The following is a 96,164-nucleotide window of genomic DNA, read 5'->3' on the forward strand; positions in this document are numbered from 1 at the left end:
TGACAGGTATATGAATCTCTTCATAAACCTGACTTACTTTAGTGTGAGACTCTTGATACTTTCGCTTTCTGATCCGAAGATCAGCCCGCTTCCATCAAGCGCCCACACTTATCGGCTGTTAATTTTTAAAGAGCATTTCTGCGAGGAACTTCGTGTTTCTCAGCAGCGCTGCGTTTTCAGCAGCAGAGAAGCGAGATTATGAACCGTCTTTCTTCACTCGTCAACAACTTTTTGAACTGCTTCGTTGTGACGGTGAGGGGTTCAGCTTCGTGTGCGTTCGGGTCGTTACAACCGCCCCAACCGCACCGCTTCCCTTCTTCTCCCGCGCCGCGTTTCCGGTAGCGCGAAAGAGGCGTGATTCTATGCATCCGCCTCTCGCAATGCAACCCCTTTGTGAAAATATTTTGAAAAAGCCACCTGGGCTATCGCGTACAGCGGCTTCCGGTGTCGTGCTCATCACGCTCTATATATATCGCCGCACGAACGAGGTACCCGCCGGATAAGAGGAAGTCAGCGCCGCTATATCGAACAGCGGTCACGCCGCGATTCGACCACGCGCGGCATTTGACTCACGCCAGCCATCAGGCCGGAGCACAAACAACGACGTGCTCGCCGTCGCGTATCATGCCGCGATCGAACAACGCACTCATACCGACGATGGACAGCACCACTCAATCCGGCGACGCCGATCTTCGCGACGAATATGCAGCCCTGCGCGAGCGCGCCGTCATGCTCGAAGAACAAGTGCCGCCGCTCCTGCAACGCATTTCGGACGTCCTGCCGCGAATCAGCGGCGAGTCGGAGCTCGCGGACGAGCATCGCGAACGGCTCGTCGGCGCGCGCAACGCTGCGATGGTCTCGATCGAAAACTATCAGCAGGCGATCCCGTTCCTGCAGACGGCCGACTCGATCATCGAACAGCTCGACAAGACGCCGGAGCGCGATGAGGACGTCGAGTGGCGCGAATCGCTGCTGCAGCGACTCGACGAACTGATCGACGTAGCGGTCGTGATGATCGACGATGCGCAAACGTATTTCGAGCAGGCAGACGCCTGCGATCTGTCCAACATACCGAAATCGATTCTCGAAGAATGAGCGCCGCGGCCGGAAGGCAGACGACTCGCCTGCACACGTCGCGCTTGCGGCCGCCCGCCACCATTTCCGCCATCAACGGCGATCGCTCGGCGCGGCTCCCGAAAAGGCTCACCTTGGCGCCGTGCGATCAGAGCCTCAACCGCACACCGCCGCGTCGCTACAGCGTATCGAGAACGATCGTCCGGTCGACCACCGGCACGCGGATATAGCCGCCCGCCGCATCCCCATACGCATGCGCGTTTCCATCGATCACGTATTGCGCGGTCAACGCGCAAAGCGTCGCATCGCGTGCGTCGACCGATCGAAGTGCGGTCACGTCGACCCCGAGCTGCATCAATAATTGCCGGCGCTGGTTGCGCTTCTGCTTCGCCGAGGCGATCGCCTTGCCGAGCAACGCGCACGTAATTGCATACGGGTAAGTCTCGAAGCTCATGCGCTCGCCCGCATACCGCGCGTCGGTGAGCAACGGATAGGTATCCGCCAGCGCGCGGTAAACGCGCTCTCCGATGAACATCCAGTCGAAGAAGCCCGACGCGCTCGCTACGGCCTGCTCGCGCGACGGCGTCGGAAAGCATGAAATCCGTTCGCGCGCGAGCGCCTGCTCGGCGGCCCGACGACCGCTTCCCGTCCACCAGATGCTCGGCGCGTCGACGCCGACGGCCACCACGTCATGCTCGATGCACAGCGCGGGCAGCGCCTCGGGTGCGATCCGCGCCGCGTGGTAGACGATCGCCGCGCCGCGCAGTATCACTAGATCGCATTGTTTCTTGTCGCCGCCCACGTCGACGCCCGCCACCGCGGGCAGCGATCGCGCGACGGATAGAAATCGGGCCGCCAGCATGGCCGCATATCACTCGGCGGGCCGCGCGGCGTACGCGGCATCGAAGATCGCTTCCAGGCCGGGATGCACGCCGCGCATCCGGTCGACGACCGACTTCGCCCAGTCGAAATACGCGCGCTTGCGCTCGATCGGCCAGTCGGCCGGCGGATGCCGCGCGATGTCGCGCACATTGCAGATCTTGTCGGCGAGCTTCACGAGCTTCGCGCGCCGGCTGATGCTGCCCGCATGCTCGACCTGCAGGCGCTTGCGCTCGTCTTTCGGCAACGACTTGTCGTCGCTGACTTCCATCACGATGTCCGCGACGTCCTTGCCGAACAGTCGCAGCAATTCCTGCTCGGTGGTCTCCGTATCCTCGATCGTGTCGTGCAGCACCGCTGCGACGAGCACGCGCTCGTCGTCGATGCCCGCTTCGTTGGCCAGCACGTCGGCGAGCGCGATCGGGTGATTGATGTACGGCGACGCGTCTTCGTCCTTGCGTCGCTGATTTCGGTGTTTGTCGGCCGCGAACGCGATGGCGGCTACCAGCTTGTTCATGTCGCTCCCTCGTGTGGCCGGCCCGCGACGAGCGGGCCGGCCGTCGGCATTTCGCAACCGCACATACTACCTGTCCGAAACGACCATTCCCACCTATCGGGTAGCGCGCCGCTCGCCATCACGCACCGGCCGCCTCGCGCTGCAACGCCACCACGTTCACCTGCACGCCGAACACGTCGCGCACGAGCGGCAGCAAGTGATCGTGGTGCGTGAGGAACAGCACCTGCGTGCGCGTCGACAGATCGCGCAGCGCCTCGAGCCCGGCCTTCGCACGCGTATCGTCGAAGTTGATGAACAGGTCGTCGGCAACGAACGGCAAGCCGGGCCGGCTGGCAAGCTGCAATTCGAGCGCTGCGATCCGCAGCGCGAGGAACAGCTGGTCGCGCGTGCCTTCGCTCAGGCCCGCGACGTCCACCGACGTGCCCTTCGTGCGCCGCGCATACAGCGCGGGCGGCGACCGTTCGGTGTCGACGGTGAGCCGCGCGAATTCGCCGAGCGTGAGCCCCGCGAAAATCTCGCCGGCGCGGCGCAGCATCGGCCCCTGCTTCTGGTCGCGATAGCGATCGATCGCCCACTTCAGCAGACGGCTCGCCGTAGCGGCTTCGAGATACTGCTCGGCCGCCTCGCCCATCGCCGCCAACGCTTCCTGCCGCTTCGCCTCGGCCAGCGCCGCGTTGGCCTGTCCGTCGATCGCGCCGAACGCCTGCTGCGCGACGACCTGTTGCTGGGCGAGCGCGTTCAGGCGCGCGCCGATGTCGCCGAGCGCCTGCTTCACTTCTTCGAGCTGCGCGGGCACGTCGGCGATGTCCTGCTCCTCGACTTCCGCCTCGATCGCCGACTGGGACAACCCATCGCCGTCGCGCACCAGCGCTTGCTTCGCGGCGTCCACGGCCTGTCGAAGCGCGCGATGCCGATCCGAGCGCTCGGCCAGCGGCAACGCCGCATCGATCGTCGCGACTGCCGCCAGCTGCAGCAGCGGCTGAACGCGTGCCTGCGCACCGGCCACCGCGGCGGCCGCATCGGCCACCTTGTCGTCGGCCTGCGTCACCGCCTCGTCGGCGCGATCGACGGCGCGTGCCGTTTCCCGTGCCGCCGCCAGCCGCACGGTCAACCGGCGCGCGACGTCCAGCCAGTCGTCGCTCGCCAGCCATGACGGCGCGAGCGCGCCCGCGAGCCGGCGCGCACCGGCCTCGAGCGCAGCGAGTTCAGCGCGGATCGCGGCCATCCGGTTGCGCGGCGCGTCGGCCGCAGCGAGTTCGCCCGTCACCGTCGTCGCGAGCCCGAGCGCACCTTCCGCGGCGGCCAGCGTGCCCGCGCTCGCGGAAAGCTGTGCGTCGGCAAGCGCCTCGAGCCATTGCGCGTGCCAGGCGTCATACGCGGTCTCGGCCTGGCCGGCCCGCGAGCGCGCGGTCGCGCGGCCGCGGTCGGCTTCGCGCACGCGGTCCTCGAGGCTCTCCTTCTGCGCGAGCGTCTTTTCGGCCGTCTGCACGTATGTCTCTGCGATCGCGACGAGCGCCGCCAACCCGTCGGCGTCGTTGCCGCGGGATACGGCGCGCAGCGCCGAACGCAACGCGTGTTCGGTCGCGGTGCGCGCATCGCGGATCGTCGCGAGCTCGCGGCGCTGACGGTCGAGCTCCAGCTGCGCGGCCAAAACCGAATCGCGCTTCGCGAGCCAGTCGCTCATCGCCGCGAGCGGCATGCCGGGTACGCCGGCCGCCGTCGCGAGTTCCGCCCACGCGCTGCGATGCGCGGCGAGCTCACGTTCGCGCTCGTCCATTGCCGCTTGCCGGCGCGTGAGCACCGCCCGCGCCGACTCGACCTGCTGACGCAGCGATTGCAGCGCGGCCGCCGCTTGCGTGGCGCCGAGCTGGGCGTCGACGAGTTCGTCGGCCAGGCGGATCGCATCGTCGATGGCCGGCGCACCGATGGCCAGGTCGACCGCGCCGTCGCGGACGTCGCCCCATGCGACGTCGCGGCGTGCGCGTGCGGCCAGCACCTCCGCGGTCGTGACGACCTTGTGCGTCTCCGCGAAATGCCGCTCCTGCAGTTCGAGCCGTTCGAGTTCTTCGCGCGCGCCGTCGCGTGCATCGCGCGCGGCTGCCGCCGCACTCGCGCGCTCGCTGGCTTCGTTCAGCAGCACGCCGAGCCGCGCGGCCGACGGCACATCGAGCACCCGCAGCGCGTCGACCGGCTTGCGCCAGTGGCCGAGCGCATCGAGCGCGTCGGCGAGCGTGCGTTCGGCGGCCGCGATGTCGCGTTCGAGCGCCTGTTCCCGCTGAGCGCTACCGCGCAAGCCCTGCGCATCGGCAAGCGCGGTGCGAAGTGTCTGCGGCACATCGACGGTGGACACGCGCGCCAGTTGTTCCTGCGCGTGCGCGTGTTCGCGCGTGCGCTCGTCGAGCGACTCGCGTGCGCCGGTCAGCGCCTGATGCAGCGCGCCGTGGTCGCGCAACAGGTTCGCGACCGTCTTCAGCGACAGCGCGGTCGGCAACGCCGCGCGCAGCGACGGCTCGTCGGTGGGCCAGCCGAGCTGCGCGGCGGCGGCCGCTGCCGCGGACAGATGCCGCTCGACGTCGGCGCCGAGCAGCAGCAAATCCTGCGCGTGGTTCATGCAGGCGCCGCGCAAGCGGTCGAGCGCTTCGATGTCGCCGGCGAGCGCGAGCGCGTCGGCATCGGGAACGATCGCGTCGCGCGCTTGCCGTTTCGCGAGCAGGTCCGCGCGACGCTCTTCGAGCACCTTCTGCTCGGCAGCCAGATCGCCTTGCGCCTTCAGCAAGTCCGCGTACGCGCTGGGCGGCAACTCGACGACGGCGCCCAGTTCCGCGAGCGCCGCTTCCTTGAAGGTCAATTCCTTCAGGTACGGCGCCAGCCGCCGCACGCGTTCGAGCTTCGAGCGCAGCGTTTCGAGACGACGCTGCTCGGCACGCGCCTGGTCGATCTCGTGCTCGATCGCGTCGCGCGCCTCCTTGCGCTCGACCCAGTCGCGCGTGCGCACCTGAACCGCCTTCAGTTCGCCGACCGCATCGTTGTATGAAGTCTCGGCCAGTGCGAACGCACTGCCGCTGCGTCGGGGCGCCCACAGCTCGGCCGCTCGCGCGTCGAGTTCCTCGCGCACGGGCCCGAGCGTGCCGACGCCGGCCGCGGATTCGAACAGCACTTGGCCGAGCTTGTCGGACGCATCGAGAATGCTCCGGCCGCCGTCGACGAGGCGCCCATGGTCGAGCCCGAACATCTGCTCGAAGAATTCGCGCGTCGCGCCATCGAGAATCGACGCGAGGTAATCGTCCGGCAGTTTGTCGTCGGCAGGCGTGCGCAACGAGCTGCGCCCGCGTGCGCGATGAAACGCGAGCGGGCCTGCGTTGCCCTCCAGCACGCCGCCGATCCGCAGGTCGGGCGTCGCGTGCAGGAAGTCGAGCGGCGTCTGCAATTTCATTCCGAACAGCAATTCCGACACGGCGGTCCGGATCGTCGACTTGCCGGCTTCGTTCGGCCCGACGATCACGTGGAAATCCTGCGCAGCTGCCGGAAAGCGCAATGTTTCGTCGGTGAACTTGCCGTACCGGATCAGATCGAGTTGGCTGATGCGCATCGCTTATTCCCCCGTCGCGAGCCGCGCGAGCAACGCGGGACCGACCTGCTCGACGAGCGCCGTGAGTTCGCCGGCGCGCGCCATCGTCAGCAGCGGCACCTCTTCCTTCACGTCGCTGCGCACCTTGCCGACGAATGGCTTGAGGTCGCGTTCGAGCAGCGCCAGGAAATCCGGATCGTGCGCGGCGTCGGCGAGGATCTGCTTCAGATCCTCGAGCGCTTCGAACTGCTCCCGGTCGCCCTTCTGCTGCTCCGGCGCGGACGTCGCGAGCCGGACCTTCTCCAGCCACAGTCGATCGTTGCCGACGATGCCGATCTGGTTCAGCACCTCGGCGCGCAACTGCGGCGCCCGGCCGAAAAACAGGCCGTGCGCCGGTGTACGGCCGGTGACCGTGACGCGCACCGCACGCGGCACGTGTGCGTCGACGCTCAGCAGCGCGTCCAGCGACTGGCCGATTCTCTTCGACAGATCGGCGACGGTGAGGCACTCGGACGCGTCGACCGATACGGCTTCCCAGCGCAGCACGTCGAGATACAGACGCTCGACCTGCGTGCGGCCCTGTTCGACCGTCACGAGCACCGCGCCGCGGCGGCCCGTCTCGCGGATGTGGCGGCCCTGCAGGTTGCCGGGAAACACGATGGTCGAGGGCTCCGACCATTGCTGAAATTCATGCACATGACCGAGCGCCCAGTAGTCGTAGCCCTTCGCATGCAGCTCGGCGAGCGTGCACGGCGCATAGTTCGCGTGCGCAGCATAGCCTTCGAGCGCCGTGTGCAGCACGCCGATGTTGTAATGGCCGGGCACCGGGTCCGGATAGCCGATCGCGAGATTGTCGACGACAGCCTTGTCCTTGAAGCTCTGCCCGTGCAGCGCCACCTCGAATTCCGGCAGCCGGAAGGTTTCCGGCTTGCGGTGGCCGAACACCGTCACGTTGTCGGGCAACGCCAGTTTCTTCGTCATCTCGCTTTCGGCATCGTGATTGCCGCCGAGCACGAATGCGCGAATGCCTTCCTTGCGCAAGCGCCCCATCTGCTGACCGAAGAAGATGCCGGTGTTGTGATCCTTCCAGTCGCCGTCGTAGAGGTCGCCCGCGATCACGAGGAAGGCGACTTCCTCTTCGATCGCTCGATCGACGAGTTGCCGCAACGCTTCGCGCGAGGCGTTGCGCAATTGCGCAGCCGGCGCGTCGGGATAGGCGCTCAGGCCGTGCAACGGGCTGTCGAGGTGAATGTCTGCCGCGTGGATGAACTTCACGAAGAATCCTCTGGTTCATGACGATGGGCGATGCCGCGGCGATTGCGCGCTGAACGAAGCTCGCACCGTCGATGGGGCGATGCGCGTCACAACCGCTGCGACCGCGTCGCCCTGCGGGCGGGATGGTACCCGAAAGCGGGTGCGCGGCATGTGCCGGGCCCGGAACGCCGGCAAGCGCGTGGTGGCTCCGGCTCGACAAACGTGCTGGTCGAAGCATGGTAGACGCGATGCATCATGGCGTCGTGCGATGTTTCGCTGTCGACTGGCGAAGCTGCCCACACATTTGCGCCGTGCGCGGGGTTCGACGTGCGTCGCGGTGCAGCAAGGTGAAATCGGTGTGGAGGCCCGGAGTCATGCGTCACGATGGTGATCGTTGTACCCGCTTTGCCCGCAGCGGCGAGCTTGCCTCGCTATTTAAGCATGGCGCGCTGGCGATCGGCATCCCGACGCGGACCGCCCGCGGCGAATCAATCGGCCTAAGGTCAGCCGGATCGTTTGCGAAACGACTCGAACGACTAGATTCGCGTGCGAGCGCTGACGGCAGCGCCTATCTCCATAAAATGACGCAGCCCGGTCACATAGGTGACCGGGCTGCTTCCATCGAGTTCGCGGCTCTGCTCAATCGCGGCCCGAATCGAAGCGGGCCGCGTGTTCGCTCAAAGCGTTCTGCTTACAGCGCACCGCCTTGCGCCGACGCCGAGCCCTTCAATCCGACCGATGCGCCGCCCTGTACCGGGTTCGCCGCACCTTCGAGCGCTTCGCCGGCCTTTGCCTTCGCTTCGCCGGCGACGTCGCCGGCCGTCGAGACCGCACCTTGCGCGTGGCTCTTCGCGGAACTTGCGACGCGCTTCACGTGCGACTTGGTCGCATGCGCAGCCGATGTCGCCGCGTCCTTGGCCGAGCCGGCAGCCGAACCGACTGCGTGCGTCGCGCCATCGACCGCGTTGCCCGCGGCCGGGCCCACGCCGCTGACCGTGTTGCCGACGCCGTGCAGCGCCCCGCCGACGAGATTGCCCGCGCCCGCACCCGAGCCCGCCGCGTTCGCGCCGGCACCCGCCTGCACGCCCACGCCGCCGCCGAGCAACGGCGTCTGAACTTGTGCGCCAACGCCGGCGGAGCCCGCGGCGCCCGTCTGAGCCGATTGTGCGAAGGCAGCCGATGCGATTGCCGTCAGCGCGGCGCCAAGCAGGATCGTACGAATCTTGTTCATGGTCATTCTCCCTAAAGACGTTGTTGCTGCGGGCCGCCTGTCGCGGCTTGTCGCATGCCTCGCCGCGACGTGCGGCAGGTGGAGCTAATGTAGCGATGCCAACGCCGAAAACCGCCGAATTGCGGCGACTGTTACTTCGGTTGCAAATGCTGACGATTGACTAACAGTGTTTGACAATCATGTCGGCGGGCCGCTGATCGGGCGGCCCGCAATCGCGGGCATGGGCGATTACGACGTGATGCCGTTGGCTGATAGCGAACCTCTCCGTTCACGTAGTGATCCGAAACATATGTGCAGCGCCACGGGTATGAAGTGGCGCGGCAAGCAACTGCCGTGAATCGGCTCGACGTCGATCGATACGCGTGAACGCATTGCACGTGCCGACGGCAACATTGCGGGCGGCACCGCATTACGGCTATAAATCAGGCATGGACACGAATCGCTGGACTCACGACCCCGTCGGTGCGTTTCTCGCGTGGCAGCAAACGGCTGCCAGGGGAGCCGACCGTCGTCCGTTTGCGCCGCGATCGATCGTGCAGCACACAGCGATGTTCGAGCGGTTCTTGCGCCATCTCGTCGCGCATCGCGTGTCGCTCGCCACGTTCGGCGCCGATCACGTGGCGGCGTTTTTGAGCGAACTGGAGCGCAGCTGCGCGCCCGGCACGTCGACGCGCGTGCGCTACGCGAAGCTGATCGACAGACTGTGCCGACATCTCGTCGAAACCGATGTACGCACGATCCATCCGGCTGGCCGGACGACGCACAACGCAGGATGGCCGGACAGCGAACCCGAACCGTGCTATCTGCCGGCCGAAGCCGACACGGCGCTGCAGCGCTACGTGCAGCCGCGTCCCGGAGATACGCCCACCGCGTGCCGGAACCGCGCGATCGTTGCAGTGCTGCTCGGGACCGGTATCACGTCGGCCGAGATTCGTGCGGCGACGCGCAATGCGCTCGATCTCGACGCACGGCCGCCGTCGATGAGCGTACCGCGCGCGCATGCGAGGCCCGCGCGTACGATCCCGGTCGCGCCGTTTGCGGTTGCGCCGCTCGGCGCGTGGTGCGCGATGTCCGTCGATGCGCCGGCCTCCACGTTGCTCTTTCCTGCTCCGCGACGCGGCGCTGCGATGAACGACATGTTCCTGCTGATGGTCGTGCGCGACGCGCTGAAAGCGATCGGCTTTCACGCAACCGATCTCGGGCCGCGCGTACTGCGCAATACGTATGCGCGTCGCCAGTTGCTCGACGGCCGATCGCATGCCGATGTCAGCGCGCTGCTCGGCCTGAGCAGCGCAAGAACGGTCACGCGAATCGGCCGGACTCTCGCGCCCGACGCAGCGGCGGATCGCGCCGCGCACGAGCGGTGATCGGCGCGACACGCTCGACAGTGCGCAGCGGACGCTAGTCGCGTCGAGTGGTCTGGAACAGATGCAGAATGCGCCTGTCGTACGGCGACTGCATGACTTCCGCGATCCGCACGTCGGATGCGGCCGAATGCAGCGGATTCAGCAGAAAGTTGTGCGCATGCGGGACGACGACGCTCGGCACGCGCAGCAACGCGCTTGGTTGCGTCTGCAACCACTCGGTGCCGGCGCTGCGCGTCCAGTCGACGTTCTCACGCCAGTCGGCAGGCGCGTCCCCTTCGGAAATCTCGGCAACGTCGACCGATTCAGACGCCTCGATGCGGAGAAGCTGGTATCCGCTGGGCAACTGCGCGACGGTGGCGATTTCGAAGTGAACGAGGGTCTCGAGCAGCGCAAGCGCCGGATGCTCGGCGAGGTAGACGACGGGCTGTCCGGCGAAGTGCCAGCGCCCGCCGGCCCGCAATCCGCCGACGCCTTTGAGGTCAGCGTAGTTGCTGATCCGCCAGAGCGTCGTCAAGCGAAGTATCCTTCGTCGATCTGCGTAAGGAGTTCTTCGACGAGCCGCGCACCGTGCTCGGTGCTCGACATGTCGAGCGACGTGCGGCCGCCGAAGCGCTGAAGCCCGTTGCGCAGCCATGCCATCGCCTTGTCCGCATCGCCGAACGTGGCCATCGCCTGCGCGACGATCCGCGCGAGCCGGATCGCCTTGTCCGATTCCTCGGGTGACAGGCGCTCGTGCGCCTGGCGACGATGACTCAATGTGCGACGCGGGATGATGAACGCGAGTTCGTCGGATTTCAAACCACGCTCCGAGAATCGATCAATCACCGCGACATCGACACGTGCGTTCGCCAGATCGGCGAGATCGGCTCCGGAGCGAACGCGAATCGCGAGCAACTGCTCCAGGATCGTAAATTCGGCCTGGCGCGGGTGGGCAATGCCCGATGGATGGAACGCGATCGTGCTCATGGGTGTGCTCCGGCAATTTGCCCAAACATTATAGGCGTTTTGCCGAAGGCTGGGGCGGATGTTGCCGGGAGGAAGGGTTGTGCCGTTCGTTGACTACTGGCGCTGTCGCTGTATTTATGGTCGGGACCGGCCGGGAAGTGGCGGTTGGTTCGTTCAGTATATAAAGTCGAGCGAAACGTCATACGGTTGTCACGTGACAAATTTTCCGATGGTGTACCGTCGGTGCACGCCGGGCTGGCACGTCCGCAGGTTGGGGCGCAGCGAAGGTTCGCCGGTCATTCGCTGTCGAAATCCGGCCGTCGGTTTGGTCTTTACTGCGACCATGTCGCCGGATTCGTTCACGCAACCAAGTTGAAGGGCTGGCGATCTTCACTTTGGCAACACAGATTCGCACAGGACAGATGGCGAATTCCCCATAAGCGTCCAGAAGATGCCTCCGCTCGAAGACAGCGTGGTCGCATGCTCGCGCAGCATTGATATATACGGGTTCGCCGCGACTACGCGCCTGAAGCGGACTTGATCGAGCCTTCACGTGAATGATCTGCTGGGCGCGATGGTGCATCTGAACGTTCTGGCAGATCCATGAAGGTGCAACGGTGGACATGAGCCGCAAGGTAACGACTACCTAGTTTCGCTCTATAGTTAGCGTTCCTATTCGAATAAGAGATCTCCGGCGTCCGTCCGATGCCGCATCGCCATCAATTTAGTACAACGGCCCCGCCCCCACCAAACGGCATCTCCCGCCGACCGTTTACTCAGTTGCAACAATTATTCGCCGGAACGCGTATTTCCGACCAGTATCTCGCTCGCTACGATGCAATCCACCGCTTGACGCAATCAGCGAAGCGCGAAATCTACGAGAACCGGAGGTCACCATGAAGTCCTTTATCTACGCAATTGCCGCTGCTACCGCGCTGTCCGCATCCGCTGCCGCGCTCGCACAGTCAAATTCGTCCGGCCAGTTGACGCGCGAGCAAGTCCGCGCTGAACTGATCCAACTCGAACAGGCCGGATACAAGCCCGAACTTTCAGACGCCCACTACCCGAACGCGCTGCAAGCTGCCCAAGCCCGTATGACGAACAACGACACAACGGGTTACGGCGCTCAGGCCGGTGCCGGTATACGTGCCGGCCGGGTCGTTGCGATCAAGCAGGACGCTCGCGAGTCGATCTACTTCGGTCAATAAGCGCGACGCGTCGAGCCTGCGCGCCACCCCGCCGCCGTTCATCGGGGCGGGTATTGCATTCCCGCGGCTCCTATTTGCATGCAACGCGACGCACGGACCGGCAGTCGTCGCGTCACGCAGCGTGCCTCCTTTTGCGCATAGAATGGCCGCGTGGTCGGCGCCGGCCGAAGCGAATGCAACCGAACCGCGAGTCTCCGGACACACTGCACTCGCTGGCCGCCCGATGCCGCATTCATCGCATTTCTCGCAAAGGAGCGGTTTCATGTCTCAAACATCCGGTTCCATGATCACGTTTCGCCGTCCGGACGGCCAGGAACTGCAAGGCTACTTGGCCACACCGGAAAAGACCGAAGGCGCGCCCGCGGTCGTCGTCATTCAGGAGTGGTGGGGCCTGAATGACCAGATCCGCGGTGTAGCCGATCGCCTCGCCCGCTGCGGCTACGTCGCGCTGGTGCCCGATCTGTACCGCGGCAAGTCGACCGTCGAGGAGGAAGAAGCGCACCACTTGATGACGGGGCTCGACTTCGGCGAAGCAGCTTCGCAGGACATTCCGGGTGCGGTGCAATACCTGAAGACGCGCGCGTCGCGTGTGGCGGTCACCGGTTTCTGCATGGGCGGTGCGCTGACGTTGCTGTCGCTGCAGTTTGCCGATGCTGATGCCGGCGTCACGTGGTATGGCTTCCCGCCGCTCGACTACCTCGATGCTTCGAAGATCAAGGTGCCGTTGATGGGCCATTGGGGGACGCAGGACGACTTCTTCAAGATCGATCAGGTCGACGCGCTGGAGAAGAAGCTGACGGACGCGAACGTCGGCATCGAATTCCACCGCTATCTCGCGCACCATGCGTTTGCAAACGAGACGGCGGTCGGTCCGGGCCGCATCGGCGGTACGCAATTCGATCCGGTATGGTCGCAGATCGCATGGGATCGAACGCTGACGTTCTTCGGACGCACGCTCTGGAGCAAGTGATCCGCTGACCGGCGTTGCCGCTGCTGCGCTTGAAAACGAAACGCCACGGATCGACTCCGTGGCGTCATCCGTTTACAGGGGTGCATGCGGGACCGCAGACCCGCCGTCCCGCATTACCCACTACCGCCTCATCGGCACGCTGGCCGAAATCGTTGACGCTCGACGCTACGCGTCGAAGCTGGCAGAGCGTCTTATACGATGGCGGCTCTAATCGCGGGCATCAACTTCGCAGAACATATCGCGAACGACACCATTTCCTGACCGTTGCAACTGTGGCGCACCAAACAACGCCACGTCAGCGCCAGATATCGCTCAGGACACGCAAGTCCCGCGCAGCGCCGCTTCGTCGGCCGCCAGCATTTCGGGAACGCACTCCCGCAGGAACTCGACGAACGTCCGGATCTTCGCATCGAGATACTGGCGCGATGCATAGAGCGTGTAGACGGTCAGCTTCTGCAGCCGATACTCGGGCAGCACGCGCACCAGCGCACCGCTCGCCAGTGCGGGCACTGCGGTCGACATCGGCAACGAGCCGATCCCGAGGCCCGCACGCAGCGCGGCGCCCAGTGCCTCGGCGATATTGACCTGGAAATCGGACGTCGGCAGCTCGAATGTTTCGCGGCCGTCGGGGCCGTCGAGATGCCAGCGATCGCGCGGAAATATCGGCGTGACGATCTGCAGGCAGGCATGCGATTCGAGATCGCGTACCGTGCGCGGCGTACCGTGCTCCTTCAGATACGCCGGCGCCGCGCACAGCACGCTGTGCACATCGCCGAGCCGCTGCGAGATCAGGCCCGAATCGGGCAGTTCCGTCGTGCTCAATTGCAGCGATACGTCGTAGCCTTCGTCGATGATATCGGGCACATGCTGCGACAGCGTGAGTTCCACCGCCACCGACGGATAGCGCTGCCGGTAGCGCACCACCGCCGGCACCAGGTACGCCTGACCGAAACTCGTCGTCGCGTGCACATGCAGGCGGCCGGAGGGTTTCACCTGGGCGTCTGCCGCCTCGGCCTCCGCTTCGTCGATATAGCCGAGAATGCGCTGGCAGCGATCGAGGTAACGCTGCCCCGCATCGGTCAACGCGATGCGGCGCGTGCTGCGGTTGAGCAGGCGCGTGCGCAGATGAGTTTCGAGTTGTGCGACCGAGCGCGACGCGTATGCAGTCGTGATGTCCAGCCGCTGGGCCGCGCTCGTAAAGCTGCCCTCCTCCGCCACCCGGACGAAAATGCGCATCATCTGTAACGTGTCCATCGGCCTGTCTCCGGGATTGAAATCGCGTCGCAGCAGCGCCCTCTCCGGCACGGCACGGGCTGGCGCGAATCGTGCGGAACAGTACCGCAGCAGTGCAGACGTGTCCAGCTTGCAGCAGGCACGCGCGGGGAACGCGGTTCGCGCGCGGCCACCGACGTCGACGACCAACCGTGAGCCGGCTCCGCAGCAGGTGGGCGCGCGGCGCGGCCATCACTTCACGCACGCCATGCAGCGTCGCACTCAGGCGCGTTCGAAGTCGAACGGATTGCTCAGCACGATCGTGTCGTCGCGCTCGGCGCCGGTCGTGATCATCGACACCGGCGCGCCCGCGACCTCCTCGACCCGCTCGATGAAAGCCTGCGCGGCATGCGGTAATGCCGTACGCTCACGTACGCCTTTCACCGTGCCGTCCCAGCCGGCGAATTCCTCGTAGATCGGCCGGACTCGCAACTGCGCATCGAGGCTCGTGGGCAGGTGAGCGATGCGGGCGCCGTCGAGTTCGTAGCCGACGCACAGCGCGATCGACTCGAAGCCGTCGAGCACATCGAGCTTCGTAAGCGCGAGCGAATCGATACCGGACACGCAAACGGCCTGACGCAGCTGGGCTGCATCGAGCCATCCGCAACGACGCGGCCGGCCGGTGTTGACGCCGAATTCCCGCCCGCGGGCACGCAATCGCTCGCCGGTCGCGTCGCCGAGCTCGGTGAGGAACGGGCCGCCCCCGACCCGTGTCGCATAGGCCTTCGTCACGCCGAGCACGTGGCCGAGCTTCGATGCACCGAGGCCGGTGCCGGCCGCAGCCGCCGACGCGATCGTGCCGGACGAAGTCACGAACGGATAGGTTCCCCAGTCGATGTCGAGCATCACGGCCTGCGAGCCTTCGAACAGGATGCGCTCGCCGCGCGCGTGAGCGTCGTTCAGCTCGGCCCATACGGGTCGCACGAACGGCAGGATCTTCGGCGCGAGCTCGACCAGCGTCGCCAGCATCGCGTCGCGCGAGCTTGGCGCGAGCCCGAGACCGCGAAACCACGCGTTGTGGTGGTCGACCAGTACGTCGAGTTTGTCGGCGAGCCGGTCCGGTTCCGCGAGATCGGCGACGCGCAGCGCGCGGCGGCCTACCTTGTCCTCGTAGGCCGGCCCGATTCCCCGCAGCGTCGTGCCGATCGGTTCGCGTCGCAGGCGCTCCTGCGCCTCGTCGATTGCGCGGTGAATCGGCAGGACGAGTGTCGCGTTCTCCGCGATCGACAGATTGTCGGGCGTCACCGACACGCCGAGTTCGGCCATCCGCGCGATCTCGGCCAGCAGCGCCTCCGGATCGAGCGCCACGCCGTTGCCGATCACGCCGCGCTTGCCGCGTACGATGCCGCTCGGCAGCAGTGCAAGCTTGTACGTTTTCCCGCCGACGACCAGCGTGTGCCCCGCGTTGTGGCCGCCGTTATAGCGTGCGACGAGATCCGCCTGCGCCGCGAGCCAGTCCACGACGCGGCCCTTGCCTTCGTCGCCCCATTGCGCGCCCACCACCACCACGTTCGGCATGGCCGATCCTCCATGTGATAAATCCAGACATATACGCCGGCCATCGGCCGCTTGAACGCAATAGTGGCGTAGTCCCGCTTGCGCGATCAAACGATTAAAACTGATAATTCGCGTGAGGAAATTTCACAGATATGGATAAATGGCCCGGCGACTCCCACCGTTGAATTCATTGCGCGCATTCGAAGCCGCGGCACGGCTCGGCAGTTTCACGTCGGCCGCCGACGAACTGTGCGTCACGCACGGCGCAATCAGTCGCCATGTGCAGCAACTGGAGGCATGGCTCGGCCGGCCTCTATTCGTCCGGCACAATCGGCGCGTCGAGCTCACGGATGCGGGGCGCGCGTATCTCGCTGAAGTGGGCGCCGCGTTGGACAGGATCGCGCTCGCGACTGCGCAGCAATTCGGCGCGGGGCAGCAGCGCGTACTACGCGTCAACGCGCCGGCGACGTTCTCGCTGCGTTGGCTCGTGCCGAAGCTGTCGTCGTTCCAGGTTGCTCATCCAACCATCGAGGTGCGCCTGTCGACATCGAACGAGCCGATCGAGAAGTTGCGGGACAAGGTCGATCTGATCGTCCGAGGCGGCCCGCAGACGATCGACGGTTACGTCGCCGAGGAATTCCTGTCCGAAGTCCGGCTGCCGGTGTGCGCGCCGAAACTGCTCGACAGCCGGCAACTGCGCACACCGGCGGACCTTGCTGGCTTCACGCTGCTGCATGCGGCAACCTATCCCGGCATGTGGCCCGAGTGGCTCGCGGCGGCGGGCCATGCAGATCTGGTTCCGCGGCACTCGCTCACGCTCGAGCACTTCTATCTGACGCTGCAAGGTGCGCTCGACGGCCTCGGCGTCGCGATGGGGCCGATCGCGCTCGTCGCCGACGACATCGCCGAAGGGCGTTTGGTGCAGCCATTCAGCGAGCCGGCGCTGCCGGCGTGGCGCTACTTCACTTACGTGCCGACCGCGCGTGCGAAGGATGAATCCGTGCGCGCATTCACGGGTTGGTTGAAATCGGTGGGAAACGTGGTGCGCGTGGAAACGCGCAGCTGATCATGTCAGAGGCACTGACTAAGTAAACCGTCTGGGAATAGGCGAATGGCGGTGTTGGCCGAAACGTACCCTGACGATCATTGCACCCCCATCACCAAGGATAACGAATCAATTCAGCGGTGGTCGAACTCATATGATGACTGGATGACGCGCATTCATTTGTGCATGCGCGAGCGACAAACCCCGGTTCGAGCAGGGCTTGTCGCCAGATAACGCTTATTGGCTTGCGCCAGCCGCCTCGGCTGCTTTCTTCTGCGCGTTCTGCAGGTTCTGCGGATAGTTCGGATCGTTGGCTGCCGGCTTGTAACCAGCGGCTTCGAGCTTCTTTAGCTCAGCTGTGTTTTTCGCGCGTGCCGCCTTGCGTTCGGCCTTGCGTTTTGCGCGGGCAGCCTTGCGCGCCTCGTGCTTCGCGGCCTTGGCATCCGACGCGGTGGATGCGGCCGGTGCGCTGGCATCGGTCTGCGCGAATACTGGCGCGGTCGAGCCGAGGAGGAAAGCAGCCGCCGAAGCAGCCAGTGCGAGCTTTTTGATCTGGATTCGCATCACTGAACTCTCTTTTGTGATTGGTCACGGAGTGAAGTACATCGAGATACCGCCCCTGCCCCTGGTCGTCTTCATATTTCGAACAGGGCCCGAACATCATAACCGGGTTGCGGAAAAGGTGGCGCTATCGTCGCGACATTCGTCGGGATGTCGAGGAGACGCCACAATCGTGGTTGCCGTCAGCGTGTGTCGGCGATCTTAGGCTTCGACGTCGCGACGAGCGTGTGGCCGGCCCGATGCGTTTCCGCCATACGATGCGCTTCAAGTTCCGATGCTCCGTTTTGGTGCTTCGCTCACCGCCACCTCGGGAATAGCGTCACGCGCGTAGCGCGATGTGGGGGCCGGTCAAGTGTGGGTTTGTCATCGACGTCGATGGCTGTGCGGGCGGACTCTCCGCCGCGCCGTTATTCGGTGTCGTTCCGTTTTATATCCATTCATTTGCCCCATAAACGACCACGGTGTGTCCGGGATAGGTACGCGGCGCTGCGTCTGACACTCCCATACGCGGTGGACGATTGGTCACCCAACGCCAGGGTATCCGGTGACCTGTCTGCGCGCTTCGTCGGGATGCATCAGGTGTTGGGGCCGCTATGGCGTCGAGGTCGACGGCACAGTTTGAAGGTTCGATCGGCATCTCGCCCGCATGTCCTGGCTGTGGTCGCGCTTTTAATAGCCGCGACTCAGTGCTGGGTCAGCGCAACCTGGCGCGTTGTTCACGCCACTATGGTCTGGGGGATCCCACAGATGCCGCCTTCCACGATACCACCGCCGTTCAGCAGTGGTATCGAAAAAGGTGCACGGTCGACGAGCCCAGGTCGAGCTCTGCAGCAACGCGCGGGCGGTCTCGATGGTGCCGTTGATCGCCGCCATGCGGTGCGCCGAACCTCACTGTGCCGGCTAATCGAAAGGTAGAAAGTTGTGAGGCTGCGTGAGGCAAGCATCACAGGAGGCGCTTCCATAGTGGGCAGGTAGGGGCGCCGAAAACGCGGGACAGCGCGGCTATGACTCCGGGCGACTTTTTCAGGAAAGGGGCACGTCTGACGCACAACACACTACGCAAGTCTCGATTCGGGCGATTTTCCTCCACCGCCGCGTCAAAAGTGATGCGCGCCGCAGGAAGGCTCAGCTGCTCGGCACGCCCAATACTCGGCAAAGCGCTCGGCATCGTCAGCCCTTATACGATCCCATAGGGGGGAACCTTTGGCCGTGAAGCCGCTATTCCATCCCATAAGTTGCTACGTTTCCATCGCTGTGAGTGTGTACTCACCCCTTTGGAAACCCGTGTCAGGCGTGGCCTCGCAGTAGAACGAGGCGGCAAACGGTCATTGTCGAGGGCAACGCGAGAACATTTCGTGCGGTTCCTTGCCCGAGAGCGCCTATTGGTAGCGGTTTATGGGGGTTGGTTTTTCTCACAGGCACGCGTGTGTTTACATCTTTGGTAAACGACGTTTACTTCTTTAACTACCTTTAGCCGGCTCACAGCCTTATTGCACAAGGGTTTGAGGGGTGTTCGGTACCCATTTATGGGAGCACAGGCGGAAGTGTATGGGGTGTCAGGTCTGTGGATTTGGGGAATCGGGTACCGTGCTGTGGGAAGTTAGGGTTGTGGATATGGGGCACGCGTAGCCTGTTATGGGATTTCTACGCAGAAGTACCTCAGGTAGCAGTCTATGGGGACACTCTTTGGTTGCCGGCTATGGGAGCTAGTTGCTCGGACCGCTGCGACGGGAGAGCAAGGTCGTTTTCTCTAAGGTAGCCATTTATAGGGCGACGTTAAGGTAGCCGGTTATGGGGCGTACTACTGGTGTCACCGACGATTTCCCTGGAATCTTAAACAAGGCTGTGCCCGCCCACCGGCTCGATAGCCACCATGGGTAACCTCCTATGGGGGCATTCGAAGGTAGCCGTTTATGGGTCGATCTTCGCACAGAATTTACGCTGCCTTCGAAAAGCACGACGGTGGCCGGTCTTGATAGGTAGCCTTCCATGGGGTTCGGCAAAGGTAGCGTTTTATGGGAGGTAACGGACCAGTGCTGCAAGGCACCACGATTTGGGTCCGCGGGTAGCTTTCTGCATGCGTGTTTCCCATGAACGGTTACCTTTGAGCTGGGCAAGACCCGTGCCGGATTCGATTGATCTGGCGCATAGGTAGCTGGTTTTGGGACGCATTGTGGCGAAAAGGTATATGGATATGGGGCAGATTTAGCGTGGAAAAACAGATTGATTATCTTTATAAAACAATGCGTTGCAAGAGTTACTGAAAGTATTGCTAGAGGATCGACAGTTGCTGGATTACGCGAAAAGGTATAAAGTCCGCCATCAATAAGGTCACCTTCTCCGGACATCACGATGCCGCGCAAGCCCGCAATCAAAGGCTCCGACAAGCAGGTCTCTCTGTTCCAGACGCCCGAGCCGCCCGATCTGCTGCGCAAGGCGGTTCAGGCTATTCACATCGCGCCGAAGTCCGGAAAGATCGGTCTGCAGCAGCGCAAGATGTTCAGTTCGCTGATCAAGAATGCGCTGCGTCAGGAAGCGTTCGAACCGGGGCGCACGAGCTTTTCGATCTCGATTGCGGCGCTTTCGCACGAGAGCGGGCTGAACAGCAACAACACCAAGTACGTGAAGGACACGGTCAACTCGTTGATCAGTACCGTCGTCAACTGGGACTACCTTGCCGCAGATCGGTCGACCGTGTGGAAGGCGTCGGGCCTGCTCGCCGGCGCCGAGCTCGAGCAGTCGGTGCTCAAGTACAGCTTCTCGGACCAGATCCGTAGCGAACTGCTCAATCCTGAAATTTACGCGCTCATCGATATGCGGATTGCGCGCGAGTTTCGGCGCTCGCACTCGCTCGCGCTGTGGGAGAACACCGTGCGCTACGAGGGCATCGGCATCACGGCGAAGATTCCGTTGCCCAAGTTCCGCGATCTGATCCTAGGCCAGGACAAGGCATCGCAGTCGTACAAGGAATACAAGCTCTTCAAGAGCAAGGTCCTCGTGCCCTGCATTCAGGAGGTGAACGAAGTTTCCGACCATACGCTCGAGCTGATCGAACACAAGTCGGGCCGCAGCGTGGAGGCCGTTCAGTTCAAGGTGACGCGCAAGCAGAGCGCGGATACGGTCGAAGAAGGTGACGTCAAGAACGAAGCGCTCGTCGACGAAGTGGCCAAGTTCGGCATCCCGCGTTCCGAGGCGCGTCGTCTGATCACGCAATATGGAGTGCAGCGCATCAAGGCGGCGATTGCGTACACGCTCAATCGGACAACGAAAAAGAACGCGGCACCGGTCGACAACGTCGGCGCGTATTTCCGCAAGGCGCTTACGCACGGCTATACGTTGTCCGATGGACAAGGCACGGAAGCCGCCGCGCCGGCCAAGGAGTCCGCGCAGAGCAAGCAGGAGCAGATCCGCGACAAATACCTGGCCGCGAAGGTCGACGAAGCGGGCGCGTATTTCCGCGAACTGGAGATCGACGATCAGACCAAGCTGATCGAGCGTTACAACGAGACGGTGGCAGGCTCGAAGGATCTCACGCTGTCGCCGAAGAAGAAGGCAAGCAAGCTCGCACAAACGAGCTTCTTCCGATGGCTGGCGCTCGACACCTGGGGCGAACCGACGTCGGACGATCTGCTCGAATTTCTGCTGAAGAGCAGCCTCGCGACGAATTGAGAGCGGCCTCGCAGCTTGTCAGGCGACGCGTGCCGGGCTTCGGCCGGCGACGCGTCGCGATGCAGATGCGTGGTCGTGGTTCTCCGTGCTTACTTCTGAGCCGCGACGGCCAATTCGGCAACGTATGCGTCGATCACGGCTTTGAGTTGATCGGCCAGAGCTTCCTGGTGCGACGTATCGACTCCTTTCAGCTGCAGATCGAGTCGTCCGTCCGGGTAGGTCTTCAACTGGCCGACCGCGCGCGACTCGAGCGCGAAATCGTGACGAACGCTATAGCGCGTGCGTCCCGTCTTCTTGTTGCCGTCGCCTTGCGTACGCAGGAAGTTCTCCAGATCGCGCACCGACTTTTTGCGCTCCATGACGGCGGTGAGCAGACGGTCGGCAGCCGCTTCGCCAACCCGTTCGAAAATCAGTTTCAGGAAATATGCCGCTTGCAGGCCGACCACGTCGTTGGCGCTGGCCATCCGCTCGAGGAGGGTGTTGGGCAGTGCGTTCAGCGATAGTGTCTTGCTGATCGACGCTTTGTCCTTGCCGATCTTTTCCGCGAGTGTGTTCTGGTCGGGAAAGACCTTTTCGTCGAGCAGGCGCTTCCACGCGACCGCATCGTCAAAGATCGTCTGGCGTTCGTGGTCGTGGTTCGCGCGGTACGCGATCGTGTAGAGCTGCTCGGGCGTGTGATCGGTACGGAACGTCGCGTTGATCGTCTCGTCGCCGTTGATGCTCGTCGCACGCAGGCGGCGTTGACCATCGATCACGACGAGCTTGCCCGGGAATTCCGGAAGGCGCGTCACCTTGATCGGCTCGATCTGCCCTTCCCGCTTCAGCGTCAACGCCAGTTCGTGCAGGCTCGATTCAGAGTAGAACACGCGTGGGTTGAACGGATTCGGGATGCAGTCCTTGACCGCGACTTTTTGCGGTGCGCCGAGGTCGGGTGTATCGGTTGGCGTCGTCACGGTCGGCGCGATTGCGATCGCGGCTTCGACGGCGGTATTCGACGCCGCCGAGGGCTCGGGCAAGCGCGTTTCCAGTGCGGCGTTTTCTTGCGCGAGGCCGCGCAGCAGACCGGCCGCGAGATGCAGATTGCCCGTCGGCTTTTTTTCCTTCGAAGTGTCCTTAGCCATGAGCGGCTCCGGTGGCGCGCGTCGACGCGATGTATTGGGCCATTTCTGTAACGAGTTTTTCGATCTCCGCGCGGGCCTCCTTCAGCCCTTTCAGATATCGGTTGTGATGGTGAATCGTCGTGCCGAGAGCAAATGTCTGCCGGTAGACCTCGCGCTGCGCGATCTGACTATCGAGCAGATGCTCCCCTATTTCTTCTGCCTTTAGAATTTTTAAAATCTCTTCTCTCATTTTAGTTTTTCCATTGACGCTATTTAACATCAACGCAGAAGAAAGATTTGGGTTTCTAACGGCTCGCATCGACTCGATCATGCGAATCATGGCGACGGTACTGTAAAGGTCGGCGGGCGACGGCGACAGCGGCACCAGGCAGAAGTCGGCAACTTCAAGCACTGATGCGATTCGTGGATCTTCGAGGTTACCCGGACAATCGACGACGATTACGTCGAAATTCGCATCTTGTTTTTTGATCTCGCCACCGATTCCTCGGCCGGCCGGGGCGAGGGACAGGACCGTCATCGGAAGCGTATTTTCCCCGCTCGTGACCCATCGCACTGAAGTGCCTTGGGGATCGGCATCGATCAAGGCGACTTTGTTGCCGCCTGCTTCGAAGGCGGCCGCGATGTTGACCGAGATGGTCGTCTTTCCGGTCCCACCTTTTTGGTTGCTGACGGCGATCTTGAAAGCCATTAAATCTCTCCAAGGAGTTTTGCGTAATATATGCAAATATTTTTGGAAAGTCCAGAGAAACGGCTTATTTCGAGGCGCGAGCCATCCTTAGTTGTCACGTGACAAGTCGGCTGGATAGCTACCGTAGCTGATCTTCGAGCGGCACGGACGGAATGGCTTTAAATCGGGCAGTGATTGCCGAAGTGACAAATCGCTTTTCTATGCACTCATTGATCTGGGTGGCCCGTATTTCATGTTGGATGGTGCCAACGCTCAAGTGCCCAGGACGCCCAAGCACCGATCCCTTGATGAAGGTTGTCACCTAACAACGGTGTGGGCGACCAACAATCGCGGATGTCTTTGGCACAGCGCGTTGGCGCCTTGCCTTTGCTGGGGCTCTAAACCTTGCTGAGAGCCACGGGCCACGCTCAAATGCGGCCGGATGCGGAAGGCGGTTGTCACGTGACAACGACTTGCGCCCAAGCGGCGGCTGGCGTTGATACCGAAGGAGCCGAAATGCGGCGCGTTACGGCGCGCGCCGGATTTCGATCGCTTCGGGGATAAGACCGAGGGTCGACTGGGTTGTTACGTGACAACCGCGCGTCGGTTCTTCATATGCGAGCGGGGCTCGAGAAACATCGGCCGCGCGTGACGCTCGGCGATGGGCCCAACGACCTACAGCCCTGCATGCCATGACAGCCGTGCGATGATCTGCCCCTAATATCGCGCCGTACATCCTCAGCCGAAGCTATCGGATGTTGGGTTTAGTGCGGTCTCGCGTGCCGCGCGCCAGCCAGGTGTGGAGTGGGGCAGATAGCGCCCCTCGTCGCGTCACGTTAACGGGAGATTCTCGGCGACGATGTGACGACTAGACGCGCCGGCCGACTGGCCGTGAAACATTTCTCCAAAAAGCGGGCGCAAGCGGAAACCCTTATCCTGCAATGGTTTGCCCTGCATTCTTCATGTTGTTTCACGGGAAGATCTGCCATTGCCGGTTCGAATTAGGGGGCGCATGCGCGACCGGGTCTGAAATTCTCCAGGGCACCCTCAATACGACTACATTCATTGTATCTGAAACGTATTATGTAGTTTTCGATACATTCGAGCGGGCGGTGGAGCGGTTTCCGCAGGGGCGCAATGTGCAGTTGTCACGTGACAACACAGTGTGGGCGCGCAACTGTTAGTCCGACCGATGACGGCGGGGACCTAGAGTTCGTGGTTGAAAAGGCGCCAACCTCCGATCGGCGAGAGGCGGGTGCTGCCGAATCCGAATCAGTGTTCCCGACACTAAAGCCCGCGACGACACGATTCCCAGCAGGGTGATCGACAATCGCGTCGCTGAGCAACCGCAGACTCCCCGAAGCCAATTGGTTGTTTTCTCGCATGGGGCTTCAGGAGCGAGATGCGCTAGCGCCACGGGGCGCAGACAAATCGACGCATAGCCGCCCCGACTCCGTGCGTCTACTTCGCCGATCGCGCTGCGCACAATGGCCATCGCCACACCTTCTTGGAAGGCGCTGCCAATGCCTGCTTAACTGTTCGCCACCACCGTTCGCCGCGATGCGGCTCGTTGAGATCCACCCGCTCGCCCATCCTTGGAGTCGACAATTGAATGCCGTGGGCGACCGACAACGCGGTGACACGTTCGAACGGTTCGTGCCAGCAATGCATCGCGAGATCGAATGTGCCGTTATGAATTGGGATCAGCGTACGACCTCGCAGATCGATATGGGCCTGGATTGTCTCCTCCGGCTGCATATGCACGTATGGCCATTGCGGGTCGTACGCTCCGGTCTCGACGAATGTCACATCGAACGGTCCGAGGCGCTCGCCGATCATTCGGAAGTCGTCGAAGTACCCGGTGTCGCCACTAAAGAACATGCGCAGTTCGTCGTCAACGATGACCCACGACGCCCACAGCGTGCTATTGCCGTCAAACAGGCTGCGCCCCGAAAAATGCTGGGCGGGCGTCGCGGTGAGCGTCAGGCCGGCGACGTCAACGCTTTGCCACCAGTCGAGCTGGCGCACCTTCCCGGCGTCGATGCCCCATTCGATCAGGCGGTCGCCGACACCGAGCGTCGTAACGAAGACACTCGTGGTGTCCGCCAGCGCGCTCACCGCATCGCGATCGAGGTGATCATAGTGATCGTGGGAAAGTATCACGCCGCGCAACGGCGGTAGATCGCCGAGTTCAATCGGCGGCGCATGGAAGCGTTTTGGGCCCACGCGCCGAAACGGCGATGCTCGCTCGGCGAATACCGGATCCGTCAACCAGAATTCGCCGCGCAACTTGAATAGCAACGTCGAATGCCCGAGCCGATACAGGCTCCGATCCGGAGCTGCGTCGAGTTGCTCGCGAGTAAGCGGATCGATTGGTAAAACGCCCGTCGGCACCGTGTTGCGCGGTTTGTTGAACAGCATGTTCCAGGCGATGCGAAGCGTCTTGCCAAAACTCTCCGCGGGCCTTGCCGTCGTGTTGCGGAAGCGCTCGCCATCGTGTTGTGGCGAGCCGCCGGACAAATCGCGGCCACGCCTCGCGGCTGCGATACCGAGGACCCGATGAAGAAAAACGAGCGGGGACGCCATATTTGATTTCCCGTCAATAAAAGTATACCGAGCAGTGTAGATCTGTTGGGCGAAAAGTAAACTCAACGGTATAGAATTTCTTTCATGAATACGAACACACCCTCTGAGCGCCTGACCGAAAGAAAGCGAGCGGCCATCCTTGATGCCGCGATCAAGGAATTTCTCGCGGCAGGCTACGACGCGACCAGCATGGATCGCATCGCCGCGCGCGCAAATGTGTCGAAGCGCACGGTGTACAACCATTTCCCCGGCAAGGAGGCGTTGTTCGCCGCGATCCTGCATCGCTTATGGGATGCGACGTGCACCGTCGGCGTGTCCGCTTATCGCGCAGACGTGCCGCTGCGGGAGCAGTTGCTCGTATTGCTTGACCGCAAACTGCGGCTGCTGAGCGACGAAGCGTTTCTCGCACTGGCACGCGTTGCGATCGGCGCCGTCATTCACTCGCCGGAACGTTCACGCGACATGGTGGAGCGCATTGGCGAACGCGAGGAGGATTTGACCGTCTGGATTCGCGCGGCCGCGGCGGCCGGTCGCCTGTCCGCTCCCGATCCGGAATTTGCTGCCCACCAACTGCATGGCATCGTGAAGGCGTTCGCGTTCTGGCCGCAAGTGACGCTTGGTCAGCCGCCGCTCGAAGTTGCGCAGCAGCAAAAGGTCGCGCAAGCGGCCGCGGACATGTTTCTCACGTACTACGGCCGTCCGGCCGACGCGGATTCGTCGGCGCCGGCGCGGGGCTAATCCGGTATCCAATACAGCAGTCACGCGCCGCAATTGGACAACGCGCAGATGCGGGCCCACGCGCACTCCGCTACCCGCCATCAGCGCGGCTGAATCTGACGCGACCGAATAGAGAGAGCGAATACAGATGAAGACGCTGTTGATCGTCTATCACACGATGACCGGAGGCACACGGCAAATGGTCGAAGCGGCCGCCGCCGCGGCGCGCGAGCAGCCCGGCGTCGACGTTCGGTTGCAGCGTGCCGAGGAGACGCACGCAGACGACGTGCTCGCCGCCGACGCATATCTGTTCGCGACGCCGGAAAATCTCGCGGCGATGTCCGGGATGATGAAAGACTTCTTCGATCGCTGTTACTACGCGGCGGTCGATCGCGTGAACGGTCGTCCGTATGCGGCGATGATTTGTGCGGGCAGCGACGGACAGAACGCGCTGCGCCAGATCGATCGAATCGCGACCGGATGGCGGCTCAGGCGTGTGGTGCCGGGCTTGATCGTCTGTACCCACGCGCAGACGCCCGAGCGCATCCTCGCGCCGAAAATGATCGACCGCGAGGATCTCGAGCGCTGCGCGGAGACCGGTGCAGCGCTTGCTGCCGGGTTAGCGCTTGGCGTGTTTTGATCGATCGTCAATGCGAACCCGTTGATACGAAGCAGTCCCATACACGACGCTTCCCAATACGCGGCTCCGTTGCTATCAATTGGAAGGATTCGCAGCCTCGATGTAATGCGGACAGGGCGCACACCGCCAGTTTCCGTTGCATTGCCGGATCCGATGTAGATGCTGCCGATCGTCGTTGGCACATGCCGTCGACCGGAGATACCTGATGCCGCCTCCCGTCGCCGCCATCGTACGAGTGCCCACATGGCATGCGATTGCATATCGATGCATACGCAACCAAGGCCACCACGGCAGCGTGTGACGCGAATCACTGAACGCACCGACCGCGCGACACGCAGCATGCAAAGGATGGCACAGCCATATGTTGAATGACCCGTAACGCGACATGCGAACGCCAACGCCGCCAATGACAACGTCCAAGTTTCGTGCGGCGGAACAACGCACGCATTACACGCATTACGCACCGCACCTCAAACGCGGGTAAAGCGGCGCTACGTAACACGCGGTCGTTATTCGACGAAAACGCAGCGATAATGCGCAGCACGCTGATTCGGACGCCCCGCGGCCCCGGTTCCAGCCAAATATGAACCCGTCGGCGAACCGACCGTCGCGCGTACCGGTATACTTCCACTCCTGCCTTCTCCGGCATCGTGGCCGGGTGCCTGAAACAGCGGCGATGGCGATGCGGCCCCGCAATCGCGTGCATCGGCGGCAAACAAGCCGCATGCGATGCGGCATGTCGATGTGCGAAGCGGCTGCACGAACCACGCCTTATATTCCTGGTGGATTGAATTTATGGGTTTTGAACAACTTGCCGAATTGCGGGCGCAGCTCGCAGCTAAGGCCAAGCAGGAGCGCAACGCGAAGCAACCGGCAATGCAACCGGACGCCGGTGCAAAGCCCAAGTCGGGCAACCGGCCGGCTCGCGGGGCCAAATCGGGTGCCCCGGCCAAAGCGCCGTCCGGCGCCAAGCCCGCTTCGGCGAAACCGTCGACGCCGGTCGATCCGGTCATCGTCGCGATCGGCAAACTGCAGCGTCGGTTCCCGCGCGCATTCCCGAAGAATCCGGCTCCGAAGGTGCCCCTGAAGGTCGGCATCTGGGACGACCTCGCGCGCGAGGCGCAGTCCGTCGGGCTGAGCGAAGCGGAGTTGCGCGAAGCGATGTCCACGTGGTGCCGCGGCAATCGTTATTGGTCGTGTCTGGTCGAAGACGCGGTGCGGGTCGATCTGCAAGGTAACGAAGCCGGTCGCGTGACGCACGACGATGCCGCGCGCGCGCGCCGCTTGAAATCGCGCCGGCCGGGCAAGGGTGGGGCGCAGGCAGCAAAGGGTGCACCGCAGCAGCCGAAAGCGCAGGCGCCTGTCGACGCGGCAGTAGCGCAGCCGGCGGCCGCAGATGCACCGACGGATGCGCCTTCGGACGCAGCATCGCAGGCCGAACAGCAGACGGCTGCGAACGAGTAACGCCCGATGTGTTGCCGCGCGAGCGCGCGGCAACATCCAGTCCGCGCTGCGTATGCAGTGCATCGTGTGACGGACCGGCGAACGCTCAAGAGCGCGTCGGTACGACCTGCACTGCCCACACCGCCATCACCTGATTTCCATCATCGCACCGGCATCGAACTGCCTGGCGGTCGACGGCGCTTGGCCCGTGGGTCATCGGTGTCCGCTTTGTCGCCGCGCCCTTTGCTGTCGACCCCAATCGACGAACTATCCCGACCGTCCGCCGCTCCGCGCGCTGCGCCGCTGCGCAGAACCGCCGCTGCGCAGACACGCGACGACGCAGGCAACGCATCAATCGCGTCGAGTGGATATAAATCCGATACGAAGCCGTATACGCAATCGCAAGTTGCGACCTCACGAACAGATTCACCGCAAACAATAATAGTTCGGGCTACTGATATCGCCACACCTCGGCGCGACTCACGCCGACAGATCTCCGACGAAGAGCCGGCCGAGTAGCTCCGCACGAATCCATATCGCAGATATCGGCTTCGCCGCGCCCGATCGGCCAGCACGTCAGCGAGCCCCGATGCGCTATCACCACGCCGCGCCGCGATTGCCTTACGTCGATTGTCGCCGCGCGCCGCAACCGCCATAATGTCTCGCCCGAACCGCCGCGCCGGCACGCATCATGCGCGCGACGCAATACCACCCGCAGCCGAAAGCTCAACCGAATCGCGCTGCCCGGCGCTCGATGTAAACGCACCGCAAAACCGATTTCGCTGAAGCACCGCCCGCCGCCCGCTGGCCCGATCTCCCGGCGCACAATACCGATACCCACTCACGACCCTCAACGCCAATCCGCATCATGAACCCGAGACGTTCCGCAATTCTCGTCGCGCTCACAGCCGCCGTCTTGTTCGGCGCTGCGACGCCGCTCGCCAAGGCGCTGATCGGTACGATGTCGCCGTTCATGGTCGCAGGTCTTTTCTATCTCGGCAGCGGTGTCGGCCTCGGGGTTGTAATCGGCCTGCGCGCATTGCGCGGGCACCGTCCGTCGACGGATGGCGCCGCACCGCTGCAACGTGCCGAACTGCCTTGGCTCGCCGGTGCGATCGCGGCCGGCGGCATCGCAGGCCCTGCGTTGCTGATGCTCGGGCTGTCGACGACGCCGGCCGCGACGAGCGCGTTGCTGCTCAATCTGGAAGGCGTGTTGACCGCCGTCATCGCGTGGGTCGTATTCCGCGAGAACGTCGATCTGCAGGTGTTCGGCGGCATGGTGGCGATCGTCGCCGGGGGCATCCTGCTGTCGTGGGCGCCGGCCCAGGCGGGCGTGCCGGCCGGTGCGCTGCTGATTGCCGGCGCCTGTCTGTGCTGGGCGATCGACAACAACCTGACGCGCAAGGTCGCCGCGAACGACGCGATGGTCATCGCATGCGTGAAGGGCCTCGTCGCGGGCCCGGTGAATATCGCCATCGCGCTCGCGACGGGCGCCGCGTTGCCGACCGTTCCGATTACGCTCGCCGCGATGCTCACCGGACTCGGCGGATATGGCATCAGTCTCGTGCTGTTCGTCGTCGCGCTGCGCCACCTCGGCAGCGCACGCACGGGTGCGTACTTCTCCGTGGCGCCGCTGTTCGGCGTCTTGCTGTCACTGTTGATCTGGCCGGCGCTGCCGTCCGTCACGTTCTGGGCCGCCTCCGCACTGATGGCGCTCGGCATCTGGCTGCATGTGCGCGAGCGGCACGAACACGAGCACGCGCACGAACGGCTCGAACACGCGCACCGGCATCGTCACGACGAACACCATCAGCACGCGCACGACTTTCCGTACGACGGCAACGAGCCGCACACCCATCCGCACGTGCATCTGCCGATCACGCACAGTCACGCGCATTTTCCGGACATTCATCACCGTCATCGGCACTGACAAAGACGAGGACGTCGTCTGCCTGGACGGCAAAGTAACCGTTTATGGGGCGTCGTTCCTCGTTCCCCTGCGGTACCAATGCTGATTATTCGGTGCGAGCGCGGCACTTACCGCGCGCTCGCCCATGCCGGCGCTAACGCGTGGCGGCCACGCCGACGACGTCGCGGCGGATGTCTTCAAAACATCGATCTTGTTGCTATGCCCGCAAGCTGATTTGCGCAGCCAACGCATACGGGTGTCGCCAACTGCTCCGGGTCGTTACGGCGCTCAGCTGCGTGAACGGCCAATCACGCGACGGCGACGATCACGCTCGATGCCTTGAAGACTGCGGATGCGGCCTTGCCGCTCGCGAGACCGAGACGATCGACGCTATCGTTGGTAACGATCGCGACGATCTCGGCGCCGCCGGCTGCGCGAATCACGACTTCGGAATTCACCGCGCCTTTCGCAATCGACGACACGGTGCCGGCGATGCAGTTGCGGGCCGATACCTTGCTGCTGTCGACGTCGACCATCACGATCACCGACGACGCCTTGACGAGCGCGAAGGCGTTCGTCCCCGCCGCGAGGCCCAGCGACGCTGCGCTGCCGTGCGTGATCACGGCGACGATCTCGAGGCCATTGTCGGTACGCAGCGTGACTTCGTCGTTGACGGCGCCGGGCTTGACGACGTCGATCCGGCCGGGGAATTGGTTACGGGCGCTGGTTCGCATGAGGACTCTCCGGGAAGTGAGCCGCGCGACGCGCGGCGAGCGAAGGACGAAAACCGCAGACGAGTTTATCGGGAATGCGGGTGCGGCGCGATGTCGGCGCGGTCTTCTCCGCAACGGCGATTGCGCGTGAACGCAACCGCGACCGCGGGGCGGTAGTAGACGCGACACGCTCGTCGCGCTTTGTCGCCACACGGAAACTTACCGACCCATTGCCGATGCCGCCGACTTAGCCGCCGCCGATGCTGGTGCCGAACCCGCCCCCGAACCCGCCGCCACGCCCGCCACCACCTCCCCATCGCCCTCCCACCCCCCGCCGAGCGCGAGGAACAACCTGACCTGATCCGCCGCAACCTGCCCCTCAGCCGCCGCGACCTGCGCGCGCACGCTCGTCAACGTGCGCGTCGCATCCAGATCCGAAATGAACGACTCGCGCCCGGCCATATAGAGCCGGTGCGTTTCGTCGGCGGAACTTCGCGCCGATTCGTAGGCCGTGCGCAGCGCGTCGGTGCGCTGCACGTCGGCCGCATAGGTCGCGAGGCTCGACTGCGTTTCGCGCAGCGCGTTCAGCACGACGCCGTCGAAGTGCGCGAGCGCGCCGCCGGTCGCCGCTTCGGCTTCGCGCACGCGCGCACGCTGGCCGTTGATCGGGAACGCCCAGCTGATCAGCGGCCCGAACGACCAGCGGTTGGTGGTCGACGAGAACAGATCGGCGGCGACGCCGACCGAACCCGCGGATAACCCGATGCTCACCGACGGATACAGCGCGGCGGTTGCCACGCCGATGCGGGCCGTGGCAGCCGCGAGCTGGCGCTCGGCTTCGCGAACGTCGGGACGGCGGCGCAGCAGCGCGGCGCCGTCGCCGATCGGGATCGGTTGGCGCAGCCGCGGCAGCCGCTCGCATTCGGCGACGGCCTTCGGCAGATCTGCGGGCGCTCGCGCGAGCAAGGCGGCGAGCTGGTATTGCGCGATCTTGCGCCGGCCTTCGAAGCGCGGGATGTCGGCCGACAGCGTGCGTACCTGCGTGACGCCGCGCGTCACGTCGGTCTGATTGCCGCGTCCCGCGTCGCGCAGCCGCTGCGACAGCTTCACACGCTGCTGCTGCAGCGCGAGCGACTGCTTCGCGATCGCGAGTTCGTCGCCGGCGGAGCACGACTCGACGTACGCCCGCACCACATCCGCGACGACGGTGATGCGCGCGAGGTCGGCCGCCGCCTGCACCGCGTCGCTGTCCGCGTGCGCGGCCTCGACGCCACGCCGCAGCTTGCCGAACAGATCGAGCTCGTACGACACGTTGATGCCGACCGCGCCTTCGTTGACGACCGGCAGCTTGTTCTCGAGCAGATACTGTTCGGCCGATTCCTGCGCGCGTTGCACGCCGGCTTCGGCGTGGCCCGAGAAGCCGCCCTGTTCGTTGGCGACCTCCAGCGCCGCGCGCGAGCGCGCGAGGTTCGCTGCAGCGACGCGCAGGTCGGTGTTCGATTTCAGCGCGCTCTGCACCAGCGCATTCAGCACCGGATCGTCGTACAGCTGCCACCAGTTGCCGGGCACCGCATCGCGCGAGACGAGCGCGCCGTCCGCATCGTCGAGCGCATGGTTCGCGAGCGGCGCATTCACGTATGCGTGCTGCGGCAGCGCGTAATCGGGGCCGACCGACTTGCACGCGCCGAGTGCGAGCGCGAGCGGCGCGAGCGCCGCCGCGAGGCGCAGCCCATGCCGCTTCATTGCGATGCTCCAGTCGCGCTGGCCGCGGCGGGCGCCGATGCCGGCCGCGTCTTGTCGTCACGGCGCGCGTCATGCGAGCGCACCGCGACGGTCGCGGTGCGGCCGGCGATCATCCGGAAATCGTCCGGCACCTCGTCGAGCACGACGCGCACCGGCACGCGCTGCGCGAGCCGCACCCAGCTGAATGCCGGGTTCACGTTCGGCAGCAGGTTCGCGCCCTGCGTGCGGTCGCGATCCTCGATCGCGGCGACGATGCTCTGCACGTGGCCGCGCAACGGATGCGGCTCGCCCATCACGACGATGTCGACCGGCTCGCCGATATGGATGCCGCGCAGCTTGGTTTCCTCGAAATAGCCGTCCACGCGGAACGAGTTGCGATCGACGACCGACAGCACCGCACGGCCGGCCGCCACGTATTCGCCGGTGCGCGGCGCGCGATCGTTCAGATAGCCGTCGACCGGGCTCACGATCGTGGTGCGCTGGAGATTCAGTTTCGCGGTGTCGAGCGACACCTGCGCATCGGCGACGGCGGCTTCGCCCTGCTCGACGCGCGTGCGGCTTTCCTCGACCTGTTCGCTCGCCACCAGATTGCCGAGCTGCAGGTTGCGCGCATATTCGCGCTTCGCCTGGGCGAGCGTCGCGCGGCGCTGCGCGAGGGTCGCTTCGGCGAGGCGTTGCGCGAGCGTGTAGCGCGCCTGATCGATCACGAACAGCACCTGGCCGCGCTTGACCTCCTGGTTGTCGGCGACCTGCACCGACGTGATGAGGCCGGCCACGTCCGGCGCGACCTGGATCACGTCGGCGCGCACGTGCCCGTCGCGGGTCCACGGCGAGAACATGTAGTAATTGATGATGCGCCACAACACGAGGGCGGCCACGACGACGACGATCAGCGTGAGCAGGATCTGTCCTGCCGAGTACCAGGTTTTTTTCACGATTAGCTAGCCACGAGATGGTGAGACACGACCACGACGGCGGCAAGCACGAACACGTAGATGCCGAGATCGAAGATCGAACGGTGCCAGACGAGGCGGTAGAAGCCGACGCGCTCGAGCAGCGCGCGCACGACGATGTTGATCAGATACGCGATCAGCATCAGCACGAGGGGAGCCGGCACGAATACGCCGAAGATGTCGATTTCGCCGATCATGGTCGCGCTCGGAAGGACGGGTGGGAAAGCCGGATCATGCGCGTGCTCCGTCCGCCGTGGCCTGCGGCGGCTGCGCGGCCGCGGCCGGGTACAGCGACAGCCGCAGCCCGACGAGCGCGTGCAGCGTATTGCGCAAGCGCCGGTGCGCGGCGCGCGACGTCGGTGCCGCAGGCGTCGCGCCGGCCTCCGCCGCGCCGGCCGACGCGGCGTGCGGCCGCGTGCGGCCCGCCACGCGCCGCAGCGCATCGTCGATCGACGCGAGCAGCGCGGGCGGCGCCGGCTGCCGTGCGTTGGCGGCCGCGCAGCGCGCGTAGTGATCGGTGACGCCGGCCAGCACGCGGTCGATCGCATCGGGCACGTCGCCCGACAGTCTGCGGCGCGCGCGGCGCAGGTCGAGCGCGTTCAGCGCGATGCGCAGGTCGCGGAAGCTCTCGATCGACGGATGACGATGATCGTCCGACGCGCCGAGCCGCGGCAGCAATTGCGTGACGCGATCGAGCATCCGCGACGCATGGTTGCGCTGGTCGTCGAGCGGCTGCGTCGACGCGGAGCGCGCGACGTCCTCCCAGCCCGAGCGCAGCAGCCGTCGCACGGCGAGTTCGGCGCCGAACGGCCGCGTCGCGCGCGTCCACAGATACGCGAACAGCAACCCGGCGACACCGGCGAGGTTGCTGTTCAGGAACACGAAGAAGTCGGCGTCGTACGCGCTCTGGATGCTGATGAAGGTCGCCGTGTTGACGGCGACGAGCATCGTCACCATGTTGAACTGCGGGCGCGGCAGCAGCGTGCCGATCAGGATGAACGGGCCGGCGAACATCAGCACGAGCATCGCGAAGTCGTGCACGTGCGGCAGCACGGCGAACAGGTACAGGCCCGCGAACACGACGCTCGCGGCGGTCGCGAGGAAGAACTTGAACACGAGCGGTGCGGGCTCGTCGAGCGCGGCGAAGAAGCTGCACGCGACGGCGGCCAGCGTGACCGCGCCGGCGCCGTCGTGCCAGCCCGACGCGATCCACAGCCAGCACGCGAACACGATCGCGCCGGCCACGGTCAGCGTCGAGAACAGCATCATCCCGCGATCGAAGAAACGCTCGGTGCCGCCGAGCCGCCAGTGCCTGAAACGCGGCTGCCAGATGCCCGACTCGTTCGCGATCAGCGCGCGCAGCGAGCGGCAGTCCTGCCAGATGTCGATGACCTGACGCAGCCGCCACAGCGCATTCGACAGCAGCGCGCCGTCCCAGCTCGCGAGTGCGCTGTCGGGCGGCTGCAGCGACGCGATGCGCGCGCGCAGGTCGTCCGCGGCCGGATCGTGCGCCATCTCGCCGCCGGTGTCGGCCTTCACGGCCGGCAGCGGCGCATCGAACCACTTCGCGGCGTCGGCGAGCAGCGCGTCGAGCCCGGGCGGCCGCACTTTCAGTTCGCGCATCAGCGCGACGAGCGGGTCGGCCAGCGACGACATCAGCGGCAGGAACAGCTGCATCCGGCCCGCGAGCGCCTGCGCGCGCTCGAGCACGCGCGGATGCGCGTGGTCGTAGCTCAGCTGGCTCAGCAGAAACTCGAGGCCGGTGATGGTGGCGGCGAGGCGCTGGCGGCACGCGGACAGCGCCTTGCCCGCGAGATGCCCGGACAACGTCTCGCGCCCGTAGAACGCGGCATCCTTGAACCATGCATCGGTGCGTTCGATCAGCGTCGGCGCGAGCCGGTTCGGGAACACGGTGCTGCCGACCACGCTCGCGCACACGATGCCGAGCACGATCTCCTCGGTGCGGGCGATCGCGACGTCGAAGATCGTCGACGGATCGGCCACCGTCGGCAGCGCGATGAGCGGCATCGTGTAACCGGCCAGCATGAACACGTAGCTGCGCGCGGTGCGGTCCGAGATCGCGAGGTAGAGCAGCGTGCCGCACCACGTCGCGACGATGATGCTGAACAGGATCGGCGTCTCGACGAATGGCGGCACGAACAGGATCGCGGCGGCTGCGCCGAGCGCGGTGCCGAGCGCGCGATACAGCGCCTTGGAACGCGTCGCGCCGACGAACGGGTTCGACACGATGTAGACGCTCGCCATCGCCCAGTACGGACGCGGCAGCTGAAAATACAGGCCGAGGTACAGCGCGAGCATCGACGCGGCGAACGTCTTGCCCGAGAACAGCCAGTCGCGAAGGCTCGGAAAGGTCATGACGCGGAACTGGCGGATTGCGGCGCGCCCGGGGCCGGGTTCGGCACGTCGGCGGCGTTGAACGCATTCAGCACGCGCAGCGTCGCCTCGAGGTCGGCGCGCGACACGCCCTTGAGCACCTGCGCGCGCAGCACGCGCAGGTCTTCTTCCATCTTCGCGGTGACCGAGCGGCCGGCGGCCGTCAGCGAGATCGTTTTCGCGCGACGATCGTACGGGTCCTCGTCGCGGCGCGCGAGACCGGCCGCGCACAGCTGGTCGAGCAGCCGCACGAGCGACGGCCCTTCGATGCCGACGTGTTCGGCCAGCGTGCCCTGGCGCACGCCTTCGCCCAGGCGCCCGGCGATCAGCAGCGGCGTGGCGCAGGCCTCGGACACGTTGTATGCGGTCAGCACCGCGTCGCTGGTGCGGCGCCACTTGCGCGCGCTGAGCACCAGCAGGCTGCTGACGGCGAGGCGGAGATCGGGCAGATTCGTCATGCACGAGATGATAGGGGCAAAGTAATTCGATAGCAAACTACCGTTTTTGTCATGCGGATGTCTTGCAGCTTCTGTGCATCGGCCGCGCAACGGCCGTCCAAAGCCGCGGTGCGCCGACCGACGAAGCTCCGATTCGCGAGCCGGTGACAAGCGGGTGGTGCAGTGCCGCATCGCCCGACCGATCGATTAGTCGTACCGTTGGTGTCGACGTGCGCCATAGCGGTGCAGTACACCGGGCACGCACCATGCGCGACGTCGCGCGCGGCACGCGACACCCGCGTCACACCGCACGCAATTGCACTAGGTCCTGTTCACATTCTCACCAGCGGCCCAAAGGCGCAGGTAAGCACCGCGAAGGCGAGATAGTTGCCTGCGAGCTTGTCGTAACGAGTGGAGCCGCTTGGTCTTTCGATTCGAGCGCGGTGGAATAACGGCCTTCGCATGTGCAGCGCGGATGGTGTTCACGAAGGCATCCGAGTCATAGCCTTTATATGAACGCGTCCCGTTTGCAACAGTTTTCGTGGGTTCAGACTGACAGGATGGGCTGCAGCTTTATATCCGGCCTTGTTGCAGCCGGTACAACTGCTGCAGGCCCCTATGAAATTCGCTGACTCGCACCTCATTTGTCCGGCGAGCTCGAAGCTCATCAGGCTATACAGGTTTAGCGAGTCCCGGTCCTACCTGGCTTGTCATCGCACTCGATTGCTGCGCAACCTTTCGACGTTCACCCTGTGTTAAACGTTTATCTTCAACCCGGTGTTGGCCTGTTCAAACGGGTCTCACACTCACGTAGCCTTTCTGATACTGCCGATCGTGAGCCAGCACGGCCCAGATCGTTCTTGCCATCTTGTTGGCCAACGCGACGACGATTACGTTCATTGGTCGCCGCTTCTTCATCTGCTCGACCCAGGGGCCAGGATCTTTCGCGTGTGTCAGAACGCTGCGTGCACCGTGAATCAGCAGCGTGCGCAAATACGTGTCGCCGCGCTTGCTGATACCGTGCAGATTCACCTTGCCACCTGAGCCCGTCTGCTCCGGCACCAGTCCCGCCCATGCCGCAAACTCTCGACCTGATCTGAATGCCTTTGCGTCACCCATCATCGCCACCGCTGCCGTCGCCGTCAGAAGGCCGACACCGGGAATCTCGCTGATCGCCTTCACAGCCCGGTTCTCCTTCTGCCACGCACGCATGCGTCGCTCGATCTCGGCAATCTGTCCGTCCAGCCTCGCCAGCTCGTTCCAGTGCTCGCGCAACGTGGCGATCAACGCTACTGGCAATCGCTCTGCAAGCCGCCCCAGCACCGCCGGAATCTCGCCATCCAGTTTCGCGCGGCCCCGGCTCATCACCTCGCCGTATTCCGTCAGCAGCCCTCGCAGTCCGTTGCTCTGCATCGTGCGGAACTTCACCAGTTGCTCGCGCATCCGGTGCAACGTCAACATCGCCTGCTGCATTTCCGTTTTCACCGCCACCGGCTTGCCGGGCTGCCGCACCGCCAGCCAGATCGCCTTGGCATCGGCCGCATCGCTCTTGTTCCGAATGTTGAATGCCTTCACGAACTCCGCCGGCATCAACCTGACTTCGTGGCCCATCTGGATCAACTGCCTCGCCTAGTGGTGCGCTCCACCGCAGGCTTCCATTCCGATCAGGCATCTGGCACGGTTGGCAAAGTGCTCAAGAAACTTGGCCCGCTTGATAGGCTTGTTCACGATTTCGCCCGTTTCCTGATCGATGTAATGAACCTGGAACACGTGCTTGGCGATGTCTACACCGACTGCAATACTGTCCATCGTGGATCCTCCGGTTGCTTTGGAAATGCGTGCATTTTCCACCTAGGCACATCGATGCCGTTGGCCCGTGAGGGTCCACACCCTTCCGTTTCCTCCCACTCGGCCGCAGGGTGGGACGCGTTCATTTCATTTGTCGGCGATCACAGCACCTGTGCGCAAATGCTCAACCAATTCGTGCGCACGGGAAATATCCGAGACCTGTCCTTCGGTGGCGATCATTCGCAGGGGGCGCCCGGCTTCATCGACAGCCAGATGCAGCTTGGTCGTCAGTCCACCGCGCGAACGCCCGAGCCCTTGCGGGCCGCTTTTTTTCGGGCCCCGGCCGAATGCTGGTGCGCACGCACGATGGTCGAGTCGATCAGCACGCGTTTGATCTCCGCTTCGTCGGACACTGCGTGCGCAACGCGCCCCCACACGCCTTTGCGACGCCACCGGGAGAAGCGCATGTACACCGTATGCCATCGTCCGAATTCCTTCGGCAGATCGCGCCACGGGCAACCGGTCCGGCCAATCCACAGAACCCCTTCGATAAACCAGCGATTGTCGGTCGCCGTTCGCCCTGGATCGCCTTCCTTGCCCTGCAACACCGATTCGATTCGTGCCCATACCTCGTTGCTCAGTAACGTTCGAATCATCTTGGCCTGCTCGCGCAAAAGACAAGATGTAAACACATTTCGTTGAATGTAAACAGACCCTAAGGAGCCGCACGCGAAAGCGCCGGCGCCTCGGAGCCTCGCCAAGCAACCGGTGTCGACGGCCGCGCATGCGAGATCGAAACGGACGGCCGCGCGATCATGCGCGCGCGGCGACGACATCGCCAATCCGCCGCACCTGAAACGCAGATCGCCCGCCGTCCGGTGCCGGGCGGCGGGCGATTCGACGGTTACCGTTTATGGGAGGCGCTGCGTGCTCGGTCGCGCGTCAACGTGCTTGCCCCGGTACCGCGTCGCCGCGCAGCGAGCAGCCGCGCGTCTCGATCACCGCCGACAGCGCGACGAGCCCGACCGCGCACGCGGCCATCATGTAGTAGGCGGGGATCATCGTGTTGCCGGTCTTGCCGATCAGCCAGTCGTTGACGATCGGCGCGGTGCCGCCGAACAGCGACGTCGACACGTTGTACGCGATCGCCATGCCCGCATAGCGCACGTGGGTCGGAAACATCGCCGGGAACATCGCGGAAATGGTCGCGAGCTGCGGCACGTACAGCAGGCCGAGCACCGCGAAGCCGACGAATGCGCCGAGCACGCCGTGCGTCATCAGCGCGAACATCGGCACGGCCGCGACGAACAACCCGACGAGCGAGATCCACCACATCGTCTTGCGGCCGACGCGATCCGACAGCCAGCCGGCGAACGGCAGCAGCACCATCATCGCGAGCATGCCGAGCAGCGGAATCAACAGCGACAGGTTTTCGCTGACGCCGAGTTCCTTGTGCATGTAGGTCGGCATGTACGCGAGCAGCACGTAGTTGACGACGTTCAGCGCCACGACGAGCCCGCCGAGCAGCAGCAGCGGCCTCGCATAGCGGACCAGCAGCCGGCCGAGCGGCAGCGCGGCGGCCGCGGCGCTCTGCTCGCGCCGCTGCGCCTGTTCTTCGAGCTCGCGGAACACCGGCGTTTCCTCGAGGCGCGAGCGCAGGTAGAAGCCGATCAGCCCGAGCGGCGCCGCGACGAGGAACGGTAGTCGCCAGCCCCAGGCGTGCATCGCGGTGTCGCCGAGCAGCAGCGCGAAGCCGAGCATCAGCAGCGCGCCGAGCGAAAACCCGGCGAGCGTCGCGAACTCGAGGAAGCTGCCGCACAGGCCGCGTCGCGCGTCGGGCGCGTATTCGGCGATGAAGGTCGCCGCGCCGCCGTATTCGCCGCCGGTCGAGAAGCCCTGCACCATGCGCAGCACGATCAGGGCGGCCGGCGCGAGCCAGCCGGCGCTCGCGTAGGTCGGCAGCACGCCGACCAGCAGCGTGGCGCCCGACATCGTCAGGACGGTCAGCGCGAGCACGCGCTTGCGGCCGAGGCGGTCGCCGAGCGGGCCCCAGAACAGGCCGCCGAGCGGACGGATCAGGAACGAGATCGCGAACGTGCCGAGCGCGAACAGCGTCGCGCTGGCCGTGCTGCCCGGAAACAGCGCGGCCGAAATATAGGCGAGCCCGTACGCGTAAATGCCGTAGTCGAACCATTCGGTCGCATTGCCGAGGGCCGCGGCCGCGATCGCGACGCGCGGCAGACAGTGCGGCTCATCGCCGCGGGAAGCCGCGTCGTCCGCAACGGAAGCGGCCGCGGAAACGGAAGTCATCGATGGCACGTATCGCATGAGGGATCCTCGCTATCAGCATGCGCCCGGACGGGCGCCGACGAGGATCAAAGTAATCCCGCCAATTAGCGACGCCGGATGTCATAGGACGATGTGAGGATCGGGGTTTTCCCCGGGGAGGGGAGCTGGGGTGGGGTGGTGATGCGAGGTGATGCGAGGCCCCCGCGGCGCAGAGCGGGACCGCATGGCAAGGCATGGCCCGAAGCGGCACAACAATGCACAGCACGGCACGACATACCACGCGTCGCGCGCGCTTGCTGCGGCCCCCGTTTGCAGCGTCCGCTTTACCTCCCGCGACGCGGGCGACATGGCGGTCCGCTCCAGCGACGCACCACGCGAGCGCGCCAGCCGACGACAACGACGCCAAACCGGGTGCGCCACGCCGCGCCCAGCCCTACCACGCGCGCGATGGCCGCACACGCCCGCCCGCGCCCCTTCTACCGCACGTGTGGCTGCAACGCGCACAGCCGGTCGCGGGCGACATGGCGGGCGGTTCCATGCCTCCAGCGACGCACCCCGCGAGCGCGCCGGCCGGCGACAACGATGCCGAACCGAGTGCGCCACGCCGCGCCCAGCCCTACCACGCACGCGATGGCCGCAAACGCCTGCCCGCGGCGCCCGCGCCCCGCCTACCGCACGTGCGGCAGCAACGCGCGCAGCCAGTACGTGACGGCCACGGCGCCGCCGTCCGGCGTACCGAGCGCGCGCGTGCCGAGATAGCTCGCCCGTCCCGCGCGCGGCGGCATGTCGGCCGTTTGCCGCGCGCCGTGTTCGGCGGCCTGCACGGCGGCCGCCCATGCGCTCGCGACGTCGTGGTCGTGATCGAGCGCGCGGCCGAACGCGTCGGCGGCCGGCACCAACGCATCGAGCATCGTGCGGTCGCCCGCGCGCGCGCCCCCGAGTTCGCTGATCGCGTCGGCTGCGCCGCGCAGCGCAGCCGCCCAGTCGCGCGCGGACGGCGCGATGGGGTCCGACGCGTCGGCAAGGCGCCGCGATGCGCGCAACAACGCGCTCGCATAGAACGGTCCCGAACTGCCGGCGATCGCGCGCCGCAACGCGGCGCCCAACGCCGCGAGCGTAGCGGCCGGCGCGCCGTAGGCGGTGTCCGGCAGCGCGAGGATCGCCTGCGCGGCGCGATGCATGCTCGCGCCGAGATCGCCGTCGCCGGCCGCGGTATCGAGCTCCGTCAGCGTCGCTTCGTGGTCGAGCAGTGCTTGCGCGACCGCGCGCAGCGCCGGCTGCAAACGCGCAGCCCATGCGCTCGCGGCCGCATCGACCGGCTGGGGCGGCGGCTCGTGCGCGACCGGCGCGTCGATTCGAACATGCGGGTTCACTGCGCCGCCGCCGGGCCATGCGCGCGCCTGCGTCGGCGCGTCGAGCAGCGCGGCCCGTTCGTCGTTCAGCCGCAGCAGCGAGATCGAGCAGCCCGGCATGTTCAGCGCCGACAGGAACGTGCCGGCCCAGGCGCGTGCGACCGTGATGCCGCGCCGGGTCAGGTTGTCGTACGCGGCGCGCAGCACGATCGCGAGCTCCATGTCGGGCGTCGCGCCGAGGCCGTTGACCAGCAGCGCGACGCGTTCGCCGCGATCGAGCACGAGGTCGGCGACGATGCGCGACAGCAGCGTCTCGACCAGCGCGTCGGCCGGCAGCGGCGCGGTGCGTTCGACGCCTTTCTCGCCGTGGATGCCGAGGCCCAGCTCGATCTCGTGATCGGCGAGGCTGAACCCGGACTTGTCCGCGCCGGGGATCGTGCAGCCATCCAGCGCGACGCCCATCGTGCCGAGCTCGGCGGCCGCCTCGCGCGCGACGGCCGCGACGCGCGCGAGCGGCAGCCCGCGTGCGGCGGCGGCGCCGGCCAGCTTGTGAATCAGCACGGTGCCGGCGATGCCGCGCCGCTGGCCGCGCTCGACGACACCGCGCAGCGACACGTCGTCGGCGACGATCACCATCTCGACCGGGATGCCTTCCGCGCGGGCGAGTTCGGCGGCCAGCCCGAAATTGAGGCGGTCGCCGGTGTAGTTCTTCACGACCAGCAGCGCGCCGTTCGGCCCGGCGCTCGCGCGGATCGCGGCGAGCACGGCGTCGGTCGACGGCGACGTGAACACCTCGCCGCACACGGCCGCGCTCAGCATGCCTTCGCCGACGTAACCGCCGTGCGCGGGCTCGTGGCCGCTGCCGCCGCCGGACAGCACGGCGACCGGCCGGCGCGACGGCTCGGGCAGCGGCTGGCGCACGAGCACGTGCTCGTCGCCGAGGATCGCGACATGCGGCGACTGCCGCGCGATGCCTTCGAGCATTTCGCTAACGACATCGGACGGGAGGTTCACGAGCTTCTTCATGGCGAGGGTTCCTGACGGTGGTGCGCAGGGCGGCCGAACCGGGCGGTCTGCGGGCGGTTGATCGTACGCGGTGGGCGGCGGCAATGAAGCGCCGCCCGCCGCGTGACGTAGCATCCGAGCATTCGTAGCACGAATGTAACGAAAATGGCGTCGCTCAGGGGGCCTCGACGCATCGGTCGCATGCGCAGGCCGACGCCCGCATGGCGGCTCGCGCCGCGCGAGCGTGTCGTCGTCGGCACGATTTGTCAGCACGCTTTCAGCAGCCATTCGCGAAACGCGGCCAGCGACGGCAGCGTTTCGTTTTCCGGCGGATACACGAGATAGTAGCTGCGCCGGCTCGTGATCGCGTCGCCGATCGGCACGAGCTCGTGGCGGGTCAGTTCGTCTTCGACGAGCACCTTCGGCACCAGGCCGATGCCGATGCCGGCCCGCACGGCCTGGATCAGGTGCGACGTCAGCTCGAAGCTCGGCCCGACCCGCATGTCGCGATGATCGAGGCCGAAATGCGCGAACCACTCGGCCCACGCGTGCTGATTGCTGGTCACGCCCAGCAGCGTCTGGCCGGCCGCCCAGGCGGGCGCCCGCGCCTTGGCGTTGCGCTGCCCGGCAGCGGCCGGGCTGGCGATCGCGATCAGGAATTCGTTGGACAGCCGGTGCGCGTGCAGGCCCGGCCAGTCGCCGGTGCCGACCGTGATGGCCGCATCGACGTCGTCGGTGTGAAAGTCGATCGCGCCGATCCGCGAATGCAGATGCACCGTCACGCCCGGATGCGCGGCGTAGAAGCCGTGCAGATGCGGCAGCAACCATTTCGAACCGAAGGTCGGCAACGTCGCGAGCCGCAGCGTGCCGGCGCCGGCCTGATGCGACATCGCCTGCAGCGTCGCGCCGCGGATGCGCCCGAGCGCGCCGCTCACTTCGGCGAAGTAGCGCCGCCCGACCTCGGTCAGCTTCACGGAGCGGCCCTCGCGCCGGAACAGCGCGACGCCGAGTTGAGCCTCGAGCGTCTGCACCTGCCGGCTGATCGCGCTCTGGCTCAGCGACAGCTCGTCGGCGGCACGCGTGTAGCTCTCGTGCCGTGCGGCGGCTTCGAACACCAGCAAGAGCGACATCGACGGGGTCAGGCGGCGATAATTCATGAGTTTTATGCAAGCGTTGATGGGGCAGAATTCGTTTGTTCGTCGGACCGTTCCGCAAGATACTGGATTTCCCGCGCGCGTGAAAACTTGCTCAAAACTCATGGTTTTAATCGAGGCCGCGCAACGGCTCCCATCACTTTGCGCTGCCATTCCATGCCGATCGCTCCGTTGTCCCGTCCCGTCAGCCCGCTCGAGGCCCGTTACCGCGACTTCCTCGCCGCGCTGCAGGCTGGCGGTTTCGCCGGCGAAATCCGCGCCGACCACGCGAACCGCACCGTGCAGGCCACCGACAACTCGATCTATCAGCGCCTGCCGCAAGCGGTCATTAGCCCCGCGCATGCGGACGACGTGCGGCTGCTCGCGCGCGTGCTCGCGCAGCCCGAGCATCGCGGCGTCGCGGTGGCGGCGCGCGGCGGCGGCACCGGCACCAACGGGCAGTCGCTGACCGACGGCGTGATCGTCGACCTGTCGCGCAACCTGAACCGGATTCTCGAAATCAACGCCGACGAGCGCTGGGTGCGCGTGCAGGCCGGCGTCGTCAAGGATCAGCTCAATGCCGCGCTGAAGCCGCACGGGCTGTTTTTCGCGCCGGAGCTGTCGACGTCGAATCGCGCGACGATCGGCGGGATGATCAATACCGACGCAAGCGGGCAGGGCAGCTGCACCTACGGCAAGACGCGCGACCACGTGCTCGCGCTCGACTTCGTGCTGCTCGGCGGCGAGCAACTGCGCAGCGATGCCGTCGCCGAAGCCGAACTCGAACGCCGCTGCGCGCGGCAGGACCGCGTCGGCGACGTGTATCGCACCGCGCGCCGCATCCGCGACGAACAGGCGGCGCTGATCGACGCGAAATTCCCCAAGCTCAATCGCTGCCTGACCGGCTACGACCTCGCGCACCTGCGCGAAGCCGACGGCCGCTTCAATCTCAACAGCGTGCTGTGCGGCGCCGAAGGCTCGCTCGGCTTCGTCGTCGAAGCGAAGCTGAACGTGCTGCCGATCCCGAAGTACTCGGTGCTGGTCAACGTGCGCTATGGCGGCTTCATGGACGCGCTGCGCGATGCGCGAGCGCTGCTCGCCCATCGGCCGCTGTCGATCGAAACGGTCGACTCGAAGGTGCTGATGCTCGCGATGAAGGATTTCGTCTGGAGCAGCGTGGCCGAGTATTTCCCGCAGGACGACGGGCGTCCGACGCTCGGCATCAACCTGATCGAATTCGGCGGCGACGACGCCCATGACGTCGATGCGCGCGTGCATGCGTTCGTCGAGCATTTGCGCACCGATACGAGCGTCGAGCGCTTCGGCCATACGCTCGCGAGCGGCGCTGACGCGGTCAAGCGCGTGTACGCGATGCGCAAGCGCGCGGTCGGGCTGCTCGGCAACGTGCAGGGCGAGGCGCGCCCGCAGCCGTTCGTCGAGGACACCGCGGTGCCGCCCGAGAACCTCGCCGAATACATCGCCGAATTCCGCGCGCTGCTCGATGCTCACGGGCTGCAATACGGGATGTTCGGCCACGTCGACGCCGGCGTGCTGCACGTGCGCCCCGCGCTCGACATGAAGGACCCGAAGCAGGCGGCACTGGTGCGGCCGGTGTCGGATGCGGTCGCCGCGCTCACGCAGCGGCATGGTGGCCTTTTATGGGGTGAGCACGGCAAGGGCGTGCGGTCGGAATACGCGCCGGCGTTCTTCGGCGAGCTGTATCCGTCGCTGCAGCAGCTGAAGGCCGCGTTCGATCCGCACAACCAGCTGAACCCCGGCAAGATCGCGACGCCGCCGCTGCGCACGCTGCGGCTGCTGAAGATCGACGAGGTGCCGACGCGCGGCGACCACGACCGGCAGATCGACGAGCGCGTGTGGCGCAGCTACGGCACCGCGATGCACTGCAACGGCAACGGTGCGTGCTACAACTTCGACCCGGACGACGCGATGTGTCCGTCGTGGAAGGCGACGCGCGAGCGCGTGCAGTCGCCGAAGGGGCGCGCCTCGCTGATGCGCGAATGGTTGCGCCTGCAAGGGCAGGCCGGCGTCGACGTCGTCGCGGCGGCGCGTGTGCGGCAGCCGTGGGCGACGGGCATCGTCACGCGCTGGCGCAACAGCCGCGCCGCGCGCAACGGCGCAGCGGACTTCTCGCACGAGGTGTACGACGCGATGGCCGGCTGCCTCGCGTGCAAGTCGTGTGCGGGGCAGTGCCCGGTCAAGGTCAACGTGCCCGAGTTCCGCTCGCGCTTTCTGGAGCTGTATCACCAGCGCTATCAGCGGCCGCTGCGCGACTATCTGATCGGCTCGCTCGAATTCACGATGCCGTGGCTCGCACGCGTGCCCGCGCTGTACAACCGGATGATGGCGGCCGGGTGGGTGCGCACGCTGCTCGAGCGTCAGGTCGGCATGGTCGACAGCCCGCTGCTGAGCCGCTTCGATCTCGCGGCCGCGCTGCGGCAATGGCGCGTGCGGCCGGCCGATCCGCAGGCGCTCGCCGCGCTGACCGACGCGCAGCGCGCGCGCAGTGTGGTCATCGTGCAGGACACGTTCACGCGTTACTTCGACACCGAGCAGTTGGCGACGCTGATCGAACTGGCCGCGCGCATCGGTTTCCAGGTATGGCTCGCGCCGCTCGCGCCGAACGGCAAGGCGCTGCACGTGCAGGGCTTTCTGCGCGCGTTCGAGCGGGCGGCGATCCGCAACGCGACGCAGCTCGCCGCGCTTGCACGCTCGGGCGTCGCGCTGGTCGGCCTCGATCCGGCGATGACGCTCACGTATCGGCAGGAATACCTGAAGGTGACCGGGCTCGTCGACCTGCCGCAGGTCGCGCTGCCGCAGGAGTGGCTGCTCGATGCGTTGCCGGAAGCCCGCGCGGGCCGCGCATCGGGCGCCGCGCTTCGGCTGCTGCCGCACTGCACCGAGCGGACCAACGCACCGGACAGCGGCAGGCAATGGGCGCAGCTATTCGCGCGGCGCGGTCTGCGCCTGACGGTCGAGGCGGCCGGCTGCTGCGGGATGTCGGGCACCTATGGGCACGAGGCGCGCAATCTCGCGACGTCGAAGGCGATCTATGCGCAATCGTGGGCGGCGCACGTAGATGGTTCCGCGGAACGAGGCGAGGCGCTGGCGACCGGGTACTCGTGCCGCAGCCAGGTGAAGCGCATGTCGTCGAAGCAACTGCGGCATCCGTTGCAGGCGTTGCTCGATCAGGTGCGAGCGGCAGACTGACGGGCGGACGGCGTCGCAGGCGCCGCCGACTGACGGGTTCGATCGGCCGCTCCATGGGCGCGGACGAGGACGCCGCTACCGGTGAATTCGATGCATCAGGAGCCGACCTTGACGGTCCTCCGCGCGCGCGGTTTGTCGCCGGCGGGAAACACCCCGCCGCCGCGCGGCCGCTTCGGCTCGATCGCCGTCTTGCCGATCACGTGCCGGAAATCGATCTCGTGCGCCGCGAGCGCGCCGATGAGGGTCGCGATGACCGCGAGGTGCGAAGGGACGGTGCCCTTGCTCGAATAGTTCGTGATGGAGCTTTCGTTCATCCGGATCAGCCGCGCGAATTCGCGCGCGGTCAGCTGCGCCTTCTTCAACTCCTGCTGAAATTCCGCATACGCCATTGCACACATGTCACTTCATCTCCGCAAAGCCTGAACCGGCCCGCGCGGCACCGGCGCGACGGGTGGCGTTCCCGTCGCGCCGGCATCGCGGGGAATTACATCTTCACCTGATCGAGGAAGGTCTTCTTGCCGGCCTTGTAGCCGTAGATCGAGATGATCCCGTGCGTCAGGTCGCCCTTCGCGTCGAACGTCGTCGTGCCGATCACGCCTTCATACTTCGTCGACGGCATCGCGGCGACGATCTTGGCCGGATCGGTCGAGTTCGCGCGCTTCATCGCGTCGACGGCGATATACACCGCGTCGTAGGCGAACGGCGCATCGAACTTGATGCCCTGGTTGAAGCGCTTCTCGTACTTCGCGACGAACGCCGCGCCGCCCGGCATCTTCTCGAGCGCCGCGCCGGCTTGCGAGCACAGCACGTTGTCGGCCGCGGGGCCGGCCAGCTGCGCCAGCGAGTCGGTGCACACGCCGTCGCCGGACAGGATCTTCGCGCGCAGGCCGAGCTGCTTCGCCTGCTTCGCGAGCGGGCCGCCGGTGGCATCCATGCCGCCGTACATGATCGCGTCCGGGTTCTCGCCCTTCACCTTCGTCAGGATCGCGCGGAAGTCGACGGCCTTGTCGTTGGTCGCGTCGTGCGACAGCACCTTCAGGCCGAGCGCCTTGGCCTTCTTCTCGAATTCGTTCGCGAGGCCCTGGCCGTACGCGGTCGAATCGTCGATCACCGCGACGCTCTTCACGCCCTTCGACTGCGCGTAGCTCGCGAGCGCGGGGCCTTGCTGCGCGTCGGTCGCGACCACGCGATAGGTGGTCTTGAAGCCCTGTTGCGTGTAGGTCGGGTTGGTGGCCGACGGCGAGATCTGCACGATGCCCGCATCGCTGTAGATCTTCGACGCCGGGATCGACGTGCCCGAGTTCAGGTGGCCGATGACGGCGACGACCTTGTCGTCGACCAGCTTCTGCGCAACCTGCGTCGCCTGACGCGGGTCGGCCGCGTCATCCTGCGCGTCGAGCTGCAGCGTGATCTTCTTGCCGCCGATCGTCAGGCCCTTCGCATTGATCTCTTCGACGGCGAGACGTGCGCCGTTCTCGTTGTCCTTGCCCAGGTGCGAAATGCCGCCCGTTGTCGGTTCGACGCTGCCGATCTTCACGACCTGGTCGGCCATCGCGCTCGAGGCGGCCGCGAATGCGGCGGCTGCCAGTGCGACGGTGACCAGGGGTTTGCAGCGCATGCCGACGGTGCTTCGTTCCATCTGCCATCTCCGTTGATTGATAGTGCTGTTGCCGCCCGTTCGATCGCGCACGCCCTTGTGAGGCGGCCGGCGAGCCGGGCGAGTCTCCGCGACCCGCGATGGGTTCGGCTTGCCTGTCGCCGATCGTCGAGTACGCCGTGGTGCTGCCGCGGCGCATGCGACTTCATCGGACGACACGCAATTCGTCTGAATATATCTGAACGCGCTTGCGCCCGTCTCGGCGAATTGTCCGAGCTTGCGCAAATGTGATGCGGCCGCACGGCCGTCGCGCGATCGGCGCGTGCGCGTGTCGCGCCGTCAATGGCCCTGATTATTCGACGGGCCGGATTCCGAAGCCATGGACAGTGCGATGCAATCAGTCAGCAACTGTTCGGTCGATTCGTCTGCACACTTCGATTCATCGGCGCGGCAACGTCTCCTCCGATTAGATGCAACTAACGGTCGAGCCCGCTGGCGCCGGCGAATCGACGCGCGCTTCGCTTGCTTGCCGAGTCGCTCGTCGGTTTTGCAGCAATCGTAGCCGGCTCCGGAGCGTGCGGTGATCCGCTCACTCGACGCGGCCTCCGTGTGCGACGTCGCCGCGCGGCTACGCGCGTCCGCGCAATGCGACGACGACGACACCCACGATCGCCAGCAGGCCGCCGCCCACGGTGCCGATGCCGGGCCGTTCGCCGGTGAGCATCATCGACATCGCCGTCGCGACCGCCGGCGTCAGATACAGGAAGCTGGACGCGCGCGCCGCGCCGAAATGGCCGAGTGCGAACGACCACGCCGCATAGCCGAGCGCCGCCGGGAAGATGCCGAGCACGAGGACGGCCGACACCGTCTCGTGCGACGCACCGTCGCCGAGCGCCGCCAGCGCGCCGGGCAACCATGGCGCAAGCAGTACCGCGCCGGCCAGCAGCGTGTACGCGGTGCATGGCAGCGCGCCGTACACGGGGATCAGCCGCCGCTGCAACACGAAATAGCTGGCCGAACACAGCGCCGCGCCGAGGATCAGCGTGCTGCCGGAGCCGAGCACGAGGCCGCCTGGCTGACCATGCGCGATCACCGCGATGCCGGCGAGGCTGACCAGCGAGCCGAGCCAGCCCCAGCGATTGAAGCGTTCATGCAGAAACACCGCGGCAAGCAGTGCCGTGAAGATCGGCAGCGTGTTGACGATGAAGCTGGCCGCGCCGGCCGAGACGGTTTGCTCGCCGGTGTTGAGCAGCGCGTTGTAGAGCGCGATGCCGAGCAGGCCGCATGCGAGAAAGCGCAATGCGTCGCCGCGGCTCGGCTTCGGCGGCCGCCGCCACGCGAGCCATGCGAGCGCGAGCACGGCCGCGGTGGCGAAGCGCGCGGCGGCGAGCTGCAGCGGCGTCAGCCCGTGCAGGCCGATGCGGATGAATGGGAACGCGCTGGCCCACGAGACGATCGTGAACGCCACCGCGCCGGCCGCGACGAGCCGCTGTCGCGCGTCGCGTGCCGAAGAGGGGGGAGAGGAGGAGAGCGTGTTCATGCGGCCATGGTGCAGTGTCGCGAGATGTTAAGCTAGCGCACAGATCGACATCCGGATATGAATATGGCTCACAGCTCGGTGCGCCGCCGCGGCGACCGTCCGGCGCGCTCGCAGCCGGGTGCGCCGCCGCAGCCGGGCTCGCGACCGCCGCTCGCGAGTCTCGAGACCGTCTGCACGGTCGCGCGTCACGGCTCGTTTCTGGCGGCGGCCGAGGTGTCCGGCGTCACGCACGGCGCGATCAGCCGGCGCGTGGCTGCCGTCGAAAACTGGCTCGGCATGACGTTGTTCGAACGTCATGCGCGCGGCGTGCGCATGACGCCGGACGGCCAGCGCTTCGTCGGCCGGATCGAGCAGGCGTTCGCGATCATCGACGGCGCGGCCGATCAGTGGCGCTTGCCGCGCGCGCCGCGGCTCGTCAGGATGAGCGTGGTGCCCGCCTTCGCGCAGCTCTGGCTGTTCGAGCGGCAGCAGGCGCTCGAGAGCGAGGCGCCGGCGTTGCGCATCGAGCTCGGCATCGAGCTGCGCAACGTCGACATCGCAGCGGGCGAAGCGGATCTGTCGATTCGCTACGGGCGCGGCAACTGGCGTCATCTGGAAACGCGCGAGTTCATGCCGGAGAAGCTGCATCCGGTCGCGCACCCGCGGCTCGCCGCGCAGCTCGCCACGCTGCGCCAGCGCGGCGGCGACGCGGCGCTGCTCGAGATGCCGCTGCTGCACGATTCGGACGTCACCGGCTGGCGCACGTGGTTCGCCGCGCTCGGCATCGCGTTCAAGCCGCGCGCGCAGGACCGCCGCTTCGAGGATTACAACCTCGTGCTGGCGGCGGCCGAAGCGGGGCTCGGCGTGGCGCTGGCGCGCACGCCGCTTGCTAGCGCGTATCTCGAGCGCAGCGCGCTCGTGCGCGTGAGCAGGCACGAGGTCGAGTCGCCGCTCAGCTATCACTTCGTGCATGCAAAGGGCGAGGCGCGCCCCGAAGTGCTGGCGCTGATGGAGCGGATGCGCGCGGCGCTCGGATAGGCCAGCCGCGCGTGCGTCGGCGTCGTTGCCGCTCGACCGCGGTCGGCCGATCGCCGACAATGCGACCGCGGAAAAAGCGCGGGATTCGACAGATGGACGAGAATACGGAAATCGAGCGGTTCGAGCCGCTCGAATGTAAAGGGAACGAGTAATGAATAGACCAGACAAGTCGTCGAAGGCGCGTGCTGCGCTGGACCAGCTGTTTTCGGGCTTGGCGCCCGCGGACGCGCGCCCGAGCGCGTCGCGCCCGGGCAACCCGTTCGAAGCAGCCGACGACGCCACCGGCGCGGACGGCCGCGTCGAAGTCACGCTGTCGACGCGCATCCAGCTGCGCGGCTATCCGGGCGCGGATGCGTTCATGCAGCGCATGGCGCAAGCGTGGGGGCTCACGTGGGGCGCGTACGACGCGGTGCGCGCAACGGCGACGCTGCCGGTCGGCTGGCGCGCGCGCCGGCTGCCCGAAGTCACGCAGATCGTCGACGAACGCGACGTGCTGCGTGCGGAAAGCAGCCTGCAGGGCGGCGAGATGTCTTACCTGAAAGTGCATCCACGCTACTACATCGATGCGCGCAAGGGCGTGGGCTGGCGCAAGGAGTCGAAGGCCTCCGACGATCCGGATCTCGACGGCCCCGACTGGAACTGCTACGTGATGGACCGGGAAAAGTCCGTCGAACTGCACGAGTTGACGACGTCGTCGTCGAAGGCCGATCTCGACAACGCACGTGCGACGTTGTTGAAATGGCTCGACTCGCACTATCCGCGCCATCGCGATCCGTTCGCGTACTGGACCGATTGCGATCGTCCTCTGTAGTCCGCGCACGCGCATGTACACGCACGGCGGCGGCGCGGATCGCGCGGCAAGCCGTCATACATGGCAGGCGACCCACGTGAACCGGCTCCGTCCCGTCCCGATCCTGTACGCGGCATGCGCGGCGGCGCTTGCGTCGACCGTGATCGAACTGCTGCTCTGGCCGCTTGCCGGCGATGATGCCCTGCGCAACCTGCTGCGCGACGCGCGGCTGACGGCGGCGATCGCGTTGGGGCGCACGGCGCTTCGATCGTCCGCGGGTTTCGATCCGACGATCATGGGCGTGGCGACGCTGGTACACGCCGCGCTGTCGCTCGCGTACGCAGCCATGCTCGCGGCGCTGGTGCGCAATCTGTCGCGCGGCGCCGCACTGTGCGCAGGCGCCGTGTTCGGGCTCGTTCTCTACGGCGTCAACCTGTACGCGTTTACCGCGGTGTTTCCGTGGTTCGCGCAGGTGCGCGGCGCGATCACGCTGGTTGCGCATCTGGTGTTCGGCGCGAGCGCCGCGGGCGTTTATTGCGCGTTGCGTCGTCGATAGCACGGCGCACGGTGGCGTGCTGCGGCGACGCGGCACCCACCGCGCCGCCGCCTGCGCATTACTGCGTCTCGCGTTGCGCGTCCGCCGTCTCGCCGAGAAAACCGCCACTCTGATGCGCCCACAGCGCCGCATAGATGCCGCCGCGCTGCAGCAGCTCGGCGTGCGTGCCGACCTCGACGATGCGCCCCGCATCGAGCACGATCAGCCGATCCATCGCCGCGATCGTCGACAGCCGGTGCGCGATCGCGATCACCGTCTTGCCGCTCATCAGGCTGTCGAGGCTGCGCTGGATCGCGACCTCGACTTCCGAGTCGAGCGCGCTGGTCGCTTCGTCGAGCACGAGGATCGGCGCGTCCTTGAGCATCACGCGCGCGATCGCGACGCGCTGCCGCTGGCCGCCGGACAACTTCACGCCGCGCTCGCCGACCTCGACGTCGTAGCCGCTGCGCCCGTGCCGGTCGCGCAGCTGCGCGATGAAGTCGGCCGCCTCCGCACGCACGGCCGCTTCGCGCATCTCGCGCTCGGTCGCGTCGGGCCGCCCATACAGAATGTTCTCGCGCATCGTCCGATGCAGCAGCGACGTATCCTGCGTCACCATCCCGATCGCCGCGCGCAGGCTGTCCTGCGTCACGTGCGCGATGTCCTGCCCGTCGATCCGGATCGAGCCGCCGTCGACGTCGTAGAAGCGCAGCAGCAGGTTCACCAGCGTCGACTTGCCGGCCCCCGAACGACCGATCAGACCGATCCGCTCGCCCGGCCGGATCGTCAGGTTCAGCCCGTCGAACACCGGCGTGTCGTGTTCTTCGTGGGCGAAGCGCACGTTGTCGAACACGATTTCGCCGCGCGGCACGGTGAGCGCCGTCGCGTCCGGCGCGTCGCGCACGCTGCGCACCTTCGTCAGCGTGTTGATGCCGTCCTGGATCGTGCCGACGTTCTCGAACAGCTCGGTCATCTCCCACATGATCCAGTGCGAATAGCTCGACAGGCGCAGCGCCATCGCGACCACGGCCGCGACCACGCCCGCGCTCGCCTCGCCGTGCAGCCACAGATACAGCGCAAGGCCGGTCGAGCCGACCAGCAGCAGCGTCGACAACAGATGGTTGACGATCTCGAACGCGCTGACGAGACGCATCTGCGCGTCGCCGGTCGCCTTGAACGCCTCCATCGCGTGCCGCGCGTGATCGGCTTCGCGGCGCGTGTGCGAGAACAGCTTCACGGTCGTGATGTTCGAATAGGCGTCGGTGATGCGGCCCGTCATCAGCGCGCGCGCGTCGGCCTGCTCGCTGCCGACGCGCCCGAGCCGCGGCACGAAGAACGCGCAGGCGGCGCCGTAGCCGAGCGCCCACAGCGCGAGCGGGATCATCAGCCGCCAGTCGAAGCTGGCCGCGAGCGCGAGGATGCCGATCAGGTAAGCCGCGACCCCGATCACGACGTCGACCGACATGAACAGCGCATCGCGCACCGCGAGCGCGGTCTGCATGATCTTGGTCGTCACGCGGCCGGCGAACTCGTTCGCATAGAACGACAGGCTCTGGTCGAGCATCAGCCGGTGAAACAGCCAGCGCAGCCGCATCGGGAAGTTGATCGCCAGCACCTGGTGCTTGACGAGCGTATGCAGCGCAATCAGCAGCGCGCTGGCCGCGAGGATCGCCGCGAAGGCGACGAGCGTGCCGAAGTGGCGGCCGCCGAAGTCGGCCGGCGTCGCCGACGACAGCCAGTCGACCACGCGCCCCATCATCGCGAACAACGCGGCCTCGTAGCCGGCGAGCGCGGCCGACGTGAGCGCGATCAGCAGAAGCCAGCCGCGCGCGCCTTTCGTGCACGCCCAGACGAACGAGAAGAATCCCTTCGGCGGCGTGACGGGATCGTCGAGCGGGAAGGTGGGCAGGCGCCGTTCAAACCACGAAAACATCGATCTTTTTCCTCCGGTGATTCGGCCACGCGATCCGACGCCGATCGAGCGTCATACGTTGCGACCGCGTCGTCCGGCAGGGAGTGTCGCACCGATTCGTCGGCGCTGCAGGCCGGTCGTAAGGAAGCGAAGCGCCGCACCGCCGCCGCACCGCCGCGCGGGCCGCCGTCGCGCCCGTAAAAAAGTGCTTGACTCTCTATCTATGAGTAGATAAAGTTCGATCCATGGAAACGAAACCGACCGTCCGCGAACAGATTCTCGATCATGCGATCACGCTGATGATGCTGCGTGGTTACAACGGCTTCAGCTATCGAGACCTGTCGGATCTGGTGGGCGTGAAGACGTCGAGCATCCACTACTACTTCCCGTCGAAGGACGACCTCGTGCTGGAAGCGGTAGCGGCCTACAGCGACGACGTGCTCGCGGCGATCCGGACGATCGATCCAGCGCTGCCGGCAGACGTGAAGCTGAGCCTGTACACGAAGCTGTTCGGGCGCACGCTCGGCGACGGCGACCGGATCTGCCTCTGCGGCATGCTGGCGGCCGATATCGAATCGTTGCCGGACAATGTGCGGCAAGCGGTGCAGGCGTTCTTCAAGGCGAACGAAAAGTGGCTCGCCGAGCTGCTGACCCAGGGCGCGGCCGAAGGCACGCTGCAGTTCAGCGGCAAGCCGGAATCGGCGGCGCGCACGCTGTTCGCGGCGTTTCAGGGCAGCGTGCTGGCCAGCCGGCTGTTTCATACGCGGGCGCGCCTCGAAGATGTGGAGGCGGTGTGGAAGGTCCGGGCTTGAGCGCCGGGCATGTTTGCACCGCTTTTTGTTGCGGTTGGTTGTCTATCTTGTAGTAGATAGTTTTTTGAAGCGGATGGACGAAGCATCCGCACTTTTTGGGCTGGTTTATCTATCTATGAGTAGATAAACAAACGCAATGCCGGCGGCGACACCGCCGGCGCGCGGCCCCGGTTTGCAAGTTGGTTCACTCACTCATCGTTGAAAAGGAGTCTGTCATGTCGATCGAAAAAGTTCTCTACCGCGCTCATGCAAAAGCCACCGGCGGCCGCGACGGCCGTGCGACCGTGCCGGAAAGCGGCCTCGACCTGAAGCTGACCACGCCGCGCGAGCTCGGCGGTGCGGGCGGCGCGGGCGCGAACCCCGAGCAGCTGTTCGCGGCCGGCTACAGCGCGTGCTTCATCGGCGCGATGAAGTTCGTCGCGGCGCGCGACAAGATCGCGATCCCCGCGGATGCCGCGATCGAGGGCAGCGTCGGGATCGGCGCGATCCCGAACGGCTTCGGCATCGAGGTCGAACTGAAGATCTCGCTGCCGGGCCTCGACCGCGAAACCGCACAAACGTTGATCGATCGCGCGCACATCGTCTGCCCGTACTCGAACGCGACGCGCGGCAACATCGACGTCACGCTGACGCTCGTCTGATCGCACCCGATTCCGCTACCACGCAGTCCACCGTCCATCCGTTGCATACCGATTGAGCCAGGGAGTTTCATCATGAAGATCGTCAAGCCGCTGTTGATCGCCGCCGTCGTCGCAGCCACGTGGTCCGGCGCATCGGCCGCCACCGCGGCATCCGCGCAAGCCGTTCGCCCCGATACCGCGACGAGCGCGTTCCTCGCCGTGCTGAACGGCCAGAAGGGGCCGGGCCTCGAAACACTCAGCCCCGAAAAGGCGCGTCAGGTGCTGGTCGATGCGCAGAGCGGCGTGAAGGTCGATCTGTCCGGCATCGACGTGTCGACCCGCACGATCGAGCAGGACGGGCTGTCGGTGCCGATCACGATCGTGCGGCCGCAACAGGTGAGCGGCACGCCGCCGGTGTTCATGTTCTTCCACGGGGGCGGCTGGATTCTCGGCGACTTCCCGACCCACGAGCGCCTCGTGCGCGATCTCGTCGTGCAATCGGGCGCCGTCGCGGTGTTCGTCAACTACACGCCGTCGCCGGAAGCGCATTACCCAGTCGCGATCAACCAGGCGTATGCGGCGACGAAATGGGTCGCGGCGCACGGTGCGGAGATCGGCGTCGACGGCAGCCGTCTCGCGGTGGTCGGCAACAGCGTCGGCGGGAACATGGCGGCGGTCGTCGCGCTGATGGCGAAGGACAAGGGCGGCCCGGCGATCCGTTTCCAGGGGCTGTTGTGGCCGGTCACGGATCACGACTTCAACACCGGCTCGTACGGCGCATACGCGCAGGGACACTTCCTGACGCGGCCGTTGATGAAGTGGTTCTGGAACGCCTACACGAAGAACGAAGCGCAACGCGACGAGATCTACGCGTCGCCGCTGCGCGCGAGCGTCGCGCAGCTGAAGGGCTTGCCGCCGGCGCTGATCCAGGTCGCGCAGTTCGACGTGCTGCGTGACGAAGGCGAAGCGTACGGCCGCAAGCTCGACGCAGCGGGCGTCGACGCCACGACCACGCGTTACGACGGCACGATCCACGATTTCGGCCTGCTCAACGCGCTCGCCAACGACGCGCCGACGAAGGCCGCGATGAAGGCGATGGGCAACGAAATCGCGGCGCGGCTGAAGTAACGCGGCGAGCGGCATTCGCGCCGGCGTGAACACGCCTAAGCCGATCGGCGCAGCGGCGGGCTTCGGCCCGCCGCTTTTTTGCGTGGGCGGGACGCGTGTGGCGAGGCGCGGCATCGCGAAGCGGATCGAACCGGCAGCGTGACGGCCCCGCGCGCGGGCGCGGCGCATTCATTGTTGGTACGATCGCGCGTATCGTTCATGCCGGCGCCGGGTGCGGCCGGCCCATCGCGCGCGCGGCGGCACGCCGGCGCGGCCACGTTCGGGAGAAGTGTTTGATGCTGCAGGCGTTCGCGGTCTTGTTGACCTTCCAGTGCCTCGGGGAAGGCGTGTCCTATCTGTTCGGCATACCGGTGCCCGGCCCGGTGATCGGCATGCTGCTGCTGTTCGGCTTCGTGATGCTGCGCCCGCAGGTGGCCGACGCGATCGAGCCGACCGCGTTCGAACTGCTGCGCCATCTGTCGCTGCTGTTCGTGCCGGCCGGCGTCGGCATCATGGTGTCGGCTTCCCGCGTGCGCGGCGATGCGCTCGCGGTCGTCGTCGCGCTCGCGGTGAGCACGACGCTCGCGATCGCCGTCACGGCGCTCGTCACGCGCGCGTTGCTGCGGCGCCAGCGGCCCGCGTCTGGCACGGCGGGGGAGGCACGATGACGGCCTTCCCGAAACTCGGCGCGATCTGGGTCTATCTCGCCGCCACGCCGCTGCTCGGCCTCACCATCACGCTGATCGCCTACCTGATCGCGCAGGCCGTCTATGCGCGCTCGCGCTTCAACCCGCTCGCGAATCCGGTGCTGATCGCCGTCGCGCTGATCGTCGGGCTGCTGACCGTCACGCATACGCCGTATCCGACGTATTTCGAGGGCGCGCAGTTCGTCCATTTCCTGCTCGGCCCGGCGACCGTCGCGCTCGCGCTGCCGCTGTATCGCCAGTGGTCGAAGCTGCGGCGCGCCGCGCTGCCGCTGCTCGTCGGGCTGCTGGCCGGCTCGTTGACCGCGATCGTTTCCGCGGTGGGCGTTGCGGCGTTGTTCGGCGCGTCGCATCAGACGATTGCGTCGCTCGCGCCGAAATCCGCGACCACGCCGATCGCGATGGCCGTCGCGCAGCAGATCGGCGGAATTCCGTCGCTCACCGCCGTGCTGGTGATTTCGACCGGCATCTTCGGTGCGGTGTGCGCGCGCGCGATCCTGAACGTGCTGCGCATCGACGAGCCGGCCGTGCGCGGCTTCGCGCTGGGCGTCGCGTCGCACGGGATCGGCACCGCGCGCGCGTTTCAGATCGGCGAGGAAACCGGCGCGTTCGCGGGACTCGGCATGGGGCTGAACGGCGTGCTCACCGCGTTCATCGTGCCGATCCTGCTGCCGGTGTTGTCGCGATGGATTTGAGGCTGGGCGGCGGCGGCTCGCCGGCTGCGGCTTTCGCGAGGTTTGCGCGCACGGCGGCCAGGCCGCGATGCGGCGTGTCGTGATCGACGCGGTGCGAATCGGCGGCGCGGCGGCAAGCGCCTCGGGCCGGCATGGACAACGTGCGGGCCGCCGACGTATCGCGGCCGTTATCAGGAGAATTCAGAAACTCGCACGGACATTTTTCCGGCGATCGGCTAACGTTGCATCGGCGCCGGCATCGCACGCGGGCGTTCGACCCACAACCAACAATCGACAAGGAGTTCCGGCCATGACGAAGTCTCGCGTGGTTTCGGTGGCAGCGGCAATCACGGCGTCGTTCGGTCTGTTGTTGACCGCCGCGCCGGCCGCATATGCACAGGATGCGGCGTCGGCGCCGCTGCAGGCTTCGGCATCCGCGCCGACCCAGAAGCAGCTCGACAAGGCGCAGAAGAAGGCCGCCCGCAAGGCGGCGCGCGCGCGCCACGCGAAGGACCTGAAGGCGATCGGCACGGGCAGCGGCTACCGGCTGACCAACGATCAGAGCAATTACCCGCAGAACGCGGTGGAGAAGGCGCCCGCGACGAAGAGCGTGCCGGCCGCGCCGGCATCGGGGCAGTAACGGGCGGGGAGCGAGGTAAGGAGACGGCGCCGGTGAAACCGGCGCCGTTGGTTTTTGTATGCGCTGCGTATGCGGCTTGGGCGGCGCGTACGGAGGCGCGCGGCTACGGGCTATGGCGCTACAGGCACGGGCTACCGAGCGACGCGGTACGCGCGGCGGGCGGGGGCTATGACCGGTGAGCTGCGAGCTACTAGCTCCGCACTCCGGGCTGCAAGCGGCACACTGCGAGTTGCACCCTCTGGGCGCCGGGCTGCAGGTGACGCGCTGCGAGCTCCGCACTCCGGCCTCCGGGTTGCAAGCGACACGGTGAGAGCTACGCACTCCGGGCTGCAAGTGACGCGCTGCGAGCTACACACTCGAGCTACGAGCTACGAGCTACGAGCTACGAGTTACCAGCGCCAAGCGACGAGCCCAAACCCCGAGCTCCGAGCTACGGCGTGCTACAGCCGGCGCAGCCACGCAGCGATGCAGCCACGCAGCCGCACCCCCGCCAGCATTAGGCCGCGAGCTTCGCCGCCAATTGCGCGACGTGCTTGCCCTGATAGCGCGCGATGTCCAGTTCGTTCGCGCTCGGCTGGCGGCTGCCGTCCGCGCCGGCGAGCGTCGTGGCGCCGTACGGCGTGCCGCCGGTGATTTCCTTCATGTCGACGAGCCCGCTGCAGGCGTACGGCACGCCGACGATCACCATCCCGTGGTGCAGCAGCGTCGTGTGGAACGACGTGATCGTCGTTTCCTGGCCGCCGTGCTGCGTGCCGGTCGACGCGAACACGCTGCCGATCTTGCCGACCAGCGCGCCCTTCATCCACAGGCCGCCGGTCTGGTCGAGGAACGTGCGCATCTGGCCGGCCATGTTGCCGAAGCGGGTCGGCGTGCCGAAGATGATCGCATCGTAGTTCGCGAGTTCGTCGACGGTAGCCACCGGCGCGGCCTGGTCGACCTTGACGCCGATCGCCTTCGCCTGGTCGACGGGAATGGTCTCCGGCACGCGCTTGAGCGTGACCTCGACGCCGGGCACCGATTTCGCGCCTTCCGCGACGTGCTGCGCCATCGTTTCGACGTGCCCGTAGGACGAGTAGTAAAGGACGAGTACCTTGGCCATGTTGCGAATCTCCGATTAGAAAAGGCCCCGCGCGCGGCGGGGCCGGATGTTCCGAACGGGCGTCATGCCCAGTCGGCCGTCACTTCGACCGGGCGCAGGTCGAATACCAGCACCTCGGCGTCGTGACCGTCGGCGAACGTCAGCGTCCGTTCGTCGCGGATGCGCGCGCCGTCGCCTTCGCCGAGCGTCACGCCGTTGACCGTCACGCTGCCGCGCGCCACATGGACGTACGCATAGCGGTCCGGCGCGAGTTCGAGCGTGGCGCGCTCGTCGCCGTCGAACAGGCCCGCGTAGATCCGCGTGTCCTGCCGGATCTTCAGCGAACCGGCATCACCGTTGGGCGACACGATCGGCGTGAGCTTGCCGCGCTTGTCCGCTGCCGCGATATTGGTCTGCTGATAGCGCGGCTCGGCGCCCTTCTCGGCAGGCCCGACCCAGATCTGCAGGAAGTGCACGGGCGTTTCCGGCGAGTGGTTGAACTCGCTGTGACGCACGCCGGTGCCGGCGCTCATCAGCTGCACGTCGCCCGGCACGATCACCGACCCGGTGCCCATCGAATCCTTGTGCTCCAGCGCGCCTTCGAGCACGTACGACAGGATTTCCATGTCGCGGTGCGGGTGGGTGCCGAAGCCGCGGCCCGGTGCGACGCGGTCGTCGTTGATCACCAGCAGGTCGGAGAAGCCGACTTGCTTCGGATCGTAGTAATTCGCGAACGAAAACGTGTGACGGGAGCTGAGCCAGCCATGCTCGGCACGGCCACGTTGGTTTGCTGCACGAGTCTCGATCATGATGCGTGTCCTTGGTGTCGCCGGCCCTCGGAAGTGGGGCCGGCCGTTCGTTGAGATGAATCTTAGGTCAATCGAATTGACAAATAAATGGCCGTGAAGATAATGACTGTCTCCTTGGAGTGGACAATATGGAACTCAACGATCTGAGAATCTTCGTCGCGACGGTCGACGCGGGCAGCTTCACGGCCGCGGCCGACCAATTGATGTTGTCGAAGCAGTTCGTGAGCCGGCGCACGATGGCGCTCGAAGCGTCGCTCGGTGTGCGGCTCCTGCATCGCAATACGCGCAATCTCGCGGTGACGGAGTCGGGTCACGAGTTCTACGCGCGCGCGCAGCGGATCCTGGCGGAAGTCGCCGACGCCGAGCAGGCGATGTCGGTGCGCAGCACCGAGCTGCACGGGTCGCTGAAGATCAGCGCGCCGCTGTCGTTCGGCATCACGCACGTGTCGCCGCTGATCGCCGAATTCCTGCGCGCGCATCCGGCCGTGCGGCTGAACCTCGACCTGACCGACCGGCGCGTCGACCTGATCGGCGAAGGTTTCGACCTCGTGCTGCGGATCGGTGCGCTCGAGGATTCGACGCTGATCGCGCGTCCGTTGGGCGCATGGAAAATGATCGCGTGTGCGAGCCCCGCCTATCTGGAGCGGCAGGGCACGCCCGCGTCGCCCGCGGAGCTGGCCGGCCATACGTGCCTGATGTACGGGCGCGAGCGGCGCGTCGGCTGGGAATTCCGGGTCGACGGCGTGGCGCGCACGTTCGACGTGCAAGGCCCGCTCGTCGCGAACAACGGCGAGGTCGTGCGCGATGCGGCGACCGCCGGGCTCGGCATCGCGCTGCTGCCGGAGTTCATCGTCGGCGCCGCGCTCGACGGCGGCGCGCTGGTGCCGGTGCTCGACGCGTATGCGCCGGCGCCGCTCACGCTGAACGCGGTGTTCCCGCAGCATCGGGAAGGCTTCGTGACGCTGCGCACGTTCATCGGGTTTCTCGCCGAGCGGCTCGGACACGCGGTATCGGCTGCATAGCGCAGCTGGATGGCGCGGCCGGTTCGCGTTACGCTGGGGCCCGCGTTGCGCACGTCGCATCGTGTGTCGCGCGCCTTTCCCCGAACTCGGCGGGCCGGCGTTTCAGCGGTCCCGCGCTCCAGCGACGATCCAACGCCATGATCCTTCCGAACCGATCGAATCCTCACGCCGGCATGCGCGCGAGCGCAGCGCTTCCCGCCCGCGCGTCGCGCCACGCGATTCCGCACGTGCTCGCGGCGGCCGCATGGCTGACCGCGCTGCCGATGGCCACCCATGCGGCCGGTTTCGACTGTGCGAAGGCCGCTTCGCCGACCGAACACGCAATCTGCGCGGACGCACGCCTGTCCGCGCTGGACACTCAACTCGCGACCGCATGGCAGAAGGCGCGCGCGAAAGGCGGCGATACGGCCGCGCTGAAGGCCGCCCAACTGAAATGGCTCGCGCAGCGCGATCGCTGCGGCGGCGACGCCTCGTGCATCGCCGATCGCTATCGCGAGCGCCTTGCGATCCTGAACGGCGCGCCGCTCGCGCCCGACCGCTGGCAGCAGACCTGGTATCGCGACAGCGCCAACCCGTCCCTTGGCGGCGTGCTGACGATTACCGGCACGGCGCCGCATCTTCACTTCGAATTGAGCGGCAACAACGGCGCGAACACCGGCGATCTGGCCGGCGATCTCGCGCTGCACGCCGACGCCGGCACGTTTCGGCAGGACGGATGCCGGCTCGACTTCAGCCGTCACGGATCGCGCGTGCGCGTGACGCAGCAGGGCAGCGACGCCGATTGCGGCGCCGGCGCGGGCGTCGTGTATTCGGGCGATTACGTGACCGCGTCGCAGGCGCAGGCGAGCCCGCCGGCGGATCTCGTCACGCTGAAGGTGCTGGACGACGCGCGGCAGGACGCGATCGCGCACAAGCTGCTCGGCGCGGATTACCAGACGCTCGTCGACATGATCAATAACCGCGACGACGAGCGCGACCTCGACGGCCTGAATGCAAAAGTGACGTCGTACTGGGTGCGCGGCATCGCGACGACGAACGCCGCGATCGTAATGCGACGCGGCACCGATCTGTGGATCGGGCTCCTCGTGTTCGACGCCCACAACGATGTGCGGATGCGGTACTACACGAACGTTCCGGCGTGGAAAAAGACCGTGCCGAAAACGCTGCGCGCGTGGCACGACAAGCTCGACAGCAGCTATCCAATCGACGTGATGTGACCTGGTAAGTGACGCGGTAAGCGATGCGGCAATCGGCCCACGCGGCCGACACGCTGCGTTTGTCACGTGACAATTGTCCACCGGAGGGTGACAGCGAATCTTGTTTTGACGGATTGATGATTCACGGTGAGACAGTAGACTGCACCCGTGCTTCGCCAGAACCGCTCCGCAGCGCCGAGATCGCGCCACCGGACGGATTCGTCGGAAGCGGGCAGGGGCGCCCGCACCGATCGCGCGAGGAGGGTTCGGTACCGATCCATGCGTTCGCCGTTTCGGCGGCCGTCGGTGCCGGATGCGTAGAACCGTCAATTCAAGGTGATTGTTATGCGTTACGTATCGCTGGAGTCGAAGAAGGACGAGCTGCTGCTGGCCGCTCGCGTGTTGATGATGATTCTGTTCGTGTTGTTCGGCTGGCAGAAGCTGACCGGTTTCTCCGGTACGGTCGCATACATGGCGTCGACGGGCGCACCGTCTCCCGAGCTGTCCGCGGTGATCGCGGTGGCGGTCGAACTGGTCGGCGGCGCGCTGATCGCAGTCGGCTTCTACACGCGGCCGCTGGCGCTGCTGTTCGCGGCGTACACGCTCGCGACCGCGTTGATCGGGCATCGCTACTGGGCGCTGCAGGGGATGGATCAGTACGTCGCGATGATCAACTTCTACAAGAACGTCAGCATCATCGGCGGCCTGCTGTTGCTCGCGCTCACCGGGCCGGGGCGGTATTCGTTCGACCGCCAGTAAGCTGGCGCGGCAGTCGCTGCCGCATGGCGGGCCCGGTGCGTTCGAGCAATCGCGCACCGGGCTTTTTTTCGTCGTGCGCCGCCGCGTGTTGCGCGTTGCGCGCGAAATCGCCATCCGACGCAGGTTCTCGTATAGATTGGTGGGCCTCGTTTCCATTCATCGTTGGCTACCGTGTCGCAACCGACCATCCTTCTCATCGGCGCATCCAGCCTGCTCGGCCGTGCGGTTGCCGCCACGCTGTCGCGCGAAGTGTCGCTGACGCTGGTCGCGACCGTCCGGAACGCAGATACCGCCGGCGCCCGGCGGGTCGCGTTGCCGCCGGAACACACCGCCCGTCTCGACGTTCTGGACCAGCCCGCGCTCGAACGGCTGTTCGATGCGCGGCGGCCGTCCGCCGTGATCGTCTGCGCGGCCGAGCGTCGGCCGGACGTATGCGAGAACGACCCGGCCGCCGCGCGTGCGATCAACGTCGACGCGCCGGCGCGCATCGGCGCGCTCGCCGCGCGCTACGGCGCATGGACGCTCGGCATCTCGACCGACTACGTGTTCGACGGCCGGGCCGCGCCGTACCGCGAAGACGCGACGCCGAATCCGCTGAACGTGTACGGCCGCACGAAGCTCGACGGCGAGGCGGCGTTGCTCGCCGCGTCGCCGCTCGCGTGTGTGCTGCGGCTGCCGCTGCTGTACGGGCCGATCGTCGACTGGCGCGAGTCGGCGGTCACGAGCCTCGTGCCGGCGATCGTCGCGGCCGCGCAGCCGGGCGCCGAGCCGGCGCGCATGGATGCGTGGGCGATCCGCTATCCGACGTACACGCCGGACGTCGCGCAGGTCATCCGCGACCTGACGCTGCGCCATCTGGCCGGCGCGCCGGTCACCGGCATCCGTCATTGGTCGGCCGAGGAGCCGATGACGAAATACGACATCGCCCAACGGCTCGCGGCCGCGTTGGGGCACCGCGCGGCGCTCGCGCCGATCCATGCGCCGACCGATGCCACGCCGCGCCCATACGATTGCCACCTCGATGCGTCGCGCGTGCGCGCGCTCGGCATCGACCATGCGACGCCGTTCGACGCCGGCTTGCGCGCCGTATTGGCCGACGCGCCGCCGCTGCCGTGAGCGTCGCGCCCCGCGATGTCGCGACGCCGCGACGTTCGACGCCGGACCGCGCCGCGCCGTCGCCGCGCAAAAGTCCTCAAACACCGAGCATGCACGCTGCTATCATTCGCGCCATGCCGTGCCCGTACGAGGCGCGGCGACCGGTGGCGAGGAGGTCGCCATCGACCGTTCGTCGCGCGTTCGAGCGCGGCGTACCGCGCGTCGCGTGCCGCGACCGCAGCGTTCGACGATGGCATAGCCGCCGGTGGACATCGCAGACCTTGCGGCTCCGGTCTGGCGATCCACATATCGCAATACGGATCGGCGGAACTTCACGGCCGGTTCGGCCATCGGAGGTTCTTTGAATAAAAACATGCCCAAAGAGGATGAATACATGACTCAGGCTCTGCAGGACCTCGAAGCACAACTTCGGGACCTGAACATCAAGCTGTCGGAAGCCAGGCAGAAAGAAAAGCAGGCCGCGCTCGCGGCATTCAGGGAGCAGGTTCAGTTGCTGGGTATCACGCAGCAGGAAGTGCTGAGCGCGCTCGGCTACATCGTGCAGCGAAAACGCAAGGCGCCTGCGAAGTACTACGATCCGACGACCGGCCGCTCGTGGTCGGGTCGCGGCCCGCGGCCGAAATGGCTCGAAGGCAAGGACCTCGACGCGCTGCTCGTCGATCGCGAAGCCAAAACCTGGTGGCCCGGCGACGATCAGGGCTGACGCCGCGCGGCGCCGGTCGCGCGCCGGCGCCGTCCGGCCCACGCGAGCCGCGGCTCGCATGCTTCATCCCTTGCCGTCGGCGTGCCGCCTGACAGCGCCGCCGCCGGCATCGACGTCGTTCAGTTTCGTCTTTCAGTTCCGACTTTCAGTTCCATTACCCGCGGTTGCCCGTTTCCGTTCTCGCGAGCCGGCAGCCGCGACCCTTTCCGTCCGCGCACGGTCACCGCGCCGTCGCGCGCGCGAACCGGCCTCAGACTGTCGCCCGGACCTTTGCGGCAGGACACCATGGCAGCCAACCTTGAACCTTCGTCGCTCGGCGACGCGGCGTCGCCGTGCGTCGAGCAGGCCGGGCGTTACGCGTGGAAGGCGCTCGCGGGCGCCGCGATCGGCTACGCGATGGACGGCTTCGATCTGCTGATCCTCGGCTTCATGCTGCCGGCGATCACGGCGGCGTTGCACTTGACGCCCGCGCAGGGCGGGGCGCTCGTCACGTGGACGCTGATCGGCGCGGTGGCGGGCGGCATTCTGTTCGGCGCCCTGAGCGACCGCTATGGCCGCGTGCGCGTGCTGACCTGGACGATCATGCTGTTCGCGATCTTCACCGGCCTGTGCGCATTCGCCCAGGGCTTTCGCGACCTGCTCGTCTACCGGACCATCGCCGGCATCGGCCTGGGCGGCGAGTTCGGAATCGGCATGGCGCTCGCGGCCGAAGCGTGGCCGGCCGCCAAACGCGCGCGCGTGTCGTGCTACGTGGCGCTCGGCTGGCAGGCCGGCGTACTGCTGGCGGCGCTGCTGACGCCGCTGCTGCTGGGCCATATCGGCTGGCGCGGAATGTTCGCGCTCGGCGTGGTGCCCGCCTTGCTCGCATGGGCGCTGCGCAACCGGCTGCACGAGCCCGTAGCGTTCGTGCAGCGTGCTACGCAGCCGCGCACCAACGCGTTCCGCATGCTCGTCGCCGACGCGCGCACCGCGCGCACGAGCGTCGGCATCGCGATCCTGTGCTCGGTCCAGAACTTCGGCTACTACGGCATCATGATCTGGCTGCCGACCTTCCTGTCGAAGCAGATGGGCTTTTCGCTGACGAAGTCCGGCCTGTGGACGGCGGTCACCGTCGTCGGGATGATGATCGGCGTCTGGACCTTCGGGCAGTTCGCCGATCGCATCGGCCGCAAGCCGACGTTCCTGCTGTACCAGCTCGGCGCGGTCGCGACCGTCATCGCGTACGCCCGGCTGTCCGACCCGACGACGATGCTGTGGGCCGGTGCGCTGATGGGCATGTTCGTGAACGGGATGGTCGGCGGCTACGGCACGCTGATGTCCGAAGGCTATCCGACCGCCGCGCGCGCCACCGCGCAGAACGTGCTGTGGAACATCGGCCGCGCGGTCGGCGGCTTCGGGCCGGTGGCGGTCGGCGCACTCGCCGCGCACTACTCGTTTCAGACGGCCATCGCGCTGCTCGCCGGCCTCTATGTGCTCGACATGGCCGCGACGCTGTTCCTGATCCCCGAACTCAACGGCGTCGAACTCGAATGACGCACGCGCCATCGCGCGTTGCGTTGCGCGTGGTCGCATGATGCGCTGAACTGCGCGCGGTCACGCGCTGCGCGTCAGGCGTCGCCGTCCGCATCCGCACGTGCGCGCGGCGTGCTGCCGGTCCAGCGCCGGTACGCATGCCGGAAGCTGCGCGGTTCGCTGTAGCCGAGCCGCTCTGCGATGGCCGCCACGCTGAGCGTCGGCTCGTCGAGCAGGCGCACCGCCTCCTGATGGCGCACGTCGTCGAGCAGCGACTGGAACGTGATGCCGTCCTTGTCGAGTCGGCGCCGCAATGTGCGCTCGGTCACGTACAGCGCATCCGCGAGCGACGTCATCGACTTGAAGCGCGTGAGGTCGCGCGCCATCAACGCCTTCGCGCGATCGGCGAAGCGCGTGCCGAGCGATGCGGCCCACTGCTGCTCGAGCGCTTCGCACTGCTGATGCAGCGCATTGAAGCTGACTTCGTTCGCGAGCCGCGGCGCTTCCGAGCCGTCCACGCTCGTGAACACGAGGCGGTTTTCGCCTGCGCCGAACGCGACCGGACAGCGGAAGTGGCGCGCGTAGTCCGCAGCGTTGCGCGGCGTGCGGCGCGCGAGATGCAGCTGCGCGGGCCATACCGGCTTGCCGACCAGATCGGACACGATCAGCCGCAGGCTCGACAGGCACATGTCGGTCTGAAACACCTCGATGTCGGGTTCGCCGTTGTACCGCTCGATCGTCACGCTCATTCCGTCCGCATGCGTGTGCCCGCGCACGTCGAAATACAGCCCCATGAACAGCGGAAACCGTCCCATGCAGCCGAATGCCTGCATCACTGAGCCGCTGATCAGCATCGCGTAGCCGGCGAGGCCGAGCGTCGACACATGGAGTCGCGCGCCGATCGCGAGACCGATCGACGGCAGGCCACTGCAGCGCAGCAGGTTACGGAAGCAACGCTGCTCCTGGCCGCGATTCACGTGCAGGTTCGGCGACGCGACTTCGGCCGCGCCGAGGCCCGTGCCGTCGAGCACCGCGGCGATGTCGAGATGCCGGACGCGGCATTCGTCGAGCGTGACCGCGATCGCGTGCACGGTGGCGGGGATGTCGTCCTGGCTGGCGGCCGAACGCAGGCCGCGCTCGGCGCGGCGTCGATGTCGATGGGACTGGCTGTCCATGGTGCGGGGGCGGCGACGGGTTCGCATAGAAGATAGCGGGAATGCCCGCGAAACGCCAGAGCGCTGCGCGGCCCGCAATGGGCCGTTGCCACGCGTCCGGAAATATCCCCCGAATACGTCCGCTTTTCTCATTCGTCGTCGAGTTTTTGGCGCACCACACTCGTTTCCGAATCGCGCAATGCCTGCGATGCCGCATTGCCGACGACACGTGTGTTGAGGTCATGAACGACAGCCAAGTGAGGACACCATGGAAGACACCGGGACAGCGCAGCATGCGCGCAGCGCAGTGACGGACGACGTGCGAGCGCACGCGAACGGGCACGCCGACACCGACACCGACGCGGGCCCGCCCGGCCGGCCCGGCGCCCCGGCGCTCGGCCTGTTCGCGCTGGTGATCTTCGGCCTCGCGTACATGCTGCCGATGACGGTGTTCACGACTTACGGAATCGTCACACGCGAGACCAACGGACATCTGACGATTGCGTATGCGGTCACGCTCGTCGCGATGCTGCTGACCGCGCGCAGCTACGGCCACATGGTGCGGCTGATGCCGAGCGCCGGTTCCGCCTACACGTTCGCGAGCCGCAACTTCGGCACGTCGGCGGGCTTCATGGTCGGCTGGGCGTTGCTGATGGACTATCTGTTCATTCCGATGATCAGCTACCTCGCGATCGGCATCTACATGAAGCAGCTGTTCCCCGCGGTGCCGGCCAGCGTGTGGATCGTCGCGAGCATCGTGCTGGTGACGGGGTTGAACATCGTCGGCATCCGGCTCGTCAACCGCGTGAACCTGATCCTGATCGCGAGCCAGCTCGTGTTCATCGCGGTGTTCGTCGCGGCCGCGGCGCATGTCGCGGCCGGCGCGGGGCTGGAGCCGGCGCTCGCGCTGCCGGCGTATGGCGATGCGCACGCGATCTTCGCCGGTTCCGCGATCCTGTGCCTGTCGTTCCTCGGCTTCGATGCGGTATCGACGCTGTCGGAGGAAACCCGCGAGCCGCGCCGCACGGTGCCGCGCGCGATCCTGCTGTGCACGCTCGCGAGCGGGCTGCTGTTCATGCTGATCGCGTATGCGGGGCAGGTCGTGTTTCCCGACTGGCATGCGTTCAAGGATCTCGATTCGGCCAGCTTCGAACTGATGCGGCGCATCGGCGGCGGCGCGTTGTCCGCGCTGTTCGTCGCGGTCTACGTGGCCGGCTGCTTCGCGAGCGCGATGGCCGGTCAGGCGAGCGTGACGCGCGTGCTGTTCGCGATGGGCCGCGACCGCGTGCTGCCCGAGCGCGTGTTCGGGCAACTGCATGCGCGGCTGCGCACGCCGGTGCGCGCGACGCTCGCGGTCGGCGCCGTGTCGCTGTCGGCGCTGTTCATCACGCTCGATCTCGCGTCGACGATGATCAGCTTCGGCGCGCTCGTCGCGTTCGCGGTCGTGAACCTGTGCGTGATGCGCAGCTACCTGGTGCGCCCGGAACACCGCCGCGTCGCCGGCTGGATCGGGTACGGCGTGCTGCCGGCGCTCGGCTTCGCGATGAACGTGTGGCTGTGGTCGGGCCTGTCGCGCCAGACCTTCTACGTCGGCCTCGGCTGGCTCGCGCTCGGGTTCTGCCAGCTGCTGTGGCTCACGCGCGGCTTCACGCGGCCGGCGCCGACGTTGTCGATGAACTGAACGGCCGCGCGGCTCGCCGCCGCCGGTTTCGCAACCCTGAAGGAGGAATGACCCATGAACGGTATCGACGTCGGTCTCGAAGCGGACCTGCAGGCGCTCGGCAAGCGCCATCTGCTGATGCACTTCACGCACGCCGATGCGTATCGCGACCAGGCGCTGACGGTATTCGACCGCGGCGAAGGCTGCTGGCTCGTCGACCGCAACGGCAAGCGCTACTTCGACGGGCTCGCCGGGCTGTATTGCGTGCAGCTCGGCTACAGCCACGGCGCCGAGATCGGCGACGCGATGCGCGAGCAGATGGGGCGGCTGCCGTTCGCCACCAACTGGGGTTACGGCCACGAACCGGCGATCCGGCTCGCGCACAAGCTGGCGACGCTCGCGCCGGACGGCCTGAACCGCGTGTTCTTCACGTCGAGCGGCTCCGAGTCGAACGAGTCGGCGATCAAGCTGGTGCGCCAGTATCACCAGGCGCGCGGCGAGCCGCAGCGGCGCAAGTTCATCGCGCGGCGCGTCGCGTATCACGGCACGTCGTTCGGTGCGCTCGCGTTGAACGGGATGACCAACTTCCGCAAGCATTTCGAGCCGCTGATGGCGGGCGTGCGGCACGTGAGCAACACGAAGCGCTACGGGCGGCCGGACGGCGAGACGGAAGCGCAGTTCACGCGCCATCTGCTCGACGAGATCGAATCGTTGATCGTGCAGGAGGGGCCGGACACCGTCGCCGCGATCGTCGTCGAGCCGCTGCAGAACGCGGGCGGCAGCCTGACGCCGCCGGCCGGCTATGCGCAAGGGCTGCGCGCGCTGTGCGACCGGCATGGCGTGCTGCTCGTCGCCGATGAAGTGATCTGCGGCTTCGGCCGTCTCGGCGAATGGTTCGGCTCGACGCGCTACGGGCTGCAGCCGGACCTGATCACGTTCGCGAAGGGGATCGCGTCGGGCTACGTGCCGCTCGGCGGGGTGATCGCGAGCGACGCGGTCGTCGATACGGTGCTCGCCGGCCCGCAGCAGATGTTCCTGCACGGTGCGACCTACGGCGGCCATCCGGTCGCGTGCACGGCCGCGCTCGCGAACCTCGCGATCATGGAGCGCGAACGCGTGCTGGAGAACGTCGGCGACAACCAGGCCGTATTCCGGCGCACGCTCGACGGGTTGCTCGAGCTGCCGTGCGTCGGCGACGTGCGCGGCGACGGCTACCACTATTCGCTCGAGCTCGTCACCGACAAGGCCGCGCGCCGCTGGGCCGCGGGCATCGGCGCGCAGGCGTTCGTGTCGACGCTGCTCGCGCCGGCGATCTTCGAAGCGGGCTTGCTGTGCCGCGCGGGCGTCGACCACGAAGGCACGCCGATCGTGCAGTTCTCGCCGCCGCTCGTGATGTCGCGCGATGAGATAGTCTGGTTCGTCGCGAAGATTCGCGACATCCTCGCCGACACCTATGCGCGCGCGATGCGCTGACGGCGGCGCCCGCTATTGCTGACCCAGGAGCATTCGATGCGAACCTCAGAACAGAGCTATATCGCCGGGCAGTGGCTCGACCCGGCCGACGCGCGCGCCATCGACGTGATCGATCCCGCGACCGCGCGACCGTATGCACGGCTCGCGATCGGCAGTGCGGCCGACGTCGACCGCGCGGTCGGCGCGGCGAAGCAGGCGTTCGACGCCTACTCGCGCTGGAGCGTCGACGCGCGCGTCGCGCTGCTGCAGCGCGTGCTCGACATCTATCAGCGGCGCTACGAGGAAGTCGCGCGCACGATCAGCCAGGAGATGGGCGCGCCGCTCGCGTTCGCGCGCGCGGCGCAGGCCGCGGTCGGGACCGCACATCTCGAGCAGACGATCCGCGCGCTGCGCGCGTTCCGGTTCAGCACGCAGGTCGATTCGCTGCTCGTGTCGCACGAGCCGATCGGCGTATGCGCGCTGATCACGCCGTGGAACTGGCCGATCAACCAGATCGTGTGCAAGGTCGCGCCGGCGCTCGCGGCCGGCTGCACGATGGTGCTCAAGCCGAGCGAGATCGCGCCGTTCAGCGCGATCCTGTTCGCCGAGATCCTCGATGAAGCCGGCGTGCCGCCCGGCGTATTCAACCTCGTGCACGGCTACGGACACGAGGTTGGCGATGCGCTGTCGCGGCATCCGGACGTCGACATGGTGTCGTTCACCGGCTCGACGCGTGCGGGCGTCGAGGTCGCGAAGGCCGCGGCCGATACCGTGAAGCGCGTGCACCAGGAACTCGGCAGCAAGAGTCCGAACCTGATCCTGCCCGATGCGGACATCGACGCCGCCGTGACGCTCGGCGCGCGCAGCTGCTTCAGCAACAGCGGGCAATCGTGCAACGCGCCGACGCGGATGTTCGTGCACGTCGATCAGCTGGCCGCTGCCGAGGCGGCGGCGCGCCGGGAGGCCGCGCGCACCGTCGTGGGCGATCCGCGCTCGCCTGAGACGGAGATCGGGCCGGTCGTCAGCCGCACGCAGTTCGACCGGATCCAGCAGCTGATCCAGCGCGGCATCGACGAAGGCGCGACGCTCGTCGCCGGCGGGCTCGGGCGGCCCGACGGGCTCGGCGACGGCTTCTACGTGAAGCCGACGGTGTTCTCGAACGTGACGCCGGACATGACGATCGCACGCGAGGAGATCTTCGGGCCGGTGCTGTCGATCCTGACCTACCGGACCGAAGACGAAGCGGTCGCGCTCGCGAACGATTCGGTCTACGGGCTCGCGGCGTACGTGCAGACGAAGGACCTCGAGCGCGCGCGCCGCATCGCCGCGCGGCTGCGCGTGGGCAACGTGCACATCAACTATCCGGCGTGGAACCCGGCCGCGCCGTTCGGCGGTTACAAGCGTTCGGGCAACGGGCGCGAGTATGCGGAGTTCGGCCTCGTCGAATACCTGGAAACGAAGGGCACGACGGGGTACGCGTGAGGGGTGGCGGTCAGTCGTCGTCGGAACCGGCCGCGTCCGCACTCGCAACGGGCGACGCGGCCCGCCGACGGATTTCGGAATCGAGGATCAGACGCCCACGCAGCTTGCCTTTCATCCGCTTCACGTGCTTCGGCGCGTCGGTCATGTGCTCGACCATCAGCGCACGCACGCGCTCGACGTCGCGCTCGCGCGCGGCCTGCAGGATCGCCTTGTGGATCGACACGTTCGCCTCGCCGAAGCGCTTGTGCTCGGTGAGCGGTGTGTCGTTCCGGAACTCGATCAACTGCCGGATCATCTCGTTGATGAGCTCGCAACTGAAGCGCAGGAACGGGTTCGGGTTCGCGGCCGCGAGGATGTCGTGGAACGTCGTGTCCTCCTGCCGCTGGCGCAGCATGTGGCCGCGATCGTGCACGCCCGACGCGCCGTCGCAGCACGCGATGTTCGCTTCGAGCGCCGTGAAGTCGCGCTCCGTCAGGTGCGGCACGGCGCCGGCCGCGAGCTCGGGTTCGAGCAGCTTGCGCACCGTATAAATGTCGTCGATCGTCACGTCCTTGAAGAACAGGTAGTTCTGCAGCAACTGCAGCGTGCGGTCGAGCGGCACCTCGACGACCATCCCGCCGCCCGACGGCCCCGTCGTGACCTTGATCAGCCCCTGCACCTCCAGCGACTTCAGCGCCTCGCGGATCGTGCTCTTGCTCACCGCATAGAGCTGCTGGAGCTCGGCTTCGCGCGGCAGGCGGTCGCCCGGCTTCAGATCCTTCTCCGTGATCAGCCGCTTGATCTCCTCGGCGACGAGATCGGCCCGTTTCGGCTGCTTGATTGCGACCGCGACGCCCGCCCTGGCTCGGCCCATGACCATCTTGAAGACTCCTTTGTCTGACTGCGCGCCGCGTCATCGTCGACGATCCGTTCCGGCGCGAGGTACGGAATTTTGCCTGATTGACACCAATTTTGATCAACTCTAGCATCCGGTTCATTCTATTTATCATGATAAATAGAATGAACCGGCGGCGGGCATCCTGCAGCGCGCAGGCACGGTTTGGCAGTCGGTCGCATCGCGTGTGTCCCCTTCACCAAGGAGCGTCAACTTGAATCGCCGAGAACTGTTGAAACTGGCCGCGCTGTCGGCCGTGCCGGGTGCGCTCGGCAGCATGGCGTCCCGCGCCGCGTTCGCACAGGGTTCGCCCATCCAGCTCGCCTGCCCGGTGCCGATGTCCGGGCCGTTCGCCGCGAACGGCAAGTACGCCGATCTCGGCATGCAGCTCGTCGTCAGGCAATACGGCAAGGTGCTCGGCGCACCGCTCGCATACACGGCGCTCGACACCGAGGGCAAGCCGGCGACGGCCGTGCGGCGCGTGCAGGAGATCGCGCAGCAGAAGGGCGTGCGCTTCTTCGCGGGCGGCATTCTGTCGTCCGAATCGCTGGCGATGGGCAAGGAAGTGCAGAAGGCGGGCGGCGTGTTCATCACGACGGCCGGCGCCGACGAGATCACCGGCAAGGACTGCAACGACGCGACGTTTCGCTGGTCGGTGCCGACCTTCGGCGCGATCGAGCAGACGGTGCGCCCGCTGATCGGCATGCTGCCGAAAGCGAAGCGCTGGTACACGATCACGCCGCAATACGTGTTCGGCGACGGGCTGCTGTCGGCCGCGAAGGCGATCTTCAAGGAAAAGGGCATCGAGCATGTGGGCAACAGCTATCACTCGCTCGCCGAGAAGGAATTCAGCGGCTATCTGACCAATGCGGCCGCCGCGCAGCCCGACGTGCTGCTGATCCTGAACTTCGGCTCGCAGTCATCGGACACGCTGCGTCAGGCCGTGAGCTTCGGGATGAAGCGCAACTGCACGATCCTGCTCGCATGGGCGTCGGGGCTCGAGCAGTTCGAGGCGCTCGGCCCCGACATCTGCGACGGCGTGTATTTCGGCGCGCAGTACTGGCACGGCATCGATTCGCCGCTGAACCGCGATCTCGTGAAGCGCGCGAACGCCGCGTTCAAGGCCAATCCGAACTACAGCCTCGCGGGCTCGTACATCTGCTCGAAGATCCTGCTCGACGCGATGGTGAAGGCCGGCACCGCGGAGCCGAAGAAGGTCATCGCCGCGATGGAGGGGATGAAGTACGACGGGCTCACGGGTCCGGAGGAAATCCGCAAGGGCGACCACCAGGTATTGAAGAACTACTACCTGCTGAAGGGCAAGCCGAAAAGCCGGATGAAGAACGCGGACGACTACGCGGACGTGGTCAGCTCCGGGCAGTCGTTCCTGCCCGTCGACAAGACCGGCTGCAAGCTCGCGTGACGCGCCGGCCGCGTTCGCGGCCGCTGCGCGCCGACCACCGTTCCTCCTCCTTACCGATACGGAAGCCATGAACGTCTATCTGCTGCAGATCGTCAACGGCATCGGCGTGGGCATGCTGTACTTCCTGCTCGCGGTCGGCCTGTCGATCGTGTTCGGCCTGCTGCGCTTCGTGAATTTCGCGCACGGTGCGTTTTATCTGCTCGGCGCGTACCTGTGTTATCAGGCGCTGCAATGGTCGGCGAATTTCTGGGCCGCGCTCGCGGTCGTGCCGCTCGTCGTCGGCGCGTTCGCATGGATCGTCGAAAAGCTCGTGCTGCGTCACGTGTATGCACAGCAACACGAATTCCACATCCTCGCGACGGTCGGCCTGGCGCTCGTGCTGCAGGAGTGCGCGATCCTCGCGTGGGGCCCGCTTGGCGACAACGTACCGCCGCCCGACGCGCTCAGCGGCGTCGTGATCTGGGGCGGCTTCGTCTATCCGAAATACCGGCTGTTCGTGATCGGCTTCACGGCAGTGCTGGCCGCGCTGCTGTGGTGGGTTCTCGACGGCACGCGGCTCGGCAGCACGGTGCGCGCGGGCAGCGAGTCGTCGGAAATGGTGTCGCTGCTCGGCATCAACGTGACGCGCGTGTTCAGCCTCGTGTTCGCGCTCGGCGCGGCGACGGCCGCACTCGCGGGCGTCCTGGCCGCGCCGATCCGCGGCGTCGATCCGTTCATGGGGATCGAGGCGCTCGGCGTCGCGTTCGTCGTGGTCGTTGTCGGCGGGATGGGAAATTTTCTCGGCGCGCTGGTGGGCGGGCTGCTCGTCGGCATCGTACAGAGCCTGATGAGCACGCTGTGGCCCGAAGGCGCGCGCCTGATGATCTATGTCGCGATGGCGGCCGTGCTGCTGCTGCGTCCGAACGGTTTGCTCGGGAGGGCTGCATGATCGAATCGTCGAAATCGCTGCCGTCGGATGCGGCGGCGTCGCGGCGTGTGCCGCCGTGGCGCGCCGCGCTGCAGCGACCGGAAGGCTGGCTCGCGGTGGCGGTGGCCGGCGCGCTGCCGCTCGCGCTCGACTCGGGCTCGCTCGCGACCGAGGTGCTGGTGTTCGCGCTCGCCGCGCTCGGCTGCAATCTGTTGCTGGGCTACACGGGGCTGCTGTCGTTCGGCCAGGGCATCTTCTTCGGGCTCGGCAGCTACGCGGCGGGCGTGGTGCTGACGCACGGCGTCGAGTCGGTGACTGCGGCGCTGGTTGCGGCCGCCGCGCTCGGCGCCGCCGCGGCCGCATTGGTCGGCTGGTTCTCGATCCGGCAGCGCGGCACCTACTTCGTGATGCTGACGCTCGCGTTCGGGCAGCTGTTCTACTTCGTCGCCTATACGACGCCCGATGTGACGGGCGGCGACAACGGGCTGCTCGACATTCCGCGCCCCGCGTTGTCGGTATTCGGCCATCCGCTCGTGCCGCTCGATTCGCCGTGGCGCTATTACGGTTTCGTCGCCGTCGTGTTCGTCGCGGTGTTCTGGCTGCTGTTGCGCGTGTCGCGCTCGGTGTTCGGCCGCACGCTGCTCGCGATCCGCGACAACGAGGCGCGCGCGGCGGCGGCCGGCTATGACGTGCGGCGCTTCAAACTCGTGGCGTTCGTGATCTCGGGCGCGGTCACCGGCCTCGCCGGCGCGCTGCATGCATTGATGACGGGCATCGCGCCGCTGTCGAACATCGACTATCACACGAGCGAGATGATCCTCGTGATGACGGTGATCGGCGGCACCGGCAACCTGTTCGCGTCGGTGCTCGGGGCGGCCGCTTACGTGCTGTTCGCCGACTGGCTGTCGACGCTATGGCCGCGCTGGCTGCTGTTGCTCGGGCTCGTGCTGATCGCCGTGAGCCTGTTCATGCAGCGCGGCTTGTGGGGAGTCGGCGAACGCGTCGCGGCATCGCTGCGGCGCGCCCGGCGTACCGAGGCCGCGGCCGGGGAGCAGCGATGAGCGAAGCGATTCTGGAAGCGCGCGGCGTCGTCAAGCGCTACGGCAAGTTCACGGCGCTGGGCGGCGTCGATCTGCGGATCATGCCGCGCACCATTCATTCGGTGATCGGCCCGAACGGCGCAGGCAAGACCACGCTGTTCCATACGCTGACGGGCACCGTGCCGATCAGCGCCGGCTCGATCCTGTTCGACGGTCACGACGTGTCGCGCGAGCCCGATCACAAGCGTGTGCGGCGCGGTATAGCGCGTTCGTTCCAGGTGACGAGCCTGTTTGCGAACCTCAGTGTGCGCGAGAACCTTCGCGTCGCCGCGCAAGGCGTCGAGTCGCGGCGCGCGTTGAATCCGTGGGCGCCGCCCCTTGGCGCGCGGGCACATCAGGGTGTCGTCGACGACGTACTCGATCGGCTCGGCCTGCAGCGGTTCGCCGACACGGCGGCCGGCGTGCTGTCGCACGGCCAGCAGCGCCGGCTCGAAGTCGGGATGGCGCTCGCGGCGCGGCCGCGCGCGATCTTCCTCGACGAGCCGACGTCCGGCATGGGTATCGACGACCTCGACGACATGAAAACGCTGATCCGCCGCCTGCGCGACGATTACACGGTCGTGCTGATCGAACACAACATGGGAATCGTGATGGACATCTCGGACACGATCACGGTGATGCAGCAGGGGCGCGTGCTGGTCGAAGGCACGCCCGAGGCGATTCGCGGGGACGCGCGCGTGCGCAGCGCGTATCTCGGCAACATGATCACCGGAGGCCGCGCATGATCCTTGACGTGAAGGCGGTGCACGCGTGCTACGGCAAGAGCCACGTACTGCAGGGCGTTTCGCTCAACGTGCGGGACGGCGAAACGGTGACGCTGCTCGGGCGTAACGGCGCGGGCAAATCGACCACGCTCAAGACGATCGCGGGGGTCGTCGCGCCGAGCGGCGGCACGGTGACGTTCGCGGGCCGGGTGATGTCCGGTCAGCCCGCGCACCGGATTGCCGCACGCGGCCTGTGTTTCGTGCCGGAGCATCGAGGGATTTTCCGGCTGCTGTCGGTCGAGGAAAACCTGCGGCTCGGCGCACGTCGCGATTCGCCGTGGCAGCTCGACGACATCTATCGCATCTTCCCGCGGCTGAAGGAGCGCCGCCGCAACGGCGGTGCGCAGCTGTCGGGCGGCGAGCAGCAAATGCTTGCGATCGGCCGCGCGCTGATGAATCACCCGCGGCTGCTGATGCTCGACGAACCGGTCGAAGGGCTCGCGCCGGTAATCGTCGAGGAGATCGTCGCGCAGCTCAAGCTGATCAAGGCGGCCGGCGTGTCGATCCTGCTCGTCGAACAGAACCTCGAAGTGTGCACGCAGCTTGCCGACCGTCACTTCGTGATCGAACAGGGCGTGATCGTCTACGAAGGCAGCAACGCGGCGTTCACCGCCGATCACGACGTGAAGGATCGTTACTTGGGCGTCGGCGTCGCATAAGCGCCGTGCCCGTTCATTGCGAGGAATTCCACCGATGCAAGTTCAGGATTCGACACCGGGCGTTGCGGCGCTCGGGCTGCGCGTCGACGGCGCGCGGCTATGGGACAGCCTGATGCGGCTCGCGCAAATCGGCGCGACCGCCAACGGCGGCGTTTGCCGCCTCGCGCTCACCGAGCGCGATCGAGACGCGCGCAACCTATTCGTCGGATGGGCGAAGGAGATCGGCTGCACGGTGCGCATCGATGCGATCGGCAACATCTTTGCGCGCCGCGCGGGTGCGTGCGACGACCTGCCGCCCGTGATGACGGGCAGCCATATCGACACGCAGCCGACCGGCGGCAAGTTCGACGGCAACTACGGCGTGCTCGCGGGCCTCGAAGTGCTGCGCACGCTCGACGACGCGGGCGTGCGCACGCGCGCGCCGCTCGAGGTCGCGGTGTGGACCAACGAGGAAGGCTCGCGCTTCGTGCCGGTGATGATGGGGTCCGGCGTGTTCGCGCGTGCGTTCACGCTCGAGCATGCACTCGCGCAACGCGATCGCGACGGCATCGCCGTGCGCGATGCGCTCGCAGCGATCGGCTATGCGGGTGACGTGCGCGATGCACATGCGGTCGGCGCGTACTTCGAAGCGCATATCGAACAGGGGCCGGTGCTCGAGGCGCATGCGACGACTATCGGCGTGGTGGAGGGCGCGCTCGGGCAGCGCTGGTACGACGTCACCGTGCACGGGATGGAGGCGCACGCCGGCCCGACGCCGATGGCGCTGCGGCGCGACGCGCTGCTGGTGGCGGCCGATCTCGTGCGCGCGGTGAACGGCATCGCGCTCGCCCACCCGCCGCACGGGCGCGGCACGGTCGGCTGGATCGACGTGCATCCGAATTCGCGCAACGTGATTCCGGGCCGCGTGACGCTGACGGTCGATCTGCGCGCGGCCGACGATGCGACTCTCGCGGCGATGGATGCGGCTCTGCGCGCCGCGTGTGACGATCTCGCGGCGACGGCCGGCATGCCGATCGACGTCGAGCAGGTCGTGTATTTCGCGCCTCAGCCGTTCGACGCGGCGCTCGTCGAACAGGTGCGCGCGGGCGCGAATGCGCTGGGCCTGTCGTCGATGAACGTGATCAGCGGGGCCGGCCACGATGCCGTGTATCTCGCGCGTGTCGCGGCCGCCGCGATGATCTTCGTGCCGTGCAAGGACGGGATCAGCCACAACGAAATCGAGGACGCGGCGCCAGCCGATCTCGAGGCCGGCTGCAACGTGCTGCTCCATGCGATGCTCGCCGCAGCCGGCCTCGCGGAGGGCTGCACGCGATGAAGATCCTGATCGCCCGGATGAACCACGAGACGAATACGTTCTCGCCGGTGCCGACGCCGCTCGCCGCGTTCGGCCGCAACGGCCCCGACTGGGGCGACGACGCGTATCGCACGAACCGCGGGATGCGCACGGCGATGGCCGCATTCATCGACGCGGCCGAGCGCGCCGGCGCGCAGATCGTCACGCCGGTGTCGGCGGCGGCGAACCCGAGCGGGCCGGTCGCGGCCGACGCTTATGCGGCGATCTGCGACGCGATCGTCGCCGCGGCGCCCGGCTGCGACGCGGTGATGCTCGATCTGCACGGCGCGATGGTCGCCGAGCAGAGCGCGGACGGCGAAGGCGACCTGCTCGCGCGCGTGCGCGCCGTGCTGCCCGCCGCGCCGATCGCGGTCGCGCTCGACCTGCACGCGAACGTCACGCAGAAGATGATCGACCACGCGGACGTGATCGTCAGTTTCAAGACCTATCCGCACGTCGACATGTACGAAACCGGCGAGCACGCGGCGCGTTTGCTGCTCGATCGACTGCATGGCCGTGCGCGGCCGGTGCTCGCGTGGCGGCAGCCGCCGCTGCTGACGTCGACGCTGCGCAGCGCGAGCGCCGAAGGCGCGATGCGGCGCGCGCTCGAAGCCGCGCGCGCGGCCGAGGCGGACGGGATGCTCGCGGTGTCGGTGCTGGCGGGCTTCTCGCTCGCGGACATTCCCGCGCCGTGCGTGAGCGTCGTCGTGGTCGGCGACGGCGATCGCGCGGCGGCCGACGCGGTGGCCGAACGCATTGCGCGGCAGATCTGGGACGCGCGCGACGCGTTCGTGTATCGCAGCGCGCCGCTCGCCGAATCGGTCGCGCAGGCCGCGGCGCTCGCGCGCGGTGCGGACCGGCCGGTGCTGATGCTCGATCACGGCGACAACTGCATGTCGGGCGGCCCGTGCGACACGATGGACCTGCTGGAGGCCGCGCTCGCGCAAGGGCTCGACGGGATCGTCAGCGGGCCGCTGTGCGACCCCGACGCGGTCGCCGCGCTGATCGATGCGGGCGTCGGCGCGACCGTCACGGTGCCGATCGGCAACCGGATGCCGTCGCATGGTGGCGCGCGGCGCACGCCGTTTCGCGCGACCGGCGTCGTGCGCGCGATCACCGACGGCGAATACGTGATCACCGGGCCGACCTATACGGGCCAGCGCGCCTACATGGGCCGCGCCGCCGTGCTCGATATCGGCGTCGCGACGCTGGTGGTGACCGAGCGCACGCACGAGCCGTGGGATCTCGGCGTGTTCGAGAGCGTCGGCATCGATCCGCGCCGGGCACGCTTTCTGCTGCTGAAGTCGCGCATGTATTGCCGGCCGGTGTTCGTGCCGATCGCGGCCGCGCTCGTCGAATGCGACAGCCGCGGCCTGACCGGGTCGGACTACGCGCTGTTCCGCTACGAGCGCCTCGCGCGGCCCGTGTATCCGCTCGATGGCGTCGACCGGTGGGACGGCGCGGGGCCGCGCAGCGCGTGAGAACCGGCGCGCACGGCGGCGCGCGCCTTCATGCATCATGCGATTGCACCGGCCCGTCGAGCAGCTGGGTCGCGCGCATTCTTGCGTCTGCAACCGACCGGAGAACCGAACGCCATGCATTCGAAACGCTTCCACCTTCGTCGCGCCCGCCTGCTCGCCGCGTTGACGCTCGCCACGACCGCCGTCGCCGCGCATGCGGCCGACTGGATCGTGTCAGGCAACGACGGCAAGTACCAGCGCGTCGACGGGCGCGACACCTATCTCGCGTCGCCGCCCGCTGACACGCTGACGCTGCTCGACGCCAGCGTGTTTCCGCCCAAGATCGCGTTGCAGGTGGACGTCGAGAACGGCATCCAGGGGCCGCCGCAGGCGGTGGCGATCACGCCTGACGCGAAGCTCGCGCTGGTCGGTGCGCCCACGCGTTACGACCCGGCCGCGAAGCAGCTCGCGTACGACACGTTCGTGCAGGTCGTGACGCTCGACGCATCGCCGCCGACGATCGCGCGCATCGAGCTCGGCACGCATCCGCAGGGTATCGCGATCGACCGGTCGGGCCGGCTCGCGCTGGTCGCGAACGTCGACGGCAGCGTGTCGATCCTGCGGATCGACGGCACGCAGGTCACGCTCGACGGCAGCCTGAAGATCGGCAAGAAGCGCCTCGCCGGGATCAGCTTCACGCACGACGGCAAGCATGCGCTCGTGTCGCTGCGCGACGAGCAGGGCGTCGCGGTGCTGAACGTCGACGACGGCAACGTGACCGACAGCGGCACGCGGCTGAGCACCGGCGTCGCGCCGTACACGATCGACGTGTCGAGCGACGATCGTTGGGCCGTCGTCAGCAACGTCGGCCTCGCTGGGCTGCCCGGCTATACGGGCACGCTCGCGGGCGACGCCGATTCGGTTGCGCTGATCGACGTGTCGCACACGCCGTTTCGCACGGTGCAGTACCTGACGGTGCCGTCGCTGCCGGAAGGCGTCGCGATCTCGCCGAACGGCAAATGGATCGCCGTGCAGGCGATGGACGGCTCGAACCTGACGCCCGACAATCCCGGCCGCCACAAGCGCGGCAAGGTCGTGCTGTTCGAGATCCGCGCCGGCCGCGCGGTGCAGACGAGCGAGGCGCCGGGCGGCGAAGCCGCGCAGGGCATCGCGTTCACCGCGGACAGCCGGCACGTGATCGTGCAGTTCAACGTCGAGCGGCAGCTCGCGCTGTATGCGGTGGAAGGCGGCAAGCTGCGCGATACGGGCACGCGCATCGCGCTGTCGGGCGGGCCGTCGTCGCTGCGGACCTTGCCGCGTTGAACGGGGTGCCGTGCGGCCCGCGTGCGCCCGCCTGCGCGCGCACGCGGGCCGCACGGCACGGCAGCCGGTTCGAGCGGCGCGCGTTCCACGGGCTGCGAAGGGCTGGGGCCCGCGCGTCGTCCGGCGATGAAGCTGTCGGTCAGCGCGTCACGCCGGGTCGACGCGCATCTCGGCGCACGCCGCTAGCCCGCAAGCGCTACGGACGCAGCAGATCGAATCCGCCGAACACGACCACGCCGCTGAGCGCGATCATCGCAAGCGAATGCTGGCCGAAATACAGGATCGCGGCGGCGAGCCAAGTCGTCAGGCAGAAGGCGCCGATGCGGGCCATCGTGGATTCCTCGTGATACGTGATGAAGGGGGCGTAACCGTCGCCGTGCCGTGGAGGCGCTTGCTGCCGCTCGCGGGGCGCGACGCCGGCCGACGCGGTCGATTGCGCGCGATACTGCGGGCTTCGATACGCGGTTGCGGGCCGGCCGCGGCGAGACGCAATCGAGCGGCGGTCCGGCGGAAGGCAGGACTCGAATTTTACCAGCGTACCCGGCGCGTCTGTCTGGCCCCTTTGCGTCGCGCGGCTAAAGTTTGGTACGACGAATGCCGTTATCCGCTTGCAAGGTATTCGCCTGTTCAATCGACGGCAATCGCCGACCCACTACGGACCGACACAATGCAGATCGAACCTTCTTCCGCCGCGCAAACCCCGCTTGCGGCTTCCACGCCGACGGCCAACTCGACGGCTGCCGGGACATCGTCGCCGACGGGCGGCGCGACGGCTGCCGCTGCCGGCGCCGCGCCGGCCAACGGCGGTCAGGCGTCGAGCGCATCGGCGTCGTCGTCGTCGTCCGAGGATCCCGCGGTCAAGCAACTGAAACAGCTGATCGAGCGCCTGCAGAAACAGCTCGCGCAGATTCAGCAACAAATGGCGACCGTCGCGCAGCGCGCGAAGAACGATCCCGCCGCAGCCACCGAGCAGCAGTCGCTCGGCGCACAAGCGAGCACGATCTCCGCTGCGCTGTCGACGGCGATCGCGCAGCTCGCGCAGGCGATCCAGAAGTCGTCCGGATCGACGTCGGGCTCGCTGGTGTCGACGCAGGCCTGAATGCGTCGCGCGCCGCGCCGACGCGCGGCTTCGCGCATTAGAATCGCAAGCTCGTCTCTCCCCAAGGACGGCACCACGATGAGCGCGCACTTCACCGACGACGATCTCGTCCGTTTCGAAGAGCAGGGCGGGCCGCCGCTGCCCGCGGCCGACGCCGAAGGATGGCTCGACCATGACGGCGCGCGCATCTGGCACGCGTCGTTCGGAGATGGGCCGCCCGTCGTGCTGCTGCACGGCGGCCTCGGCCACGGCGGCAACTGGGGCCACCAGGTGCCGGCGCTGCTCGCGGCCGGCTACCGCGCGATCGTGATCGACAGCCGCGGCCACGGCCGCAGCACGCGCGATGCGCGCCCCTATTCGTACGAATGCATGGCATCCGACGTGCGCGCGGTACTCGACGCGCTGCGCATCGAGCGCGCGCGCTTCGTCGGCTGGAGCGATGGCGCATGCGTCGCGCTGGTGCTGGCCGCGCGCACGCCGCAGCGGGCGGCGGGCGTCTTCTTCTTCGCGTGCAACATGGATCCGAGCGGGACGAAGGAATTCGTGCCGAGCGCGTTGATCGACCGTTGCTTCGCGCGGCACCGCAAGGACTACGCACGCCTGTCCGCGACACCCGGCGACTTCGACGCGTTCGTCGCGGCCGTCAGCGAAATGATGCGCACGCAACCGAATTACGGCGCGTCCGAGCTTGCGGCGATCACGGTGCCGGTCGCGATCGTGCAGGGTGAGCACGACGAGTTCATCCGCGCCGAACATGCGGCATACCTCGCGCACACGATTCCGGGCGCGACGCTGACGCTTCTCTCTGGCGTCAGCCACTTCGCGCCGCTGCAGCGGCCGGCGCGCTTCAATGCGGCGATGCTCGCGTTTCTCGAGCGCACGGCCGGCTGACACGGGCGGCGGCGCTTCATCCCCGCGCCAATGAAAAAGCCACGGAACGGGCCGTGGCTTGCTTCGATCGCCGAACCAGCGGCGCCCGACTTACGCGATCGTCTTCGACCAGTTCGCGTACCAGTTGCGGAACAGCGTGTACTGCGCTTCAGCGTAGTTGCGTTGCGCGTCGCTCAGCGCATCGGTTTCGTTGAAGTGCAGCGTGTATTCCGTGTCGCCGTTCAGCACCATCAGGTGCTTGTAGAACAGCACGAGGTCGCAGCCTTCGTCGAACGACGACAGCACGGCGAGCGCCGCTTCGAGTTCCTTCGCGCGCACGCGCGCCACGGCGTCGCCCTGCGCGGCCTTCTTGCACAGGTCGACGAGCTGCAGCACTTCGCGCGGCAGCGCATTGCCGATGCCGGTGATCGCGCCGGCCGCACCGCAATTGACGAAGCCGTGGAACACCTGCGTGTCGACGCCGGCCATCAGCGTGACGTTTGCGTCTTGCGACGTGATGTTTTCGGCCGCATAGCGCATGTCGGCGGCGCCGCCGAATTCCTTGAAGCCGATCAGGTTCGGATGCTCGCGGCGCAGTTCGAAGAACAGGTCGGCGCGCGTCGCGAAGCCGTAGTACGGGCTGTTGTAGATCACCGCAGGCAGGTTCGGCGCGGCCTTCAGGATCGCGGAGAAGTGCGCCTTCTGCGCGGCCGGCGATGCGCCGCGCGACAGCACGCGCGGAATCACCATCAGCCCGTGCGCGCCGACCTTCGCCGCGTGAGCGGCGTGCGAGACGGCTTCCTTCGAATTCACCGCGCCCGTGCCGACGATGGTCGGCACGCCGGCTGCGACCAGCCGCGCGACGCCTTCCTGGCGTTGCGCTTCGGTGAGCAGCGGCCAGTCGCCCATCGAGCCGCAGTACACCACCGCGCGCATGCCCAGCGCCACCAGCTCCTTGCCCTTCTTCACCAGCGCGTCGAAATCCGGCTGGCGCTCGGCGGTACACGGCGTCATCAGGGCCGGAATGGTGCCGGTGAAAATGTTCTCGCTCATCTCGTTTCCTCACATTCAGATAGGTGAACTGCCATTGCTGGCAACCTGGGCGGTACGCGTGCGCGCCGGATCGTGGGGCTTCGCCCGATCCGGACCGTGGCCGGCCGCCTCTCGTTCGCGTCGGTGCCGAAACGGTGCCTCCCGTTTCGCCCGAGAGTCAGCCATCGACGAGTGCATTCTAGTGAGTTCGGATATTTTATACAATATAAAATAAAAAGGGCGTGAGGAAGGGAAGGGGAACGTGCTGGAAATGGGCGGGGGAATGGGCTGGAATGAGAGGGGAAGGGCGCGCGGAGCGTACCGGATCGCCTCCGCGCAAACCTTCACCGCGTGCGCCGGGATGCATGAAGTAAGCGCGCGGCCAGTCGGCATGCGACCGCCGCCAGCTGCATTCGGCGCGATTCGCCGAGCCGATCTGCCGGCCGCGTTGGCCGCTCCGCCGCTCTGCTACTATCGTAGAAAATATGCAATATTCACCGGCGCGTCGGCGCAAGCCTTGCCGCCATCCCTGGTCCGAACCGCAACATGAACGACAAACGCCCCGCCCTCGTCTACGCCACGCGTGCCGAGGCCGCCGCGAACGAACTGCGCCGTCGCATCCTGACCGGCGAGTACGTCGACGGCTACCAGCTTCGCCAGGACGCGCTGGCCACCGAGCTCGGGATCAGCCGCATCCCGCTGCGCGAAGCCCTCGTGCAGCTGGAAAGCGAAGGGCTCGTGAAAATTCTGCCGCACAAGGGCGCGATCGTCTCCGAGCTGTCGCCCGAGGACATCACCGAGCTGTTCGAGCTGCGCGCGCTGCTCGAGCCCGTGCTGCTGAAAAAGTCGATTCCGAAGCTCACGGCGGAAGACTTCGCGCGGCTCGACGCGATCCTCGACGAATACAGCGCGGTGCTGCACGCGAGCCAGTCCGGCCGCTGGGGCGAGCTGAACACCGAACTGCATCAACTGCTGCTGTCGCGGGCCGAGCAGCCGAAGACGGCCGCGATCGTCGCGTCGCTGTTGCAGCAGACCGATCGCTACACGCGCGTTCAGCTGTCGCTGTCGGAGGCCGCGCGCGACGTGGCCGAGTCCGAGCATGCGGAACTGGTCGCGCTGTGCCGCAAGGGCGATGGGCGCGCTGCGGCGTCGCTGCTGAAGCGCCACATCGAGCACGCGGGCGGCGAACTGAACGCGTTCCTGCGCGAACGACGCCTAGGCCGCTGAAGCAGCCGCGCACGGTCCGCGCAGCGGGGCCGCGAACGCGGCATGGACGCGCCGCGCTCGTCTCCCACAGCGCTCCCGCAACGCATCGGCGCAGCCTGATGCGTATGGGGGATGCCGCCTAGCCGCCGCCGATTCCCTGTAACACCTTGCCGGTGCCGCCGCATACCGTGCATGGCTGGCCTTCCACCATCCCTGTGCCGCGACATACACCGCATAGATCTTCGCCGACACCGGGCGTATCGGGCGGCCCTTCGTCCCCCGGATTCAACGGCGCGTCCTGACGCTGTCCCGCCGAGGGTCGACTCGTCTGCATCGCATACCTCCTCGTGTGTTTGCCGTCTCGCCGCGCCGCATCGTGCGTGCCCGCCGTGACGAAGTAGGGCACGGCGGCCGGCGCGCTTGCCAAGAGCTGCGCCAATACGCGCATCGGCGAGGCTCGCGCTGGCGTCCGCCCGACTCTGGAGTAGACGGCGTCGCGGCGTCATTACAACGGGGGAGCCGAACGCATTCGGCTGGCGCGGTGCGGACAAGATCGAGCACGTAAAGCCGTCAAGTAGTCAGTCATCGGACAACTAGAAAATAGCCAAGTCGGCTACCCGGCATCCCGGCCAGCACGGTGCCGACTTCCAATACCGACGCCCGTTCGGAAAACGTTTCGCTAACCGGGCGCTTCACGTAGAAACGTTTTCCCCCAATCGCCTCAAAAACCCCGGACTACTCCGCTTATACGGGTATGCACCAAGTGAGTTAAACGATTAACCGACGTACATTCGCTTCCACACGTCATACAACGTATGACTCAAGTTAAACGCAGGCCGTGTACCGAAAGCGGGCGGAGGTCGCCCGGCGCGCCGCCGAACAACGAGCAACCAGCAAGGAGACTGACGATGAAGCACCGATTCACCCGCTCCCGTACCGCCGTGGCCGTCGCGCTGATGGCAGGCTTCGCCGTATCCGCGCACGCGCGCGTGTTCCGCTCGGCGGACGTGCATGGCGACAACTTCCCGACCAACATGGCGGTCAAGTACATGGGCGACGAGCTGTCGAAGCTCACGGGCGGCAAGGACTCGATCAAGGTGTTCGGCAACAGCGCGCTCGGCTCGGAGAAGGACACGGTCGACCAGGTGCGGATCGGCGCGATCGACATGGCGCGCGTGAACGGCGCCTCGTTCAACGAGATCGTGCCCGAGTCGCTGATCCCGTCGCTCCCGTTCCTGTTCCGCGACGTCGACCATTTCCGCAAGGCGATGTACGGTCCCGCCGGCCAGAAGATCCTCGACGCGTTCGCGGCGAAGGGCATGATCGCGCTGACGTTCTACGAGAGCGGCGCGCGCTCGATCTACGCGAAGCGCCCGGTGCGCTCGCCGGCCGACATGAAGGGCTTGAAGGTGCGCGTGCAACCGTCTGACCTGATGGTCGACGAGATCAAGGCAATGGGCGGCACGCCCACGCCGATGCCGTTCGCCGAGGTGTACACGGGCCTGAAGACGGGCCTCGTCGATGCGGCGGAAAACAATCTGCCGTCGTACGAGGAAACCAAGCACTTCGAAGTCGCGCCCGACTACTCGGAGACGCAGCACGCGATGACGCCCGAAGTGCTGGTGTTCTCGAAGAAGATCTGGGACACGCTGTCGCCGCAGGAGCAGGCCGCGATCAAGAAGGCCGCGGCGGATTCGGTGCCGTACTACCAGAAGCTGTGGACCGCGCGCGAGGCGTCCGCGCAGCAGACGGTGACGAAGGGCGGCGCGAAGATCGTACCGGCCGCGCAGATCGATCGCGCGGCGTTCGTGAAGGCGATGCAGCCGCTGTGGGCCAAGTATGAAAAGACCCCGCAGATGAAGCAGATCGTCGACGAGATCGAGGCCACCAAGTGACCCGTCGCACTTCACCGAATGGCGCCGCGGCCGTCGGCGCGGCGCCGTGCCGCGCGCGCGCGACGCCGCTGCTGCACTGCGCGAACGACCTGCTGTTCCGCGCGCTCGCGGTGATCGCGTCGCTGTGTCTCGCGGCGCTCACGGTGCTGGTGTTCTACGCGGTCGTGATGCGCTACGTGTTCGAGAACGCGCCCGATTTCGTCGAGCCGATAGCGTTGCTGCTGGTGATCGTCATCGCGATGTTCGGCGCGGCGATGAAGGTGCGCGACGGCGGCCACATCGGCCTCGATTCGCTCGTGCAGCGCCTGCCGCCGAAGGGGCGCACCGTCGTGATCGCGATCCAGCATCTGTGCCTGATCGCGTTCGCGATCGCGATCATCGCCGGCTGCGGCAGCATGGCGGCCGAGACGATGGGCGACCGCATTCCGATCATCGGGTTGCCCGAGGGCGTGCGCTATCTGATCACGATTCCCGCAGCGATCGCCATCATCCTTTTCTCGCTCGAGCACCTGCTCGCGCTCCGTCGTTCTTCGTCGGGACATTAACGCCATGGAACTCGCGATCCTGTCCGTCAGTTTTCTGATTTTCCTCGTGCTCGGCGTGCCCGTGTCGTTCGCGCTCGGCATCGCATGCGTGCTGACCTACCTCGTCGAAGGGCTGCCGATCGCCACCGCGATGCAGTCGATGATCTCGGGGATGAACGCGTTCTCGTTCCTCGCGGTGCCGTTCTTCATCTTTTCCGGCGAACTGATGCTGCACGGCGGCATCGCCGACCGGATCCTGCGCTTCGCGCAGGCGACCGTCGGCCATTTTCGCGGCGGCCTCGGGATGGCCAACGTCGTCGCCTGTACGCTGTTCGGCGGCGTGTCGGGCTCGCCGACCGCCGACACGTCGGCGATGGGCGGCGTGGTGATCCCGTTGATGAAGCGCGAGGGCTACAGCGCGGCGTACGCGGTCAACGTGACGACCCACGCGTCGCTCGCCGGCGCGCTGATGCCGACGTCGACCAACATGATCATCTACGCGTTCGCCGCGCAGGGGATCACCGGGATGCTGCACGGCCAGCAGGTGAGCGGCGTGTCGATCGGCGACCTGCTGTTTTCGGGGCTGCTGCCGGTGCTGTGGGTGATGGGCTTCGTGCTCGCCGCCGCGTACTGGCAGGCCGTGCGTCACGGCTATCCGCGCCGCGAGGACGGCTCGTCCGCGCTGCCCGCGTTCCCCGGCTGGTATGCGGTGCTGCGCAGCTTCGTCGGCGCGGTGCCCGGCCTGATGGTGATCGCGATCATCCTCGTGTGCGTCGCGAAGGGGATTGCCACCGCGACCGAAGCGGCGGCCATCGCGGTCGTGTACTCGCTCGTGCTGACCGCGCTCGTCTATCGCACGCTGACCGTCGAGAAGCTGCGGCGCGCGCTGTCGCATGCGGCGCGCACGACGGGCGTCGTGCTGCTGCTGATCGCCGTGTCGAACATGCTGCGCTTCCAGATGTCGTATCTGGAGATCCCGGATGCGATCGAAGGGCTGCTCAAGCAGTCGACCGCCGCGCCGTGGCTGATGCTGCTGTACATCAACGTCATCCAGGTGTTCCTCGGCACCTTCGTCGACATGGCCGCACACATCCTGATCACGACTCCGCTGTTCCTGCCGATCGCGATGGCCTGCGGCGTCGGGCCCGTGCAGTTCGGCATCATGCTGCTGCTGAACTGCTCGCTCGGCCTCGTGCATCCGCCGATCGGCTCGGTGCAGTTCGTCGGCTGCGCGATCGGCAACGTGTCGATCGGCGAGACGACCAAGATGGCGTGGCCGTATTACCTCGCGATCTTCAGCGCGATCAACATCGTCACGTACATGCCGTTCTTCTCCACCTGGCTGCCGAGCCTGATCAGCGGGCACGCGGTGTTCTGAGTACCGGCATCGGCCCGCGTGGCGCCGGACGATCGAGGTCGTCCGGCGCCGCGATTGCGTTAACGGCTTCTTCCTTCGTGGCCGGTTTGCGGCGTGCGCGTGCCGCGCGTTGTGCATGCAAGTGACCGACGCCGGACCACGCTGCAGCATGCGGCGCTCGCCGAACAGGCCGGTGCGGACACGCGCTTGGTCCGCGTGCCCGGTTCGATGCGGGCCGCGTGATCGTTCGCACTGCGCGCCGGGCCGAACGCGGCCCGACGCCGGCATTCCCGACCCTTGGATCCAGCGCCGCATGCGAGCGCGCCACCGCCGCCGCGACGCGCTACACACGTCGCCTGCAGCGCCCGCCGAGCTGTGCGATCATGCGCGGCGCCAGCGTTGCTGGCAACGCGCCAGTGAATCAGCGCGCGCTTGCGCGCCGCTGCCCATCGTCGTCATACCCGGAGGCCCGATGCTCACCCGCACCATCCACGGCAGCACGCTGCATTACCACGATCACGGCACCGGCTTCCCGGTGCTGCTCGGACACAGCTATCTGTGGGACGCGGCGATGTGGGCGCCGCAGATCGACGCGCTGTCGCGCCGGTATCGCGTGATCGTGCCCGACCTGTGGGGGCATGGCGCATCGGGTCCGCTGCCGGCCGGCACGCAGACGCTCGACGATCTCGCCGCGCATGCGAGCGCGTTGCTCGACGCGCTCGAGATCGAGCAATGCGCGGTGGTCGGCCTGAGCGTTGGCGGGATGTGGGGCGCGCGGCTCGCGTTGCGCGAACCGCAGCGCGTGCGCTCGCTCGTATTGATGGACGCGTCGCTCGAAGCCGAGCCCGACGCGACGCGGCTGCGCTACTTCGGGATGCTCGATGCGATCGCCGCCGCCGGCAAGATTGCGCCACCGCTGCTCGATGCGATCGTGCCGCTGTTCTTCCGCCCGGACGCGAATCTGTCGGACCCGGTGCCGAGCGCATTTCGCGCCGCACTCGCCGGCCTGCCTGCCGACCGGCTGCGCGAGTCGATCGTCCCGTTCGGCCGGCTGATTTTCGGGCGTCCGGACACGCTGGCCGCACTCGCCGACCTCGATGCCGCGCGCACGCTGCTGATGTGCGGCGCCGGCGACATGGCGCGGCCGCCGTCGGAGACGGAGAAGATGGCAGGCGTGATCGGCTGCCGCCACGTGCTGGTGCCGGACGCCGGCCACATCTCGAACCTCGAGAATCCCGCCTTCGTCACGCGCACGCTGCTCGACTGGTTCGACGAGCAGAAGCTCGCCGCGGCTTGAGCGGCACGCGGCGTTGCGTGACGCCGCTGCGGCTGGCACTGCGCGACGGATGTGCCGCGCATCAGGCACATCACGTGCGTCACATGATCAAGCGCGTTCGCCGATCGGCGTGAGCTTGCGTTCGCGCCCGCGGACCTCGCCGGCGCCGCGGCGGATCAGCTCCTGCGCTTCGGCGCGGCTGCCCACGCACGGCGTGGAGCCCGGCAGCGGCCGCCGCGCGCTCTCGCGCAGCGCGAGCACCGACACGATGCCGATGAACGACGCGCCCATCAGGTAGTACGCCGGCATCATCAGGTCGCCGGTGCGATCGACGAGCCATGCGGTGACGAGCGGCGTCGTGCCGCCGAACAGCGACACCGACACGTTGAAGCCGATCGCGAGCGCGCCGTAGCGGATCCGCGTCGGGAACAGCGCGGGCAGCGCCGACGGCATCACGCCGGTAAAGGTCGACAGCAGCGTGCCGTAGATCAGCATCCCGCCGAACACCGGCAGCATGCCGCCGGTGCGGATCAGCATCAGCGCCGGCACGGACAGCACGAGCAGGCCGACGCAGCCGAACATCATCACCGGCTTGCGGCCGATGCGGTCGGACAGATGCCCGGCATAGAGCGTCATCGGCATCATCAGCAGCATCACGATCAGCACCATGAACAGCCCGTGCGTCTCGTTGAAGTGCAGCGTGGCCGACAGATAGTTCGGCAGGTACGACAGCGCCATGTAGTCGGTCACGTTGAAGATCAGCACGAGACCGACGCACTGGAGCAGCGGCCGCCACTGTTCGACGAGCAGCGTGCCGAACGACTGCTTCGGGCGCGCGCGTTCGTCTGCTTCGCGCGCCAGCGCTTCCTTCTTGAACGCAGGCGTTTCCTCGAGCTTGATCCGGATGTACAGACCGACGAGGCCGAGCGGCCCCGCGATGAAGAACGGCACGCGCCAGCCCCATGACAGCAGCGCGTCGTGCGACAGCGTCGCCGTCAGCAGCGCGACGGTGGCCGCGCCGAGCGTATAGCCGATCAGCGTGCCGAACTCGAGGAAGCTGCCCATGAAGCCGCGGCGCTTGTCGGTCGAGAACTCGGCGATGAAGGTGGCGGCGCCGCCGTATTCGCCGCCGGTGGAGAAGCCCTGCACGAGGCGGGCGACGAGCAGGAGCACGGGCGCCATGATGCCGATCGACGCGTAGCTGGGAATCAGGCCGATCGCGAAGGTGCCGACGGCCATCATGATCATGGTGGCGGCGAGCACGCGCTGGCGGCCGATGCGGTCGCCGAGCGGGCCGAACACCATGCCGCCGAGCGGGCGCACGACGAACGCGGCCGCGAACGTGCCGAAGGTGGCGAGCAGCTGCGCGGACGGGCTGCTCGACGGGAAGAACACCTTGCCGAGCGTGACGGCGATGTAGCTGTAGACGCCGAAGTCGAACCATTCCATCGCATTGCCGAACGCCATCGCGCCGACCGCGCGCTTCAGGATGGCGCGGTCCACGATCGTGATGTCGTCGAGCTTGAGGGCCTGGCGCGAAGATCGGGTTTTCGCGGAGTGCGCGTGCGGTGAACTCAATGAACGCTCCTGGAAGGGGCCTTCGCAGCGGGCCGGCGGCAGCGCGGCGGGACGGACGCGGCAGCGTCGGCGGCGAGGGCGGTTGTCTCGGGATCGCCACGGTGCCGTGACGCGGCGCGACACGCGACACGCGACACGCGACACGCGACACGCGACACGCGACACGGGGCAGGTGGCTGTGTGCTGGCGTGCACCAGTGTAGAGAAACGGAGCGTGCGGACTATCGGCGATGCGCCCGGAAATCGGTCGTAAACGACACGCATCGCGCAGCCGCGCGATGTGCGCCGCAACACCGGGCGGCGTCGGTCGACGCGTTGGACCGGGAAGCGCGCGGTCTATACCAGGCCTTCTTGCGGGCATGCGGCGCGGACGCAGCGCGTGCGCGAGCGGATCGCACCCTCGATGCGCGACGAAGTTCGCGCCGGAGTCGGCGCATGCCGACTCCGACACTTGATGATTCGGACTGCAAATGCAGAACGGCGGCGCTGCCGATGCCGCCGTTTCCTGCATCAGAACATGTGCCGGATCCCGACGTTCGCGCCGACGGTCGTGCCGTTGACCGCGTAAAGCGCGTTGGTGATGCCGAGCCCGGTGTCCATCGCGCCGTGGTTGTTGACCATCGCGACCTGTGCATACAACGCGGTCGCCTTCGACAGGCTGTACGTCGAGCCGACGGCGGCGAGCAGCGAGTGGTTGGCCGTGTCGTTGCGATCGCTCGTGAACCACACGCCGCCGTTCAGGTCGACCGTCGGCGTCGCCTGGTAGTCGAGGCCGCCGCCGTACACGTTGTTGCTGAACGACCCGGCAACCTTGTAGCTGGCGAACGACGCCTTCGCGGTGACGGGGCCGAACCGGTACGCGGCGCCGATCGTGCGGCCGACGAACGCGACGGTGCTGGCGGTGGGCGTCGGGTTGGTGCCGTCGTTGCCGTTGTAGAAGCCGGCGTTGATCATGAAGCCGCCGTGCTCGTACTTGAGGCTCGCGGAGTACTGGCGTCCCGCCTGAAAATCGCCGGCCTTGCCGCCGAACGCGAACATCGCGCTGCCGGTGAGGCCGGCGATCGTCGGGCTCGTGTACGACACGGCGTTCGGGTTGAACAGGCCGGTCACCAGCACGTTGTCGACGTAGTTGACGAGCCCGCTGCCGAAGTGCGAGAAGCTGCGCGGGTCCGAATCGAAGATCGCGAGCAGGAACGGCGAATACTGGACGCCGGCCTTGACCGTGCCGAACGCGCCGTCGAGTCCGACCCACGCCTGGCGACCGAAGATGTTGCCGTTCGAATGCGCGAATGCGCCGTTGGTGACGGCAAAGCCGCTTTCGAGCTGGAACTTCGCCTTCAGGCCGCCGCCGAGATCCTCGGTGCCGGTCATCCCGAACGTCGTCGGCGTCATGCCGGTATCGGCCATCGAGAACTGATGGCCTGCGTTTGCGCCGGTGGCGCTATCGAGCGTCTTGCTCGTGTACAGCAACGCGGCGTCGAGGTTGCCGTACAGCGTCACGCTGCTTTGGGCGAAGCCGCTGGGGCTGGCAAGCGCGCCTGCGAGCGCGGCGCAGCCGATCACGATCCTGCTTTTCATCGGGGTGTCTCCAGTGTTGTTGTACGTCCATGCATCGAACAGAAAAGGCGCCGGACGGCCGCGCAGCGGTGTCCGTCGCCCGGGCCGCGCACGCGGGATGGGGCGCGGGGACGCAGGTGCTCGGCCGGGTGGCGGCTGCGCGTCGCGCGTTCGCGGCGGGGATGGGCGCCGGAACGTGCGTGCGTCGCGGAGGTCGGGTGGGGCCGGCCGGTGCCGGCCCCGTCATTCAGAGCGACAGGCCGAACTGCTCCAGAATCGCCGGATTCTCGAGCGTGGAGGTGTCCTGCGTGATCGCCTCGCCCTTCGCGAGCGAGCGCAGCAGGCGCCGCATGATCTTGCCCGAGCGCGTCTTCGGCAGGTTGTCGCCGAAACGGATGTCCTTCGGCTTCGCGATCGGCCCGATCTGCTTGCCGACCCAGTCGCGCAGCGCCTTGGCCAGCGCCGCGGCCTCGTCGCCTTCAGGGCGCGAGCGCTTGAGCACCACGAACGCGACCACCGCCTCGCCCGTCGTGTCGTCCGGCCGGCCGACCACGGCCGCTTCCGCCACCAGCTCGTGCGACACCAGCGCCGACTCGATCTCCATCGTGCCGAGCCGGTGGCCCGACACGTTCAGCACGTCGTCGATGCGCCCCATGATCGTGAAGTAACCGGTGTCCTTGTCGCGCACCGTGCCGTCGCCCGCCAGATACAGCCCGCCGCCGAGCTCCTCAGGGTAGTAGCTCTTCTTGAAGCGCTCCGGGTCGCCCCAGATCGTGCGGATCATCGACGGCCACGGACGCTTGACCACCAGGATCCCGCCTTGCCCGTTGGGCACGTCCTGGCCCGTCTCGTCGACCACCGC

The 96,164-nt window shown here is 66.7% G+C and carries 82 protein-coding genes and 3 pseudogenes; 46 read left to right on the top strand and 39 right to left on the bottom strand.

Translation table 11 applies throughout. The features are described 5' to 3' along the window. Together EX20_RS32925 and EX20_RS19045 are read left to right on the top strand one after the other, a co-directional pair. A partial coding sequence (locus tag EX20_RS32925) for a hypothetical protein (RefSeq protein ID WP_231572264.1) occupies positions 1–202 on the top strand: 202 nt, incomplete at its 5' end. A gap of 422 nt (positions 203–624) precedes the next feature. Beyond that, complete coding sequence (locus EX20_RS19045) at positions 625–1,095, top strand: ATPase (protein ID WP_034194390.1); 471 nt, start codon at positions 625–627, stop codon at positions 1,093–1,095. Between the two features lie 157 nt (positions 1,096–1,252). Here EX20_RS19045 and EX20_RS19050 read toward each other — a convergent pair whose 3' ends face one another. From EX20_RS19050 to EX20_RS19070, 5 genes are all read right to left on the bottom strand, one after another. Then, complete coding sequence (locus tag EX20_RS19050) at positions 1,253–1,936, bottom strand: DUF429 domain-containing protein (RefSeq protein WP_034194391.1); 684 nt, start codon at positions 1,934–1,936, stop codon at positions 1,253–1,255. Between the two features lie 9 nt (positions 1,937–1,945). After that, positions 1,946–2,470 carry an HD domain-containing protein gene (locus EX20_RS19055; protein ID WP_034194392.1) on the bottom strand — a complete coding sequence of 175 codons (525 nt, stop codon included), beginning with the start codon at positions 2,468–2,470 and terminating at the stop codon, positions 1,946–1,948. A gap of 118 nt (positions 2,471–2,588) precedes the next feature. Then, a complete protein-coding gene (locus EX20_RS19060) occupies positions 2,589–6,059 on the bottom strand; it encodes an ATP-binding protein (RefSeq protein ID WP_034194393.1) in 3,471 nt (1,156 codons plus the stop codon). Positions 6,060–6,062: 3 nt separating this feature from the next. Further along, the gene (locus tag EX20_RS19065) at positions 6,063–7,313 is read right to left on the bottom strand and encodes a metallophosphoesterase family protein (RefSeq protein ID WP_034194394.1); all 1,251 of its coding nucleotides are present in this window, start codon (positions 7,311–7,313) and stop codon (positions 6,063–6,065) included. A gap of 670 nt (positions 7,314–7,983) precedes the next feature. After that, the gene (locus tag EX20_RS19070) at positions 7,984–8,523 is read right to left on the bottom strand and encodes a hypothetical protein (protein ID WP_034194395.1); all 540 of its coding nucleotides are present in this window, start codon (positions 8,521–8,523) and stop codon (positions 7,984–7,986) included. 166 nt (positions 8,524–8,689) lie between these two features. On the opposite strand from EX20_RS19070, the gene EX20_RS32020 reads away from it, so the two are divergent. Continuing rightward, entirely contained in the window at positions 8,690–8,860 is a 171-nt protein-coding gene (locus EX20_RS32020; RefSeq protein WP_155625283.1) for a hypothetical protein, read from the top strand. Between the two features lie 91 nt (positions 8,861–8,951). Beyond that, positions 8,952–9,890, top strand: coding sequence for a tyrosine-type recombinase/integrase (locus EX20_RS19075; protein WP_034194396.1), 939 nt, complete (start codon positions 8,952–8,954; stop codon positions 9,888–9,890). A gap of 34 nt (positions 9,891–9,924) precedes the next feature. Here EX20_RS19075 and EX20_RS19080 read toward each other — a convergent pair whose 3' ends face one another. Continuing rightward, on the bottom strand, positions 9,925–10,404 hold the full coding sequence (locus EX20_RS19080; RefSeq protein WP_034194397.1) for an RES family NAD+ phosphorylase: 480 nt from the start codon (positions 10,402–10,404) through the stop codon (positions 9,925–9,927). Then, positions 10,401–10,856 (bottom strand): type II RES/Xre toxin-antitoxin system antitoxin, encoded by a 456-nt coding sequence (gene parS / locus EX20_RS19085; RefSeq protein WP_034194398.1) that lies wholly within the window; start codon positions 10,854–10,856, stop codon positions 10,401–10,403. Before parS ends, EX20_RS19080 begins: the two co-directional genes overlap by 4 nt. An 875-nt stretch (positions 10,857–11,731) precedes the next feature. Between parS and EX20_RS19090 the strand changes: the two genes are divergently transcribed. Together EX20_RS19090 and EX20_RS19095 are read left to right on the top strand one after the other, a co-directional pair. Continuing rightward, positions 11,732–12,043, top strand: a complete 312-nt coding sequence (locus EX20_RS19090) for a DUF4148 domain-containing protein (RefSeq protein WP_034194399.1) — start codon at positions 11,732–11,734, stop codon at positions 12,041–12,043. A 262-nt stretch (positions 12,044–12,305) separates the two neighbouring features. Beyond that, positions 12,306–13,013 (top strand): dienelactone hydrolase family protein, encoded by a 708-nt coding sequence (locus EX20_RS19095; RefSeq protein ID WP_034194400.1) that lies wholly within the window; start codon positions 12,306–12,308, stop codon positions 13,011–13,013. 312 nt (positions 13,014–13,325) lie between these two features. On the opposite strand, the gene EX20_RS19100 is transcribed toward EX20_RS19095, so the two are convergent. Together EX20_RS19100 and EX20_RS19105 are read right to left on the bottom strand one after the other, a co-directional pair. After that, positions 13,326–14,267 (bottom strand): LysR family transcriptional regulator, encoded by a 942-nt coding sequence (locus tag EX20_RS19100; protein ID WP_014725508.1) that lies wholly within the window; start codon positions 14,265–14,267, stop codon positions 13,326–13,328. Positions 14,268–14,507: 240 nt separating this feature from the next. Then, positions 14,508–15,803, bottom strand: a complete 1,296-nt coding sequence (locus tag EX20_RS19105; RefSeq protein ID WP_034194401.1) for an adenylosuccinate synthase — start codon at positions 15,801–15,803, stop codon at positions 14,508–14,510. A gap of 139 nt (positions 15,804–15,942) precedes the next feature. Here EX20_RS19105 and gcvA point away from each other — a divergent pair, with 139 nt between their 5' ends. Beyond that, positions 15,943–16,848 (top strand): transcriptional regulator GcvA, encoded by a 906-nt coding sequence (gene gcvA, locus EX20_RS19110; protein ID WP_034194402.1) that lies wholly within the window; start codon positions 15,943–15,945, stop codon positions 16,846–16,848. Between the two features lie 216 nt (positions 16,849–17,064). Here gcvA and EX20_RS19115 read toward each other — a convergent pair whose 3' ends face one another. Then, positions 17,065–17,391, bottom strand: coding sequence for a hypothetical protein (locus tag EX20_RS19115; protein ID WP_011879644.1), 327 nt, complete (start codon positions 17,389–17,391; stop codon positions 17,065–17,067). A 2,349-nt stretch (positions 17,392–19,740) separates the two neighbouring features. On the opposite strand from EX20_RS19115, the gene EX20_RS19120 reads away from it, so the two are divergent. Continuing rightward, positions 19,741–21,057 (top strand): replication initiation protein, encoded by a 1,317-nt coding sequence (locus EX20_RS19120; RefSeq protein WP_011879642.1) that lies wholly within the window; start codon positions 19,741–19,743, stop codon positions 21,055–21,057. 89 nt (positions 21,058–21,146) lie between these two features. Here the strand turns inward: EX20_RS19120 and EX20_RS19125 are convergent, their stop codons facing one another. The 3 genes from EX20_RS19125 to EX20_RS19135 all read right to left on the bottom strand — a co-directional run bounded on the left by EX20_RS19125 (position 21,147) and on the right by EX20_RS19135 (position 25,431). Continuing rightward, positions 21,147–22,178: a ParB/RepB/Spo0J family partition protein gene (locus EX20_RS19125; RefSeq protein WP_014725505.1), complete on the bottom strand. Its 1,032-nt coding sequence runs from the start codon at positions 22,176–22,178 to the stop codon at positions 21,147–21,149. After that, positions 22,171–22,866 carry a ParA family protein gene (locus EX20_RS19130; RefSeq protein WP_014725504.1) on the bottom strand — a complete coding sequence of 232 codons (696 nt, stop codon included), beginning with the start codon at positions 22,864–22,866 and terminating at the stop codon, positions 22,171–22,173. The genes EX20_RS19125 and EX20_RS19130 overlap by 8 nt, the downstream gene beginning before the upstream one ends. A gap of 1,440 nt (positions 22,867–24,306) precedes the next feature. Continuing rightward, complete coding sequence (locus EX20_RS19135) at positions 24,307–25,431, bottom strand: MBL fold metallo-hydrolase (protein WP_034194403.1); 1,125 nt, start codon at positions 25,429–25,431, stop codon at positions 24,307–24,309. An 84-nt stretch (positions 25,432–25,515) separates the two neighbouring features. On the opposite strand from EX20_RS19135, the gene EX20_RS19140 reads away from it, so the two are divergent. The 4 genes from EX20_RS19140 to EX20_RS19155 all read left to right on the top strand — a co-directional run bounded on the left by EX20_RS19140 (position 25,516) and on the right by EX20_RS19155 (position 30,161). Then, entirely contained in the window at positions 25,516–26,169 is a 654-nt protein-coding gene (locus tag EX20_RS19140) for a TetR/AcrR family transcriptional regulator (RefSeq protein WP_014725502.1), read from the top strand. Positions 26,170–26,296: 127 nt separating this feature from the next. Further along, on the top strand, positions 26,297–26,788 hold the full coding sequence (locus EX20_RS19145; RefSeq protein WP_011879636.1) for a flavodoxin family protein: 492 nt from the start codon (positions 26,297–26,299) through the stop codon (positions 26,786–26,788). Positions 26,789–27,583: 795 nt separating this feature from the next. Beyond that, positions 27,584–28,252: a ProQ/FINO family protein gene (locus EX20_RS19150; protein ID WP_034194404.1), complete on the top strand. Its 669-nt coding sequence runs from the start codon at positions 27,584–27,586 to the stop codon at positions 28,250–28,252. A gap of 847 nt (positions 28,253–29,099) precedes the next feature. Then, complete coding sequence (locus EX20_RS19155; protein WP_034194405.1) at positions 29,100–30,161, top strand: DMT family transporter; 1,062 nt, start codon at positions 29,100–29,102, stop codon at positions 30,159–30,161. A gap of 287 nt (positions 30,162–30,448) precedes the next feature. On the opposite strand, the gene EX20_RS19160 is transcribed toward EX20_RS19155, so the two are convergent. The 12 genes and pseudogenes from EX20_RS19160 to EX20_RS19210 all read right to left on the bottom strand — a co-directional run bounded on the left by EX20_RS19160 (position 30,449) and on the right by EX20_RS19210 (position 43,971). Continuing rightward, positions 30,449–30,874: a TOBE domain-containing protein gene (locus EX20_RS19160; RefSeq protein WP_034194406.1), complete on the bottom strand. Its 426-nt coding sequence runs from the start codon at positions 30,872–30,874 to the stop codon at positions 30,449–30,451. Between the two features lie 198 nt (positions 30,875–31,072). Then, positions 31,073–32,596 (bottom strand): efflux transporter outer membrane subunit, encoded by a 1,524-nt coding sequence (locus EX20_RS19165; protein ID WP_034194407.1) that lies wholly within the window; start codon positions 32,594–32,596, stop codon positions 31,073–31,075. Further along, complete coding sequence (locus EX20_RS19170; RefSeq protein ID WP_034194408.1) at positions 32,593–33,531, bottom strand: efflux RND transporter periplasmic adaptor subunit; 939 nt, start codon at positions 33,529–33,531, stop codon at positions 32,593–32,595. Before EX20_RS19170 ends, EX20_RS19165 begins: the two co-directional genes overlap by 4 nt. 2 nt (positions 33,532–33,533) lie before the next feature. Beyond that, positions 33,534–33,746, bottom strand: a complete 213-nt coding sequence (locus tag EX20_RS19175; protein WP_011879627.1) for a DUF1656 domain-containing protein — start codon at positions 33,744–33,746, stop codon at positions 33,534–33,536. Between the two features lie 34 nt (positions 33,747–33,780). Beyond that, positions 33,781–35,925, bottom strand: a complete 2,145-nt coding sequence (locus tag EX20_RS19180; RefSeq protein WP_014725496.1) for an FUSC family protein — start codon at positions 35,923–35,925, stop codon at positions 33,781–33,783. Then, positions 35,922–36,401 (bottom strand): MarR family winged helix-turn-helix transcriptional regulator, encoded by a 480-nt coding sequence (locus EX20_RS19185; protein ID WP_011879625.1) that lies wholly within the window; start codon positions 36,399–36,401, stop codon positions 35,922–35,924. The genes EX20_RS19180 and EX20_RS19185 overlap by 4 nt, the downstream gene beginning before the upstream one ends. A gap of 311 nt (positions 36,402–36,712) precedes the next feature. Then, positions 36,713–36,890, bottom strand: a pseudogene (locus tag EX20_RS32575) (IS5/IS1182 family transposase); the annotation flags it as partial. 279 nt (positions 36,891–37,169) lie between these two features. After that, positions 37,170–38,189 (bottom strand): annotated as a pseudogene (locus EX20_RS19190) (IS110 family transposase). A 129-nt stretch (positions 38,190–38,318) separates the two neighbouring features. Continuing rightward, a pseudogene (locus EX20_RS19195) lies at positions 38,319–38,824 on the bottom strand (IS5 family transposase); the annotation flags it as partial. A gap of 286 nt (positions 38,825–39,110) precedes the next feature. Further along, positions 39,111–40,496 (bottom strand): MFS transporter, encoded by a 1,386-nt coding sequence (locus EX20_RS19200; protein WP_034194409.1) that lies wholly within the window; start codon positions 40,494–40,496, stop codon positions 39,111–39,113. A gap of 629 nt (positions 40,497–41,125) precedes the next feature. Further along, a complete protein-coding gene (locus EX20_RS19205; protein WP_034194410.1) occupies positions 41,126–42,835 on the bottom strand; it encodes a dihydroxyacetone kinase family protein in 1,710 nt (569 codons plus the stop codon). A 245-nt stretch (positions 42,836–43,080) separates the two neighbouring features. Then, positions 43,081–43,971: a LysR substrate-binding domain-containing protein gene (locus EX20_RS19210; RefSeq protein WP_034194411.1), complete on the bottom strand. Its 891-nt coding sequence runs from the start codon at positions 43,969–43,971 to the stop codon at positions 43,081–43,083. A gap of 153 nt (positions 43,972–44,124) precedes the next feature. On the opposite strand from EX20_RS19210, the gene ydiJ reads away from it, so the two are divergent. Further along, positions 44,125–47,175 carry a D-2-hydroxyglutarate dehydrogenase YdiJ gene (ydiJ, locus tag EX20_RS19215; RefSeq protein ID WP_034194412.1) on the top strand — a complete coding sequence of 1,017 codons (3,051 nt, stop codon included), beginning with the start codon at positions 44,125–44,127 and terminating at the stop codon, positions 47,173–47,175. Between the two features lie 95 nt (positions 47,176–47,270). Here the strand turns inward: ydiJ and EX20_RS19220 are convergent, their stop codons facing one another. The 3 genes from EX20_RS19220 to EX20_RS19230 all read right to left on the bottom strand — a co-directional run bounded on the left by EX20_RS19220 (position 47,271) and on the right by EX20_RS19230 (position 50,312). Then, a complete protein-coding gene (locus EX20_RS19220; RefSeq protein WP_014726284.1) occupies positions 47,271–47,573 on the bottom strand; it encodes a hypothetical protein in 303 nt (100 codons plus the stop codon). Positions 47,574–47,659: 86 nt separating this feature from the next. After that, entirely contained in the window at positions 47,660–48,814 is a 1,155-nt protein-coding gene (locus EX20_RS19225; protein WP_011880662.1) for a branched-chain amino acid ABC transporter substrate-binding protein, read from the bottom strand. Positions 48,815–49,400: 586 nt separating this feature from the next. Further along, positions 49,401–50,312 carry a DMT family transporter gene (locus EX20_RS19230; protein WP_034194413.1) on the bottom strand — a complete coding sequence of 304 codons (912 nt, stop codon included), beginning with the start codon at positions 50,310–50,312 and terminating at the stop codon, positions 49,401–49,403. Between the two features lie 57 nt (positions 50,313–50,369). Between EX20_RS19230 and EX20_RS19235 the strand changes: the two genes are divergently transcribed. The 3 genes from EX20_RS19235 to EX20_RS19245 all read left to right on the top strand — a co-directional run bounded on the left by EX20_RS19235 (position 50,370) and on the right by EX20_RS19245 (position 52,675). After that, positions 50,370–51,329 (top strand): LysR substrate-binding domain-containing protein, encoded by a 960-nt coding sequence (locus EX20_RS19235; RefSeq protein ID WP_034194414.1) that lies wholly within the window; start codon positions 50,370–50,372, stop codon positions 51,327–51,329. Between the two features lie 151 nt (positions 51,330–51,480). Further along, a complete protein-coding gene (locus EX20_RS19240) occupies positions 51,481–52,140 on the top strand; it encodes a hypothetical protein (RefSeq protein WP_034194415.1) in 660 nt (219 codons plus the stop codon). A 76-nt stretch (positions 52,141–52,216) separates the two neighbouring features. Next, entirely contained in the window at positions 52,217–52,675 is a 459-nt protein-coding gene (locus EX20_RS19245; protein WP_034194430.1) for a hypothetical protein, read from the top strand. 58 nt (positions 52,676–52,733) lie between these two features. Here EX20_RS19245 and EX20_RS19250 read toward each other — a convergent pair whose 3' ends face one another. Continuing rightward, positions 52,734–54,587 (bottom strand): ABC transporter ATP-binding protein, encoded by a 1,854-nt coding sequence (locus EX20_RS19250; protein WP_034194416.1) that lies wholly within the window; start codon positions 54,585–54,587, stop codon positions 52,734–52,736. A gap of 224 nt (positions 54,588–54,811) precedes the next feature. On the opposite strand from EX20_RS19250, the gene EX20_RS19255 reads away from it, so the two are divergent. The 6 genes from EX20_RS19255 (at position 54,812) to EX20_RS19280 (ending at position 59,123) form a co-directional block, all read left to right on the top strand. Further along, on the top strand, positions 54,812–55,378 hold the full coding sequence (locus EX20_RS19255) for a TetR/AcrR family transcriptional regulator (protein ID WP_011880658.1): 567 nt from the start codon (positions 54,812–54,814) through the stop codon (positions 55,376–55,378). Positions 55,379–55,593: 215 nt separating this feature from the next. Then, the gene (locus tag EX20_RS19260) at positions 55,594–56,019 is read left to right on the top strand and encodes an organic hydroperoxide resistance protein (protein WP_011880657.1); all 426 of its coding nucleotides are present in this window, start codon (positions 55,594–55,596) and stop codon (positions 56,017–56,019) included. Positions 56,020–56,091: 72 nt separating this feature from the next. Beyond that, positions 56,092–57,126: an alpha/beta hydrolase gene (locus tag EX20_RS19265; protein WP_034194417.1), complete on the top strand. Its 1,035-nt coding sequence runs from the start codon at positions 56,092–56,094 to the stop codon at positions 57,124–57,126. 275 nt (positions 57,127–57,401) lie between these two features. Beyond that, positions 57,402–57,773 carry a CidA/LrgA family protein gene (locus EX20_RS19270; RefSeq protein WP_011880655.1) on the top strand — a complete coding sequence of 124 codons (372 nt, stop codon included), beginning with the start codon at positions 57,402–57,404 and terminating at the stop codon, positions 57,771–57,773. After that, positions 57,770–58,504: an LrgB family protein gene (locus tag EX20_RS19275; protein ID WP_011880654.1), complete on the top strand. Its 735-nt coding sequence runs from the start codon at positions 57,770–57,772 to the stop codon at positions 58,502–58,504. Before EX20_RS19270 ends, EX20_RS19275 begins: the two co-directional genes overlap by 4 nt. A gap of 289 nt (positions 58,505–58,793) precedes the next feature. Further along, positions 58,794–59,123, top strand: a complete 330-nt coding sequence (locus tag EX20_RS19280; RefSeq protein WP_011880653.1) for a hypothetical protein — start codon at positions 58,794–58,796, stop codon at positions 59,121–59,123. A gap of 496 nt (positions 59,124–59,619) precedes the next feature. Here EX20_RS19280 and wrbA read toward each other — a convergent pair whose 3' ends face one another. Beyond that, entirely contained in the window at positions 59,620–60,222 is a 603-nt protein-coding gene (gene wrbA / locus EX20_RS19285; protein WP_011880650.1) for an NAD(P)H:quinone oxidoreductase, read from the bottom strand. A gap of 62 nt (positions 60,223–60,284) precedes the next feature. Further along, positions 60,285–61,010 (bottom strand): pirin family protein, encoded by a 726-nt coding sequence (locus EX20_RS19290; RefSeq protein WP_011880649.1) that lies wholly within the window; start codon positions 61,008–61,010, stop codon positions 60,285–60,287. Positions 61,011–61,138: 128 nt separating this feature from the next. On the opposite strand from EX20_RS19290, the gene EX20_RS19295 reads away from it, so the two are divergent. The 6 genes from EX20_RS19295 to EX20_RS19320 all read left to right on the top strand — a co-directional run bounded on the left by EX20_RS19295 (position 61,139) and on the right by EX20_RS19320 (position 67,339). Further along, positions 61,139–62,032: a LysR family transcriptional regulator gene (locus EX20_RS19295; RefSeq protein WP_011880648.1), complete on the top strand. Its 894-nt coding sequence runs from the start codon at positions 61,139–61,141 to the stop codon at positions 62,030–62,032. A 173-nt stretch (positions 62,033–62,205) separates the two neighbouring features. Further along, entirely contained in the window at positions 62,206–63,249 is a 1,044-nt protein-coding gene (locus EX20_RS19300; protein ID WP_139164714.1) for a lysozyme inhibitor LprI family protein, read from the top strand. A gap of 324 nt (positions 63,250–63,573) precedes the next feature. Then, entirely contained in the window at positions 63,574–63,987 is a 414-nt protein-coding gene (locus EX20_RS19305; RefSeq protein ID WP_034194418.1) for a DoxX family protein, read from the top strand. Between the two features lie 171 nt (positions 63,988–64,158). Then, the gene (locus EX20_RS19310; protein ID WP_034194419.1) at positions 64,159–65,103 is read left to right on the top strand and encodes a dTDP-4-dehydrorhamnose reductase family protein; all 945 of its coding nucleotides are present in this window, start codon (positions 64,159–64,161) and stop codon (positions 65,101–65,103) included. A gap of 373 nt (positions 65,104–65,476) precedes the next feature. After that, positions 65,477–65,806, top strand: coding sequence for an H-NS histone family protein (locus EX20_RS19315; protein ID WP_011880644.1), 330 nt, complete (start codon positions 65,477–65,479; stop codon positions 65,804–65,806). Positions 65,807–66,091: 285 nt separating this feature from the next. Then, positions 66,092–67,339: an MFS transporter gene (locus EX20_RS19320; protein WP_034194420.1), complete on the top strand. Its 1,248-nt coding sequence runs from the start codon at positions 66,092–66,094 to the stop codon at positions 67,337–67,339. 74 nt (positions 67,340–67,413) lie between these two features. Here EX20_RS19320 and EX20_RS19325 read toward each other — a convergent pair whose 3' ends face one another. Beyond that, positions 67,414–68,493: an AraC family transcriptional regulator gene (locus tag EX20_RS19325; protein ID WP_014726269.1), complete on the bottom strand. Its 1,080-nt coding sequence runs from the start codon at positions 68,491–68,493 to the stop codon at positions 67,414–67,416. 247 nt (positions 68,494–68,740) lie between these two features. Between EX20_RS19325 and EX20_RS19330 the strand changes: the two genes are divergently transcribed. The 3 genes from EX20_RS19330 to EX20_RS19340 are packed head-to-tail and all read left to right on the top strand — an operon-like array spanning position 68,741 to position 73,066. Beyond that, positions 68,741–70,153, top strand: coding sequence for an APC family permease (locus EX20_RS19330; protein ID WP_034194421.1), 1,413 nt, complete (start codon positions 68,741–68,743; stop codon positions 70,151–70,153). A gap of 54 nt (positions 70,154–70,207) precedes the next feature. Continuing rightward, a complete protein-coding gene (locus EX20_RS19335; RefSeq protein ID WP_034194422.1) occupies positions 70,208–71,605 on the top strand; it encodes an aspartate aminotransferase family protein in 1,398 nt (465 codons plus the stop codon). Between the two features lie 36 nt (positions 71,606–71,641). After that, on the top strand, positions 71,642–73,066 hold the full coding sequence (locus EX20_RS19340) for an aldehyde dehydrogenase family protein (RefSeq protein WP_014726268.1): 1,425 nt from the start codon (positions 71,642–71,644) through the stop codon (positions 73,064–73,066). Between the two features lie 10 nt (positions 73,067–73,076). Here the strand turns inward: EX20_RS19340 and EX20_RS19345 are convergent, their stop codons facing one another. After that, positions 73,077–73,925, bottom strand: coding sequence for a FadR/GntR family transcriptional regulator (locus tag EX20_RS19345; protein ID WP_011880639.1), 849 nt, complete (start codon positions 73,923–73,925; stop codon positions 73,077–73,079). 229 nt (positions 73,926–74,154) lie between these two features. On the opposite strand from EX20_RS19345, the gene EX20_RS19350 reads away from it, so the two are divergent. The 8 genes from EX20_RS19350 to EX20_RS19385 all read left to right on the top strand — a co-directional run bounded on the left by EX20_RS19350 (position 74,155) and on the right by EX20_RS19385 (position 82,909). Beyond that, positions 74,155–75,363 (top strand): ABC transporter substrate-binding protein, encoded by a 1,209-nt coding sequence (locus tag EX20_RS19350; protein WP_011880638.1) that lies wholly within the window; start codon positions 74,155–74,157, stop codon positions 75,361–75,363. Positions 75,364–75,430: 67 nt separating this feature from the next. Further along, complete coding sequence (locus EX20_RS19355; protein WP_014726266.1) at positions 75,431–76,291, top strand: branched-chain amino acid ABC transporter permease; 861 nt, start codon at positions 75,431–75,433, stop codon at positions 76,289–76,291. Next, positions 76,288–77,331 (top strand): branched-chain amino acid ABC transporter permease, encoded by a 1,044-nt coding sequence (locus EX20_RS19360; protein WP_011880636.1) that lies wholly within the window; start codon positions 76,288–76,290, stop codon positions 77,329–77,331. Before EX20_RS19355 ends, EX20_RS19360 begins: the two co-directional genes overlap by 4 nt. Further along, complete coding sequence (locus EX20_RS19365) at positions 77,328–78,095, top strand: ABC transporter ATP-binding protein (protein ID WP_034194423.1); 768 nt, start codon at positions 77,328–77,330, stop codon at positions 78,093–78,095. The genes EX20_RS19360 and EX20_RS19365 overlap by 4 nt, the downstream gene beginning before the upstream one ends. After that, positions 78,092–78,793: an ABC transporter ATP-binding protein gene (locus EX20_RS19370; RefSeq protein ID WP_034194424.1), complete on the top strand. Its 702-nt coding sequence runs from the start codon at positions 78,092–78,094 to the stop codon at positions 78,791–78,793. The genes EX20_RS19365 and EX20_RS19370 overlap by 4 nt, the downstream gene beginning before the upstream one ends. Positions 78,794–78,827: 34 nt before the next feature. Then, complete coding sequence (locus tag EX20_RS19375; protein ID WP_014726265.1) at positions 78,828–80,108, top strand: Zn-dependent hydrolase; 1,281 nt, start codon at positions 78,828–78,830, stop codon at positions 80,106–80,108. Next, complete coding sequence (locus tag EX20_RS19380; protein WP_034194425.1) at positions 80,105–81,607, top strand: M81 family metallopeptidase; 1,503 nt, start codon at positions 80,105–80,107, stop codon at positions 81,605–81,607. The genes EX20_RS19375 and EX20_RS19380 overlap by 4 nt, the downstream gene beginning before the upstream one ends. 114 nt (positions 81,608–81,721) lie before the next feature. Further along, on the top strand, positions 81,722–82,909 hold the full coding sequence (locus EX20_RS19385) for a YncE family protein (RefSeq protein WP_034194426.1): 1,188 nt from the start codon (positions 81,722–81,724) through the stop codon (positions 82,907–82,909). Between the two features lie 196 nt (positions 82,910–83,105). On the opposite strand, the gene EX20_RS33185 is transcribed toward EX20_RS19385, so the two are convergent. Continuing rightward, positions 83,106–83,240, bottom strand: a complete 135-nt coding sequence (locus EX20_RS33185) for a hypothetical protein (protein ID WP_011880630.1) — start codon at positions 83,238–83,240, stop codon at positions 83,106–83,108. Between the two features lie 336 nt (positions 83,241–83,576). On the opposite strand from EX20_RS33185, the gene EX20_RS19395 reads away from it, so the two are divergent. Both EX20_RS19395 and EX20_RS19400 read left to right on the top strand, forming a co-directional pair. Continuing rightward, positions 83,577–84,008 carry a hypothetical protein gene (locus EX20_RS19395; RefSeq protein ID WP_014726261.1) on the top strand — a complete coding sequence of 144 codons (432 nt, stop codon included), beginning with the start codon at positions 83,577–83,579 and terminating at the stop codon, positions 84,006–84,008. 78 nt (positions 84,009–84,086) lie between these two features. Next, positions 84,087–84,899 (top strand): alpha/beta fold hydrolase, encoded by an 813-nt coding sequence (locus EX20_RS19400; RefSeq protein ID WP_034194427.1) that lies wholly within the window; start codon positions 84,087–84,089, stop codon positions 84,897–84,899. A gap of 90 nt (positions 84,900–84,989) precedes the next feature. Here the strand turns inward: EX20_RS19400 and EX20_RS19405 are convergent, their stop codons facing one another. Beyond that, a complete protein-coding gene (locus tag EX20_RS19405) occupies positions 84,990–85,931 on the bottom strand; it encodes a dihydrodipicolinate synthase family protein (RefSeq protein ID WP_014726259.1) in 942 nt (313 codons plus the stop codon). 525 nt (positions 85,932–86,456) lie between these two features. Between EX20_RS19405 and EX20_RS19410 the strand changes: the two genes are divergently transcribed. Then, positions 86,457–87,137, top strand: coding sequence for a GntR family transcriptional regulator (locus tag EX20_RS19410; protein WP_011880625.1), 681 nt, complete (start codon positions 86,457–86,459; stop codon positions 87,135–87,137). 118 nt (positions 87,138–87,255) lie between these two features. Here EX20_RS19410 and EX20_RS32930 read toward each other — a convergent pair whose 3' ends face one another. After that, positions 87,256–87,450, bottom strand: a complete 195-nt coding sequence (locus EX20_RS32930) for a hypothetical protein (protein WP_072465533.1) — start codon at positions 87,448–87,450, stop codon at positions 87,256–87,258. A gap of 574 nt (positions 87,451–88,024) precedes the next feature. Here EX20_RS32930 and EX20_RS19415 point away from each other — a divergent pair. The 4 genes from EX20_RS19415 (at position 88,025) to EX20_RS19430 (ending at position 92,189) form a co-directional block, all read left to right on the top strand. Next, positions 88,025–89,011, top strand: a complete 987-nt coding sequence (locus tag EX20_RS19415; protein WP_014726257.1) for a TRAP transporter substrate-binding protein — start codon at positions 88,025–88,027, stop codon at positions 89,009–89,011. Beyond that, the gene (locus EX20_RS19420; RefSeq protein ID WP_014726256.1) at positions 89,008–89,556 is read left to right on the top strand and encodes a TRAP transporter small permease; all 549 of its coding nucleotides are present in this window, start codon (positions 89,008–89,010) and stop codon (positions 89,554–89,556) included. Before EX20_RS19415 ends, EX20_RS19420 begins: the two co-directional genes overlap by 4 nt. A 4-nt stretch (positions 89,557–89,560) precedes the next feature. Further along, positions 89,561–90,913, top strand: coding sequence for a TRAP transporter large permease (locus tag EX20_RS19425; RefSeq protein WP_011880621.1), 1,353 nt, complete (start codon positions 89,561–89,563; stop codon positions 90,911–90,913). A 451-nt stretch (positions 90,914–91,364) separates the two neighbouring features. Further along, positions 91,365–92,189, top strand: coding sequence for an alpha/beta fold hydrolase (locus EX20_RS19430; RefSeq protein ID WP_034194428.1), 825 nt, complete (start codon positions 91,365–91,367; stop codon positions 92,187–92,189). An 87-nt stretch (positions 92,190–92,276) separates the two neighbouring features. Here EX20_RS19430 and proP read toward each other — a convergent pair whose 3' ends face one another. From proP to EX20_RS19445, 3 genes are all read right to left on the bottom strand, one after another. Beyond that, positions 92,277–93,746, bottom strand: coding sequence for a glycine betaine/L-proline transporter ProP (gene proP / locus EX20_RS19435; protein ID WP_014726252.1), 1,470 nt, complete (start codon positions 93,744–93,746; stop codon positions 92,277–92,279). 509 nt (positions 93,747–94,255) lie between these two features. Continuing rightward, a complete protein-coding gene (locus tag EX20_RS19440) occupies positions 94,256–95,323 on the bottom strand; it encodes a porin (protein WP_014726251.1) in 1,068 nt (355 codons plus the stop codon). Between the two features lie 226 nt (positions 95,324–95,549). Then, on the bottom strand, positions 95,550–96,164 hold a 615-nt coding region (locus EX20_RS19445), incomplete at its 5' end, for an AMP-binding enzyme (RefSeq protein WP_156126949.1).

The organism is Burkholderia sp. WP42 (genome assembly GCF_000745665.1).
Lineage (GTDB): Bacteria > Pseudomonadota > Gammaproteobacteria > Burkholderiales > Burkholderiaceae > Burkholderia > Burkholderia vietnamiensis.

Bases quoted from the DNA above. Each gene is read 5' to 3' on its own strand.
- EX20_RS19320 (WP_034194420.1), top strand. From the start codon at position 66,092: ATGGCAGCCAACCTTGAACCTTCGTCGCTCGGCGACGCGGCGTCGCCG.
- EX20_RS19430 (WP_034194428.1), top strand. From the start codon at position 91,365: ATGCTCACCCGCACCATCCACGGCAGCACGCTGCATTACCACGATCAC.
- EX20_RS19440 (WP_014726251.1), bottom strand. From the start codon at position 95,323: ATGAAAAGCAGGATCGTGATCGGCTGCGCCGCGCTCGCAGGCGCGCTT.
- EX20_RS19295 (WP_011880648.1), top strand. From the start codon at position 61,139: ATGGAACTCAACGATCTGAGAATCTTCGTCGCGACGGTCGACGCGGGC.
- EX20_RS19230 (WP_034194413.1), bottom strand. From the start codon at position 50,312: ATGAACACGCTCTCCTCCTCTCCCCCCTCTTCGGCACGCGACGCGCGA.
- wrbA (WP_011880650.1), bottom strand. From the start codon at position 60,222: ATGGCCAAGGTACTCGTCCTTTACTACTCGTCCTACGGGCACGTCGAA.
- EX20_RS19185 (WP_011879625.1), bottom strand. From the start codon at position 36,401: ATGACGAATCTGCCCGATCTCCGCCTCGCCGTCAGCAGCCTGCTGGTG.
- EX20_RS19265 (WP_034194417.1), top strand. From the start codon at position 56,092: ATGAAGATCGTCAAGCCGCTGTTGATCGCCGCCGTCGTCGCAGCCACG.
- EX20_RS19100 (WP_014725508.1), bottom strand. From the start codon at position 14,267: ATGGACACGTTACAGATGATGCGCATTTTCGTCCGGGTGGCGGAGGAG.
- EX20_RS19180 (WP_014725496.1), bottom strand. From the start codon at position 35,925: ATGACCTTTCCGAGCCTTCGCGACTGGCTGTTCTCGGGCAAGACGTTC.
- EX20_RS19045 (WP_034194390.1), top strand. From the start codon at position 625: ATGCCGCGATCGAACAACGCACTCATACCGACGATGGACAGCACCACT.
- EX20_RS19335 (WP_034194422.1), top strand. From the start codon at position 70,208: ATGAACGGTATCGACGTCGGTCTCGAAGCGGACCTGCAGGCGCTCGGC.
- ydiJ (WP_034194412.1), top strand. From the start codon at position 44,125: ATGCCGATCGCTCCGTTGTCCCGTCCCGTCAGCCCGCTCGAGGCCCGT.
- EX20_RS19260 (WP_011880657.1), top strand. From the start codon at position 55,594: ATGTCGATCGAAAAAGTTCTCTACCGCGCTCATGCAAAAGCCACCGGC.
- EX20_RS19355 (WP_014726266.1), top strand. From the start codon at position 75,431: ATGAACGTCTATCTGCTGCAGATCGTCAACGGCATCGGCGTGGGCATG.
- EX20_RS19055 (WP_034194392.1), bottom strand. From the start codon at position 2,470: ATGAACAAGCTGGTAGCCGCCATCGCGTTCGCGGCCGACAAACACCGA.
- EX20_RS19115 (WP_011879644.1), bottom strand. From the start codon at position 17,391: ATGCGAATCCAGATCAAAAAGCTCGCACTGGCTGCTTCGGCGGCTGCT.
- EX20_RS19165 (WP_034194407.1), bottom strand. From the start codon at position 32,596: ATGAAGCGGCATGGGCTGCGCCTCGCGGCGGCGCTCGCGCCGCTCGCG.
- EX20_RS19155 (WP_034194405.1), top strand. From the start codon at position 29,100: ATGAACCCGAGACGTTCCGCAATTCTCGTCGCGCTCACAGCCGCCGTC.
- EX20_RS19090 (WP_034194399.1), top strand. From the start codon at position 11,732: ATGAAGTCCTTTATCTACGCAATTGCCGCTGCTACCGCGCTGTCCGCA.
- EX20_RS19105 (WP_034194401.1), bottom strand. From the start codon at position 15,803: ATGCCGAACGTGGTGGTGGTGGGCGCGCAATGGGGCGACGAAGGCAAG.
- EX20_RS19135 (WP_034194403.1), bottom strand. From the start codon at position 25,431: ATGGCGTCCCCGCTCGTTTTTCTTCATCGGGTCCTCGGTATCGCAGCC.
- EX20_RS19395 (WP_014726261.1), top strand. From the start codon at position 83,577: ATGCAGATCGAACCTTCTTCCGCCGCGCAAACCCCGCTTGCGGCTTCC.
- EX20_RS19125 (WP_014725505.1), bottom strand. From the start codon at position 22,178: ATGGCTAAGGACACTTCGAAGGAAAAAAAGCCGACGGGCAATCTGCAT.
- EX20_RS19235 (WP_034194414.1), top strand. From the start codon at position 50,370: ATGAATATGGCTCACAGCTCGGTGCGCCGCCGCGGCGACCGTCCGGCG.
- EX20_RS19175 (WP_011879627.1), bottom strand. From the start codon at position 33,746: ATGATCGGCGAAATCGACATCTTCGGCGTATTCGTGCCGGCTCCCCTC.
- EX20_RS19250 (WP_034194416.1), bottom strand. From the start codon at position 54,587: ATGTTTTCGTGGTTTGAACGGCGCCTGCCCACCTTCCCGCTCGACGAT.
- EX20_RS19370 (WP_034194424.1), top strand. From the start codon at position 78,092: ATGATCCTTGACGTGAAGGCGGTGCACGCGTGCTACGGCAAGAGCCAC.
- EX20_RS19220 (WP_014726284.1), bottom strand. From the start codon at position 47,573: ATGTGTGCAATGGCGTATGCGGAATTTCAGCAGGAGTTGAAGAAGGCG.
- EX20_RS19375 (WP_014726265.1), top strand. From the start codon at position 78,828: ATGCAAGTTCAGGATTCGACACCGGGCGTTGCGGCGCTCGGGCTGCGC.
- EX20_RS19255 (WP_011880658.1), top strand. From the start codon at position 54,812: ATGGAAACGAAACCGACCGTCCGCGAACAGATTCTCGATCATGCGATC.
- EX20_RS19140 (WP_014725502.1), top strand. From the start codon at position 25,516: ATGAATACGAACACACCCTCTGAGCGCCTGACCGAAAGAAAGCGAGCG.
- EX20_RS19290 (WP_011880649.1), bottom strand. From the start codon at position 61,010: ATGATCGAGACTCGTGCAGCAAACCAACGTGGCCGTGCCGAGCATGGC.
- parS (WP_034194398.1), bottom strand. From the start codon at position 10,856: ATGAGCACGATCGCGTTCCATCCATCGGGCATTGCCCACCCGCGCCAG.
- EX20_RS19270 (WP_011880655.1), top strand. From the start codon at position 57,402: ATGCTGCAGGCGTTCGCGGTCTTGTTGACCTTCCAGTGCCTCGGGGAA.
- EX20_RS32930 (WP_072465533.1), bottom strand. From the start codon at position 87,450: ATGCAGACGAGTCGACCCTCGGCGGGACAGCGTCAGGACGCGCCGTTG.
- EX20_RS19050 (WP_034194391.1), bottom strand. From the start codon at position 1,936: ATGCTGGCGGCCCGATTTCTATCCGTCGCGCGATCGCTGCCCGCGGTG.
- EX20_RS19240 (WP_034194415.1), top strand. From the start codon at position 51,481: ATGAATAGACCAGACAAGTCGTCGAAGGCGCGTGCTGCGCTGGACCAG.
- EX20_RS19410 (WP_011880625.1), top strand. From the start codon at position 86,457: ATGAACGACAAACGCCCCGCCCTCGTCTACGCCACGCGTGCCGAGGCC.
- EX20_RS19405 (WP_014726259.1), bottom strand. From the start codon at position 85,931: ATGAGCGAGAACATTTTCACCGGCACCATTCCGGCCCTGATGACGCCG.
- EX20_RS19385 (WP_034194426.1), top strand. From the start codon at position 81,722: ATGCATTCGAAACGCTTCCACCTTCGTCGCGCCCGCCTGCTCGCCGCG.
- EX20_RS19060 (WP_034194393.1), bottom strand. From the start codon at position 6,059: ATGCGCATCAGCCAACTCGATCTGATCCGGTACGGCAAGTTCACCGAC.
- EX20_RS19070 (WP_034194395.1), bottom strand. From the start codon at position 8,523: ATGAACAAGATTCGTACGATCCTGCTTGGCGCCGCGCTGACGGCAATC.
- EX20_RS19330 (WP_034194421.1), top strand. From the start codon at position 68,741: ATGGAAGACACCGGGACAGCGCAGCATGCGCGCAGCGCAGTGACGGAC.
- EX20_RS19340 (WP_014726268.1), top strand. From the start codon at position 71,642: ATGCGAACCTCAGAACAGAGCTATATCGCCGGGCAGTGGCTCGACCCG.
- gcvA (WP_034194402.1), top strand. From the start codon at position 15,943: ATGGCCCGGCGACTCCCACCGTTGAATTCATTGCGCGCATTCGAAGCC.
- EX20_RS19400 (WP_034194427.1), top strand. From the start codon at position 84,087: ATGAGCGCGCACTTCACCGACGACGATCTCGTCCGTTTCGAAGAGCAG.
- EX20_RS19145 (WP_011879636.1), top strand. From the start codon at position 26,297: ATGAAGACGCTGTTGATCGTCTATCACACGATGACCGGAGGCACACGG.
- EX20_RS19365 (WP_034194423.1), top strand. From the start codon at position 77,328: ATGAGCGAAGCGATTCTGGAAGCGCGCGGCGTCGTCAAGCGCTACGGC.
- EX20_RS19120 (WP_011879642.1), top strand. From the start codon at position 19,741: ATGCCGCGCAAGCCCGCAATCAAAGGCTCCGACAAGCAGGTCTCTCTG.
- EX20_RS19160 (WP_034194406.1), bottom strand. From the start codon at position 30,874: ATGCGAACCAGCGCCCGTAACCAATTCCCCGGCCGGATCGACGTCGTC.
- EX20_RS19150 (WP_034194404.1), top strand. From the start codon at position 27,584: ATGGGTTTTGAACAACTTGCCGAATTGCGGGCGCAGCTCGCAGCTAAG.
- EX20_RS19095 (WP_034194400.1), top strand. From the start codon at position 12,306: ATGTCTCAAACATCCGGTTCCATGATCACGTTTCGCCGTCCGGACGGC.
- EX20_RS19130 (WP_014725504.1), bottom strand. From the start codon at position 22,866: ATGGCTTTCAAGATCGCCGTCAGCAACCAAAAAGGTGGGACCGGAAAG.
- EX20_RS19380 (WP_034194425.1), top strand. From the start codon at position 80,105: ATGAAGATCCTGATCGCCCGGATGAACCACGAGACGAATACGTTCTCG.
- EX20_RS19300 (WP_139164714.1), top strand. From the start codon at position 62,206: ATGCGCGCGAGCGCAGCGCTTCCCGCCCGCGCGTCGCGCCACGCGATT.
- EX20_RS33185 (WP_011880630.1), bottom strand. From the start codon at position 83,240: ATGGCCCGCATCGGCGCCTTCTGCCTGACGACTTGGCTCGCCGCCGCG.
- EX20_RS19305 (WP_034194418.1), top strand. From the start codon at position 63,574: ATGCGTTACGTATCGCTGGAGTCGAAGAAGGACGAGCTGCTGCTGGCC.
- EX20_RS19200 (WP_034194409.1), bottom strand. From the start codon at position 40,496: ATGCGATACGTGCCATCGATGACTTCCGTTTCCGCGGCCGCTTCCGTT.
- EX20_RS19415 (WP_014726257.1), top strand. From the start codon at position 88,025: ATGAAGCACCGATTCACCCGCTCCCGTACCGCCGTGGCCGTCGCGCTG.
- EX20_RS19425 (WP_011880621.1), top strand. From the start codon at position 89,561: ATGGAACTCGCGATCCTGTCCGTCAGTTTTCTGATTTTCCTCGTGCTC.
- EX20_RS19345 (WP_011880639.1), bottom strand. From the start codon at position 73,925: ATGGTCATGGGCCGAGCCAGGGCGGGCGTCGCGGTCGCAATCAAGCAG.
- EX20_RS19315 (WP_011880644.1), top strand. From the start codon at position 65,477: ATGACTCAGGCTCTGCAGGACCTCGAAGCACAACTTCGGGACCTGAAC.
- EX20_RS19210 (WP_034194411.1), bottom strand. From the start codon at position 43,971: ATGAATTATCGCCGCCTGACCCCGTCGATGTCGCTCTTGCTGGTGTTC.
- EX20_RS19075 (WP_034194396.1), top strand. From the start codon at position 8,952: ATGGACACGAATCGCTGGACTCACGACCCCGTCGGTGCGTTTCTCGCG.
- EX20_RS19360 (WP_011880636.1), top strand. From the start codon at position 76,288: ATGATCGAATCGTCGAAATCGCTGCCGTCGGATGCGGCGGCGTCGCGG.
- EX20_RS19325 (WP_014726269.1), bottom strand. From the start codon at position 68,493: ATGGACAGCCAGTCCCATCGACATCGACGCCGCGCCGAGCGCGGCCTG.
- EX20_RS19205 (WP_034194410.1), bottom strand. From the start codon at position 42,835: ATGAAGAAGCTCGTGAACCTCCCGTCCGATGTCGTTAGCGAAATGCTC.
- EX20_RS19225 (WP_011880662.1), bottom strand. From the start codon at position 48,814: ATGGAACGAAGCACCGTCGGCATGCGCTGCAAACCCCTGGTCACCGTC.
- EX20_RS19275 (WP_011880654.1), top strand. From the start codon at position 57,770: ATGACGGCCTTCCCGAAACTCGGCGCGATCTGGGTCTATCTCGCCGCC.
- EX20_RS19280 (WP_011880653.1), top strand. From the start codon at position 58,794: ATGACGAAGTCTCGCGTGGTTTCGGTGGCAGCGGCAATCACGGCGTCG.